110 protein-coding genes, 1 tRNA gene, 1 pseudogene and 1 riboswitch (2 of these 113 running past the window's edge) are annotated in these 115,343 nt (G+C 55.5%); of the genes and pseudogenes, 60 read left to right on the top strand and 52 right to left on the bottom strand.

Translation table 11 applies throughout. The features are described from left to right. The 14 genes from FAP39_RS01605 to FAP39_RS01540 all read left to right on the top strand — a co-directional run. Window positions 1-310, top strand: the 3' end of a protein-coding gene (locus tag FAP39_RS01605; protein ID WP_138014610.1) for an alpha/beta fold hydrolase. 530 nt of this gene lie to the left of the window's left edge; 310 of the gene's 840 nt are visible here — the last part of the coding sequence; its start codon lies off the left edge, out of view; the stop codon is at window positions 308-310. Next, window positions 307-1,281 carry a threonine ammonia-lyase gene (locus FAP39_RS01600; RefSeq protein ID WP_138014609.1) on the top strand — a complete coding sequence of 325 codons (975 nt, stop codon included), beginning with the start codon at window positions 307-309 and terminating at the stop codon, window positions 1,279-1,281. Before FAP39_RS01605 ends, FAP39_RS01600 begins: the two co-directional genes overlap by 4 nt. Next, the gene (locus FAP39_RS01595) at window positions 1,278-1,739 is read left to right on the top strand and encodes a macro domain-containing protein (RefSeq protein ID WP_138014608.1); all 462 of its coding nucleotides are present in this window, start codon (window positions 1,278-1,280) and stop codon (window positions 1,737-1,739) included. The genes FAP39_RS01600 and FAP39_RS01595 overlap by 4 nt, the downstream gene beginning before the upstream one ends. Continuing rightward, window positions 1,736-2,935 (top strand): endonuclease/exonuclease/phosphatase family protein, encoded by a 1,200-nt coding sequence (locus FAP39_RS01590; protein WP_138014607.1) that lies wholly within the window; start codon window positions 1,736-1,738, stop codon window positions 2,933-2,935. The genes FAP39_RS01595 and FAP39_RS01590 overlap by 4 nt, the downstream gene beginning before the upstream one ends. Beyond that, window positions 2,932-3,720 (top strand): 3-oxoadipate enol-lactonase, encoded by a 789-nt coding sequence (gene pcaD, locus FAP39_RS01585; protein ID WP_138014606.1) that lies wholly within the window; start codon window positions 2,932-2,934, stop codon window positions 3,718-3,720. The genes FAP39_RS01590 and pcaD overlap by 4 nt, the downstream gene beginning before the upstream one ends. Further along, window positions 3,713-4,423, top strand: coding sequence for an alpha/beta fold hydrolase (locus FAP39_RS01580; RefSeq protein ID WP_138014605.1), 711 nt, complete (start codon window positions 3,713-3,715; stop codon window positions 4,421-4,423). The genes pcaD and FAP39_RS01580 overlap by 8 nt, the downstream gene beginning before the upstream one ends. 2 nt (window positions 4,424-4,425) lie before the next feature. Then, window positions 4,426-5,781 (top strand): lyase family protein, encoded by a 1,356-nt coding sequence (locus FAP39_RS01575; protein ID WP_138014604.1) that lies wholly within the window; start codon window positions 4,426-4,428, stop codon window positions 5,779-5,781. Window positions 5,782-5,903: 122 nt separating this feature from the next. Beyond that, window positions 5,904-7,121, top strand: coding sequence for a TCR/Tet family MFS transporter (locus FAP39_RS01570; RefSeq protein WP_342777173.1), 1,218 nt, complete (start codon window positions 5,904-5,906; stop codon window positions 7,119-7,121). 85 nt (window positions 7,122-7,206) lie between these two features. Next, window positions 7,207-8,295 (top strand): Zn-dependent alcohol dehydrogenase, encoded by a 1,089-nt coding sequence (locus FAP39_RS01565; RefSeq protein WP_138014603.1) that lies wholly within the window; start codon window positions 7,207-7,209, stop codon window positions 8,293-8,295. 117 nt (window positions 8,296-8,412) lie between these two features. Then, window positions 8,413-8,838: an SET domain-containing protein-lysine N-methyltransferase gene (locus FAP39_RS01560; protein ID WP_138014602.1), complete on the top strand. Its 426-nt coding sequence runs from the start codon at window positions 8,413-8,415 to the stop codon at window positions 8,836-8,838. A 64-nt stretch (window positions 8,839-8,902) separates the two neighbouring features. Continuing rightward, on the top strand, window positions 8,903-10,075 hold the full coding sequence (locus FAP39_RS01555) for a hypothetical protein (RefSeq protein ID WP_138014601.1): 1,173 nt from the start codon (window positions 8,903-8,905) through the stop codon (window positions 10,073-10,075). Window positions 10,076-10,162: 87 nt separating this feature from the next. Then, on the top strand, window positions 10,163-11,395 hold the full coding sequence (locus FAP39_RS01550) for a mandelate racemase/muconate lactonizing enzyme family protein (RefSeq protein WP_138014600.1): 1,233 nt from the start codon (window positions 10,163-10,165) through the stop codon (window positions 11,393-11,395). 64 nt (window positions 11,396-11,459) lie between these two features. Beyond that, on the top strand, window positions 11,460-11,783 hold the full coding sequence (locus tag FAP39_RS01545) for an ArsR/SmtB family transcription factor (RefSeq protein WP_246058895.1): 324 nt from the start codon (window positions 11,460-11,462) through the stop codon (window positions 11,781-11,783). Window positions 11,784-11,901: 118 nt separating this feature from the next. After that, window positions 11,902-12,576, top strand: coding sequence for a metallophosphoesterase family protein (locus tag FAP39_RS01540; protein ID WP_138014599.1), 675 nt, complete (start codon window positions 11,902-11,904; stop codon window positions 12,574-12,576). Here the strand turns inward: FAP39_RS01540 and FAP39_RS01535 are convergent. Beyond that, complete coding sequence (locus FAP39_RS01535) at window positions 12,573-13,439, bottom strand: LytTR family DNA-binding domain-containing protein (protein ID WP_138014598.1); 867 nt, start codon at window positions 13,437-13,439, stop codon at window positions 12,573-12,575. The genes FAP39_RS01540 and FAP39_RS01535 overlap by 4 nt on opposite strands. Window positions 13,440-13,511: 72 nt before the next feature. On the opposite strand from FAP39_RS01535, the gene FAP39_RS01530 reads away from it, so the two are divergent. Further along, window positions 13,512-13,943 (top strand): PaaI family thioesterase, encoded by a 432-nt coding sequence (locus FAP39_RS01530; RefSeq protein ID WP_138014684.1) that lies wholly within the window; start codon window positions 13,512-13,514, stop codon window positions 13,941-13,943. Between the two features lie 94 nt (window positions 13,944-14,037). Here FAP39_RS01530 and folD read toward each other — a convergent pair whose 3' ends face one another. The 20 genes from folD to ruvC form a co-directional block, all read right to left on the bottom strand. Then, window positions 14,038-14,940, bottom strand: a complete 903-nt coding sequence (folD, locus tag FAP39_RS01525) for a bifunctional methylenetetrahydrofolate dehydrogenase/methenyltetrahydrofolate cyclohydrolase FolD (protein WP_138014597.1) — start codon at window positions 14,938-14,940, stop codon at window positions 14,038-14,040. A 13-nt stretch (window positions 14,941-14,953) separates the two neighbouring features. Continuing rightward, the gene (locus FAP39_RS01520; protein WP_138014596.1) at window positions 14,954-15,847 is read right to left on the bottom strand and encodes a bifunctional 5,10-methylenetetrahydrofolate dehydrogenase/5,10-methenyltetrahydrofolate cyclohydrolase; all 894 of its coding nucleotides are present in this window, start codon (window positions 15,845-15,847) and stop codon (window positions 14,954-14,956) included. An 11-nt stretch (window positions 15,848-15,858) separates the two neighbouring features. Beyond that, window positions 15,859-16,164 carry a chorismate mutase gene (locus tag FAP39_RS01515; protein ID WP_138014595.1) on the bottom strand — a complete coding sequence of 102 codons (306 nt, stop codon included), beginning with the start codon at window positions 16,162-16,164 and terminating at the stop codon, window positions 15,859-15,861. A 55-nt stretch (window positions 16,165-16,219) separates the two neighbouring features. Beyond that, window positions 16,220-17,896 (bottom strand): formate--tetrahydrofolate ligase, encoded by a 1,677-nt coding sequence (locus FAP39_RS01510; RefSeq protein ID WP_138014594.1) that lies wholly within the window; start codon window positions 17,894-17,896, stop codon window positions 16,220-16,222. Window positions 17,897-18,072: 176 nt separating this feature from the next. Continuing rightward, window positions 18,073-18,669, bottom strand: coding sequence for an MOSC domain-containing protein (locus FAP39_RS01505; protein WP_138014593.1), 597 nt, complete (start codon window positions 18,667-18,669; stop codon window positions 18,073-18,075). Window positions 18,670-18,693: 24 nt separating this feature from the next. Next, window positions 18,694-19,476 carry a methyltransferase domain-containing protein gene (locus tag FAP39_RS01500; protein WP_138014592.1) on the bottom strand — a complete coding sequence of 261 codons (783 nt, stop codon included), beginning with the start codon at window positions 19,474-19,476 and terminating at the stop codon, window positions 18,694-18,696. After that, window positions 19,473-21,386 carry an ATP-dependent zinc metalloprotease FtsH gene (gene ftsH, locus FAP39_RS01495; RefSeq protein WP_138014591.1) on the bottom strand — a complete coding sequence of 638 codons (1,914 nt, stop codon included), beginning with the start codon at window positions 21,384-21,386 and terminating at the stop codon, window positions 19,473-19,475. The genes FAP39_RS01500 and ftsH overlap by 4 nt, the downstream gene beginning before the upstream one ends. Before the next feature lie 107 nt (window positions 21,387-21,493). Further along, window positions 21,494-22,738 carry a tRNA lysidine(34) synthetase TilS gene (gene tilS / locus FAP39_RS01490; RefSeq protein ID WP_138014590.1) on the bottom strand — a complete coding sequence of 415 codons (1,245 nt, stop codon included), beginning with the start codon at window positions 22,736-22,738 and terminating at the stop codon, window positions 21,494-21,496. Between the two features lie 4 nt (window positions 22,739-22,742). Then, a complete protein-coding gene (locus FAP39_RS01485) occupies window positions 22,743-23,588 on the bottom strand; it encodes a tetratricopeptide repeat protein (protein ID WP_138014589.1) in 846 nt (281 codons plus the stop codon). 11 nt (window positions 23,589-23,599) lie between these two features. Next, window positions 23,600-24,109, bottom strand: a complete 510-nt coding sequence (pal, locus tag FAP39_RS01480) for a peptidoglycan-associated lipoprotein Pal (RefSeq protein ID WP_138014588.1) — start codon at window positions 24,107-24,109, stop codon at window positions 23,600-23,602. A 75-nt stretch (window positions 24,110-24,184) separates the two neighbouring features. Continuing rightward, complete coding sequence (gene tolB, locus FAP39_RS01475; protein ID WP_138014587.1) at window positions 24,185-25,501, bottom strand: Tol-Pal system beta propeller repeat protein TolB; 1,317 nt, start codon at window positions 25,499-25,501, stop codon at window positions 24,185-24,187. Further along, entirely contained in the window at window positions 25,498-26,598 is a 1,101-nt protein-coding gene (locus tag FAP39_RS01470; protein WP_138014586.1) for an energy transducer TonB, read from the bottom strand. The genes tolB and FAP39_RS01470 overlap by 4 nt, the downstream gene beginning before the upstream one ends. Next, the gene (tolR, locus tag FAP39_RS01465; protein WP_138014585.1) at window positions 26,573-27,052 is read right to left on the bottom strand and encodes a protein TolR; all 480 of its coding nucleotides are present in this window, start codon (window positions 27,050-27,052) and stop codon (window positions 26,573-26,575) included. The genes FAP39_RS01470 and tolR overlap by 26 nt, the downstream gene beginning before the upstream one ends. A gap of 3 nt (window positions 27,053-27,055) precedes the next feature. After that, a complete protein-coding gene (gene tolQ / locus FAP39_RS01460) occupies window positions 27,056-27,730 on the bottom strand; it encodes a protein TolQ (RefSeq protein WP_138014584.1) in 675 nt (224 codons plus the stop codon). 122 nt (window positions 27,731-27,852) lie between these two features. Beyond that, window positions 27,853-28,242 (bottom strand): tol-pal system-associated acyl-CoA thioesterase, encoded by a 390-nt coding sequence (gene ybgC, locus FAP39_RS01455; protein WP_138014583.1) that lies wholly within the window; start codon window positions 28,240-28,242, stop codon window positions 27,853-27,855. Window positions 28,243-28,287: 45 nt separating this feature from the next. Then, window positions 28,288-28,863 (bottom strand): RNA 2',3'-cyclic phosphodiesterase, encoded by a 576-nt coding sequence (gene thpR / locus FAP39_RS01450; protein ID WP_138014582.1) that lies wholly within the window; start codon window positions 28,861-28,863, stop codon window positions 28,288-28,290. Next, window positions 28,863-29,498 carry a hypothetical protein gene (locus tag FAP39_RS01445; protein ID WP_138014581.1) on the bottom strand — a complete coding sequence of 212 codons (636 nt, stop codon included), beginning with the start codon at window positions 29,496-29,498 and terminating at the stop codon, window positions 28,863-28,865. The genes thpR and FAP39_RS01445 overlap by 1 nt, the downstream gene beginning before the upstream one ends. Window positions 29,499-29,647: 149 nt before the next feature. Then, window positions 29,648-30,673 (bottom strand): Holliday junction branch migration DNA helicase RuvB, encoded by a 1,026-nt coding sequence (gene ruvB / locus FAP39_RS01440; protein WP_138014580.1) that lies wholly within the window; start codon window positions 30,671-30,673, stop codon window positions 29,648-29,650. A 3-nt stretch (window positions 30,674-30,676) separates the two neighbouring features. Next, a complete protein-coding gene (ruvA, locus tag FAP39_RS01435; RefSeq protein ID WP_138014579.1) occupies window positions 30,677-31,351 on the bottom strand; it encodes a Holliday junction branch migration protein RuvA in 675 nt (224 codons plus the stop codon). Further along, on the bottom strand, window positions 31,348-31,854 hold the full coding sequence (gene ruvC / locus FAP39_RS01430) for a crossover junction endodeoxyribonuclease RuvC (protein ID WP_138014578.1): 507 nt from the start codon (window positions 31,852-31,854) through the stop codon (window positions 31,348-31,350). Before ruvC ends, ruvA begins: the two co-directional genes overlap by 4 nt. A gap of 325 nt (window positions 31,855-32,179) precedes the next feature. Here ruvC and FAP39_RS01425 point away from each other — a divergent pair, with 325 nt between their 5' ends. After that, on the top strand, window positions 32,180-32,380 hold the full coding sequence (locus FAP39_RS01425; protein ID WP_138014577.1) for a DUF1127 domain-containing protein: 201 nt from the start codon (window positions 32,180-32,182) through the stop codon (window positions 32,378-32,380). 187 nt (window positions 32,381-32,567) lie between these two features. On the opposite strand, the gene FAP39_RS01420 is transcribed toward FAP39_RS01425, so the two are convergent. The 4 genes from FAP39_RS01420 to FAP39_RS01405 form a co-directional block, all read right to left on the bottom strand. After that, window positions 32,568-32,921 (bottom strand): hypothetical protein, encoded by a 354-nt coding sequence (locus FAP39_RS01420; RefSeq protein ID WP_138014576.1) that lies wholly within the window; start codon window positions 32,919-32,921, stop codon window positions 32,568-32,570. A gap of 107 nt (window positions 32,922-33,028) precedes the next feature. Beyond that, complete coding sequence (locus FAP39_RS01415; RefSeq protein WP_138014575.1) at window positions 33,029-33,898, bottom strand: 50S ribosomal protein L11 methyltransferase; 870 nt, start codon at window positions 33,896-33,898, stop codon at window positions 33,029-33,031. Between the two features lie 62 nt (window positions 33,899-33,960). Continuing rightward, window positions 33,961-35,292: an MATE family efflux transporter gene (locus tag FAP39_RS01410; protein WP_138014574.1), complete on the bottom strand. Its 1,332-nt coding sequence runs from the start codon at window positions 35,290-35,292 to the stop codon at window positions 33,961-33,963. A gap of 6 nt (window positions 35,293-35,298) precedes the next feature. After that, window positions 35,299-36,519: an MFS transporter gene (locus FAP39_RS01405; RefSeq protein ID WP_138014573.1), complete on the bottom strand. Its 1,221-nt coding sequence runs from the start codon at window positions 36,517-36,519 to the stop codon at window positions 35,299-35,301. A gap of 139 nt (window positions 36,520-36,658) precedes the next feature. Between FAP39_RS01405 and FAP39_RS01400 the strand changes: the two genes are divergently transcribed. Next, complete coding sequence (locus FAP39_RS01400; RefSeq protein WP_138014572.1) at window positions 36,659-37,723, top strand: YeeE/YedE family protein; 1,065 nt, start codon at window positions 36,659-36,661, stop codon at window positions 37,721-37,723. Window positions 37,724-37,824: 101 nt separating this feature from the next. On the opposite strand, the gene FAP39_RS01395 is transcribed toward FAP39_RS01400, so the two are convergent. Next, a complete protein-coding gene (locus tag FAP39_RS01395) occupies window positions 37,825-40,020 on the bottom strand; it encodes a primosomal protein N' (RefSeq protein ID WP_246058894.1) in 2,196 nt (731 codons plus the stop codon). Between the two features lie 117 nt (window positions 40,021-40,137). Here FAP39_RS01395 and fsa point away from each other — a divergent pair, with 117 nt between their 5' ends. The 3 genes from fsa to FAP39_RS01380 all read left to right on the top strand — a co-directional run bounded on the left by fsa (window position 40,138) and on the right by FAP39_RS01380 (window position 42,625). Next, window positions 40,138-40,791 (top strand): fructose-6-phosphate aldolase, encoded by a 654-nt coding sequence (gene fsa / locus FAP39_RS01390; RefSeq protein WP_138014570.1) that lies wholly within the window; start codon window positions 40,138-40,140, stop codon window positions 40,789-40,791. Window positions 40,792-40,994: 203 nt separating this feature from the next. Further along, complete coding sequence (locus FAP39_RS01385; protein WP_138014569.1) at window positions 40,995-41,702, top strand: DUF484 family protein; 708 nt, start codon at window positions 40,995-40,997, stop codon at window positions 41,700-41,702. Then, window positions 41,699-42,625 (top strand): tyrosine recombinase XerC, encoded by a 927-nt coding sequence (locus tag FAP39_RS01380; RefSeq protein ID WP_138014568.1) that lies wholly within the window; start codon window positions 41,699-41,701, stop codon window positions 42,623-42,625. The genes FAP39_RS01385 and FAP39_RS01380 overlap by 4 nt, the downstream gene beginning before the upstream one ends. Here FAP39_RS01380 and FAP39_RS01375 read toward each other — a convergent pair. Then, on the bottom strand, window positions 42,622-46,065 hold the full coding sequence (locus FAP39_RS01375; protein ID WP_138014567.1) for an indolepyruvate ferredoxin oxidoreductase family protein: 3,444 nt from the start codon (window positions 46,063-46,065) through the stop codon (window positions 42,622-42,624). The two genes, FAP39_RS01380 and FAP39_RS01375, sit on opposite strands and share 4 nt — an antisense overlap. A 137-nt stretch (window positions 46,066-46,202) precedes the next feature. Here FAP39_RS01375 and FAP39_RS01370 point away from each other — a divergent pair, with 137 nt between their 5' ends. Beyond that, entirely contained in the window at window positions 46,203-46,661 is a 459-nt protein-coding gene (locus FAP39_RS01370) for an Lrp/AsnC family transcriptional regulator (protein ID WP_138014566.1), read from the top strand. Between the two features lie 13 nt (window positions 46,662-46,674). On the opposite strand, the gene FAP39_RS01365 is transcribed toward FAP39_RS01370, so the two are convergent. Then, window positions 46,675-47,394: a Crp/Fnr family transcriptional regulator gene (locus FAP39_RS01365; RefSeq protein WP_425471384.1), complete on the bottom strand. Its 720-nt coding sequence runs from the start codon at window positions 47,392-47,394 to the stop codon at window positions 46,675-46,677. A 57-nt stretch (window positions 47,395-47,451) separates the two neighbouring features. Further along, window positions 47,452-47,832 (bottom strand): hypothetical protein, encoded by a 381-nt coding sequence (locus FAP39_RS01360; RefSeq protein WP_138014565.1) that lies wholly within the window; start codon window positions 47,830-47,832, stop codon window positions 47,452-47,454. 62 nt (window positions 47,833-47,894) lie between these two features. Between FAP39_RS01360 and FAP39_RS01355 the strand changes: the two genes are divergently transcribed. The 9 genes from FAP39_RS01355 to FAP39_RS01320 are packed head-to-tail and all read left to right on the top strand — an operon-like array spanning window position 47,895 to window position 54,828. Further along, complete coding sequence (locus FAP39_RS01355; RefSeq protein ID WP_138014564.1) at window positions 47,895-48,401, top strand: ferredoxin-type protein NapF; 507 nt, start codon at window positions 47,895-47,897, stop codon at window positions 48,399-48,401. Beyond that, window positions 48,395-48,664 (top strand): chaperone NapD, encoded by a 270-nt coding sequence (locus FAP39_RS01350; RefSeq protein WP_212743396.1) that lies wholly within the window; start codon window positions 48,395-48,397, stop codon window positions 48,662-48,664. The genes FAP39_RS01355 and FAP39_RS01350 overlap by 7 nt, the downstream gene beginning before the upstream one ends. Before the next feature lie 15 nt (window positions 48,665-48,679). Next, complete coding sequence (gene napA / locus FAP39_RS01345; protein ID WP_138014563.1) at window positions 48,680-51,181, top strand: nitrate reductase catalytic subunit NapA; 2,502 nt, start codon at window positions 48,680-48,682, stop codon at window positions 51,179-51,181. 31 nt (window positions 51,182-51,212) lie between these two features. Then, window positions 51,213-52,079 carry a ferredoxin-type protein NapG gene (gene napG, locus FAP39_RS01340; RefSeq protein WP_138014562.1) on the top strand — a complete coding sequence of 289 codons (867 nt, stop codon included), beginning with the start codon at window positions 51,213-51,215 and terminating at the stop codon, window positions 52,077-52,079. Then, window positions 52,079-53,002, top strand: coding sequence for a quinol dehydrogenase ferredoxin subunit NapH (gene napH / locus FAP39_RS01335; protein WP_138014561.1), 924 nt, complete (start codon window positions 52,079-52,081; stop codon window positions 53,000-53,002). Before napG ends, napH begins: the two co-directional genes overlap by 1 nt. A gap of 22 nt (window positions 53,003-53,024) precedes the next feature. Next, window positions 53,025-53,468, top strand: a complete 444-nt coding sequence (locus FAP39_RS01330; protein WP_138014560.1) for a nitrate reductase cytochrome c-type subunit — start codon at window positions 53,025-53,027, stop codon at window positions 53,466-53,468. 32 nt (window positions 53,469-53,500) lie between these two features. Next, window positions 53,501-54,142, top strand: a complete 642-nt coding sequence (locus FAP39_RS01325; RefSeq protein ID WP_138014559.1) for a NapC/NirT family cytochrome c — start codon at window positions 53,501-53,503, stop codon at window positions 54,140-54,142. A 29-nt stretch (window positions 54,143-54,171) separates the two neighbouring features. Continuing rightward, a complete protein-coding gene (locus FAP39_RS17875; protein ID WP_281280223.1) occupies window positions 54,172-54,294 on the top strand; it encodes a hypothetical protein in 123 nt (40 codons plus the stop codon). A gap of 21 nt (window positions 54,295-54,315) precedes the next feature. Further along, window positions 54,316-54,828: a DUF2478 domain-containing protein gene (locus FAP39_RS01320; protein ID WP_138014558.1), complete on the top strand. Its 513-nt coding sequence runs from the start codon at window positions 54,316-54,318 to the stop codon at window positions 54,826-54,828. A gap of 35 nt (window positions 54,829-54,863) precedes the next feature. On the opposite strand, the gene FAP39_RS01315 is transcribed toward FAP39_RS01320, so the two are convergent. From FAP39_RS01315 to ychF, 4 genes are all read right to left on the bottom strand, one after another. Further along, entirely contained in the window at window positions 54,864-56,246 is a 1,383-nt protein-coding gene (locus FAP39_RS01315; RefSeq protein WP_138014557.1) for an SLC5/6 family protein, read from the bottom strand. Window positions 56,247-56,324: 78 nt separating this feature from the next. Further along, on the bottom strand, window positions 56,325-56,501 hold the full coding sequence (locus tag FAP39_RS17460; protein WP_171006758.1) for a hypothetical protein: 177 nt from the start codon (window positions 56,499-56,501) through the stop codon (window positions 56,325-56,327). Between the two features lie 483 nt (window positions 56,502-56,984). Beyond that, a tRNA-Ser gene (locus tag FAP39_RS01310) sits at window positions 56,985-57,074 on the bottom strand. Between the two features lie 104 nt (window positions 57,075-57,178). Continuing rightward, window positions 57,179-58,276 carry a redox-regulated ATPase YchF gene (gene ychF, locus FAP39_RS01305; RefSeq protein ID WP_138014556.1) on the bottom strand — a complete coding sequence of 366 codons (1,098 nt, stop codon included), beginning with the start codon at window positions 58,274-58,276 and terminating at the stop codon, window positions 57,179-57,181. A 237-nt stretch (window positions 58,277-58,513) separates the two neighbouring features. Between ychF and trpA the strand changes: the two genes are divergently transcribed. The 4 genes from trpA to FAP39_RS01285 all read left to right on the top strand — a co-directional run bounded on the left by trpA (window position 58,514) and on the right by FAP39_RS01285 (window position 62,011). Further along, complete coding sequence (gene trpA / locus FAP39_RS01300; protein ID WP_138014555.1) at window positions 58,514-59,305, top strand: tryptophan synthase subunit alpha; 792 nt, start codon at window positions 58,514-58,516, stop codon at window positions 59,303-59,305. 4 nt (window positions 59,306-59,309) lie between these two features. Next, the gene (locus FAP39_RS01295) at window positions 59,310-60,011 is read left to right on the top strand and encodes a hypothetical protein (RefSeq protein WP_138014554.1); all 702 of its coding nucleotides are present in this window, start codon (window positions 59,310-59,312) and stop codon (window positions 60,009-60,011) included. 149 nt (window positions 60,012-60,160) lie between these two features. Further along, a complete protein-coding gene (locus FAP39_RS01290) occupies window positions 60,161-61,327 on the top strand; it encodes an alpha-hydroxy acid oxidase (protein ID WP_138014553.1) in 1,167 nt (388 codons plus the stop codon). A 66-nt stretch (window positions 61,328-61,393) separates the two neighbouring features. Further along, the gene (locus tag FAP39_RS01285) at window positions 61,394-62,011 is read left to right on the top strand and encodes a hypothetical protein (RefSeq protein ID WP_138014552.1); all 618 of its coding nucleotides are present in this window, start codon (window positions 61,394-61,396) and stop codon (window positions 62,009-62,011) included. A gap of 57 nt (window positions 62,012-62,068) precedes the next feature. On the opposite strand, the gene FAP39_RS01280 is transcribed toward FAP39_RS01285, so the two are convergent. Next, window positions 62,069-62,491: a hypothetical protein gene (locus FAP39_RS01280; protein WP_138014551.1), complete on the bottom strand. Its 423-nt coding sequence runs from the start codon at window positions 62,489-62,491 to the stop codon at window positions 62,069-62,071. Between the two features lie 123 nt (window positions 62,492-62,614). Here FAP39_RS01280 and FAP39_RS01275 point away from each other — a divergent pair, with 123 nt between their 5' ends. Beyond that, window positions 62,615-63,445, top strand: a complete 831-nt coding sequence (locus FAP39_RS01275) for a hypothetical protein (protein ID WP_138014550.1) — start codon at window positions 62,615-62,617, stop codon at window positions 63,443-63,445. Window positions 63,446-63,449: 4 nt separating this feature from the next. On the opposite strand, the gene rpoD is transcribed toward FAP39_RS01275, so the two are convergent. The 5 genes and pseudogenes from rpoD to FAP39_RS01250 form a co-directional block, all read right to left on the bottom strand. Then, a complete protein-coding gene (gene rpoD, locus FAP39_RS01270; protein ID WP_138014549.1) occupies window positions 63,450-65,432 on the bottom strand; it encodes an RNA polymerase sigma factor RpoD in 1,983 nt (660 codons plus the stop codon). Between the two features lie 115 nt (window positions 65,433-65,547). Next, the gene (gene dnaG / locus FAP39_RS01265; protein WP_138014548.1) at window positions 65,548-67,509 is read right to left on the bottom strand and encodes a DNA primase; all 1,962 of its coding nucleotides are present in this window, start codon (window positions 67,507-67,509) and stop codon (window positions 65,548-65,550) included. A 79-nt stretch (window positions 67,510-67,588) separates the two neighbouring features. Beyond that, window positions 67,589-67,888, bottom strand: a complete 300-nt coding sequence (locus FAP39_RS01260) for a hypothetical protein (RefSeq protein WP_138014547.1) — start codon at window positions 67,886-67,888, stop codon at window positions 67,589-67,591. Between the two features lie 125 nt (window positions 67,889-68,013). After that, window positions 68,014-68,586, bottom strand: coding sequence for a DUF6151 family protein (locus tag FAP39_RS01255; protein ID WP_212743395.1), 573 nt, complete (start codon window positions 68,584-68,586; stop codon window positions 68,014-68,016). Between the two features lie 4 nt (window positions 68,587-68,590). Continuing rightward, window positions 68,591-70,021: pseudogene (locus FAP39_RS01250) on the bottom strand (Glu/Leu/Phe/Val family dehydrogenase). Between the two features lie 325 nt (window positions 70,022-70,346). On the opposite strand from FAP39_RS01250, the gene FAP39_RS01245 reads away from it, so the two are divergent. Genes FAP39_RS01245 through FAP39_RS01235 form a run of 3 tightly spaced genes read left to right on the top strand, consistent with a single transcriptional unit; the run spans window position 70,347 to window position 73,244 of the window. Next, on the top strand, window positions 70,347-72,158 hold the full coding sequence (locus FAP39_RS01245; RefSeq protein ID WP_138014546.1) for a TadE/TadG family type IV pilus assembly protein: 1,812 nt from the start codon (window positions 70,347-70,349) through the stop codon (window positions 72,156-72,158). Continuing rightward, the gene (locus FAP39_RS01240; RefSeq protein WP_138014545.1) at window positions 72,155-72,691 is read left to right on the top strand and encodes a TadE/TadG family type IV pilus assembly protein; all 537 of its coding nucleotides are present in this window, start codon (window positions 72,155-72,157) and stop codon (window positions 72,689-72,691) included. The genes FAP39_RS01245 and FAP39_RS01240 overlap by 4 nt, the downstream gene beginning before the upstream one ends. Window position 72,692: 1 nt before the next feature. After that, the gene (locus tag FAP39_RS01235; protein WP_171006757.1) at window positions 72,693-73,244 is read left to right on the top strand and encodes a TadE/TadG family type IV pilus assembly protein; all 552 of its coding nucleotides are present in this window, start codon (window positions 72,693-72,695) and stop codon (window positions 73,242-73,244) included. Here FAP39_RS01235 and FAP39_RS01230 read toward each other — a convergent pair. The 3 genes from FAP39_RS01230 to speB all read right to left on the bottom strand — a co-directional run bounded on the left by FAP39_RS01230 (window position 73,241) and on the right by speB (window position 76,030). Next, window positions 73,241-73,714 carry a hypothetical protein gene (locus FAP39_RS01230; RefSeq protein WP_171006756.1) on the bottom strand — a complete coding sequence of 158 codons (474 nt, stop codon included), beginning with the start codon at window positions 73,712-73,714 and terminating at the stop codon, window positions 73,241-73,243. The two genes, FAP39_RS01235 and FAP39_RS01230, sit on opposite strands and share 4 nt — an antisense overlap. A 183-nt stretch (window positions 73,715-73,897) precedes the next feature. Further along, entirely contained in the window at window positions 73,898-74,941 is a 1,044-nt protein-coding gene (locus tag FAP39_RS01225) for an aldo/keto reductase (RefSeq protein ID WP_138014542.1), read from the bottom strand. A 129-nt stretch (window positions 74,942-75,070) separates the two neighbouring features. Next, a complete protein-coding gene (gene speB / locus FAP39_RS01220) occupies window positions 75,071-76,030 on the bottom strand; it encodes an agmatinase (RefSeq protein ID WP_138014541.1) in 960 nt (319 codons plus the stop codon). 175 nt (window positions 76,031-76,205) lie between these two features. Between speB and FAP39_RS01215 the strand changes: the two genes are divergently transcribed. From FAP39_RS01215 to FAP39_RS01195, 5 genes are all read left to right on the top strand, one after another. After that, a complete protein-coding gene (locus FAP39_RS01215; protein WP_138014540.1) occupies window positions 76,206-77,474 on the top strand; it encodes an MFS transporter in 1,269 nt (422 codons plus the stop codon). Window positions 77,475-77,558: 84 nt separating this feature from the next. Then, window positions 77,559-79,271, top strand: coding sequence for a methionine--tRNA ligase (gene metG / locus FAP39_RS01210; RefSeq protein ID WP_138014539.1), 1,713 nt, complete (start codon window positions 77,559-77,561; stop codon window positions 79,269-79,271). Window positions 79,272-79,370: 99 nt separating this feature from the next. Then, complete coding sequence (locus tag FAP39_RS01205; protein WP_281280224.1) at window positions 79,371-80,120, top strand: phosphatidylserine decarboxylase; 750 nt, start codon at window positions 79,371-79,373, stop codon at window positions 80,118-80,120. Further along, on the top strand, window positions 80,117-80,881 hold the full coding sequence (locus FAP39_RS01200) for a CDP-alcohol phosphatidyltransferase family protein (protein ID WP_138014537.1): 765 nt from the start codon (window positions 80,117-80,119) through the stop codon (window positions 80,879-80,881). The genes FAP39_RS01205 and FAP39_RS01200 overlap by 4 nt, the downstream gene beginning before the upstream one ends. 219 nt (window positions 80,882-81,100) lie before the next feature. Then, window positions 81,101-83,314, top strand: a complete 2,214-nt coding sequence (locus FAP39_RS01195; RefSeq protein WP_138014536.1) for an NADP-dependent isocitrate dehydrogenase — start codon at window positions 81,101-81,103, stop codon at window positions 83,312-83,314. A 166-nt stretch (window positions 83,315-83,480) separates the two neighbouring features. Here the strand turns inward: FAP39_RS01195 and preA are convergent, their stop codons facing one another. Together preA and FAP39_RS01185 are read right to left on the bottom strand one after the other, a co-directional pair. Further along, window positions 83,481-84,785 (bottom strand): NAD-dependent dihydropyrimidine dehydrogenase subunit PreA, encoded by a 1,305-nt coding sequence (gene preA / locus FAP39_RS01190; protein ID WP_138014535.1) that lies wholly within the window; start codon window positions 84,783-84,785, stop codon window positions 83,481-83,483. 15 nt (window positions 84,786-84,800) lie between these two features. Continuing rightward, the gene (locus FAP39_RS01185) at window positions 84,801-86,123 is read right to left on the bottom strand and encodes an NAD(P)-dependent oxidoreductase (RefSeq protein ID WP_138014534.1); all 1,323 of its coding nucleotides are present in this window, start codon (window positions 86,121-86,123) and stop codon (window positions 84,801-84,803) included. Window positions 86,124-86,425: 302 nt separating this feature from the next. On the opposite strand from FAP39_RS01185, the gene FAP39_RS01180 reads away from it, so the two are divergent. Further along, entirely contained in the window at window positions 86,426-86,632 is a 207-nt protein-coding gene (locus FAP39_RS01180) for a cold-shock protein (RefSeq protein WP_138014533.1), read from the top strand. Between the two features lie 82 nt (window positions 86,633-86,714). Here the strand turns inward: FAP39_RS01180 and FAP39_RS01175 are convergent, their stop codons facing one another. Beyond that, window positions 86,715-87,377 carry an arylesterase gene (locus tag FAP39_RS01175; protein WP_246058893.1) on the bottom strand — a complete coding sequence of 221 codons (663 nt, stop codon included), beginning with the start codon at window positions 87,375-87,377 and terminating at the stop codon, window positions 86,715-86,717. 19 nt (window positions 87,378-87,396) lie between these two features. On the opposite strand from FAP39_RS01175, the gene FAP39_RS01170 reads away from it, so the two are divergent. Both FAP39_RS01170 and FAP39_RS01165 read left to right on the top strand, forming a co-directional pair. Continuing rightward, window positions 87,397-88,086, top strand: coding sequence for an ABC transporter ATP-binding protein (locus tag FAP39_RS01170; RefSeq protein ID WP_138014532.1), 690 nt, complete (start codon window positions 87,397-87,399; stop codon window positions 88,084-88,086). Continuing rightward, window positions 88,083-90,620, top strand: coding sequence for an ABC transporter permease (locus FAP39_RS01165; RefSeq protein WP_138014531.1), 2,538 nt, complete (start codon window positions 88,083-88,085; stop codon window positions 90,618-90,620). The genes FAP39_RS01170 and FAP39_RS01165 overlap by 4 nt, the downstream gene beginning before the upstream one ends. A 121-nt stretch (window positions 90,621-90,741) precedes the next feature. On the opposite strand, the gene gcvP is transcribed toward FAP39_RS01165, so the two are convergent. The 4 genes from gcvP to FAP39_RS01145 all read right to left on the bottom strand — a co-directional run bounded on the left by gcvP (window position 90,742) and on the right by FAP39_RS01145 (window position 95,978). Next, the gene (gene gcvP / locus FAP39_RS01160; protein WP_138014530.1) at window positions 90,742-93,588 is read right to left on the bottom strand and encodes an aminomethyl-transferring glycine dehydrogenase; all 2,847 of its coding nucleotides are present in this window, start codon (window positions 93,586-93,588) and stop codon (window positions 90,742-90,744) included. Between the two features lie 104 nt (window positions 93,589-93,692). Further along, window positions 93,693-94,052 carry a glycine cleavage system protein GcvH gene (gene gcvH / locus FAP39_RS01155; RefSeq protein WP_138014529.1) on the bottom strand — a complete coding sequence of 120 codons (360 nt, stop codon included), beginning with the start codon at window positions 94,050-94,052 and terminating at the stop codon, window positions 93,693-93,695. A gap of 17 nt (window positions 94,053-94,069) precedes the next feature. Continuing rightward, window positions 94,070-95,194, bottom strand: a complete 1,125-nt coding sequence (gene gcvT, locus FAP39_RS01150) for a glycine cleavage system aminomethyltransferase GcvT (protein WP_138014528.1) — start codon at window positions 95,192-95,194, stop codon at window positions 94,070-94,072. A 161-nt stretch (window positions 95,195-95,355) separates the two neighbouring features. Then, window positions 95,356-95,443: riboswitch (glycine riboswitch) on the bottom strand. Between the two features lie 88 nt (window positions 95,444-95,531). Then, on the bottom strand, window positions 95,532-95,978 hold the full coding sequence (locus FAP39_RS01145) for an RrF2 family transcriptional regulator (RefSeq protein ID WP_138014527.1): 447 nt from the start codon (window positions 95,976-95,978) through the stop codon (window positions 95,532-95,534). Between the two features lie 91 nt (window positions 95,979-96,069). Between FAP39_RS01145 and FAP39_RS01140 the strand changes: the two genes are divergently transcribed. Then, entirely contained in the window at window positions 96,070-96,648 is a 579-nt protein-coding gene (locus FAP39_RS01140; RefSeq protein WP_138014526.1) for a gamma-glutamylcyclotransferase family protein, read from the top strand. 126 nt (window positions 96,649-96,774) lie between these two features. Here the strand turns inward: FAP39_RS01140 and gltX are convergent, their stop codons facing one another. Beyond that, on the bottom strand, window positions 96,775-98,100 hold the full coding sequence (gene gltX / locus FAP39_RS01135) for a glutamate--tRNA ligase (RefSeq protein ID WP_138014525.1): 1,326 nt from the start codon (window positions 98,098-98,100) through the stop codon (window positions 96,775-96,777). Between the two features lie 237 nt (window positions 98,101-98,337). Here gltX and FAP39_RS01130 point away from each other — a divergent pair, with 237 nt between their 5' ends. Beyond that, on the top strand, window positions 98,338-99,261 hold the full coding sequence (locus FAP39_RS01130; protein WP_138014524.1) for an MBL fold metallo-hydrolase: 924 nt from the start codon (window positions 98,338-98,340) through the stop codon (window positions 99,259-99,261). Window positions 99,262-99,339: 78 nt separating this feature from the next. Further along, a complete protein-coding gene (locus FAP39_RS01125; RefSeq protein WP_138014523.1) occupies window positions 99,340-100,287 on the top strand; it encodes a 1-phosphofructokinase family hexose kinase in 948 nt (315 codons plus the stop codon). A 21-nt stretch (window positions 100,288-100,308) separates the two neighbouring features. On the opposite strand, the gene FAP39_RS01120 is transcribed toward FAP39_RS01125, so the two are convergent. After that, window positions 100,309-101,967 carry an NAD+ synthase gene (locus FAP39_RS01120; RefSeq protein ID WP_138014522.1) on the bottom strand — a complete coding sequence of 553 codons (1,659 nt, stop codon included), beginning with the start codon at window positions 101,965-101,967 and terminating at the stop codon, window positions 100,309-100,311. Between the two features lie 157 nt (window positions 101,968-102,124). On the opposite strand from FAP39_RS01120, the gene FAP39_RS01115 reads away from it, so the two are divergent. From FAP39_RS01115 to FAP39_RS01065, 11 genes are all read left to right on the top strand, one after another. Next, window positions 102,125-103,528 (top strand): MORN repeat-containing protein, encoded by a 1,404-nt coding sequence (locus FAP39_RS01115; protein WP_138014521.1) that lies wholly within the window; start codon window positions 102,125-102,127, stop codon window positions 103,526-103,528. Between the two features lie 295 nt (window positions 103,529-103,823). Then, window positions 103,824-105,398, top strand: coding sequence for a 2-isopropylmalate synthase (locus FAP39_RS01110; protein WP_138014520.1), 1,575 nt, complete (start codon window positions 103,824-103,826; stop codon window positions 105,396-105,398). A gap of 162 nt (window positions 105,399-105,560) precedes the next feature. Next, entirely contained in the window at window positions 105,561-106,190 is a 630-nt protein-coding gene (locus tag FAP39_RS01105) for a TorF family putative porin (RefSeq protein ID WP_138014519.1), read from the top strand. Between the two features lie 165 nt (window positions 106,191-106,355). Continuing rightward, complete coding sequence (locus FAP39_RS01100; protein WP_138014518.1) at window positions 106,356-107,897, top strand: arylsulfatase; 1,542 nt, start codon at window positions 106,356-106,358, stop codon at window positions 107,895-107,897. A gap of 260 nt (window positions 107,898-108,157) precedes the next feature. Continuing rightward, the gene (locus FAP39_RS01095; RefSeq protein WP_138014517.1) at window positions 108,158-109,198 is read left to right on the top strand and encodes a rod shape-determining protein; all 1,041 of its coding nucleotides are present in this window, start codon (window positions 108,158-108,160) and stop codon (window positions 109,196-109,198) included. Window positions 109,199-109,262: 64 nt separating this feature from the next. Beyond that, the gene (gene mreC, locus FAP39_RS01090; RefSeq protein ID WP_138014516.1) at window positions 109,263-110,171 is read left to right on the top strand and encodes a rod shape-determining protein MreC; all 909 of its coding nucleotides are present in this window, start codon (window positions 109,263-109,265) and stop codon (window positions 110,169-110,171) included. Next, a complete protein-coding gene (locus tag FAP39_RS01085; protein WP_138014515.1) occupies window positions 110,164-110,703 on the top strand; it encodes a rod shape-determining protein MreD in 540 nt (179 codons plus the stop codon). The genes mreC and FAP39_RS01085 overlap by 8 nt, the downstream gene beginning before the upstream one ends. Continuing rightward, window positions 110,700-112,643 carry a penicillin-binding protein 2 gene (gene mrdA, locus FAP39_RS01080; protein WP_138014514.1) on the top strand — a complete coding sequence of 648 codons (1,944 nt, stop codon included), beginning with the start codon at window positions 110,700-110,702 and terminating at the stop codon, window positions 112,641-112,643. The genes FAP39_RS01085 and mrdA overlap by 4 nt, the downstream gene beginning before the upstream one ends. Next, window positions 112,640-113,779 (top strand): rod shape-determining protein RodA, encoded by a 1,140-nt coding sequence (gene rodA / locus FAP39_RS01075; protein WP_138014513.1) that lies wholly within the window; start codon window positions 112,640-112,642, stop codon window positions 113,777-113,779. Before mrdA ends, rodA begins: the two co-directional genes overlap by 4 nt. A gap of 92 nt (window positions 113,780-113,871) precedes the next feature. Further along, window positions 113,872-114,282, top strand: coding sequence for a VOC family protein (locus FAP39_RS01070; protein ID WP_138014512.1), 411 nt, complete (start codon window positions 113,872-113,874; stop codon window positions 114,280-114,282). Beyond that, window positions 114,279-115,208 carry a 2-hydroxyacid dehydrogenase gene (locus tag FAP39_RS01065; RefSeq protein WP_138014511.1) on the top strand — a complete coding sequence of 310 codons (930 nt, stop codon included), beginning with the start codon at window positions 114,279-114,281 and terminating at the stop codon, window positions 115,206-115,208. Before FAP39_RS01070 ends, FAP39_RS01065 begins: the two co-directional genes overlap by 4 nt. 35 nt (window positions 115,209-115,243) lie before the next feature. On the opposite strand, the gene FAP39_RS01060 is transcribed toward FAP39_RS01065, so the two are convergent. Beyond that, window positions 115,244-115,343, bottom strand: the 3' end of a protein-coding gene (locus FAP39_RS01060; protein ID WP_138014510.1) for an SseB family protein. 692 nt of this gene lie beyond the right edge of the window; 100 of the gene's 792 nt are visible here — the last part of the coding sequence; its start codon lies off the right edge, out of view — the gene reads right to left on this strand; its stop codon occupies window positions 115,244-115,246.

The following is a 115,343-nucleotide window of genomic DNA, read 5'->3' as shown; positions in this document are numbered from 1 at the left end:
GACATCCTCTGGCCTGAAAATCAACTATGACCCCAAATTGCGGGATGCGGTGCTGGAATCCTATGATCCAGATGCCCCCGCGATGGATCTGTGGCCCTTGTTTGATGCACTGGCTACGGCGCCTGTCGCGGCCATTCGCGGTGCCAATTCCGATTTGATGAGCGCGCAAACCCTGCAAGATATGCAAAATCGCCGCCCCGACATGGTGGCCGCCACCATCCCAGACCGCGGGCATGTCCCCTTCTTGGACGAAGACGCGTCTGTTGCTGTGATCAAAGACTGGACTGCATTACTTGGCGCGCAGACATGAACATTGATCTTATCCGCGCAGCAGCCCGCCGCCTTGAAGGCCACGTACGTCACACGCCCTTGTTGTCATCACCATTCTTGGATGACATCGCAGGCAAACGCGTTCTGGTGAAACCCGAATGTCTGCAACATACCGGATCTTTCAAATTTCGCGGCGGCTGGTCCGCCGTGTCTGCGCTGGATCCTGACATTCGCAAGCGCGGCGTCATTGCCTTTTCGTCAGGCAATCACGCCCAAGGCGTCGCCATGGCTGCGGCGGCCCATGGCGTCCCTGCCGTCATTATCATGCCAGCAGATGCCCCCCGCATGAAAATCGACAACACCCGCGCCCTCGGGGCCGAGGTGGTCCTGTATGATCGCGCAGGCGGAGAAAGCCGAGAAGACATTGGGCAAAAGTATTCCGAGGCCAGACAGCTCACGTTGATAAAACCCTATGACGATCCGCAAGTGATAGCAGGGCAAGGCACCACAGGTCTTGAAATTGCAGCACAGGCCCGCGCCGAAGGTGTCGAGACCGCAGATGTCTTGGTGTGTTGCGGGGGGGGCGGCCTGACGTCAGGTATCGCCCTTGCACTCGAGGCCGATGCACCTGACCTGCGTGCCCGCCCTTGCGAACCGCAAGGGTTTGACGACACGACGCGGTCTTTGGCCAGCGGCAAAATCGAGCGCAACACCACGCTGTCTGGCGGAATTTGTGACGCCATTGTCACGCCAGAACCCGGCAAGCTGACCTTCCCGATTTTATCGCGCCTGTGTGGACCGGGCATTGTTGTCACCGAAGACCAAGCCCTTGATGCGATGGCCTTGGCATTTTCGCGTTTGAAAATCGTTGTCGAACCGGGGGGGGCTGTGGCGCTGGCGGCGGCCCTGTTTCACAGCCAAGAAACCAAAGGCGATGCGGTGATTGCGGTGTGCACCGGCGGTAATGTCGATCCTGACATGTTCAAGACTGCTCTTAACCGCACGTCGTGAGACAGATTGACGGTGATCTTGTGGCGATGGCACGTCGCGGGGACTTGGACGTGATCGTACATGGCTGCAATTGTTTCCATGCGATGGGGGCTGGGATCGCGGCGCAGATTGCCCGCGCCTTTCCACAGGCCGTGGTCGCGGATCGTGCCACCGCATTTGGGGCGCGATCCAAGCTGGGCAAAATTTCGACCGCAACACACGGACCATGCACCATTGTCAACGCATATACGCAATTCCACTGGTCCGGCACGCCACCACTGGTGGACCTTGTTGCGCTCAAGGACGCGTTTGATCGCATCGCACAACAGTTTCCAAATCAACGTATAGGCTACCCCAAGATCGGGGCGGGCCTTGCAGGCGGCCATTGGCCGGATATTGCACCTATTATTGACACCTCTCTTGCGGGGCTTGATCATTGTCTGGTCACATTGCCCCCAGCCTTGAAAGATCACGCATGACTCTTTTTACGATTGCCACGTTTAACGTGAAAAACCTGATCGGACCCGATCAGGAATATTATCAATACATGACCTACACGCCCGAAGAATACGCGTGGAAACAGGATTGGATGGCCAATCAGATTTTCTCGATGGATGCAGATATCATCGGCTTTCAGGAAATCTTTACCCAAGACGCGCTGGAAAATGTGCTTGAGGCCGCAGATGACATTGGTCAGCAAAGCAACGATGCGGTGCTGCCCACACGTGACAAATCTTATCGCAAAAAGGCCATTTTTCGCAAACTCGGCTATACGCCTTATGCGGATGCGGGCCTTGCGTTTGCACCAAATGCCAATGACACTGGCACACCGGGGCAGCGTCGGCCCGGGCTTGCCATTCTGTCTCGGTTCGGGTTCGCGGAACCTCCGGAAATCATTCAGGTTCTCGACACGCCCCTGCATATCCCCTTGTCCGATTTGGGCGGCGGCGATGCCGGACATTACACCGTGACCCGTCTGTCGCGCCCGATCCAAAAAGCCCGCATCCCCATCAAGGGCCAGATCGTGACAGTGTTCAATTGCCACCTCAAATCCAAGCTTGGCGAATATGTGAAACCTGCTGCCGCTGACTTTGCACCTGAAGCAGACCTGACCCAATATGATGCCGCCGGTCGCGCCATGGGGTCCCTGCGCGCAGCCCTGCGCCGGATGGCCGAAGCGTGGGTTTTGCGTCGCGAAATTTTGGCAGAGCTGGAACAGGGCCGACCCGTGATGGTGCTTGGTGACTTCAACGACGCAGAGCACGCGGTCAGTTCCGAAATCATTAGCGGCGAAGCCCCGTTTCGCAACTATTCGTGGATGCTGCGCCATGATGCCCAAGATCGCAATGACCGCTATTCCAAGTCCGATGCGGCAAAGATACGTACGTCAGTCCTTGAACGCCAATTGACCAGCGCAGAGAAGTTCTTTGTGCGCAAATCCCTGCGCGATATGGTGTACACAGCAGCCTTTGGCGGTGTGTATGAAAGCCTCGACCAAATCTATATGTCGCACCATTTCCACCCAGACAACGCCCAGCGCATTGGCGAGATGGAATACCTAAGTGTGTTCAACGACCATTTGACAGACGGCAGCCACCCAGAGGCCCCGTACAACAAACTGGCCAGTGACCACGGGCAAATCATGGCGCACATGAAGCTGGGAACACCGGAATGAGCATTGCCACCCTAAAAGGCGTTGATCTCGAATATGAGGTCGCAGGAAATCCGCAAGGGGCACCAGTGGTGTTCGCCCACGCCTTGGGCACGGATTTGCACATGTGGGATGCCCTCTTGCCCCATTTGCCGCCAGAACTTCAATATATCCGTTTCAGCATTCGGGGCCACGGCCAGTCCTCTTGCCCGGACGGACCGTATTCGATGGGTACGTTGGTGCGTGATACCGAACAACTTTTGGATCACCTCCAGCTCAAGGGTGTGGTCTTTGTCGGGCTGTCTCTGGGCGGCATGATTGCCCAAGGACTGGCCGTCAAGCGCCTTGATCTGGTGCGCGCCTTGGTCTTGTCCAACACGGCGGCCAAGATTGGCCAAGCCAGCATGTGGCATGACCGCATTGACAGTGTACGCCAAGACGGGATGCAAGCCATCACCGGCCCAACCCTAGAGCGATGGTTCTCCAAAGCCTTTCGCGCCACGCCGGACCTAAACCATTGGCGCGATGTGTTGCTTGGCCAATCTGTCGAGGGCTATGCCGGATGTGCCGCCGCCATTGCGGGCACCGATTTTTACACCCCAACAAGTGGACTGCGCCTGCCCACGCTTGGCATTGCGGCAAGCGAAGACAGATCCACTCCGCCTGATCTGGTGCGTGAAACGGTTGATCTGATCCACGGCAGCAAATTTGCGCTGATCCGGCGCGCAGGGCATCTGCCTTGTGTCGAAGATCCCGAGACCTATGCAGCCCATCTGACCACCTTTTTGAAAGAGATCGGCCATGTCTGACATTCTATTTTTGCACGGGTCGCTTCACGGGGCTTGGTGCTGGCGCGACATGCTGCCTGCTTTGACGGCATTGGGACACAGCCCGCGCGCCATGGACATGCCCAGCCACGGCAAGGATACCACACCGCTAGATCAGGTCACTTTGGACAGCTGTGTGGCGTCGGTGGTCGATCAGTTGGGCGACAACACAGTTCTTGTTGCGCACAGCTGGGGCGGATACCCGGCCACATTGGCCGCGGATATCGCGCCGGAAAAGATCGCGCGCATCATCTATGTCTGTGCCTATATCCCGCGCGAAGGTCATTCGCTTGTCGACATGCGCAAACTGGCCCCGCGGCAACCCATTCTCAAGGCGATCAAACGCGCTGCAGACAACAAAAGCTATACCGTTGATCCTGCCCACACCCGCGAGGTGTTTTATCAAGACTGTCCAGAAGGCACCGAAGATTTCGCCTTGGCGCATTTAACCCCCCAAGCCACCCTGCCCCAGATCACACCTGCCAAGCTTGGGCTTGGGCATACGACCTGCGCAAAAAGCTATGTCAGATGTCTTTACGACAATGCGATTCCAACCGAATTTCAGGCCGAAATGGTGCGTGACTGGCCCGCCAAAGATGTCTACGAGATGCCCACCAGCCACTCGCCCTTCTTTTCCGACCCGACGGGACTTGCGGCGCTCATAAACACCATACTCAAGGAGTGATCATGGCAGGTTCCGTGTTCGACAGCCCACTTTTTTCAAAACTGTTTCCATCAGGTGATGCAGGGCGATTGTTTACCGACACCGCCGAAGTGCGCGCGCTGATGCTTGTCGAGGGCACGTTGGCCAAGGTCCAAGGCGAGCTAGGCATGATCCCTCAAGACAGCGCCTTTTTCATCCACCGCGCCTCGATGGAAGCCCAAATTGATCCGGCGGGGCTGGCGGATGCCACGGGACAGAACGGCGTGTGTATTCCGGCCCTCGTGGCGGCCTTTCGCAAAGCCATGGAAGCCCCCGAGCATGCGCAGTATATCCATTGGGGCGCGACGTCTCAGGATATTCTGGACACCGGTCTCATGCTGCGCTTGCGTCAGCTGCTTGGGATTTTGGAGACCGACCTCTCGGCCACATTAACGCGTTTGGGAAAACTGGCGCGGGCACATGCGCAGACACCGATTGTTGCCCGCACTTTTGGGCAATCCGCAACCCTGACAAGCTTTGGCGCTCAAGCGGCGGAATGGGGCGCGCCTTTGGAAACCCTTTTGGGTGAAATTTCCGACTTGAAAGCACAATGTCTTATGGTGTCGCTCTCGGGTGCGGCGGGCACGGCGTCTGCCCTTGGCCCCAAGGCCCCACAGGTCCGCGCAGAGCTTGCCAAGGCCCTGAGGCTGCGCGATCCGGGCCGCAGTTGGCATACAGACCGCACCCCCATTCTAAAGATTGTGGATTGGCTGGTGCGGGTAAACATCGCCCTTGGAAAGCTGGGCGAGGATCTGATTGCCATGGCGATGTCTGATGTCTCGACCGTTGATTTGGGGCCGGTCGGCGCCTCCTCTACTATGCCGCAAAAACAAAATCCGGTGGCCCCTTCTGCAATGGTCGCCCTGTCTCATCAGGCGCGCGGATTGCATGCCACGCTTCAGGGCGCTGCCGTCCAAAAGCATCAGCGCGACGGCGCAGCATGGTTTAGCGAATGGCTGTGCCTACCTCAAATTTGCCTGGGCACCGCTTCTGCGTTGACCATGGCCAAACACGTACTTGAAACATTGTCGCCGAACCAAACAGGCATTGCGCGCCAAATTGACAACGCGTTGGGGCTGATGCACGCCGAGGCCCTGTCTTTTGCCTTGGCGGACACAATGCGCCGCCCAGAGGCACAGGCCAGCACGAAATCGCTGTGCCAGCAGGCGCTCGAGACGCGCACACATCTGCGCACGCTTGTGGCCGCGACCTATTCAGATTTAGATCTGGATGCCATTTTTGAAACCGCACAACAAATGGGCCAAGCCCCACACGCGGCACGCGCATTTGCTGATCGTGTTGCAACAATTGACAAGGATCGTGCCGCAAGAACCAGCTAAGCCGCTAATGCGCTAATGCGCAGGCGATACCCCATTTCCTGCCGAAAACACATATCACGTCAGGGAACCATCCGAGGCTCTTCTCAAACTCGATTTCGCACCCTATTGGTAAGGATCACGATTTGAGTATCTGCCTTATGTCCCGTCGTTTACCTATTTTGTTTATCCTCACCACAGTCGCAATTGACGCAATGGGGTTCGGGCTCATTCTGCCTGTGATGCCCGACCTCATCCAAGAGGTCAGCGGCAACACGCTTGCGGATGCGGCCATCTGGGGCGGTATCCTGACCACAGCTTTTGCGGTGACCCAGTTTTTGTGCGGCCCACTGATTGGGTCCATCTCGGATCGCTTCGGGCGACGGCCGGTGTTGTTGATTTCACTTTTGGTGATGGCCGCGGATTATCTGGTGATGGCTGTTGCAGGCAGCATTTGGCTGTTGCTTGTCGGACGCCTTGTAGGAGGTGTCACATCTGCCACCTATGCCACAGCATCTGCCTATATGGCTGACATCTCAAAACCCGACGAAAAGGCCCGTAATTTTGGCTTGATCGGCGTAGGCTTTGGGGTGGGGTTTGTGCTCGGCCCATTGTTGGGCGGCGTGTTGGCCGAAGTCGGCACGCGCACCCCGTTTTACGTGGCCGCCGTATTGGCGTTGAGCAATACCGTGTTGGGGTATTTTGTTCTGAAAGAAACCGTGACCGATGCCATTCGCCGCCCCTTTAGCTGGCTGCGGGCCAATCCGCTTGGGGCGCTCTACGCAATTGGAAAGCTTCCCGAACTGACAAAACTCTTGATCGTGTTCTTTTTCTACGAAGTGGCCGTGATCGTCTATGTCTCGGTCTGGCCATATTACGCGACCGAGTTATTTCAATGGTCCCCCGCCATGCTGGGGCTGTCCTTTGCCATCTACGGGGGGTGCTATGCGCTGTCCCAAGGGTTGTTGGTCGCCCCCTCGATCCGACTGCTTGGCACGCGTGGGACCGTGTCGCTGGGGTTGTGGATCGAAACTGCCTCTTTGGTGTTTTTTGGCATGGCGACAAACGGAATGCTGGTTCTTTTGATGATCCCGATCACGGCGCTCGGCGCAATCGGCATTCCTGCGCTGCAGGCCGTGATGTCACGTCGTGTGGGCGATGACGCCCAAGGCGAACTTCAAGGCGTTCTGGCAAGCCTGACATCCCTTGCCACCATCATCTCGCCCATATTGATGACCCAAGCTTTTGCCCGCTTTTCCGAAACAGAAGGCCCCTATTACGCCCCCGGCGCGCCGTTCCTGTTTTCAGCGCTGGTCATGTTGTGTGCCACCGTGATTTTCCTGACCTCGCGCCGCCGAACTTAAGGTTGTTACCAAACGTCAAACCAATTTCACGCTTGCGCTGGTGACTCCGTCAGGCGACGCTGGGTCAACACTTTGGAGAATCTGAATGTCGACAATCAAAGCCGCCGTTTGCCATGAATTTGGTGCCCCGTTAACTGTCGAAGATGTGGTCTTGCGCGGCCCTGAAATGGGCGAAATTGAAGTGACGCTCAAGGCGGTGGCAGTGTGCCATTCTGATATTTCTTTTGCAGAAGGCGCATGGGGTGGCAGCCTGCCCGCAGTCTATGGCCACGAGGCGGCTGGGTTGGTCACCAATGTCGGCGCTGGTGTCAAGGGCGTGGCAGAGGGAGACAGTGTTGTGGTCACCCTGATCCGCGCCTGTGGGACCTGCCCGTCTTGTTCCGGTGGGAAACCTGTGATTTGCCAAACCCCCTATGATGGTGACAAGGGGCCGCTGGCCACCGCAGACGGCAGAAAATTGCATCAGGCAATGGCCTGTGGCGCGTTCGCCGAAAAGGTGGTGGTGGACCAAAGCCAAGTTGTAAAAATTCCGAAAGACATTCCGATGGAAGCCGCAAGTTTGATCGCTTGTGGTGTCATCACCGGCATCGGAGCCGTTGTGAATGCCGCCGAAATTCGTGCGGGACAGGACGTGGTTGTCATCGGTGCAGGGGGTGTCGGATTGAACGCCATCCAAGGCGCGCGCATCGCGGGTGCACGCCGTATCGTGGCCGTGGATATGAGCGAAGAAAAACTGGCCATCGCCAAAGAGTTTGGCGCCACCGATGGGGTTCTGGCCACAGACAAGAAACCCTATGTCCAGGCGCTTCGGGCAATGGGGCGTGGCGCGGATGCCGTGATCGTCACGGTCGGGGCAATCCCTGCGTATGATCTGGCCCCGCGATACCTCGCACCAGGTGGCAAGATCATTATGGTTGGCATGCCCCATTCTGGCGCAAAATCGACCTACGAACCGGTTGTTCTGGCGGCGGTGGGGCAAGGCATGCAGGGTTCAAAGATGGGGGATGTGGTGATCAAGCGTGATATCCCTTGGATGGTAGACTTGTACAAACAAGGCCGCCTCAAACTAGACGAGTTAATCTCTGGCCGCTGGACTTTGGATCAAATCAACGACGCGATTGCCGATACAAAAACCGGCTCAGCGAAACGCAACGTGATTTTGTTCGACACCTAATCCATACGCCTCCGTGTGTTGATTGCATGCGGGGGCCACTGTGCAAGTCACCCGAAACGACATCATGTCTGCCAGTTTGATCTTGTCTCGGCGCATCTTGATCTCTACCGTTTTGGCATGACTGATCCGACGCCAGAATTTGTTGTCCCTCCCACGGGGCAACGTATCACCAATCTCCGGACTGTGTACGAAGCCCCAAGCCAAATCCACGGCCAAGGACTTTTTGCCGCCCGAGATTTCGATCAGAATGCTGTTTTGGGTCACCTCGACGGACAAGTTGTCGATTACGCCTCCCACCCAGATGTCGCCACGCTCGAGTGGAACGGCATAGGGGGAAATTTGGTCTTATGCCGTCCCTTCGCCACGCTATATGCCTTGATAAATCATAGCTCTACGCCGAATTTATCCATTGTGCCTGATGGGTGGGCTATTCAGGCACGACGCGCCATTTCGAAAGAGGAAGAGCTGACCTTGAATTATTTGGAACACGGTGTACCCGAGGCCTACCTTGCATCACCCTTAGGAGCGTATTTACTTACATAACTATATGTTTTCACGCTATTATATTCATCCAGTTCACCTTTCCACACCGCAACGCGTCACCTTGATGAGTACCGTGGATTCATTGATCGATATTCAGTGCCCGATCCTTGGCATGATCCCCAAGCAAATCTCTGCCAATCGCGATGATGTCCATATCGGCGGCACAGAGACCGTCTTTTCCGGAGATGTATTTTCCGATTGCCTCAGCGCGCTTCGACGCAATGCCTCGTTGGAATGGGATTTAAGCGGTCATATTCAATCGCCCGAGCCACATACGACGAGCTGTTTTTTCAAAATATTCTTGCTTGCGACGGGGGATATCTGCCTGTTGTACGCAGCCCAGTTTAACGACCTTACCCGTGCAACAGATCTGTCTCAGGCGGACTATTTTCAAAACGTCTTGCCCCATGCAGAGCCATTGGTCAAAGCCTTGGTCGCCCGCATCGCCCTGTCGGCGAAAATTGAGATTGATCATGATCTGAAAACCCCAATCCATCGTGTGTTTGGCGGGCCAGACACCGCCGCATTCAGAAGCCGCCTTGACGAACTGTTTATCGCTGAGGGACTGGAGCTTGCCGACTGTGCCGTGTCCCAGCATGACGGCCCAAGCGAAAAATGGGCCATTTTCGGGGGCTGGAGCTATTCGGCAATTTTGCGACAGGACCATGCAGAAGAATTCTATTTCACGTCCCTGATGATTCGCCTTCAAATCAATTGGCTCAAGGCCCGTCGCATTCGAAGCTCGGTCTTAGAGTCCGCTGTCACGCGCACGTCTGATCTGAAAGGGCAGCGTTTGAAAGCCCTCAACACGGCCATGAACGAACTGACCTTTTATCTTCAGATCTCACGCCAGCAACGCGCAGATTATCGCGCCAACCTCAAACCATGGCTGGCCAACTGTTATGATGCCACTGATGACCGCTGGCAGGTCGAAGAAGACTATGAGAGCCTGCACAATGCCGTGTGTGATTTTCGGGATTTCGTAAAATACGTCAGCGACGAGAAATCAAAACTGCAACTCGAAATTCAATCCAAGCTTTTGTATTTCATTGCGGGGCTGGACACGCTGGCGATTTCATCCTTTGCCTTGTCGCTGCTATCGTTTCGCCGCGCCGAAGCATCCGAGTTCCCAAGTTGGATTCAATCCACCGCATCAAGTGCATTGACCGGCCTTGTGGTCATCAATGTGGTGCTGCTGCTGGCCATCTTTATCTTGGGGTTTGTGCGCCGCGACTAATCTTGCCCTTGCAATAGATCACCTGATTTTTTCTGGACACCAGAGTGCGTCCACCGCACGGTATCTTGAAACAGCAGGAGAGCCGCCATGAAGCTTCGTGAGCTTGATGTCATTGTCACCGCACCGCCAGCCCCCGGATGGGGCGGGCAATATTGGATTTTGATCAAGCTGACGACAGATACCGGAGTGGTCGGCTGGGGCGAGTGTTACGCCGCATCGGTCGGACCACAGTCCATGACCCACGTGATACGGGACGTGTTCGATCGGTATTTTCTCGACGCAAACCCAGAAGATATCGAAAAGCTGTTTCGCCAATGCTATTCGTCCGGTTTCACCCAGCGCCCCGACCTGACCATGATGGGCGCCTACTCCGGTCTGGAAATCGCGTGCTGGGATATTCTGGGCAAAGACCGTGATCGCCCTGTGTATGCCTTGCTTGGCGGCAAGATGAATGATCGCTTGCGGGCCTATACCTATCTGTATCCGCAAGACCATCATGATACCGATACCTTTTGGTCGTCTCCTGACATGGCAGCAGAGGCCGCATTGGCGATGGTCAACAAAGGCTATACGGCGATCAAATTTGACCCCGCAGGCCCCTACACCATGCGCGGCGGTCATATGCCCGCAATGCGCGACATCACCAAATCCGTGGCATTCTGCCAAGCCATTCGTGATGCCATCGCAGATCGCGCCGATTTGCTGTTTGGCACGCATGGGCAATTCTCGACGGCTGGTGCCATTCGATTGGGCACCGCGTTGGAACCGTTTTCCCCTCTTTGGTTCGAGGAACCCACACCGCCAGATGCCCTTGCCGAGATGGCCAAGGTGGCTCGCGCGGTCACAACCCCCGTGGCAACAGGCGAGCGACTGACCACCAAGGCAGAGTTCGCCGAAGCCCTGCGCCTTGGCGCCGCAACGATTTTGCAACCCGCTCTGGGGCGCTCTGGCGGAATATGGGAAACAAAAAAGATTGCTGCGATCGCCGAAGTTTACAACGCACAGATCGCTCCGCATCTCTATGCGGGACCAATCGAATGGGCGGCGAATATTCAATTGGGCGTATCGATACCCAACTGTCTGCTCGTGGAGTGCATCGAAACAGATTTTCACCGCGATCTGATCGGTGGAACAATTGCCGTCGACGAAGGCTTCATTGCTGCCCCTACCAAGGCGGGTCTTGGAATTGACGTGAATGAAGCCTTGGCCCGCGCGCACCCATACAGCGGCGCGGGGCTACATTTGGAAATGCAGGATGCACCCTGCAGTTACGCCCAAGATAACCATTTTGCTGGGGGGGCTCCACTTAAGACCAAGTGATCTCGCTCTTTCCAAATCAGCATGCTATATCTTAGAAAAGACTGAGGAGCCCCGAACCTTGAACATGCAGAAGCCCCCTGCCCCACCTGCCGAAATGGCAAGAAGCGCCGCAAGTGCAGCCGCCTATCTCAAGACGCTGGCACACGAAGGCCGCCTCATGATCCTCTGCCATTTAGGATCTGGAGAGAAATCAGTTGGAGAGCTAGAGAGCCTGCTGGAAATTCGTCAGGCTGCCGTGAGCCAAATGTTGGCGCGCCTGCGCGAAGAAGGTTTGGTGCAAACGCGGCGAGAAGGGAAAACCATTTTCTACAGTCTGGCCGATGAAAACACCGCCGAAGTCATCGGTATGCTCTACCGTTTGTTCTGTGGACCTGCGCAAGAAGCTTAATACTTCCGTGTGTCTTGACAGTTTAAGAACATTTTCAGTGCCGCTCGAAACAACCTGAAAGTGCTCACTGTCCTGTAATACTCTTGCTCGCACGCGTCTTTTGCGGCACCAATGGACCATGGATGGTGTGTCATTTTCCCTTGCTGGTGCCCAGTTACTTGCTCTTGGATCCGGGGCGCTATGGTGGCCGGAAACACGCATTCTATGCGTATCTGACCTTCTATTGGGCAGCTCGGATGAGACAAGACCGCAGTCTGCGCAAGGACACACATCACACACAACCCGCGACACATTAATTCGCCTAGAAACCGACCTGCAGTTAACGCATGCTGCGACGGTGATTTGCCTTGGCGATAGTTTCGACACGCCAGATACCGGCATCACACTTCCCGAACAGGATCGCTTGTGGATATCACGCTTGCAAGCGGGGCGGCGTTGGGTCTGGATTGAAGGCGTCCATGATGCCGGACCTGTCGCGTTGGGAGGCAGCCACCTCGCCGTCTTACCGGTGCCACCGCTGAGCTTTCGACATCAGGCAATGAGCACCCAAAGTGGCGAAGTCTCGGGCTGTTTTCATCCACGCGTCCAAATGCAGACCCGACTTCGCTCGACGTCGCGCCCCGCGTTCCTCTTCGACAGTGATCGCGTGATCCTGCCATCCTATGCAGGGCAAACGCGTCCACGGCCCGGGCACGAAGGCACATTATCCGCATTGATGCGCCGCGAAGCACAGGCCATTGTCACTGGCCCGACGCCACGCATCATCGACATGCCGCGCGAGACAGCCGTCTAAAACTCTTCGCGCTCCAGCTGCTCCCGATAATTTCGACTAACGGGCACTTCCGAACCATCACGGAGACAGACAAACATGCGCCCTTTTTCCTTGCGGACCTCGATAACAGCCGCACGTGCCACCCAATGTGACCGATGCACCCGCCACCCTTCGACGCAGTCAATTTCATCCAACGCATCGCGAAACCGCATGCGGATGCTGGTTGTTCCTTGATCTGTAAGAACATCTACAAAATGGTCTTGAACAGAAACGCGCAAGATGTCGCCCCTTGCCCCTTCGGGCAACCGTTTCGCCAATCTTGGTTGTTGCGTTGCGGGGGGCACAACAGCAGACGACAGAACCGCATCGGGCTCTACGTCAGGAACACCTGCGTCCAGTTGCGCATTATTCAATAGAGAATGAATAAGAATACGAAAACATCCAACAGATCCACAGATCAAGAAGACGTAACTTAATAGAACCGTAAACTCTGGGCGGCCAACGCTTGCCCACGGCCCAGCAGGTGACGACAGAAAATACACCAATCCGGCAATCAATCCCGAAGAGATTGTGGATGCCAACACCGTTCGCCGGACAAAATTGGACGCGTCCACAATGCTCGTGGCCACGGCATGCCCAAAGTATCCAAGCAAAATAGAGAGTGTCACCACCGCAGCCCAAAACCCAAAGCGCAGCAGTAAGCTCATGCTGGAAAATGTCCCAAAGGGACCAGCGACAGATGCTGTGATCGTGCTGACCACCCAAATTGTCAGAGTGCCCGGAGATAAGAGCGATGCATAGGTTTCCCGAAAGCTGTTCAAAATATGAGCAACCGGGTCGACCGGATTCTGGTGTTTCACTTCAGGCTGAACTTGTTTTGACATGTGTTTCGCTTTTAACGTGTCCGTAAATCTTTGCAAAAAATACTCTCGCCGCTAAGGGGAAATACCATGTCCTTGTCACCTAACATTGAAAACAAAATTAATGCGAGCTTTGCTGCCCAAAGTTTTATGCAGACCATCGGCGCCGAAATAGATGAAATTGCGCTTGGCTCGGTCAGCTTAACAGCACCGATACTACAAGAATTCAAGCAACAACAAGGGTTTGGCCACGCCGCATTGACATTTTCCTTGGGGGATACCGCCGCAGGGTATGCCGCACTATCTGTGATGCCCGAGACGTGTGAAGTGCTCACAACCGAAATGAAAATAAATTTGCTGGCTCCGGCGTCGGGGCGTCTATTGATTGCAAAGGGGCGTGTAATAAAACCCGGGCGTCGTTTGGTGATTGTTCAAGCAGACGTCTATGCGCTGCAAGATGACGATAGCACCCGACATATCGCGCTGTTAACCGGAAGCATGATTCCCGTCGACGTATCCGGCAAGTGACCTCCTCTAGATACAGCGTGATGAAATGAAACGCGCTGGTATCCGATGAAAAATTCGGGCGTACCGCTTTGGTACGCCCGATTGAGACTTGAAATTATGCCGTCAAACCGTCTGGCTCAGCCAAGCCGTTGGCGCGACAGCAGGCCGTTACAGTATTGGCCAACAGGCAGGCAATCGTGATCGGGCCGACACCGCCCGGAACAGGCGTAATTGCCCCTGCTACGGCCGCAGCGCTTTCGTAATGCACATCGCCGACAAGCCGAGTTTTGCCTTCGCCCTTTTCTGGCGCATCAATCCGGTTAATGCCCACATCAATCACTGTGGCGCCTTTCTTGATCCAATCGCCTGGGACCATCTCGGGACGTCCAACAGCCGCCACCACGATATCTGCACGACGCACCACATCGGCCAAATCTTTGGTACGCGAATGCGCGATCGTCACGGTACAGCTATCACCCAGCAGCAGTTGCGCCATAGGCTTGCCCACAATGTTTGAGCGACCGACAACAACAGCATCCATGCCAGAGAGTGATCCGTGATAATCCCGCAGCATCATCAGGCACCCCAACGGCGTACATGGCACCATGGATTTTTGACCTGTGCCAAGCAAACCCACATTTGAGATATGAAAACCGTCAACATCTTTGGCAGGGTCAATCGAGTTGATGACCAAATCTTCGTCAAGGTGCTTGGGCAAAGGCAGCTGCACAAGAATACCATGAACACTTGGGTCAGAGTTCAGCTTGGCGATCAACGCCAGCAGGTCATCTTCGGATGTATCCACCTCGAGCTTGTGCTCGTAAGAATTCATGCCAACTTCGACGGTTTGCTTACCTTTCGAGCGCACATACACTTGCGACGCAGGATCTTCACCAACCAAGACAACCGCCAGCCCCGGCGTGATGTCGTTTTCTTCTTTTAGGCGGGCAACGTGACCTGCGACTTTTTCGCGTACGGTGGCGGCAAAGGCTTTGCCGTCAATGATATCTGCTGTCATGTTGAATTCCTCTCTAAACATCTGTCTGGGCATAGGCGCCCCGATAATGATCCATTTGCATTTGCGTCGCGAGAACCGCGTTCTTCATCAGTGTGGCCACCGTCACAGGGCCGACACCGCCAGGTACAGGTGTGATCCATCCGGCGACCTCGGCACAGGACGCCATATCGGCATCCCCCACCGTGCGCGGACCCTCGGGTGTGTCTATCCGGTTAATCCCGATATCAATCAATGCAGCACCGGGTTTGAGCATGTCACCCGTGACCAGCCCCGGCTTGCCAACGGCAACAAACACCGCATCAGCCGCGCGGCTGTGCATCGCCACCGAGCGCGTCATGTGATGACACACGGTGACCGTCGCACCCAACCCCATCAGCAAAAACGCGATTGGCTTGCCTACGATTTCAGAATGACCGATCACGGTGACGTTCAGCCCTTCCATCTGCAGCGGCAAAGTCTTGAGTATCTCGACAGCCGCCACGGCCGTGCACGGCCCCAAAGCAAGATCATTATAGACGATATTGCCAATGGAGGCCGGATGCATACCCTCAACGTCTTTGAGCGGATGCACAGCTTTCTGAAGGACTTTGACAGGAATATGATCCGGCAAAGGCCGTTGAATAATGATGCCGTTGACTCGCGGATCCCCGTTCAAGCCCTGCAAAATTCCGATGAGCTGTTCCAGAGACGTCTCAGCCGGATAATTGCGCGCCTCAAAATCCACTCCGGCACTGTTGGCCTGTTTTTGCTGATTGCGCACATAGAGTTCCGCAGCAGACGTATCCCCGACACTGACCGACACCAATTTCGGTTGCCAGCCTTCATTCGCCAGTTTGTTGGCCTGCACGGCCACCTCTGCACGCAGTTTTGCGCCAATCGCTTTGCCGTCAATCAATGCAGCACGCATGGCCGCCCCTTTTAATCCAGATCGATTCTGATCGCTTCTCGCGCGATCGACCAGTCGATGAGCTGACGCCAAAGTTTTTCGACCAAATCGGGCTCTAGCCCCTTGGCCTCTGCTTCTTGGCGTACTTTGGAAACTACGTCCTCGACCCGATCCGGAATGCGCGCCGGCCAGCCATTGATCTCTTTGAGTTCAATCGCTCGATCAATATAGGTTGCACGACTGGCCAAGAGCGCGACAAGGTCTTTGTCCAACGCATCAATCTGATCGCGCAGTTCCTGCATCGAACTGCAATCCTTGGGGGGTGTCAGCATAGTCACGATCGTCTCCTGCGGTCCGAAAATGTCTCAGACCGCAGAAAGCTTATTTTTCGGCTTAGAACAAGCCTTCAATGTTACCCATGTCGTTTAGCATGATGGCTTCTGCAGACGGAGTGCGTGGCAAACCGGGCATAGTCATGATTTCGCCGCAGATTACGACAACAAATCCTGCCCCTGCTGACAAGCGCACTTCGCGCACTGGCATGCTGTGGCCCACAGGTGCCCCGCGCAAGTTTGGATCGGTCGAGAAGCTGTATTGCGTCTTGGCCATACACACTGGCAAATTGCCATATCCGGCATCTTCCCAAGCCTTGAGCTGATCGCGAATTTTCTTATCCGCCAGAACGTCGTCAGCACGATAGATGCGCTTGGCAACGGTCTCGATTTTCTCAAACAATGACAAGTCATCACGATACAGAGGCGCAAACTGGGACACACCCGAGTCAGCGATTTCCGCAACGCGTGTCGCAAGTTCGATTGTACCTTTAGATCCGTTCGCCCAGTGTGTGCAGAGAATTGCTTCTGACCCTTGGGTCTCGACATAATCTTTGACGGCTTGAACTTCGGCGTCGGTGTCGCTGACAAAATGGTTGATCGCAACCACAACAGGCACACCGAAGGACTTCAGGTTGCCAATATGGCGACCCAAGTTGGCGCAACCTTCGTTGACGGCGTCTACATTTTCGTCACCCAAATCACCTTTGGCGACGCCACCATTCATTTTCATCGCACGCACAGTTGCCACCAGCACCACACAATCGGGTGCCAAGTTGGCTTTGCGACACTTGATGTTCATGAATTTCTCAGCGCCCAAATCCGCACCAAATCCGGCTTCGGTGACCACATAGTCCGCAACCTTCAGAGCTGTGGTTGTGGCAATTACCGAGTTACATCCGTGTGCAATGTTGGCGAATGGGCCACCGTGTACAAACGCAGGGTTGTTCTCAAGGGTCTGTACGATGTTTGGCTGCATCGCATCCTTGAGCAACACTGTCATTGCGCCATCAGCTTTGATGTCACGCGCATAGATCGGTTTACGTGCCCGTGTGTACGCAACGATGATGCTGCCGAGGCGTTCTTGAAGATCTTCCAAATCTGTTGCCAGACACAGGATTGCCATCACTTCCGAAGCAACCGTGATGTCAAATCCGGTTTGGCGTGGGAAACCGTTGGAAACACCACCCAGAGATGTCACGACATCGCGCAATGCACGGTCGTTCATGTCCAGAACACGGCGCCAAACAACGCGGCGCTCATCGATCTCGAGCTCGTTGCCCCAATAGATGTGGTTGTCGATCATTGCAGACAACAGGTTGTGGGCGCTGGTAATCGCGTGGAAGTCACCTGTGAAGTGCAGGTTCATTTCTTCCATTGGCACGACTTGGGCATATCCGCCCCCTGCTGCGCCGCCCTTCATGCCAAAGCATGGGCCAAGGCTTGCTTCACGAATACAAACGGCTGCTTTTTTGCCAATTGCGTTCAAACCGTCACCAAGACCAACAGTCGTGGTGGTTTTGCCTTCGCCCGCTGGCGTCGGGTTGATCGCTGTCACAAGGATCAGCTTGCCATTTTCATTGCCTTGCACAGAGTTGATAAACTCTTGGCTCACTTTGGCTTTGTCGTGGCCGTATGGCAGCAAATCATCGCTTCCGATGCTCAGCTTTGCGCCGATTTCCTGAATCGGGCGTTTCTTCGCTTCGCGGGCGATTTCGATGTCGGTCTTAAAGCTCATGGCAATCCCTATCCCAGTAGCTGTTCAATAACTCTCTGGGTAACTGCATACTCTGAGCCGCGCAGAATGAAGGGCGCATTTCCGACATTTCCACCCCTTGAAACGTCCAACTCGCGGGGCATTGCTTTTCCGAACGAAATAATCGGGATCCTAGGCCAAAATCTTATGACTGGGCGTTACGCGCGTGCATTGGCCAATTCTGACCATACCGGTTGATCCGGAATATGAAGCCGCAACACATCACCAACGCGTACAAGACCTTCACGCTCGACCCACCCGACGACGCCGCGTTTGCCTTGGGCTGCTGATTTAAATGCACGTCCGTGCCCAGGAGATTCGACCTCGATCACGCGCGCAGGCAGGACACAGGGGCGGTTTTCCATGTCGACAACAATCGTTGCACCACTATCAGCCTGAAGACGTGACGACGGCGGGATGTGGCTGAAATTCGGGATACCACGCAAGATCATCGACGCCCCGACCCATGCAGGATCAAATTCTTCGATTCCCAGGTCATCTGCGATGGTCTCCAGCTCTTCCGCAGACAGAATCGATATCTGGCGCGAATTGGCGATTTCTGTGCCGCGCGGATGCTGGGACAACACGCGACTACAGGACTTGCGTGTCAAACCCGCGTGGCACTCGCCAGCCACACCGTCAAAATCCAAATCCATCTCTTCGAGCGGCTCTGATCGCAAATTTTCGACACTGTCCGCGACGCGCCCCAACCAAAGAACCTCGGCAAAATAATCAGTCGGCATCAAAGCAGGCATATTGAACGTGTCCTGTATGGCCTCTCACCAGAGGCGCAGCGTGAAAAACAGCCGCCGGAAGGCAAAAACAACCGAGCCATCCGACCGCAATGGATAGGCTTTGGCCATAGCGTCTTCATAGGCCGCAATCAACTCTGGTGTTTCATCTTGGCTGACTGCGTCGAGAAAGGGGCGCGCATATGTACTCTGGGTAAAATGGCGTACGGGGTGCCCGGTCTCTGAGGCCTCGAGATGTTGAAAATAGTCCGTTTGCCAAAGCCGCAACTCTCCCAAGGGCGACAAAAGATCGAAATAAGCCGCAGGCGTCAAAATTTCCGAACTGCGCTCCACAGACCGCGCTGCATGCAACCCCTCAAACGCAGAACGCCACCCTTGGTGAGACGGCGCAAGCGTCTGGTTGGGCATTTGCACCGCAAGCACCCCGCCCGCTGGCAGATACCCGATCAAGCGCGGCAAGAGCGTGTCATGTGCATCCAACCACTGAAGTGCTGCGTTCGAATAGATCAGCGCGGGCGTTTCGTCAGGGCGCCACTGGGCAATGTCTGCCTCTTGCAGGGCACCATAGCAGGGGACACGCGCGGCTTGGGACAACATGGCAGGTGACCCGTCCACCCCGACGATCAGGCGTCGTGGAAATTTGGCCGCCAGTTCCGGACCGACCACCCCTGTGCCACACCCCAGATCCACAAGAGACCCATTCGGTAGCTCACCCACCGCAGCCAGCAAGTCCAGCGCGGGCTGCAAACGCAAACCCCGGAACCTTTGATAGGTCCCGGGGTTCCAGTCTTGTGTCATTTCTGACGTCATGCGGTGGGTTCCGGTTCCATCCCACTCTCGCCTGAGGGCTTGCGTGGTTTGGTCTTGGGAAGCGCCGTGACGCTTGGGGCATTGCCCGCGTCCGCGCTATCGTCGTCATCGTCTGCTCTGGGAGGTTCGCCCTTCATCACACGTGCGATTTCTTCCCCCGTCAGCGTTTCATACTCTAGCAATCCCTCCGCAAGGCGCACCCAGTCGTCCTTGCGTTCGCTTAGAATACGGTATGCTTCGGCATAGCCATCGTCGATCAGACGTTTGACTTCTTCTTCGATCACTTCTTTGGTCTGTGCCGAGATCGAGAAACCGCCAGCGCCATTGCCCATGTAGCCTTCGTGGGCTTGTTCATAGTCAATATTGCCGACTTTGTCCGACATCCCCCAACGCAACACCATCGCGCGGGCCAAACCAGAAGCCTGTTGAATATCGCCTGCGGGGCCGTTGGAGACCTCGTCTTCGCCGTATTTAAGGATTTCGGCAGCTTTCCCGGCCATCGTCATCGCCAGCTTTTGCTCGCATTCCGACTTGTGCCAGTTCAAACGGTCGATTTCAGGCAAGCTCACAACCATCCCCAAGGCACCACCCCGAGGAATAATCGTCGCTTTGTACACTGGGTCACATTTTGGCAAAGCCAAGCCGACCACCGCGTGCCCCGCCTCGTGGTAGGCGGTTTTCTCTTTTTGATCTGCCGTCAGCACCATCGAGCGGCGCTCGGCGCCCATCATTACTTTGTCTTTGGCGCTCTCGAAGTCTTCCATCGTGACAAAACGTCGTCCAATGCGGGCAGCCATCAGGGCGGCTTCGTTCACGAGGTTGGCAAGGTCAGCCCCCGAGAACCCAGGAGAGCCACGCGCAATAATGCGCAGGTCAACGTCAGGGCCAAGCGGCGTTTTGCGTGCATGCACACCCAAGATTTTTTCACGACCTTTGATGTCTGGATTGCCAACGGTCACGTTCCGGTCAAAACGACCCGGACGCAGCAACGCAGGGTCCAGCACATCCTTACGGTTGGTTGCCGCGAGAATGATCACACCCTCGTTGGCCTCAAACCCGTCCATTTCAACCAGCAATTGGTTCAAAGTCTGTTCGCGTTCATCATTCCCGCCGCCATATCCGGCCCCACGGTGGCGACCCACAGCGTCGATTTCATCGATAAACACGATGCAAGGAGCGTTTTTCTTGGCTTGTTCAAACATGTCACGGACGCGGCTTGCACCGACCCCGACGAACATTTCCACAAAGTCAGATCCCGAGATGGTGAAAAACGGCACGCCAGCTTCGCCAGCAATCGCACGCGCGAGCAAGGTTTTACCTGTCCCCGGAGGGCCCACCAACAATGCGCCTTTTGGAATTTTACCGCCAAGACGCGAGAATTTTTGGGGATTGCGCAGAAACTCTACGATCTCTTCCAGTTCTTCTTTGGCTTCGTCGATTCCGGCCACGTCATCAAATGTGACACGCCCGTGCTTTTCGGTCAGCATCTTGGCTTTGGATTTGCCAAAGCCCATCGCACCGCCTTTGCCGCCGCCTTGCATGCGGTTCATGAAATAGATCCAGACCCCAATCAGCAACAGGAACGGAAGCAATCCAAGGATAAAGGACTGAAAGCCAGATTGCTGTTGGGCCTCGGCTTTTACAGGAATGCCTTTTTCAAGGAGCAGGTTTGTGACATCCGCATCTTCTGGACGAATGGTCACGAAATCTCCGTCAGAACTGCGATAGCGAATTTGTTCGCCGTCCAGCGTGACGCTCTGAACCGAGCCGCCTTCGACAGCAGCAACAAAATCAGAATAGCCAATCTCGCGGCTTTGCAGCGTGCTGTTGCCGCCGCTGAATAGGTTAAACAGGGCCAAAATCAGTAAAAACAGAACGACCCAAAATGCAATGTTGCGTGCGTTGCCCAAGGCAAAATCTCCCAATCGACGAACGGCGTTGTGCTATCACAACGGTCTTTGGTGATAAATAGACATCAAAACAGCAGGTTCAATGCGATAATGCCAAGTCGGGGACTTCAAGAGAGAAAATTCGCCCGTTCTGGTGAAATTTCAGCCCTCCAGCCCTGTTCCCAGCCCGCAAGTGGTGCCGAAACCAGAGTCTCACCATACCATATTGACGGAGATGCCAACAGGCTTTGTCGAGGCAGGCCGCAGTTTCGCCAGTCTGGGACCTGTAATATTCCCTGCTCGGACAGGGCACGAACTTGCAATCCCTCCTGCCATGGTCCTGTGACATGCCAACGCCTGTCCCATACAATCTCTTGGGCGACCGGCCCACATGACACCACACGCGCAACCGCCGCCCATTCTCGACTGATCCGGCATTTCCCATGTGACATCCGCAAAAGACACCCATGCAGCGTCTCTCCACGTCCAGCGCGCAGTGCCGCAACAAGCCGCGTCATTGCCCGCCCTCTCGGCACATAGGACGCCCCCGATACCCACATCAGGGCCTCTGACATCAACCGCCGCAGGATTTCGTCGGGATAAGCGGCTATGTCAGAAAGTGACACGATGATGTCGCCGCGATCGGTGGTGACGGTATCTTTGGCGATTTGTGCGACCTGCCACCTGAGGGCATCGCGGGACACTGCCAAATTTTGGCTGACGCGTGACAACACAGGCGCATCAAGACCGATCTCGCCCAACGTGGCGAGCGCAGCACGCACCCTGACCCGATCATACGCGGGGTCCGCATTTGACGGATCGTCGATCCACGCCACATCGCGTGCGTTCAGAAATTTTCGCAAGTCCTGACGTCGCACATCCAGCAGCGGGCGGCCAAATGTCTGTCCAGCGCGCGTAAATCGCGCAGCCATCGCAGACAATCCGTCGACACCTGCCCCTCTTGCCAGCCGCATCAGCAGCGTTTCTGCCTGGTCATCCATGGTATGACCCAGCAAGACACTCTCCAGATTTCGGGATTTGGCCCAGTCCGCCAACAGCCGATAACGCGCAGCACGCGCCTCGGCCTGCAAGTTGCCGCTTTTATCCCAATCGGTCCAACACAAAATCGTATGGGATACCCCAAGCCCTTCGCAAATTTGGGCCACATAGGCAGCTTCGCTTGGTGCTTCGGAACGCAGACCGTGATCTACGGTTGCAGCATGGACCTTAACGCCGTGTGTGAGCGCCCAATCACACACAAGATGCAGCAACGCCAGTGAATCGCTGCCGCCGGAAACGGCCACGCCGATCCGGCGTGCCTGAGTGTGCTCAAGAAAACGTGCAAGTGTCCCTTGGGGCCCGTTGGCATCCATGGCGTTACAGGCTGCACCCCAGATTGGCCATCTCGGATTTTGCCTGCAGCACAAACTCTGACCCCGGATGGCGCACTTCGACTTCGTTCAGGGTCACGCAGGCTTCATTGGATTTGCCCAACCGTCCCAGCGCGCGCCCCAGATGATACAGCGCCTCGTCAGCGACGTCGCTGTTCATATTGCTTGAATACGCATCCAGATAGGTGCGTGCCACAAGCGCACGCGTTTCCTGACTTGGGTTGTCTTGTTCCTCGATGGCTTGTCCGCGGCGCAGATGTGCCTCGGATTCAAGCGGGCTTCCGGGGTAAGCAGACAAAAACGCAGTAAACTGATCTGCGGCACTACGATAATTTCCGGCAACCAAGGCATCTTTGGCACGTTGGAAATCCGAGGCTTCGCCGACAGCCAGTTCGCCGACATTTGAACTCGCGGGGGGAAACACGCCCGCGCCAGTGCCTTGCGATGCCCCTGCACTGCCACCAAGTGTGGTCGTCTCGCCCAATTGGCTGACGTCTCCGCCTTCCAATTCGACCAACCGGAACTCAAGATCCCCAATACGATTGGTGCCATCATCCACGATTTGCTGAATGCGATATTCCAGCCGTTCTGTTTTGCCGGTCAGTTGCTGCATTTGGGCTTCGATTGCGTCCAGACGTGCCAAGCTCCCACCACCCGAGCTACCCGACAAAGGCGCCCCGGTTGTGGACAATTCCCGTTTCAGGGATTGGATATCGACATACAACACATTCAACTGCTGACGAATATCCGCCAAAGTTTCCGCATTCTGGGCCTGCACCATCGGTGCAACCGCCCCCGCCACGACAAAGACTGCAACAGCAAACAGACGCATCAGGACTCTCCTTAGCTGCTCAGGCCACTTGTCAGGATTGTCACAGCCCGACGATTTTGCGCATAACACGCCTCTGCTGAACAGATTTCAAGCGGGCGTTCTTTGCCAAAGCTCACTGTCCGTAACCGATTGGCGGCCACCCCACGCGACACAAGGAATTCTTGTACCGCATTCGCCCGACGCGCCCCAAGGGCAAGGTTGTATTCCCGCGTGCCCTGCTCGTCCGCGTGACCTTCGATCACGGCTGTAAAGCTTGTGTTTTCCAACAACCAGTTGGCTTGGCTCAACAGTAAGCTGCGCCCCTCTTCGGTCAAGGTGGACTGGTCCACAAGGAACAACACCCGATCCCCGACCGTCTGCTGAAAATAGGCGATGGATGTGGGGTCATCCGGGCTTCCGGCGACAAAATCGCCAGCGCCTGCGGCGCCGTTACTGCCATCGCCCGTCAAAAGACCGTTATTGGAACAGGCGCTTAACGCAAGGCCCGCCATCAAAAGTGCCGCTTTGGTAAATCCGCTCATGCCTTTGCCTCGTTCTGTGTCGAGAATTGTTTTCACGTGTCTAACATAGCTGCTGCTACAAGGAAACGTGTCTCACTATTGCAGCGGCGACCAGCTCGGATCGGACGCCCCACCATTCAACCGTATTTTCTTAAGATTTCGCCCAGATACGTCAACCGAGTACAAAGATGACGACCCCTTGGCCCCCTGTGTTTCGCGCGTGAACATAATGACACGCCCATTTGGTGCCCATGTTGGGCCTTCATCCAAGAACGACGCTGTCAAAAGACGCTCTTCCGAACCATCCGTACGCATGACACCGATATGGAACCGGCCTTTGTTCTGTTTTGTAAACGCAATCAAATCGCCACGGGGCGACCAAACAGGTGTACCATATCGACCTTGACCAAAGCTGATGCGGGTGGGTTCCCCCCCCTTGGCGCTCATGACATAGAGCTGCTGATTGCCAGAGCGATCGCTTTCAAACACAATCTTGGAACCATCGGGACTATAGCTTGGCGCGGTGTCAATTCCAGGAGAGTTGGTCAACTGAGTTTGCCGCCCGCTGCTGATATCCATACGGTAAATGTCAGTGTTCCCGCCTTGGGTGATCGACATCAAAACGCTTTTTCCGTCTGGTGAAAACCGCGGCGCAAAACTCATTGTGCCGTCTTGGTCTTCAAGGGCGCGACGTTTGACGCTGCCAACATCCAAGATGAACACGCGCGGAAAGCCGGTTTCATAACTCGTATACAGAACCTTGTCGCCCTTTGGGGAAAACCGCGGGGCCAGCACAATCGTGCTGCTATCCGTCAGATACTGAAGACCCGCACCATCATAATCCATAATCGCCAATCGTTTCTTGCGATCATTCTTAGGCCCAGTTTCACTGACAAAAACCACGCGGCTGTCAAAATAGCCCCCCTCGCCAGTGATCCGGCTGTACACCGCATCTGCGACCTTGTGGGCCATCCGACGCCAGCCCTCTGTGGTGCCCTTAAAGCGCAAGCCGTTGCCCAGTTCCTGACCGGCAAAAACATCATAGACGCGGAACTTCACCTCAAGATTGTTCCCAGAGACCGAGACCGCCCCAGTGACCAAAGCCTGTGCGTTTACGGCCTTCCAATCAGCAAATTGCACGGGCGACGCAAAGTTGGTGATTTGGCTAATATGCGCTTTTGCGGGGATCTCGCGAAACAATCCTGTCCCGTTTAAATCCTCTGCGATGACCCGTGCAAGCTGAGCGCCGTAATCCTTGGCGCCGCCATCCTCTGCGACAAAATCCGGCACCGCGTAGGGCAAAGGCTCGATAACGCCTTCGGTGATTTCAATCCGCAAAGGTCCAGACTGTGCCGCCGCCAATTGGCCCAACACCATCAATCCTGCCAGAAGGGTCGCAAACAATCGCATCATTTCAGCCTCATTTTCTCCGGATTAAACGTGATTTCGATCTCACGCCAATGGTCATATTTTTCTATCGGCAATTTATAGCCACCGCGCTGACAGCGCAAAACCGCACGACGTGCAGCCCCAAATGCGGTCTGGATCGCTTGGTCATCCCCGCCTGATGCCTCGAGCATGGTCACAGGGCCAGCGACCTTGCCCTCCTGATCAAGGGTGACCGCAACAGTCACAGTCACATTGGCCGCTTGGCTGCCAACATCCACAACCCAGCAATTTTGCACCGATACGCGCAACGCATCTTTTTCGCCGCGTGTCAGAGGGGGGCCACTTGGGGCAGCCGCCTCTTCTGCCAAGGCTGCTGCGACGGCAGCATCTGCGCCGGCTTTGGCTTTGTTAGATGTATCCGCACGGGTACGCTGGGGCGGGCGCAACACCGGACGCACCGATGCGCGGGGCGCAAGCGCAACCTGTTCTTTGGCTTCGGTCACAATCTCGGTTGTGGCCGCTTCGGGCGCCGTCGCCTCTTGGGCGTCTTGCACCGTTTCGCTGGCGCTTTGGTCCGGCGTTGTTGCATCCCGTTGAATATCGTCGATCTTGGTGTCCGGCTCTGGTGCCGCGACAGGGTCTGGGGCCACACGCGTTTCCGGACGCGCCATGGGACGTGTCGTATCGCGCGGTATCAGCACCGCCATTTCTGGCTCGGGGGGGGCAAGTGTCGGGCTGGTATCCGTCACCTCAGACGGCTGTGGTGCCGTCAAATCGCTCAGGTCAGGCGTCTCGTCTGGGGGCGCATTTTCAGTTGCATCCGGCGCGCCCTGATCCAAATCCGGATCCACACTCGAGGTCATATCCGGCGCCGTATCCGACAGGTTCGGTGCCACGGGAATATCAACATCTGTATTCGGCAGCGGAGAGTGTTCACCAGCCCGCAGGGCATCGAATTCTTCTGTGGTCACCACAGACACACCGGTGACCTCGAACGGTGGCGGATCCGACTGGAAGACGCCTCCAAAGAACACAAGACCGATAAGCCCAACATGCCCCGCACCAGAGATATAATGCCCGATATGCACTGTAACCTCAGCCGTCGCTGCCGTCGCTGCCATCCAGCGAAGGCCCGCCAATATCCGTCACCAGACCGATATCCGTAAATCCACCTGCGTTGAGGGCACCCATCACCTGCACGACACTTTCATACGCAAGCCCCCCGTCTGCGCGCAGATAAATCCGCTGCGAGTCGCGCTCGGCGGCAATGGCGCGCAATTTTGGGACAAGTTGTTCGATGGCGGTCGGGGTGGTTTGAATGGCAATCGTGCCATCCGCGCCCAAAGTAACAGTCAGCGGTTCTTCCTGTTCACCCGGCAAAGGGTTGGCGGCGGTCTTGGGTAATTGCACCTCGACACCCACAGTCATAAGCGGTGCAGCCACCATAAAAATAATCAGCAAAACCAACATCACATCTACAAACGGCGTGACGTTGATTTCCGCCATAGGCTGGCTGTGGGTTGTGCGTCGGCGACGCGACCCGCCAGATTTCTTTTTCATGACACCTGCGCCCATGGCTTAACTATCCAACTGACGGCTTAGAATGGTTGCGAATTCATCTGCAAAGGCCTCGTAGCCCGCAATGATCCGGTCGCTGTCGGCACTGAGTTTGTTATAGAAAATCACCGCTGGGATCGCGGCCAAAAGCCCCAGCCCCGTCGCCATCAACGCTTCGGCGATACCTGGTGCGACAACCGCCAGATTGGTATTTTGCTGGGCGGCGATCTCGATAAAGGCGTTCATAATGCCCCACACCGTCCCGAATAGCCCCACAAACGGCGCGGTTGATCCTACGGTCGCCAAAATGGGCAAGCCCTTTTGCAGGGCCTCGGCCTCTTTGGCGATGGCCACATCCATGCTCCGATCAATCCGGCTTGTGGCATTGGCAATAAGCCCGCCATCCTGACGGTGACTGCGACGCCACTCCATCATACCAGCCGCAAAAATGCGTTCAGAGCGCCCGGCCGGATTGGTGCCAATCTCATCGAACAGGGCATCCAGAGGTTCGCCGGACCAAAAAGCACGGTCAAACTCGGCGGCCTCAGCACGGGCCTGACGATAGGCCCGGAGTTTCTGAATGATCACCGACCACGACCAGAACGACGCCACCACCAGCATCAACATCACAAGTTTTACAATAAGGGTTGCGCGCGCGAAAAGCGCCCACATCGAATAATCGACTGTTGCTTCCATTTGCCTGCTCTGTGTTACGGCCACATTTCGGGCCTTGTTTTGCAAGAAAACTAACCGAGTTCCACGGGGAAAGCCATAACATTGGCGTCATCCGCGCGAAATCGCCGCCCAGAGCCCCAGAATCAATGCAACATTAAGCGAATATTCGCCGGAAGCCGCGTCGGGTGTCCTGTTTCACTGATGCAAACGATCGTAACAATGGCCTGAAAAAGCACCTCTTGCCCGCGTTTGACGGATTGCTCCATTACAAGGCGCGCGGCGGTCACGTTCACCGTGTTGGTCTCAACAGTCAACTGATCATCGAAATGGGCGGGGCTTAGATAATCAGCCTCGACGCGACGCACGGCAAAAACCACACCTGCATCCGATTTCATCGCGTTCTGATCCACGCCGATTTCTCGGACCCAATCACTACGCGCGCGTTCGATATAGCGCAGGTAATTTGCGTAATACACAATGCCCGCCATATCCGTGTCTTCGTAATATACGCGGATCGGAAAAATATGTGCCACGTCCAAGCCCCTTTTGGTCACTTCTCACTCTCGCCACACAATCACCTAGGTCGCTGTCTCGCAAGCCCCATCCCCTGCCGCGCCCAAAGGATAGGCCGCAAGCGCATCATATTGCGCCCCGTCTGGGTGCAAGGTCGATTCAAACAGAACCAGCCGCTGAGGCTCGAAAGATGGCAAAGGATACCCTCCGACTTGCTGTAGGAACCCAGCGATCTGTTGAATTTGCTCGGGCGATATGTGGCGGCCAAATCTTTTGAGCGTCACATGCGGGCGAAACCGCCTGCGCGGCACGTCAAACCCTGCCAGACTGACCGACCGTCGCACCGATGTCGCCAAGGTGCGCAACGCATCCGTGGCATGCACATCGGCACATAACACGCGTGGCACGGCGCCCCCCATACAAGACAGTTCGTTGAATGCAATCTGGGCGGCAGGCAATGCACCCTCGGTCAGGATATCATGCAGGGCGCGGACGTCAGATTCGGGCTGTTCGCCCAAAAAGGCCAGGGTGATGTGGAAGTTTTCAGAAGGTACCTCACGGCCAATACGCAGCTCGGACTGGATGCCATCAAGGACCCCTGCAACGTGATCTGGAACTTCTAAAGCCAGAAACGCGCGCATCAGGTTCCGGCATCGCCTTGCAACCGCGCAAACATGCGCAAGGCATGGCTGGCATCATCCGCGCAAACCGGCATCATCCGGTCATAAGCTGCGGCAATCACGCCAGCGATTTCTGGTCGCAGAACGGTGGCGCCCGTCTCGGGCAGCACCGCCAATGGCGACACTGTGGCAAATGCCTGATCGCCCCACATCAACATCACCTGCACAACCTGTGACAACGCCAAGCTGTCAGCAGGTATGTCCGAGACCTGATCGGTCACACGAATAAACACAAAGGCGGCTTGGATGGCGTGGTGATCATCAAACCGAAATGCACGATACTGTGTTGCATCGGCTTGTTTCAGGCGCGCCACCAAAGGTGACAAATCGGGCACAAGGCGATCCAGATCCGGCACCGCCAAAAGTTCATCCCACTCGCGAAAGAAAAAGAACATCAGGTTCGAGCCGAGTTCTGGATCGGTTTCGGCCATGGGATGCCCCGCCAGCGTGGCAACGGCCTCGACCGCGCCCTTGACCAGCGATAGCGTTTCATCCTCGACACCGAACACAATCGGCGCAATGGGACGCCCCCAACGCGCAAAGGCATATGTGCCGTCATTGCGTGTGAATAACGTCTGAATTTCGTCGGGTGTCATTGCGGCCTCCTGAATGCGTGCCGCGTGATCTCATGGACAGCTCATAAATTGCAAGCCCTCCCGCCCGTCGTTGCGACGTGCCCAAGCACGGCGCGCCGACCGTTGGGCCGGGCCTCGCTGCGCTCGGGGTCATCCAACCCGGCCAGCGCTTACTTGAAGAGGTCGGATTGATCTTTGGGGCGCGGAGCCTCAAGACCCAGATGCCGCCATGCCTTTTGCGCCAACATACGCCCGCGCGGCGTGCGCTGGATCAGCCCCTGCTGCAACAAGAATGGTTCGATGACTTCTTCAAGGGCGTCACGGCTTTCGCTGAGCGCGGCAGAGATCGTGTCGATCCCAACCGGTCCCCCCCCGTAATTCTCGGCGACAAACCGCAAATACCGACGATCTGCCCCATCGAGCCCAAGGTGATCCACCCCCAAGCGCGTCAAAGCCCCATCCGCAAGCGCCTGCGTGACTTTGCCGTCACCTTCAACCAAGGCAAAATCAACAACCCGCCGCAACAAACGGCCAGCAATACGCGGCGTCCCCCGAGAGCGGCGCGCGATTTCGCGTGCCCCGCCATCATCCGTCGGCACACCCAATTTGTGACCATTGCGCGTGACAATCTCGTGCAACTCGTCTTCGGTATAAAACTGCAGCCGTGTCGGGATGCCAAAACGATCCCGCAGCGGTGTGGTCAACAACCCAAGACGCGTAGTGGCCCCCACAAGGGTAAATGGCTGAAGTTCGATACGTACGGTGCGCGCGGCAGGGCCTTCGCCAATCACCAAATCAAGCTCGAAGTCCTCCATGGCAGGATAGAGCACCTCTTCCACTGCGGGATTGAGGCGGTGAATTTCATCAATAAACAGCACGTCGCGCGCTTCCAGATTGGTCAGGATCGCCGCCAGATCCCCCGCCTTGGCCAGCACAGGTCCAGACGTCATACGAAACCCGACACCGAGTTCGCGCGCGATGATCTGGGCCAACGTGGTTTTCCCCAAGCCGGGCGGGCCGTGAAACAACGTATGATCCATCGCTTCGCCCCGTTGACGAGCCGATTGAATAAAAACCGATAGATTTGCCCGCGCCTCGGCTTGGCCAATAAAGTCGGCCAGGGCTTGGGGCCGCAGCGCGCGATCAAAATCTTCGGGACGGGGTTCCGGGCGCAAGGTTGGGTCTGGCTGGTCCATGGCTTATCCTTTGGGCGCAAGCAGGCGAAGGGCCGTGCGGATGAGCGTCGACGTCTCGGCCGTTGTATCCTCCATCGCCGCCTGCGCCACCGCCGTGGCGGCCTCACTTGGACCGTAGCCAAGATTGGTTAGCGCAGACAGAGCCTCTGCCTGAGACGAACTTGAGGTCGCAGGCGCGACCTTTACAGGCGGCTGAGGCATCTCTTCGATCACATCCTCCGGCAGCGCTGGCACATCCCCCGCCGCTTGGGCAAGCGATCCGCCAAGCGCCATCACAGCAGGCGCCTTATCCTTAAGTTCAATGATCACCCGTTGCGCGGTCTTGGGACCAATGCCTTTGGCAGCCTTGATGGCTGTGACATCCCCAAGCGTAATCGCACGACCGACACCTTCTGCGCCAAGGGTTCCCAAAATGGCCAGCGAAGCCTTGGCCCCGATGCCCTGAACCGACATCAGCAAACGATGCCATTCTTTTTCCAACAACGTCGTAAAGCCGAACAACTGCATGAGGTCTTCGCGCACGACCATGTCCGTATACAATGCCACTGCCTCGCCGTTGCTTGGCAAGGCGGCCATGGTGCGATCCGAACAATATACGATATACCCGACACCGCGTACATCAATCAGCACATGATCTGCCGTGCGGTATTCGATCCGGCCTGAAATTTTCCCAATCATGCCTTCGCCCTCCTCAAAGCATCCTGAAGGCCGGCGCCGGCCTTAGCGTAATGCGCATGACAAATCGCAATCGCCAGAGCATCCGAGGCATCAGCCCCGTTGATTTTGACACCGGGCAACTGCAATTTGACCATATATTCAACTTGCTGTTTTTCCGCGTGCCCCGCCCCGACCACAGTCTTTTTGATCTTGTTGGGGGCATATTCGCCGATGGTAAGCCCTGCCTGCGCAGGCACCAGCAACGCGATACCACGTGCTTGTCCCAACTTGAGCGTTCCAGCACCATCTTTGTTGACAAACGTCTGTTCAATCGCCGCATGATCCGGTTGAAAGCGCGCCACAACATCGGTCAACTGTTCATGTAGGGACAACAGCCGTACAGCTAAGTCGGTGCCAACAGAGTGGCAAATACCGTTTGCGACGTGACTGAGTCGGCTACCTTGGACGTCGATGACGCCCCAACCCATGTTTCGCAATCCCGGGTCGATCCCCAAAACTCGCATAAATTTGCCCGCCTGCCGCTAATTATTGTGTTTCCCAACCAGTAGCACAAAACCAGAACAAACGCCAAGCGCTTTGCACAAAACCGTCGCAACTGTGAAAATCTTCCAAATACGTCCACAAGTGGGTTGAAAGCGACGACTGCCACGTCTAAAAGCGACGCAATCGATGGCGTTTTTAGACCGCCATTTAGCCGCAAGGAACCTATGCGAAAACCGCATAGCCCCTATGCGGTTTTTCATGCTTGTTTGTTGCGTTTTGCGAGCCTATCTGCGGCTCAAGCAAGATACATACCACCACTCACAAACAAACAAGAGGACTTCTGATATGGCCGCATTTGACACACACCACGCGCAGTTTGAAACTGTTGGCATTACGCACCGTATTGGCCAGTTCTTTTCATCAATGATTGCGTCTTTCGTCGCATGGAACGATGCCCGCGCAACACGCGCCGCATTGTCCGCGCTTAGCGACCGCGAACTGGACGATATCGGCCTGTCGCGCAGCAGCATTAGCCAAATTCACTAAGACACATCCAAAAAACTCTCCTCCCCGTTTTTTTGGACTTCGTGTCGATCAGAGAAACCGCGGCCTTCCCTCCCCTAGGCTGCGGTTTTTTTGTGCCCAGATTTCTAGGCGCGCACACGCCCCTTGCACAAAAATACGGCCCTGCCCGAGGGAGAGCAAAGCCGCATTTTTTTGCTGAGTTGGAGGGTCAGCTTAGTGATTTGATACGCAGCGCCACCCAGCGCGAGATCGGGTCTGCCTGCATGGTCCATGCCCCCGCACGCTCCAGCGCACTGGCAGGCATCAGGCGGGCAACTTGTTTTTGATAGAAATCATTTCCAAGCTGGGCCATCACAGCCCCTTTGACGCCAAAGAATGCCACGGCAACCAGAAACAACCCTGTCCATGGCACACCGCGTCTGCGCTTAGCACCACGCAGAACAAAATGGCCTTGATCATTTACTGTGCAGGAATTCTTGGATTTGAAAAAAAATCTCTTGGGGGCCTGCGCATCATGAATGCGGGCCACGCGCTGTTGAAACTCAATATAAGAATCGGTCATAGCAACCTTCATCACGTTTGGCCCCCACCAAACATGACAACAATGGCATTTAATTGTGGCAAAATTGTGGCAAGCCTGTCCAATTAAGGCAAACTTGCCCCAATCTGTTAACGTTTTGTCAACGTCAACGTTGTCCACTCACCGATCTCTTCGCGGGTATGCACGTCAAAGCCTGCGGCGTCATAGGCCCGGACCACGTCATCGGCTTGCTCGTTCAAAATGCCCGACAAAATGGCATGTCCTGCACCGCTAATGTTCGCCCCCATATCCGGTGCCAAATCCACCAAAGGTGCCTTGAGAATATTGGCAAACACCAAATCATACGGTGCTTTGGCTGACAGCACCGGATGACCAAATCCTGCCGCCTCAAGGCAGTCCACACGCCCCACAAGATCATTCGCCTTGACGTTGGCCACGGCTACATCTACGGCCACCTGATCGATATCACTTGCTAATACGACATTTGGCCAGATCCGCGCGGCCCCCATCGCCAGCACAGCGGTCCCACATCCGATATCCGCAACGTTCTGCCCCACAAACCCTTGATGCGCCAAACGATCAAGCGCCTTGAGACATCCAAGCGTCGTGCCGTGGTGCCCAGTTCCGAACGCCATTGCGGCTTCAATCAAGAGCGGCTCGCTCCCGACAGGAATTTTGTCCGCATCGTGGCTGCCATAGACAAAGAACCGGCCCGCTTCGACAGGCGCCAATTCGCGCTTTACCTTGGCGACCCAGTCGGTTTCAGGCAATTCGGAAACCGCAAACGGCTTGGCCTCGTGCATGGCGGCCAAAAGCGCAAGACCTGCCTCATCGGGGGCTTCGGTGAAATACCCGCCAATTTCCCACAAACCAGACCCGTCTTCGATTTCGAAAACCCCCACACCAGTGGGTTCAGGAACAAGGCGCTCCATGGCATCGCCAAGCTTGTCGGCGTTTTCTTTTCCGGTCAGGGTGGTCAGCGCTGTAAAGGTGGGCATGGCAAAAGCTCCTAAGGGGTTGCCAGCGGCCTAGGGCGCAAACGCCACGACGTCAAGCCGCCTCAGCGTGCGACGCCCATCCCCACAATAAAGCGCCAACACCAAATCGCAGCCAACACGCCAACCAATGCCCCCACAACAGATTGCGCATACACGACCCCAGGAGCACCAAACCACGCCGCCCCCAAAAGCGCGGCAGGCAATGTCAGAACCCCATCCCGAAGCCAGTTGGCGGCGGTGGATCGCGTGGGCTTGCCAAGATTGTTAAAGGCGGCATTGGACACAAACAACGCCCCAACAAGGATAAACGCCCCGGCCCCTACGAAGGCAAAAGCATTGTACACATCCGCGCCCTGCCCCGAGAGACCAAACCCGCGCACCACATGTGGGGCCGTAAGCATCAACACCGCCCATGCCAGCACCGTGTACCCCGCACAAAAAATCAGCGCGTCGCGATACGTACAGCGCAGACGCTCAATATTACCCGCGCCAAAGTTTTGGCCGAAAATCCCGCCAACCGCACCGGACAATGCAAATATCCCCCCAAAGGCCACCACCGTAAGCCGGTTCACAACCGCCCAAGCCGCGACCGCAGAGTCCCCAAAGTTGGCAATGGCACCGGTCAACAGGTAGTTGCCAAACGGCGTCGAAATCTGCGTCAGAATGGCGGGTATCGCGATGGCGAAAAACGGCTTGGCACTGCGTCGGATCGCCCAGAGCGCAGGGCGCGCCAACATATCATGGGTTCCAATGGCAAACCGCAGCGCCACAATCGCCAGAACCAAACGCGAAATATTGATGACCAGTGACGCCCCATCAAGCCCCATACCAAGCCAAAGGATCAGCACAGGGTCAATCACCATCGCCACGACGCCAGCGCTCAGCGTCACAAACATGGATCGCATCCCGTCCCCCTCAGCGCGCAAAATCGCCGACCCGACCAAACCGACGGCCATCACGGTAAGCGACGGGATCGTCAACAACAGATAGCGCGCTGCATGTTCCAGCGTCTCTGCTGTGGCTCCGACCATGTCGAGCAAAGGATACCTGAACACGATCACCACGACCGCGACGACGGTCTGACACAGCACGGTGATAATCATCGCGCTCGTGGCCTCGTGGCGGGCGCGCTCGTGATCTCCCATCCCAATTTGGCGGGACACAAGGGCAGTTGATGCAATCATCAACCCGATGCCGGTGCTGATCGAAAAGAACTGGATCGCAAAGGCATACCCCATCGCCGCCACAAGTTTGGGATCGCCCACCTTGGAAACCCAAAACAAATTCGCCAGATCGACCAGAAAGATAAACGTGATACCCACAGCCCCTGTCAGCGTCATGCGCACCACATGCCCCATGGTGGACCCAGTCAGGAAGCGACCTTGCTTTTTCATTTGAAATTATCCTGTCGTCTTGGCCGCGTATCGGCTCAGGCGGGTTTCGTTGCCCTTTTCCGGATGGCGTGGCACCAAAGTGGCCAACCCCAGCGAAATACAGGCCATAAGAGCCGCCAGCCCGAACACCGCCGCGGGAGATATTATCCAAAGCAGCCCCAGCCCCACCGGAAGAAACACCGCCGCGATGTGATTGATGGTAAAAGCCACAGCCGCTGTTGGGGCAATATCCTGCGGGTCTGCAATTTTCTGGAAATATGTTTTCAATGCCAGAGCCAGGCCAAACAGAATGTGATCCACCACATATAACACTGACGCAATCACAACGCCCCAGCCGAACCAATACACCCCGTTATAAGCCAAAAACACAACCACAAGCCCGACATATTCCCAAATCAAAGTCCGCCGTTCGCCAAAATGGCTTACGGCTTTGCCCAGAAACGGTGCGATGATCATGTTGATCACCAAATTTATCAGATACAAACTGGTCAGTTCATGCACCTCAAACCCAAATTTTTCGACCATCATAAAGCCTGCAAAAACCATAAATATTTGCCGACGGGCGCCTGACATGAACTGAAGCGCATAATACAGCCAATACCGCTTGCGCAGCACCATCTTTTTGATCTGGGGTGTTGGGGATTCAAACTGGGGGTACAGCACAAGGCACAACAACGCCATGCCAGCCGTCACCAGCCCCGCAGTCATAAACACAACGTTATAGCTGAGGTTCAATGTGTCCCACATCAGAACAATCAATACAAAAACAACCAGCGTTATGGCCGACCCGACCCCCATGAGCCATCCCATAACTTGCGGGGCTTTGTCCTTGGGCAGCCACTGAAGTTGGAGCGACTGGTTGACCGTCTCGTAATAATGAAAGCCGATCGAACTTAGGAATGTCAGCATCAAGAGACCGTTAAGCGACGGGAACCATGCCGTAAACGCGGTCGCAACCCCCAAAAGCACCAGCGAAATCAGCCCAAGCACCTGTTCGCGCACAAAAATGATCACCGCGATCACCCCGATGGCCAAAAACCCCGGGATTTCCCGCACGGTATGCAGCAATCCGATGTCACGCCCATCAAAGCCGGCCGCCTCGATCACAAAATTATTAAGCAACGCGTACCATGCATAGAACGCAATCGGCATTGCCATGGCTGTCGCAAACAGCAACGCCACAGGGCGGCGCCACATCGGGAGGTCCGCAGAGGCCTCAAGGGTCATTTTATTTAACCTGCGTTGCATCTACGCGGTTTCCCGCGCTCTTGCGAGACGATTCAGGATGTTCCCTGATCTGAATCAAGGAAACCGATGCAACTTTGCGCATATATCCACGCATTCAGATACGTAAAGAGGTCGATATATGGATATCCTAACACTGGTCGAAGGCATTGGCGAAGCCCCCACCGCCGCAGTATTGGGGCTTATTACCGGCTTGATATTTGGCGTGTCTGCACAGCGTTCAAAGTTTTGTTTGCGCGCCGCAACCGTAGAGTTCGCGCGCGGTGAAATGGGTGACAAAGTGGCGGTGTGGCTGCTGACGATCTCCACAGCCATCGTCTGGGTACAGGGATCTCAGGCATTGGGCCTGATGGACACAGCCGAGGCACGTATGATGGCCGTACCAGGAAGCTGGTCAGGGGCTATCATCGGCGGGCTGATCTTCGGCGTCGGCATGGTGCTTGCGCGCGGATGCTCGGGTCGGCTCTTGGTTTTGGCCGCGAACGGAAATCTGCGATCCGTGGTGTCGGGCCTCATTTTCGCGGTCGTCGCTCAGATGAGCCTGTCTGGCATTCTTTCACCCGTGCGCGATTATCTCGCCGCGCTCTGGATCACACCCGGCGGGCGCAACGTGGATTTGATAGCAGCCTTTGGCATGCCGGAACTGTCTGGGCTGGTGTTCGGTGCCTTGATGGCGGGTCTGGCATTGTTGATTGCCCGCAAGAACCGTATTGGCGCAAGCCGGTTGATATTCGCCTCGGGCGTCGGATTTGCCGTGGCGGTCGGGTGGGTCCTCACGTTCAGTCTGGCCCAGATCGCATTTGAACCCGTACAGATAGAAAGCGCCACATTTTCAGGGCCTTCCGCGCACACGCTCATGTACTTCTTGGACCGAAATGCCATTCTAGAGTTCGATGTAGGCCTTGTCCCCGGCGTGGTGATCGGCTCGTTGGTAGCTTCTTTAATCGCGGGCGAATTCAAATTCCAAGGCTTTGACGGTGAAAGCAATATGAGGCGTTCCATGACGGGCGCGGTCCTGATGGGGTTTGGCGCAATGCTGGCAGGCGGATGCGCCATCGGTGCCGGTGTCACAGGCGGATCGATCTTTGCAGGAACAGCATGGGCCGCCCTGTTCGCAATGTGGGTCGGAGCCATGGCCACAGACATTCTTGTCGATCAACGCGGTGGGGCGGTTGCGACCTCCTGATCTTGACACAAACCTTTATCTGGGGCGGCTAAGTCGCCCCTTTATTGTTTCTGAACAAACATCTATGGGCTGCTTCTCGCTTTGGTGTGCTACGCAAAAATCTAGAAAAAATTCTGTGGGTCAATGTCGACCGCCAACCGCAAATCCCCGCGCAGCTGAAACTGCCCAGTCCAAGTTTTGAGCGCACCCTGCAAGGGGACACCTTTGTCGGCTTTCACCAACAATCGCACACGATGCCGCCCGCGCACCCGCGCAATCGGCGCAGGCGCCGGCCCAAATACTTGCGCACCAATCGCCCGCAAGGACGCATCCTGTCGTGCCAGCGCATTGCCCAAATCAAAGACCTGCTGCAAATCAGACCCTGACAAGATAATGCCAGCCATACGGCCGTACGGCGGCACACCGGCATGACGGCGCTCGTTCGCCTCGGCGTTCCAAAATCCGTCTTCGTCGCCTGCAAGGATGGCTCGTATGACAGGGTGTTCGGGTTGAAATGTTTGCAGCAATGCCAATCCCTTACGCTCTGATCTTCCAGAACGCCCTGCGACTTGTCGCATGAGTTGAAAGGTGCGTTCGGCGGCGCGTAAATCGGATCCTTGCAGCCCCAAATCAGCATCGATCACACCAACCAGTGTCAGCAACGGAAAGTTATGCCCTTTTGCCACCAACTGGGTTCCGATGATGACATCCGCTCCTCCTTGGGCAATAGAATTGATGCTGTCTTTCAAAGCTCTTGCAGACCCGAACAAATCTGACGACAGCACCGCAAGTCTCGCGTCCGGAAACAAGCTTTGAGCCTCTTCTGCCAAGCGTTCCACGCCGGGGCCTACGGGTGCAAGTTTTCCTTCGACGTGACACGATGGGCAGGCATCAGGCATCGGTTTTGTTTCGCCACACTGGTGGCACACCAGCCGGTTTTGAAACCGATGCTCTACCATCCGTGCATCGCAATGATCACAGCCAATTTGATGCCCACAGGCCCGACACAAGGTGATTGGCGCATATCCACGTCGATTGATAAACAGCAGAGATTGCTCGCCTTTCTCCAATCTCGCCTGCACCTGTTTGGCAAGGCTTGGAGACACCCATCGGCCGGACGGCAGGTCTTCGGAGCGCATGTCGATCGCACGCATATCCGGCAGAACGGCCTCGCCAAACCGCGAGGTCAGTTCAAGGCGATCATATTTTCCGGCTTCGGCGTTCGCCCAACTTTCCAACGATGGCGTGGCCGAGGCCAGCACCACGCGGGCACCGCACAGGCTTGCGCGCAACACGGCCATATCCCTGGCATTGTACAGGACACCATCTTCTTGTTTGTAAGAGGTGTCATGTTCCTCATCGACCACGATGAGACCAAGGTTCTGATATGGAAGAAACAAGGCAGAGCGCGCCCCAATGACCACCTGTGCGCCCCCTTGTCCGACCATCTTCCAGATGCGCCGACGCTCGGTCATGGTGACACCAGAATGCCACTCTGCGGGCTGGCATCCAAACCGAGCCTCAACACGTGTCAAAAACTCTGCCGTAAGTGCAATTTCAGGAAGCAATACAAGGGCTTGCCGCCCCATCCTCAGGCATTCCGCCACGGCCTCAAGATACACTTCGGTCTTGCCAGACCCCGTCACCCCGCGCAGCAAGGTGGTGCCATAGGTGCCTTGGCGCACTGCCGACCCAAGCGCTTGCGCGCCAGCTGCTTGATCAGGCGTCAGGTCTTTGCCACCAAACTCGGGATCCAGCTTACGAAAGGGCGTATCGCGCGGGGTATCTTCTTCGCGCACAACGCCCTGTTTCACCAAGCCCTTGACCACAGAAGCTGTGACATTCGCCATGTCGCTCAGCTCTTTTAAGGTGAACGCAAGCCCGCCGTATTCTGCCAACACCTCGAGCACACGTCGCCTTGCCTCGGTATCGCGATCCGGTTGCCCTTCCCCCATCCGATAGATTTTGCGCATGGATGGCGGGTCAGACAAACCGGGCACCCGCGTGGCCAACCGCAACATGGCATGCATTGGGGTTAACGTATAATCCGACGCCTTTTTCAGAAAGGCGCGCATTTCTTCGCGCATCGGGGCGACATCCAAAACCCGACTCACACGGCGAATTTTCGTGCGATCATAATCGCCACGCCCAGTGCCCCAAACAACCCCCACTACCTTGCGCGGCCCCAAAGGCACCTCGACAAAGGCCCCACGGAAACACCCGCCTTCGGGGGCCTTATAATCAAGCAGACGATCCAACGGTTGTGCCGTTAGCACAGCCACCAAGGCGTCCTCTGCAAAGTGCTCTGGTTCGTTCACATCGATCCTCGGTTCGGCTATTCCCTGCGCATGACCCGCGCTTTGGGGTTCCAGCATCTCAAACTATGCGCTAAAGGCAAGCCAATCCAAGGCCAACCCATCAAAGGACGCGCAGCCATGAAATTCTTTGTAGATACCGCAGAAATCGACGCCATTGCCGAACTGAATGATCTTGGCATGGTCGACGGGGTCACAACAAACCCGTCGCTCATCAAAAAATCAGGCCGTGACATTATCGAAGTCACAAAAGAAATCTGTGACCTTGTTGATGGTCCCGTGTCCGCCGAAGTCACCGCAGTTGACGCCGACACCATGATTGCCGAAGGCCGCAAGTTGGTCGAGATCGCAGAGAACATCGCCGTAAAGGTCCCCCTGACATGGGATGGTCTTAAGGCATGCAAGGCCCTTTCGGACGACGGTCATATGGTGAACGTGACGTTGTGCTTCTCGGCCAATCAGGCGCTTTTGGCAGCCAAAGCCGGGGCCACATTCATCTCGCCCTTTATCGGGCGCTTGGATGACATCAACCTTGATGGCATGGACTTGATCGCCGACATCCGCACAATCTATGACAACTATGGGTTCGACACCCAGATTCTGGCGGCTTCGATCCGTTCGGCAAATCACGTGCTCGAAAGTGCACGCATCGGTGCCGACGTCATGACAGCCCCGCCTGCTGTGATCAAATCCATGATCAACCATCCGCTGACCGACAAAGGTCTGGCCACCTTCCTTGAGGACATCAAGGCCGCAGACATCAAAATTCTGTAAATTCGCTGAACACACCAAGTGCCGAGGCAACAAAAGGCTGCCCCGGCACTTAGGCGCGTCTCGACTTGGATCGACCTGATCCATGTCTGTTGATCCGGTTCAGGATTAGCACCCTTTCGCCATCGGAATAATCTTCGCAAAAAAGATGAGGAAATCCGCAGGCGTCTCTGATAGAGTTTTGCCAAACATAAAAAGAGGCACGCATGAGCAGCACTGCCAAGATTGATGACACCTTGCGCGAAAAGATCATTTCGCAGCCTGATGTAATTCTGGATGATCAGGACGTCATGCGCGCCCTGATTTCTGCCAATGAGAAAACCATGGGCGGCAACATCGTGGACCTGCGGGGCATCGCCATGGAGCGCCTCGAGGCCAGACTGGACCGCCTTGAGGACACGCACCGCAGCGTCATCGCTGCCGCCTATGACAACCTTGCTGGGACAAATCAGGTGCACCGTGCGATCCTGCGCATGCTTGACCCTGCCGATTTCGAACCATTCCTGCGTGATCTTGGCGGCGAGGTCGCTGATATCTTGCGCGTTGATGCGGTGCGTCTTGTTCTGGAAACCGTACAAGCCGAGAATGATCCGGCGGTGAGCAAACTTGGCGATGTGCTGTCAGTTGCAGAGCCCGGATTTATCGATGCGTACCTGACCGGAGGGCGCAATGTCCCTCTGCGACAGGTGACGTTGCGCCAAATTCAAACCGGCGGTGACACGATTTATGGCGAGGCCGCCGACTGGATCAGATCCGAGGCCTGTCTTAAACTGGACTTTGGCGAGGGTCGCCTGCCCGGTATGCTGGTGATGGGCGCAGAAGACCCTCACCAATTCACGCCCCAACAAGGCACAGATTTGCTCGCATTCTTCGCGGGCGTGTTTGAACGGGCTATGCGTCGCTGGTTGTCGTGATTTCCCCTGCCGGACAAGACGCACTGCAACGCTGGCTCGAGACCCAAGCTGCGCTGAATGGCGTGGCTGAGAACACATTGATCGCCTATCGTAGTGATGTGGGCGAGTTCTTAACCTTCTTGTGTGTGCACAAAGGTGGGCCGCAAGGGATCACTCCGCTTACGCAAGTCTCGGTGCAAGACATGCGCGCATGGATGGCACGATGCCGCGCATCCGGGATGTCCTCGCGATCGCTTGCGCGCAAGCTCTCCGCCATCAAAAGCTTTTATCGGTGGTTTTCCGAACACCAAGGATTTGACCCGACCGCAATTTTGTCGATGCGCGCACCAAAGTTTCAGAAAAAATTGCCGCGGCCCCTGTCGCCACACGCCGCAAAAGAGGTCATCAATACGGTTGACGTGCAATCCAGCGCCCCCTGGGTTGGGGCGCGTGACATTGCGATCATGACACTGTTGTATGGATGTGGGTTGCGTATCTCCGAGGCCTTGGGTCTGAATAACTCGGACGCCCCGCTTCCGCCTGTGTTGCGGATCGTCGGTAAGGGCGGCAAGGAACGCGTGGTTCCAGTGATTGATGCCGCAAGGGATGCTGTCGATTCCTATTTGCGCCTAAGCCCGCACCTGCATACGCCAGACACCGCCCTGTTTCGCGGAGTACGCGGCGGGCGATTGTCTCCCCGCATTGTCGCGCGCACCATGGAGGCCACGCGCCATCGATTGGGGCTTCCTGCAAGTGCCACGCCACATGCCTTGCGCCACAGCTTTGCCACCCATTTGCTTGAAGCTGGTGGCGACCTGCGCGCTATTCAGGAACTGCTTGGCCACGCATCCCTGTCCACGACGCAAAACTATACCGCTGTGGACACCGCCCACCTTATGGATGTCTACAATCGGGCACACCCCAAGGCCAAAGACACAGGTTAAGCCGCGGCCGCGTGGCGTTGCACAAGATCGGCAAGCTTGGCATCTGCGCGGGCCTTATGCCGCGCAATCGCCTGTGACTTGACAGGGCCATAGCCGCGAAACTCCATCGGTGCAGCTAAGACGTCCAACACATCGGCCTGTGGCACGTCGTGCAATGCCACCTCTGACAGGGTATCCAGAACACTTTCGAACCACGCGACCAATGCACGTTCTTCCACACGGTCTGCGCCGTATCCAAATGGATCCAGCATCGTGCCCCGCAGGAATTTGAAGCGCGCCATTCCCCCCAATACGGGGCGCATCCACTGCCCAAATGCGCGTTTTTTGGGGCGTCCGCGCGCATCACGTCCGGATGATAATACAGGCGGTGCCATGTGGTATTGAATCCGATAGTCGCCCTCGAACTGCTCTGATATCTTATCATCAAACCCGGTCTGGGTGTGCAGGCGCGCGACCTCGTATTCGTCCTTGTATGACATCAACTTGAACAGCGCGCGCGCCGCCGTCGACAGCAAGACCTCGCGTGTGTCATCGGACAAGGACGCCCCAAAGCGCGCGAGGGTAGAGACATACCGCTGCGCATACGCCGCATTTTGATAGTCGGTCAAAAACGCACTACGCGCCTGAATCAGATCCTGTGCAGTTTGAACAGATGGCACAACCGGCGCAGGCATCAGTTTTTCGGGGTCGTGCGCCATAACACGTCCGAAATCAAAGGCACGCGCGTTTTTGTCGACGGCCACCCCGTTTAGCAAAATCGCCTGTTTCAGAGCGACCTCGCTCACCGGTACCAACCCGCGCTGCCACGCAAAGCCCAGCATCATGACATTGGCAAAAACCGAATCCCCAAGCAAAGCCTCGGCCACCGCATTGGCGTCAAAACCATGTACGTTTTCATCGCCAACGGCCTGACGGATCACGGCCTCTCGTGCATCCACCTTAAGCGATGCGTCCCGGTGCAACACAAGATCGCCCGTTGGCATTTCCGCGCGGTTCAGCACCACACCGGTGCCTTTGCGATAATGCACCGATGCTTTGGCAGCAGACGAGACCACGATATCACATCCAATGACGGCATCTGCCGCGCCCTGCCCGATGCGGACTTGATGAATCGCCTCTGGCGACTTGCCCAACCGTACATAGCTCAGGACTGTGCCGAATTTCTGGGCGAACCCCGTAAAATCCAGAACACTTGATCCCAATCCTTCCAGATGTGCCGCCATGGTCACAAGCGCGCCCACGGTGACAACACCGGTGCCACCCACCCCTGTGACGAGCAGATCAAACGGCTCCGCGAGTGGCGGTAATACAGGGGTGGGCAGCGCGGCGCAAAGAGAGCTTGCATCCACATCCGCCCCCTCGCGGCGTGTGCGGATCGCTCCTTCGACCGTGACAAAGGACGGGCAAAACCCATCCAAACACGAGAAATCTTTGTTACATGTATTCAGGTTGATTTTACGTTTGCGGCCAAACTCGGTCTCCAGCGGCTCCACACTCAGGCAGTTGCTTTGGACAGAACAGTCGCCACAGCCCTCGCAGACCAAGGGGTTGATCACCGCAAAGCGTTTCGGGTCATCCAACGTGCCGCGCTTACGGCGACGGCGTTTTTCTGTGGCGCAGGTCTGTTCATAGATCAGAACGCTCACACCTTTGACCTCGCGCAGCGCACGCTGAACTGTGTCTAATTCCTCGCGCGCGTGAAACGTTGTGCCCGCCGGAAATTCGGGTCTGGTGAACTTGGATATATCGTCAGACACAAGCGCGATCCGCTGTACACCTTCGGCGCGGCATGTCTGGGCAACGCCCAGCACACTGACAGGACCATCCACGGGCTGACCGCCGGTCATCGCCACGGCGTCGTTATACAAAATTTTATAAGTGATGTTTGTTTGGGCTGCGACGGCTTGGCGAATGGCAAGCGACCCAGAGTGATACCACGTGCCTTCACCCAAATTCTGAAAGATATGCTTGCCGCCATTGAACAGAGACGCGGCAGCCCAAGGCACCCCCTCACCGCCCATCTGCGCATAGCCTGCGGTGTCACGATCCATCCAGCTTGCCATGACGTGACAGCCGATGCCCGATGCAGCTTTGCTGCCTTCGGGGACCTTGGTCGACGTATTGTGCGGACAGCCAGAACAGAAATACGGCGTGCGGTTGGCCCCGGGCACCGAAAGCAGGATCGGGGGTTGATCGGTGAGCGCCCGCGCCTTTTGCGGCAGGTTTTCCTCTGGGAAAAACCGATCCAACCTGTCAGCGATGATGGGGATCAGCAATTGCGGGCTAAGCTCGCCGGTCCACGGAATAAGCGGATCGCCTTCGCTGTTGTGTTTGCCCACCATGCGCTCGGGCTTGTCACCGGGCCAGTCATAGAAATACTCTTTGAACTGGCTTTCGATGATGCCGCGTTTTTCTTCGATCACAAGGACTTCTTGTTTGTTGCGCACAAACGCAAGCGCATCACGGCGCGCCAGCGGCCACACCATCCCCACCTTGTAAATATCAATGCCCAGCGCACGACATTTGTCTTGATCCATCCCCAACAGGCGCAAGGCTTCCATCAGGTCTAGATGCCCCTTGCCCGTGGTGACAAATCCGAACGTTGCATCCGCCACATCATACACGCGATGGTCAATCGGGTTCGCTTCGGCAAAAGCTTCGACTGCCCGTAACTTGTGACCGATACGGGTCTCGATTTCCGGGCTCGGCAGGTCAGAGCTGCGCACATGCAGCCCACCTTGCGGGCCGGTAAAATCCGGTTGGTGAAACACGCGGTCCGGCACAAGTTCCACCGACTGACCGGATTCAACGGTCTCCGAGATTGCCTTGAACCCGACCCACGTGCCGCTAAAGCGCGACAGCGCAAACCCGTATTCCCCAAACGCTTGATACTCCGCGATTGATGCCGGATTCAGCGAAGGCATAAACCAAGACATAAAGGCCACGTCCGACTGATGCGGCATGGACGAGCTGACACAGCCATGATCATCACCGGCAACAACCAGAACACCACCTTTGGCCGACGATCCATAGGCATTCCCGTGCTTGAGAGCATCGCCAGACCGATCCACGCCAGGCCCTTTGCCATACCACATCGAAAAAACGCCCTCGACCTCGGCATGGGGGTCCAGAACGGATTGCTGCGCCCCCAAGACCGCCGTCGCGCCCAAGTCTTCGTTTACGGCAGGCATAAAGGTAATGCGATCTTCTGCAATGCGCTGTTTGGCGCGCCACAGTTCAAGATCAAGCGCCCCAAGTGGCGATCCGCGGTATCCCGAAATAAACCCTGCCGTATTTAGCCCTTGGTCTCGATCGCGGCGTGCCTGATCCATCATGATCCGCACCAGCGCTTGCGTTCCTGTCAAAAAGACACGCCCCTGCGTATACGCATAGCGATCCGAGAGTTGATAGGTGTCCAGTCGAGTAGGCAAGGCAGTCATGTGATATCCCCAAGGCGTCAGGTGAACGATCAGAATATCTCGGTAAATCAGAATTATTCGTTCAATATGGGTATCAATATCGGCAAATATTGGTACAGTTACCCAAACGTGAACAACAATTCGGGTGCATCAACCAAATGACTATTGATCAGCGCGATGCGCATTTGCTGCGTTTGCTGCAACGTGATTGCCGAATGTCGAACGCAGAACTGGCGCAAACCGTAGGGATGTCGACGTCTGCGTGCTGGCGGCGTGTGCGCGCGTTTGAAGACACAGGTGTCATCGAACGCTATGGCGCACAATTGCAGCCCGCGAAGTTGGGCCTGACGTTTCAGGCCATCGTGCACGTCCAGCTCACACGGCACGATCCGGATAAGCTGGAGGATTTTGTAAAAGCCATCAGCCTGCGCCCCGAAGTCCAGGAATGTTATGCCACGACGGGGCAGGCAGATTATCAAATGCGTATTTTGTGCCGAGACCTAGACGCCTATAACGCGTTTTTGGAAGGGTTCTTGTTTCGCATGCCCGCGGTCGAAAGCGCGCAAACCAATGTCGTTCTCAAGGAAATAAAACGTGCAGGTCAGGTGTCGATCTGACACGAAACGGGCGCTAACTCTGTCCTGCGGCCAGCCGTTCGAGCGCTGCAACGTTGTGCACATGAATATGTTTGCGGCGGCTGACCAAGACGCCCTCGCGCTCCCAAGCGGACAAGAGCCGGCTCACTGTAAAGAGTGTGCTTCCGGTCATATCAGACACAATTTTGCGGGTAATCGGAAATGCAATCTCGATGCCATCCTCCGTCGGGCGGCCATTCTGCTGCATCATGCGCAAGATTGCCGCCGCCACACGTTGCTCGACGTGCTGGGTCGCCATTTCTAGAACGCGGGTGTGCATTTCGGTGACCCGTGCCCCCACGGTGCGCGAGGCTTCTTGCGCAAAGCCAGCATACTCGGTGCTGAACCGTGTCCACAGGGTCATGGGCCATACCAGCACCAGACATTCCAGCGCCGCCACCGCCGTTGCAGGATACACATCACGCCCAAGCGCCTTGGCAATTCCAAACAGTTGCCCGGGGGGAATATGAAACGACACCACGCGATCCCCGTCCGGCGTCAATCGCTCCACCCGAATATGGCCATCAAGCAATAGGTGAAAGTGGCTGGCCTCTGTGCCCTCTTCAAACACACTCTGTCCGGCTGGCACCAACCTTGGTCTGGCAAGATCAAGAATATCCTGAATATCGGACAAGGGCATCTGAGCAAATAGCGGTAACGACCGGACGACCGAAGCATCGAGTTTTTTCACACTATTCCCCCAAAGTTTGCTCATGCGCAAATTCCCCGTCTCTGGATACTGGTAAATTGCGTCTCAGACAACAGGCTCACCTTACTGACACAACTTGGGATGCCGTGATCTTTGGACGTGTCGGGGACGAGGGTCTTGTGTTTTGAATATCCGTTTCGGAGGCGAAAAAGTGAGAAACAAGACATCATCCGGTGTCAGCACCGCACAACCGTTGCGCGGTGCCTTTGCGTTGCACAGAGCAAAAACCTGTAAATTTGGCATCCCTTTTAGAGGGAGATCAAAAAGGTCCGAAACGGTCTTAGAGTGATCCTCCTCCTCAAATGATAACGCTAGCAAAAGCAATAACTTGCATGCCACACAAGAGGATTCCTGAAGTAAAACATTCGTAAAATCATATACTTGCAGGCTTTTGGGAACGCATTCTTTTTGTGCCGCAAAATGATCCAGATCAATATTGTCCATTCACAAACTCCCTATCGCAAAAGGGTAAGCCAGTAGGAAATCGCGTCGCGGAGGGCGCTAAGATGACCACAGCCAACGCACCATCACGGCGCGCCTTTCTTCGGGGAGGCTTTAACGCCACTCCAATTTTGCGCCCCGTCGGTGCCTTGGCCGAGCCGTCTTTTCTCGAGGCGTGCACCGGCTGTGGCGATTGCGCCCGCGCCTGCCCAGAGAAGATTTTGTTTCGGGGTGATGGCAATTATCCTGTTCTAAAATCCAAGCGCGCCTGCACATTTTGTAACGCCTGCGTGGACGTCTGCGAAACAGGGGCGCTATCAGCTGACGTGCCGTGGACGTGGCGCGCACAGGCCGATGACACCTGCCTTTCGCGCAACGGCCTGCAGTGCCGTGCCTGTCAGGATCACTGCGACGACGACGCCATACGGTTCCGTCTGCAACCCGGCGGACGATCAGAACCGATATTTGATGCCGATCTCTGCACAGGCTGTGGCGGCTGCGTCGCCCCCTGCCCTGTCAATTCCATTCACCTACTTCACCCCAATCCTCAAACGGAGGCTCAATCATGCTGAACATCTGCGGATGCCTTGTCCATGCGATGCCCGAGATGACCGATAGCGTTATCGCAGCCATTACCGCCATCGAAGGCGGAGAAGTACACGCCCACGAAGACGGACGGATCGTTGTCACTGTGGAAGACACAGACGACCAACGCGCCTCTGAACAGATCATGGAGATGCATCAGATCCCCGGCGTTCTGACCGTCACATTGACATACCACCATTTCGAAGAACTGGCCGCATCCGAGCCAGCTCAGACACCTCTTAAACACTGAACGGGAGACTAGCCCATGACTTTGCCAACATCCCGCCGCACGTTCCTTAAAGCCACCGCCGCAGCAGCGACGGCATCGGCTGCAGGGATCACTTTGCCAAATGCTGCCGCGGCGCAGCTTGACGGACCCAATATTCGCTGGGACAAGGCCGCCTGCCGCTTCTGCGGCACCGGTTGTTCGGTTCTGGTCGGCGTCAAAGACGGCAAAGTTGTTGCCACACAAGGCGACCCAGAAGCCCCCGTGAACCGCGGCCTGAACTGTATCAAAGGATATTTCCTGTCCAAGATCATGTACGGCAAAGACCGTCTGACCACGCCATTGCTGCGCAAGTCAAACGGCGTCTATGACAAGAACGGCGAGTTCGAACCCGTATCATGGGACGAAGCTTTTGATGTGATGGCCGACAAATGGAAAGCCACAATCAAGGAAAAAGGTCCAACAGCCGTCTCCATGTTCGGCTCTGGCCAATGGACCCTGTGGGAAGGCTATGCCGCCGCAAAAATGATGAAGGCGGGCTTTCGCTCCAACAACATCGACCCCAACGCGCGTCACTGCATGGCCTCGGCCGTGGCTGGCTTTATGCGGACATTCGGCATCGACGAGCCGATGGGCTGTTATGATGACCTCGAGCATGCGGACACATTTGTGCTTTGGGGCTCGAACATGGCCGAAATGCACCCGATCTTGTGGTCACGTCTGACCGACACACGCCTGACCAAACCGGGCTCCGAAGTGCACGTGTTGTCAACCTTTGAGCATCGCTCATTCGAGCTGGCCGACAACGGCATGATCTTTACCCCACAAACCGATCTGGCGATCCTGAACTATATCGCCAACTACATCATTCAAAATGATGCGGTGAACTGGGACTTTGTGAACAAGAACGTCAATTTCACAAAAACTGCCACTGACATCGGCTATGGCTTGCGTCCGGAACATGATCTGGAACAAGCGGCCGAGAACCCATCCCACGAAGGCAAACACGGCAAGCTGACCAAGATCGGCTTTGAAGAATACGCCGAGTATGTCTCTGAGTACACTCTGGAAAAAGCCGCCGAGATTTCGGGCGTACCTGCTGCGAAACTTGAGCGTCTGGCACAACAATATGCTGATCCAAACCGCAAAGTGATGTCGCTGTGGACCATGGGCTTTAACCAGCACACACGTGGTGCTTGGGTCAACTCGCTGATGTACAACGTGCACCTTCTGGTTGGCAAAATCTCCGAGCCTGGCAACTCGCCATTCTCGCTGACAGGTCAGCCTTCGGCGTGCGGCACAGCACGTGAAGTTGGGACTTTTGCCCACCGTCTGCCTGCGGACATGGTTGTGATGAAAGAAGCGCACCGTGATCTGGCCGAAGAAAAATGGAAGCTGCCAAAAGGCACTATTCCTGCCAAGCCGGGCTATCACGCGGTTCTGATGCACCGTAAACTCAAAGATGGTGATCTGAACTGTCACTGGGTCCAGTGCACCAACAACATGCAAGCCTCGGCAAACCTGAATGAAGAAAGCTGGCCTGCCTATCGCAACCCAGACAACTTTATCACCGTGTCTGATCCCTATCCGACCGTGACAGCGCTGGCGGCGGATTTGATCCTGCCCACAGCCATGTGGGTCGAAAAAGAAGGCGCATACGGCAACGCCGAACGCCGGACACAGTTCTGGCGCCAGCAAGTCGACGCCCCGGGTGACGCAAAATCAGACGTTTGGCAGGTGATGGAATTCGCCAAGCGGTTCACCATCGAAGAGGTCTGGCCAGAAGAGTTGATCGCACAGATGCCAGAGTACCGTGGCAAAACCATGTACGAAGTTCTGTATGAAAACGGCAAGGTCAACAAATACCCGCTGTCAGAAACTGCAGAAGGCTTTAACAACCAAGAATCCAAGGACTTTGGTTTCTATGTTCAAAAAGGCCTGTTCGAAGAATACGCCGACTTTGGGCGTGGTAAAGCGCACGATCTGGCCGACTTTGCCACCTATCACAAAGCACGCGGTCTGCGTTGGCCCGTGGTGGATGGCAAAGAGACGCTGTATCGCTTCCGCGAAGGGTATGACCCCTACGTCAAAGAAGGCGAAGGCGTCAAATTCTATGGCAAACCAGACGGCAAGGCGAACATCATCTTTGCCCCATACGAGGCCGCCGCAGAAAGCCCAGATGACGAATACAATCTGTGGTTTGTGACAGGCCGTGTTCTTGAACACTGGCACTCGGGGTCAATGACACGTCGTGTGCCCGAACTTCACCGGTCGTTCCCGTCCGCCGTGGTGTTCATGCACCCACAGGATGCCAAAGATCGTGGCCTGCGCCGCGGACAAGAGATCACCGTCTCGACCCGCCGTGGCGAAGTTCAGTCGCGTGTTGAAACCCGTGGCCGCAACAAGATGCCCCGTGGCGTCGTGTTCATGCCGTGGTTCGACGAAGGCCAGTTGACCAACAAACTGACGCTGGATGCGACCTGCCCGATCTCGAAAGAGACCGATTTCAAAAAATGCGCTTGTAAGATTGAACGCGCATAACCTTTTGAAAAACTGACAGAAAGAAAAGAAAATGTCCGCCACCAAACGCAAACCTTCCTCCATGGACCGACGCAGATTTCTGCAAGACTCGGCACGTGCTGCGGCGGGTTGTACGGTGGCGGGCATGTTCCTTGCGCAGTTTGCAACCGATGCACGCGCGCTGCCTCCGCAAGCGATCCGCCCACCAGGGGCGCTTGACGAAAAAGAATTCCTCGCCGCCTGTATCCGTTGTGGATTGTGCGTGCGCGATTGTCCTTACGACACATTGGTTCTGGCTGAACTCGGCTATGACGGAGCTGCCACGGGCACGCCGTTTTTCACGGCCCGCGATGTGCCCTGCGAAATGTGCGAAGACATTCCCTGTGTCGCCGCCTGCCCAACAGGTGCGCTTGATAAAGAACTGACCAATATTGACGACGCCGACATGGGCCTTGCTGTCTTGATCGACGAAGAAAAATGTCTGAATGCGCTCGGTCTGCGCTGTGATGTGTGTTACCGCGTCTGCCCCGTCATCGACGAAGCTATCACCCTTGAGCGCCGCCATAACGAGCGTTCGGGTCACCATGCGATATTCATGCCCACAGTGCATTCCGACAAATGCACCGGCTGTGGCAAATGCGAAAAATCCTGTGTTCTGCCAGGACAATCCGCCATCAAAATTCTGCCCCGCCGTGTTGCTATGGCCGAGGCTGCAGACCACTATAAATTGGGCTGGGAAGACCCGAACCCAATGGTGGATGACATCATTGATCTGCCCGACCGTTTGCCTGGCCCCGGCACAGACAACCTCGTGGCGCCCGGCGGATACACGCCAGATGCCACCGGAATACCAGACGCCAATATGGATGGTGGGTTCTCCCCAAGCTTTTCCTTTCCTACCGCAGGAGGGTCAAACTAATGAGCGCCAAGACAAAACTGCCTGTCGGTCAAGAGGCCATCGAGGAATTTGGATGGCTGCGTGCACACCGCTTCTTGCTGTTGCGGCGCGCAACCCAGATTTTCTTTTTGTCGCTTTTCCTACTGGGGCCGTGGTTTGGCATTTGGTGGGTCAAAGGCAATCTCTCGGGATCACTGACCTTCAACATTTTGCCGCTGACCGACCCGTTTATCTTGCTGCAATCTATCGTCGGCCAGCACTGGCCCGAAACCACTGCCTTGATTGGTGCCATAATCGTGGGGGTGGCCTATGCGCTGATTGGCGGACGGGTATACTGTAGCTGGGTCTGTCCAATTAATCCGGTCACAGACGGGGCGCATTGGTTGCACGAAAAGCTGGGCATGCAAAAAGGCTGGCAGCCCAAACACAACACCCGCTATTGGATTTTGGGCATGGTGTTGGCCGTCTCGGCCATCACAGGCAGCGTGGCATGGGAATTCGTAAACCCGATCTCGATGCTGCATCGTGGTCTGATCTTTGGCATGGGCTTTGCATGGGCCTTTGTGGTCGCGGTCTTTATCTTTGATCTGTTTGTGTCGCGCCGCGGCTGGTGTGGTCATCTGTGCCCAGTCGGAACCTTTTACGGGTTGCTCGGCACCAAATCCGTCGTGCGCATTTCAGCGGTCGAACGGTCCGCCTGTGACGACTGCATGGATTGTTTTGCGGTTTGTCCCGAAATGCATGTCATCACCCCTGCCCTGCGCGGCAAAGACGGGGATACCCCCCTGATCCTTTCACCCGACTGTACCAATTGCGGTCGATGCATCGACGTCTGTGCCATGGACGTCTTCAAATTCACTCACCGTTTTGACGACACGCCCGTTCCCGGCCGTGAGGGTCGAACCAGAACTCAACCTGCGTCCGGGGCCAGCAAAGCCGCCTAAGCAAGCTAACGGAGTAAACACCATGAAAAAGCAAGCCATCATCAGCGCCATCGCCGCAGCGGCCCTGTTCGCCGTCTCAGGCTTTGCCATCGCCCAATCTACCGGCGATAGCGTCAAATCATTGCGCGGCGCCCAAGTAGACGAAGCCATCGGGGTAGAAGACGTCTTTCACCAAGACGAACAGCGTTTCACCCGCAACTATCGTCAACAGCCGCCTTTGGTGCCCCATTCGATCGATCAATATCAAATTGATCTCAAGGCCAACCGTTGCTTGTCTTGCCATGACTGGACCACGGCCGGCGAGCGCAATGCGCCCACATTGTCGATGACCCACTATATGGATCGCTCTGGCAATCAACTTGATCGCGTTGCGGGCACCCGCTGGTTCTGTAACCAGTGCCACGTTCCCCAAGCCGATGCGCCAGCATTGGTCGACAACACCTTCAAGGGTTCAACCGGCAACTAAGCCGCGCGTGACAGAGTGCAAGGAACAAAACTATGACAGATAACAACACTCCAGACCCTCGCCCCGGCTTTATTGTGCGCACGTGGAAATGGTTCTGGTCCCCCACAGGGGTGATTTCATTGGGCGCGCTGCTGATTGCGGGCTTTTTGACCGGAATTTTCTTTTGGGGCGGCTTTCATTGGGCGCTTGAAGCAACCAACAACGAACAGTTCTGTATTTCGTGTCACGAGATGAACGACACGCCGTACGCCGAATACCAAGGCACCGTGCACCAGAACAACTCGTCCGGTGTACGTGCGACTTGCCCGGATTGTCACGTGCCCAAAGAATGGGGCCCCAAGATGATCCGCAAAGTCCAAGCTTCGCAAGAACTCTATGGCCACTTTGTCAGCGGATTTGTGGACACCCCCGAGAAATTCGAGGAACATCGCCTGTACCTTGCGAAACGGGTGTGGACCGCGATGAAAAAGACAGACTCGCGCGAATGCCGCAACTGTCACAAGTTCGAATACATGGACTTTACCCAGCAAGAGAACCGCGCAGCGGAAAACCACCAAAAGGCGCTGGACGAAGGCAAAACCTGTATCGACTGTCACCAAGGCATCGCCCACAGCTTGCCTGAGGGGTATCTTGATGGATACAAAGAAGTCGCTAAGAAATTCGAAGGTCACTAACGCGTACGCGACAGATTTCGAGATCGCGCATGATCACCTTCACAAACACATCACAAGCCACCGCGTCAGATGCGGTGGCTTGTGGCGATCACATCAAGGGCCTGTCATCTGTGCCAGTTTCGACAGCACACCCAACGCCGTTTGACACCTGATATCACCCCCAAGGAACTGTTATGAAAATCGCGTATACTCTTGCGCCCGGACGCGGCGAAACCAACCTTCTTCTGGCGGAATTGGCGCGTGTATTGACCGGTCAAGGCCTGCGCCTGTGCGGCACGGTTCAGGTCGACATTGACCGCGAAACCGATGACCGCTGTGATATGGACGTGATGGTTTTGCCCGACGGCCCAACAATCCGGATTTCGCAATCATTGGGCAAGAACGCGCGCGGATGTCGCCTTGATCCCGAGGCACTGGAGCAGGCCGTTGCGCTCTCGGATCAGGCGCTTGATGGCCATATCGATTTATTGATCGTCAACAAATTCGGCAAGCACGAGGCCGAAGGCCGTGGTTTCCGTGACACCATCGGCAAAGCTTTGGCCAATGGCGTGCCGGTGTTAGTGGGTGCGAACAAGTTAAACGTCGACGCACTGAATACGTTTTGCGATGGCGCCGCTCAACAGCTGGCTCCTGACCTCGCGAGCTTGGTCAATTGGATTCAGACGCCAGATCACGCGACTGCCTAGCAAAAGCGACGCAAGAGTATTCCTGTTTGATTGCATTATGCTGAGACGGCGCGTGGCTTGGATGACCCCACTGCCACCGCCGAAAACCCGATCAGCAGGACAACCACACATATCTGCAGCAATTGCTCGTACTTATGGCCGTCATACAGAACGGTCGCGACGCTCTCATGATCGCGAAAAAAATACATACCGGCCCCGATCAGAGCGGCCACAAAGCTTGTGCAATACGCCCAAAGCGCAATGCGACGCTGCCAGATCAAACCGACCAGAATGACGGGCGTCAAGAACATCGACGCAGTGCCCGACACGGCCACGGCATCAAACAGGCTTTGGTTGCCCCACAAGGTCAACACAGCCCCAAGACACGCAAAGACCAACATAGACATCCGCCCGCCCTTCAAGCTGCGCGGGGCAAGGCCGAGTTCCTCGACAACCAAGCGGGCTGCAGACGACAACGCCGAATCCAGCGTCGACAGCGCCGAAACCAAGAGAGAGATCATGAGGGCCGCAAACACCCATGTCGGAAACATGCCCGACCACGTGCCAATCAGCTGAGTGTCATAGGCCAGGTTTTGCAACGATGCCTGAATACCGAAAAACCCAAACGTCACGATGCAAAGGCTAGAAATCCAAAAAGCATGTAAGAAGCTCTTGCGCGTAGTTGTGTCGTCGCTGACAAACCCGCGGTCCATCATCACCGGATCATGCACTGGATATGAAAACACCTGAAGAGCCGCCACACCCAATAGCACCCAACCGTTGTGCGCACCCGCTACCCCCTCAGCCGTCAGAACTTTGGAGAGATCAAAGTCAGGCATCAGGATCAAGGACACGAACGCAGCGCCAAACACCACCAGAAAAAACACCATCTGCACCACATCCGTGCGCAAGGCCGCAGCCATGCCGCCCCATGCCGAATACGCCAGTGCCAAAAGCCCAAAGCTGACGACAACTATGTTCGCGGACACTGCATACTCGGGCAGTACGGCACGAAAAATCAAACCCACCACAATGAGGTTCGCAAATACCTCTGAAAGCAATCTCAAGCCAATCACGAGGTTATAGCACGCAGTTCCCAGCGCGCCGTATTGTGACGTCAACCACTCTTGAACAGAGCCCGCACCCTGTCTTCGCAAGCGCCCGACGATAAAGCCCCCAGTTAGAAAAGACCCGTAATACGCCGCATAGGCCAACACCCCTGCAATGCCGTAATAGTATCCCAAAATTGCAGCATTCATCAAAGAGCGTGCAAAAATCCAAGTCGTCACCTGACTCAGAACCAAAGTCCACAGGCTAGGGGCTTGTCCAAGTGCACCTTGGCCTTTGAAAAATGCAGATACCGACACCTGACGCGGAGAGACCCACAGTGTCGCCAATACTATCAGGGCAAAGACAGAGAAAATGAGTATAGGTTGCATGCGGATCCTCGTGCGACGTTCGAAGATCGGCTATCAGAGACCTCGTTCAACTGCGATTCACGTCCACGTGACGACAGTTTACTTGGTGTCTTTCGCGGCTTTTTCTTCTTTGGTCAGCTTGTTGTTCCACGTGTTTTTGCTGATCCCAAGATCATAAGGCATCGGTTTGGTTTTACCGACATTCACCTGCCCGCCATTATCAAGAAATTGCTGGATTAGATCCTGGTCGGTGGTTTCTTTCGGTACATGTTTCATGTCCAGTCCCCTTTATCACTCATTTGATTGTCGTGCAGCCAACCCGAGTCCACCGTGCGCTACACCATGGCAAACCACAATAGCTGTTTACCCCATCCGAGGTAAGATTTCGGGCCACACGGACCCGCAGGCGACAATGTGCGGATCGGTACGCAGTATCATCACCTCCAATGTAGGCAGCAAGGGGCGTCTCCATTTTCAACGAGCGGATTGCGTCCCAATTACCCTTTACGAAAGGTAATGGAACACCGCCAAAATCTTACGCAATTTCTTAGAGCATCAATTGAGCAATGTTCGAACACGCACTACGATTTTCGCCAAGCCGTTGAAAAATATGGAAAAGCGAAAATCCGACCTCCCAAAGGAAGATCATAAGATCTGGCCTTTGCAGAGCAAATTACTTTTGCCCAAATGACGGGCTTCGAACACCACCCACCATACCATTCAAGATATTATAGGGGTTTTCTTGCCAAAATATGGTAATGGCGGAGACGAAGGGATTCGAACCCTCGATACCGTTCCCGGTATACTCCCTTAGCAGGGGAGCGCCTTCGACCACTCGGCCACGTCTCCGTCGACCCGTCTATATTCGTGGTGATTGGGAGGCAAGAGGGAAATTTGAATTTTTTTGAGAACATCAAGCGAGGCCAATATGGCCCCGCTCAGTCGTGTGGAAATTAGGTATTGAACAAGAAGTGCAGCACGTCGCCATCCTTGACGACATAGGTCTTACCTTCGGCGCGCATCTTGCCAGCTTCCTTTGCACCCTGTTCACCGTCGCAGGTCAAGAAATCATCATAAGCAATGGTTTCAGCCCGAATGAACCCTTTTTCAAAGTCACCATGGATCACACCTGCAGCCTGCGGGGCAGCGGTACCGTGTTTAATCGTCCATGCACGCGCTTCTTTGGGGCCCACTGTGAAATAAGTTTCCAAATGCAGCAATTCGTATCCTGCGCGGATCAAACGCGCCAGACCGGCCTCTTCCAGCCCCATTTCCGACAAAAACATCTCGGCTTCGTCGTCTTCGAGCTGGCTGATTTCTTCTTCGATCTGGGCGGAAATGATCACATGGGAATTCCCCTGCGCGGCCGCCATCTCTCCGACACGCGCCGAAAAGTCATTTCCGTCTGCGGCTTCGGCCTCGCCAACATTGCACACGTAGAGAATGGGCTTGGTTGTCAACAGTTGAAGCATTTTCCATGCTTTGACATCGTCCTCGTCCACATCGACCACGCGGGCGGGCTGACCATCTTCGAGCACGCTGAGGGCTTGGCGCAAGAGGCGCTCTTGTTGAACGGCTTCTTTGTCGCCACCGCGCACCTTGCGCACAATATTTTGCAGACGCTTTTCAATGCTTTCGATGTCCGCAAGCATCAATTCAGTTTCGATGGTTTCAGCATCAGCCACGGGATCAACCCGGCCTTCGACATGGGTCACATCGCCGTCTTCAAAACAGCGCAGCACATGGGCAATGGCATCGACTTCGCGAATGTTGGCCAAAAACTGGTTTCCCAAGCCTTCACCCTTTGACGCGCCTTTAACCAATCCGGCGATATCCACAAACGTCATGCGTGTCGGAATGATCTGCTTTGATCCCGCAATCGCGGCCAGTTTGTCCAGTCGCGCATCTGGCACACCGACTTCGCCGACATTCGGCTCGATCGTGCAAAACGGAAAATTCGCAGCCTGCGCAGCAGCGGTTTTTGTCAACGCGTTGAACAAGGTGGATTTGCCAACATTGGGCAGCCCCACAATCCCCATCTTAAAGCCCATTTCGGCCTCCTATATCCATCCAGCCGCTCATACGTCCCAAGACCGAACAAGGCAAGGTTTGCAGCGCCCAGAACCCTTCCGCGAGGTAGATTAGGTGCCAAATCGCGCGCCAGACGTCGAAATTTAGCCCACTGCCCCCCCCGCAAGCATATCTATTGGCGTTTTCGGCCTTGCGGGCATTGATTTCCCCTGCCCTTTTGCGGCACATCGTTAAGGAACGCAGACAAGGACACCCTGATGACTCGCATTGATGACAAATTCGCTGAACTTAATGCTGCAGGCAAAAAGGCTTTTGTGGCCTATGTCATGGCGGGTGATCCCGATTTTGATCGCTCCCTCGAAGTGGTCAAAGGGCTCCCGTCGGCAGGCGTCGACATCATCGAACTGGGCCTGCCCTTTACCGATCCAATGGCAGACGGCACCACAATCCAGTTGGCGGCACAACGTGCGCTGGGTGCGGGGCAAACCTTGCAAAAGACGCTGGATCTCGCGGCCGAGTTCCGCAAGCAAGACACCACCACACCGATCGTGTTGATGGGATACTATAACCCGATCTATAATCGCGGCGTGGATACGTTTCTGGTCGACGCCAAGGCGGCCGGCGTGGATGGGTTGATTGTGGTGGATCTTCCCCCAGAAGAAGACGACGAGCTTTGCATTCCTGCGCAAAACGCGGGCATGAACTTTATCCGCCTTGCCACACCAACCACCGACGACAAGCGCCTGCCAAAGGTGCTGCAAAACACGTCTGGCTTTGTGTATTATGTCTCGATCAACGGGATCACCGGCGCCGCAGAAGCCCAAGCCTCTGATGTGGCCCCCGAAGTCGCCCGCATCAAAGCCAAGACAGACATTCCTGTGATTGTTGGATTTGGCATCAACACCCCAGAAAAATCCAAGGCAATTGCCCAAGTCGCCGATGGCACCGTCGTCGGATCCGCGATTGTGGCCCAAATCGCCGAAGGCAAGCCCACATCAGAAATCTTGGCATTTGTGAAGTCATTGGCCGACGGCGCCCACAGCGCCTGATCCGATGTATACCCTTGCCCTCGCCACACTGCGCCGGAACATCGCCTTTTTTGTGGTGGTGCTGGCTGTTGTGGTGATGATCGAAATGATGATGCACGCGGTCGGTATCGTCGCATTGGTGTTTTCGGGCCTCACCATGCTCTACACGCACCGCATGATCCAGCTGAACGAAGTGTACACGTGGTCCGACCCGCTAAGCACAAAAGGCGCGGATGGGTCGAAAATCCCGATTGCGGGATATATCCTGCGTTTTGTCGGCATTTTCATGATCTTGATGATGTTGATGACCGGTGCTTTCATGACTTTGAGCGTCCTCGGCTTCGCATCTAACGATCCGTCTACGTCTGACGTGGCACAGACAATACTGGGTGCTCTAATCTTTATGCCTGCATTTGCCTGTGTGCTGGGCCTTTTTGGCAGCGTATTGCCCGCCTGCGCCGAGCGTAGCGACACCTCTCTTCGCGCGGCATTCTCGCGGGGCAAAGCGACGTTTGCACAGTTTGTGCCGCGCTTTATGGCCGGACCATGTGTGGTGATGATTGTCGGCTTTGTGGTCATGGGTCAACTTGAGCAGGTGGTACACTCCGAGACGGGCCTGATTGTGCAAGGCATTCTGTTTGCCGTTGCAACGTGTTTCTCATTGGCAACGGCACTTTTGACAGCGACGGCATTAAGCTTGTCATTTTTGACATCTCGCACACTCTAACTCTGCGCGAAGTCACCTCAAATCCGCTTCGAATTTTCAATCACGCATGCTCAAATCCATGGCGATTACCTGCCGCGCAATGCCGCACTTGCCTAAAACACCCCATATTGGTAAATAAGATTTACCAATACCAAGGGAAAGCCACCAAAATGCCCGTGATTACCTGCATTGATGATCTAAAGCGCATCTATGAGCGACGTGTGCCACGCATGTTCTATGACTATGCCGAATCCGGCAGCTGGACCGAACAAACGTTTCGCGAAAACAGTTCTGACTTTGATGACATCTATCTTCGCCAAAGAGTGGCCGTGGATATGTCTGGACGCTCGACCGCCAGTCAGATGATCGGCCAGGACGTGTCCATGCCCGTGGCATTGGCACCTGTTGGTTTGACCGGCATGCAATGTGCTGACGGCGAAATCAAAGCAGCGCGCGCCGCCGAGAAATTTGGTGTGCCCTTCACCCTGTCGACCATGTCGATAAACTCGATCGAAGACGTCGCCGAGGCCACCACCAAACCTTTCTGGTTTCAGCTCTATACCATGCGTGACACCGATTATGTCAGCCGGCTCATCGAGCGCGCGCGCGCCGCAAATTGTTCGGCCCTTGTGATCACCTTGGATTTACAGATTCTGGGACAACGTCACAAAGATCTGAAAAACGGCCTGTCTGCCCCACCCAAACTGACGGCGAAAACCATCGCCAACCTGATGACGAAATGGTCATGGGGGATTGAAATGCTGGGGGCAAAGCGGCGCAACTTTGGCAATATCGTCGGCCATGTCGATGGGATTTCTGATGCGGCGAACCTGGGCGCATGGACTGCAGAACAATTTGATCCGACGCTGGATTGGGACAAGATCGCCAAGATCAAAGAGCAATGGGGCGGCAAGGTGATCCTCAAGGGCATTCTTGATGCTGAAGATGCCAAAATGGCGCTCAAGGTTGGGGCTGATGCCATCATCGTGTCCAATCACGGCGGTCGCCAGCTTGACGGCGCACTAAGCTCGATCCGCGCCCTGCCCTCCATCCTCGAGGCCGTCGGCGATCAAGTCGAAGTGCATCTGGATAGCGGCATTCGATCTGGCCAAGATGTGCTCAAAGCCGTGGCGATGGGGGCCCAGGGCACCTATATCGGCCGTGCCTTTGTGTATGGGCTTGGCGCGATGGGTCAAAAAGGCGTCGAAACCGCGCTTGAGGTCATCCACAAAGAGCTGGATGTCTCAATGGCGTTATGTGGCCGCCAAAAGGTGTCTGACCTCGACCGTGACATTCTGCTGATCCCCGAGAATTTCGAAGGCCGTTGGCAATCTTAAGCCACCGCCCTTTGACACCCCTTATCAGGCGCGCGATACTAGCGCCTGATAGTTAGGTAATTGGCGATGCTTGTATTTTTCAAACAAAAACTGGCTTTTCTCTCTGTTCCCAAAACGGGCAGCACAGCCTATGAACTCACCCTGCGAAAACGGGCCGATGTGATTTTCACCAAAGGTGTGAAGCACATGACCGCCAGCAAGTTTCAAACCCAGATTGCGCCGCTGTTGGCAGAGTCATATCGCATTCGCCCCGAGATCATGGCGGTGATGCGCGATCCTGTTGACCAAATTCGTAGCTGGTACAAATTTCGCAGCCCCGAACGAATGGGCGCGCACATCCGCAGCACAGCAGGCAAGTCTTTTGACGAATATGTGCTGGACGTGATCAGCGACAGCCCCTCGCCCGCCGCCAAGATCGGAAGCCAGTACCGGTTTTTGACGCTCGAGGACGGGTCACTGGGCGTACATCGGCTGTTTCAGTATGAAAACCAGCCCCGCATTCACGGATTTCTAGAAGACCGTTTCCAAGACACGATCCAGCTCAAGGCCCAAAATGTATCGCCGGATGTGCCCGCAGAAATCTCGCCTGACGTAGAAGCCAAACTGCGCGCGGCCAAGCCCGACGATTTTGCATTGTATGATCGGCTCTTGGATGCAGGCGGCATGTTGCAAACGGCGTTCTAGCGCGCCCGACAAGGCGCTGCGTCATGGCAAAACAACCGTTTCCTGACCGGATAGTTCTTAAAACAGAACGTTCATCGTACAGAACCCATGCGCATGGCTCACGCTTAGATTATAGCCCACCTTGGAAACCGAAACGGAATAGTTCCCCCCATCACCCGGTTTGTTGGCCGCATCCAATACCGCCTGACTTGGGTTCAAGGTAAACCCAACCGCATAGGAATTTCCTTGGGTTTTGGCAGGACCTTCCGGGTTCAGAATATACATCCGCACATTCCCGCGCGAGCGCAGTGGACCCACCGCATATTTAGCCGCTTCACACCAATACCGCTGATTGCCGGACCCTGCCCCTTCGATCACCTCAAAGTTCCCCTTCCCCGGCAGCTGGTTCACCCGCCACGGGATATAGCCGAACTGGGCTGCAGCCACGCTGGCAATCAGGCTGCCTGCAACGACAGAGACAATAAGAGAACGTGTGTGCATGGGGAACCTCGTTAAATACGTGTTAAGCATCGTAAGATTTGTTCAGTATAATGTCCAACATACATGGTGTTGATCATCAATATTCTGACCGAACACTAAAATGACTATTTGAAAGCTATTTCTGTGAAACCAATGCTATATTTGGATACTGGTGTACTGAGCACCTTCATGCACTCAAATACACCTTTGAACGACTTCACATTGGTCTATTCCGACGCCCATTTGCTTGACTGGAAAAATGCAGATAACCCAACGCCAGAGTTAGACTTTCTAAGCTCTCAAAACGCGCTCCATTTATCCCAGCGAGACGATAAAGTGTTGGCATCCCCAAAAGATGCCAACTTGGCTTTTCAGCAAGTCACGGACTTTGATGTCGCGCCAATGGGGAAACTCTGGGCAATGATGCATGGAGGAGGTGCCGACCAAAACGCTGAGATCACGATGCAATCCATTATTCGCGAACTAACTGGAGTGCCAGTGTCGTTCGACAGCCAAGCTATCAGCCCGTATCAAAAAGACAGACGGCTAAGCATTCGGGATATAGATCAAGTTTGGGCCCGGACCGAAAGCCAAGTCAAAAAGCAATACCCTAGCGACGATCAAAACCCCATTAATACAATTGCACATTCTCTCTGTGGCGATGATCTACGAGAGTTTCAAAAAGCTTTTCCAGAAAACCTTACATCATTTTCAGAAATTCAGATCGCTTGTGGAGTGCTCAGCCTAATGGGAATCGGACAATCCAAGGGGCTCCGAAAGCAAAAACCAATAGCCGCTGAAGCTGGCGAACATGATTATATCGACTGCCAGCACATCGCATTTGGGCTTCATTGTGATGCCTTTATTACAGCCGACGTCGCAACCGCAGAGAAAGCCACGTATCTTAGCAACTATTGGAATCTGAGAACAGTAATCTGCTTGCGCGAAAAAATACGGCGCCCGGAGGCGCCGTAATCTATCACTGGTCCAAGAAACTGCGCAGCTTGCGGCTGCGGCTTGGGTGTTTCAATTTTCGCAGCGCCTTGGCCTCGATCTGACGGATCCGTTCGCGTGTGACGCTGAACTGCTGGCCGACTTCTTCGAGCGTGTGATCGGTGTTCATGCCGATCCCAAAGCGCATCCGTAGAACACGTTCCTCGCGTGGAGTAAGGGACGCCAGAACCCGCGTGGTGGTTTCCTTGAGGTTCTCCTGAATGGCGCTGTCCAAAGGCAGCACAGCATTCTTGTCCTCGATGAAATCCCCCAGTTGACTGTCTTCTTCGTCACCAATCGGGGTTTCAAGGCTGATTGGCTCTTTGGCGATTTTCATCACCTTGCGCACTTTCTCAAGCGGCATCTGGAGCTTTTCAGAGAGTTCCTCAGGTGTGGGTTCACGACCGATTTCATGCAACATCTGGCGACCTGTCCGGACCAGTTTGTTGATGGTTTCAATCATGTGCACCGGAATACGGATCGTGCGGGCCTGATCTGCAATAGAGCGCGTGATCGCCTGACGAATCCACCATGTGGCATATGTCGAAAATTTGTACCCGCGACGATATTCAAATTTGTCCACGGCCTTCATCAGGCCGATGTTACCTTCTTGAATAAGGTCAAGGAATTGCAATCCACGGTTGGTGTATTTTTTGGCAATCGAGATGACCAAGCGCAGGTTTGCCTCGACCATCTCTTTTTTGGCCTGACGCGCTTCTTTTTCACCTTTTTGAACTTGCTGTACAATCCGGCGGAATTCGCTGATGTCCAAACCTACATACTGGCCAACCTGCGCCATGTCATTGCGCAAGTCCTGAACCTTGTCAGTCGAGCGCTCCATGAACATTTGCCATCCACGGCCCGGCTTTTCAGCCATATCCTCGAGCCACGTTGGGTCCAGCTCGCGCCCGCGATAGGCATCTACGAATTCGCGGCGGTTGATACGCGCCTGATCCGCCAGTTTTACCATTGCGCTGTCGATTTGCATCACACGGCGGTTGATGCCGTACAGCTGGTCGATCAAGGCTTCGATCCGGTTGTTGTGCAGGTGCAGTTCATTCACCAACAACACAATCTCGGACCGCAGCGTTTGATAGGTCTTCTCTTCTTTGTCGCTGAACGTATCGTCTTCGTTCAGTGTTGCCGAAATCCGCACATCCTGCATTTCAGACAACAGCGTGTAATCCCGCGCGATCAGATCAAGCGTTTCCAACACACGTGGCTTAAGCGCGGCTTCCATCGCGGCAAGCGACATGTTGGCTTGTTCGTCTTCGTCATCATCGTCGTCTTTGGCAATCGGGTTGCCATCGGCGTCCAACTCGGGCCCGTCGTCTTTCTTGGGGGCACCGTCAACGTTTGCCGGATCAGCGACGGGGGCTTCTTCTTCCTCGTCTTCACCCATCTGATTGCCAAACGTGGTCTCAAGATCGATCACGTCGCGCAGCAGAATGTCTTCGGACAAAAGTTCGTCACGCCAGATGGTGATCGCCTGAAATGTCAGCGGGCTCTCGCAGAGGCCAGCAATCATTGTATTTCGGCCGGCTTCGATCCGCTTGGCAATCGCGATCTCGCCTTCACGGCTCAACAGTTCGACGCTGCCCATTTCGCGCAAATACATGCGCACGGGATCGTCTGTACGATCCAGTTTTTCCGACGAGGCCGACCCAAGGGTGACTTCGCGGTTGGCCGAAGATGTGTCCACCACGGCGGTAGACTTCAGCTCTTCGTCTTCGGCTTCTTCGTCTTCGATAATGTTGATGCCCATTTCGGACAGCATCGACATCACGTCTTCGATCTGTTCCGAACTCACCTGATCAGGGGGCAAAACCTGATTCAACTGATCATATGTGATATAGCCTTTTTCCCGCGCCTCAGCGATCATCTTTTTGACGGCGGTCTGACTCATATCGAGAGAAATTTCGGCGTCTTGATCGGCGGTCTTCTGGTCGTCGTTATCTTTGGCGGCCATGTAATGCTCCTGCGTCAAGGGCGTGGGTGATTCGCGTAATCCGAATCAATAGCGCGAGTGGGTGATTCGCAACCCGTTTACCCTGATTTATTTGTCGGTTCCTTACCAAAGTGACTTATTCGCCCTTTGAGCGCCCGCCTCTGGTGAAATCTATCCTATCTCTCAGCGCATCCAGCGCCTCTCGTTCATCTTTGTCGATGGCAGCGCCATTTGGACCAAGTTCAAATTCTCCGCTGTCTTCCTGTCGGCTTCGCAAGGCGCGGTTTCGTGCTTCCGCCGCCTGTCCCAAACGCCATGTCACAGCTTCGTCCGCGACCCCTCGCAAATCCTCTTCGGCATCCGCAATTTCCGCAGTTAGTCCGCGTTCAGTTTTGAGCTTGTCGAGTTCTTCGGTCAGGGTCAAACGCGCCAAATCCACATCTCCTGGATGTCGAATGGCCGGCGCTATCGACACATGGGGATAGCGCAACAGCTTTTCAACGGCCTCGACCCCAAGCGCAGTCTCTACTTCCATACGCGGATCTGGACTGTGGGCATAGCGCAACAGTACATCGCGCATGCGCGCCACTTCAGGATCAAAACAATCCATCATTTCGATCGCATATTCGAAATCATCCAGCACCTCGGGCGTGGTCAATGCTACCCCCAGCACAACGGCCTCGCGGAGTCGGTTTTCAACCGCGCCCTCCGAGGCCGCCAAAATCGACACTTTGGTATCGGCATGCACGACAGGTCCGGTTTGCCATTTTCCTTTTTTGAAACTACCGCGCGCGCCTTGACCTGCGCCCCGTTGGGGCCGGAACAATTCCCACCTAAGTTCCTTGATGGCCTCTCCGTAATGGGCACGAATGGATGGGTCGCGGATCAATTTGATCTTTTCGCGCAAGACCTTATCCAATGCCGCGCGCCTTTCGGGGCTATCAAAAACCTTGCCCTCGATCTCTCGCTGCCACAGAAGTTTGACCATCGGGATCGCCGCATCCAGCACTTTTTGTACCGCGCCTGCACCTTTGCTTCGGATCAGATCATCAGGGTCCTGCCCCTCGGGCATAAGCGCAAACCGCAAGGATTTTCCGGCTTCAAGCAATGGCAAGGAGAGATCGATTAGCCGCATTGCCGCCCGCAACCCTGCCGTATCCCCATCCAAAGCGATCACCGGCTCGGGTGAAATCCGCCAAAGCAACTCTAGTTGCGACTCGGTGATGGCGGTGCCCAAAGGCGCGACAGATGCTTCGAAGCCCGCCTCGGCCAATGCGATCACATCCATATAGCCTTCGGCAACCAAAAGTGCCTGACCTTTGCCCGCCGCATTGCGCGCAGGCGCATGGTTGTACAGGCTGCGCCCTTTATCAAACAGCATCGTTTCAGGCGAGTTCAGATACTTTGCATTATCATTGGGATCCATCGCGCGGCCGCCAAAGGCGATACACCGCCCCCGCGCATCGCGAATGGGGAACATGATACGATTGCGAAATGTATCGTATGGCTTGCCGCCCTTGGCCGATGGTTTGGCCAAGCCACACGCCAGAATATGCTCGGGTGGTACATTTTTTGCGATCAGGTGATCCCAAAGCCCCTGCCACGCATCTGGTGCAAACCCGATATCCCACCGATCACGGGCCTGCTCAGGCAATCCGCGCCGTTCAAGATATTCTCGTGACGCGGCCCCGCCGCCGGTTTTGAGCTGAAGGCGAAAAAACTGCACCGCGTGTTCCATCACCTCGATGAGTTGGGTGCGCTTATCGGCCTTTTCCTGCGCCTGCGGATCGCGTGCAGGCATGGGCATTCCAGCTTCGCGCGCCAAAATTTCGACCGCCTCCATAAAGCCCACGTTTTCCTGCTCCCGTACGAACGAAATCGCGTCGCCTTTGGCCTGACACCCAAAGCAGTAATAAAATCCCTTTTGGTCATCGACGTGAAACGATGCCGATTTTTCCTGATGAAACGGGCACGGTGCCCACATGTCACCTTTGGCCTGATTGGATTTGCGCGTGTCCCACATCACTTTGCGCCCAACAACCTGTGACAGGCTGAGACGACTGCGTAATTCATCTAGGAAACCGGGGGGCAAGCTCATGAAAACAGTATACCGATCAGCGCTGCGATCTGTCTAGAACGCGCGGGGGTCCGAAAAAGACAGCAAATTGGATAGGCGATTATTGCGCGAGGCAGGCATCAAGATAGGATTTGCCCGGCTCAAGCTTGAGGTCTTTGCGCTTGAGCGAATAGATCCAGTCAACCAGATGCGGCACTGCCCCAAGGTATTTTTCGGCCACGGCGTCATCGCCAGAGGTCATGATTTCCAGCGCTTTTTGCTGGCTTGTCCGCTCCAGACGCAACTCAGTGGCGCGATTGACAATATCGGCCTGAAGTTGACAGTCCTCTTTTTTGCCGGCCAATACGGGCGTGGCCAATGCGGTGGCGCCAACCAAAGCAGAAATTACGAGAATACGCATCCGAGATTACCTTTCGCAGCAAGAGGCAGTGTCTATAAATGTCAGGATGCGCACGGCCCTGCAACCCCACCTCTTACAATTAGAGACAAAGCCCCCCCTGCCCCAAAACCATCTCTGGCCGCCGGTCAAGGCGTGGCGGCCTGCCGTTCCTCTTTGGTCAGAACTTTGGGGGTCACAACCAGCGCACCCGATGTATCAAAAAAGGGCGTTTGGTGATCGCGCCGCAACATCGCGCCGATCTGGCGCTTCAAAAAGGCGAATATAACTTGGCGACGGCCGGTTTCCTCAACGGGTTCACCCGACGCACCGGATGTGTTGACCATGGCCTGAACAGGACCCAACGCTTCTGGATCGCTGATGCATTTGGTCAGAACACCCACCATTCTGACACGCGGTGACGATAGCGTATTCCCCAAGGGTGTATCGCAACAAGAAGCATACCACCTCAGCAAGCCCTTTGGGGATAACCGCAAACACGCGAGATGCTCTTGGCCTGTTTCAAAGGTCACTTTGGATGGCAGGGTTTGATAAATATCCGTGCCGCCCGACTCTTCAAGAAGCTCGGCGGAACCAAGATATCTGGCAAAGGCCTGACAGTCTTTGCAATAACAAATCGCGCGCGATCCCGATTTTGGCGACACATCGTGCAGCACCCCCGTAAGGGTGCCGCACTGGCAAGAGATTTTGCACTCTGCCATCGTTTCAGAGACCTTTGGCGCGATAGCTGGCCGCGACTTTTTCAATCGATACCAGATAGGCCGCGGTGCGCAGGTCTTCGACATCGCCGCGTTCATGCCAGACATCGCGCATTGATTGATAGGCAATACGCATCGTGTCATCCAAGCCCGACCGGACCAATTCCAATTCATCGGCCCCCCGCAGATACTTCTGCTTAAAGCGATCCGACAAAGTGTACTTGTTGCCCATCGACTCCGAGATTTTCTGCAGTTCATCCACAACAAGTTGATGGCGCGCTTCTTCCTGACGGCGTTGCATCCGGCCAAATCTGATGTGGGACAAGTTTTTGACCCACTCAAAGTATGACACTGTTACGCCGCCGGCATTGGCATACATATCGGGGATGATCACCGTGCCCTTGACGCGCAAGATATCATCCGCACCTGCCGTAATCGGCCCATTCGCCGCCTCGATGATCAAAGGGGCTTTGACCCGCTCGGCATTGCTTAGATTGATCACCCCCTCAAGGGCGGCAGGAATCAAAATGTCACAGTCTTCTTCCAGAAGCACCGCCCCATCCGGCGCATGGATCGCGTCGGGAAAGCCTTTGACGCCGCCATTTTTGCCGATCCAGGCACGTACGGCCTCTACATCAAGACCGGCCTCGTTATACAAGCCACCATCCCATTAGATGATACCTGTAATGATAGCCCCATCTTCTTCGCTCAGGAATTTGGCAGCGTGATAGCCCACGTTTCCAAGTCCCTGTACGATGACCCGCTTGCCATCAAGCGTGCCACTGAGACCCGTTTTTTCGACGTCACGGACATCACGGAAGAACTCTCTGAGAGCGTATTGAACACCTCGCCCCGTCGCTTCGACCCGTCCGGAAATCCCACCCGCATTCAGTGGTTTACCTGTCACACACGCAATCGCATTGATATCCGTGGTGTTCATGCGAGCATATTGATCGGCAATCCATGCCATTTCACGCTCGCCTGTGCCCATATCGGGTGCAGGCACGTTCTGCGACGGATGAATAAGATCACGCTTGGCCAGCTCATAGGCAAAACGGCGCGTGATCCGCTCTAGTTCGTGTTCATCGTACTGCTTGGGGTCAATCCTCAGCCCGCCTTTTGACCCTCCAAAGGGCGCTTCGACAAGGGCACACTTATAGGTCATCAACGCGGCAAGCGCTTCGACTTCGTCCTGATTAACCCCAACCGCAAAGCGAATTCCGCCTTTGACAGGTTCTTTGTGTTCAGAGTGCACCGACCGGTACCCTGTGAATGTCTGAATTTCGCCCCGCAAGCGTACGCCGAAACGGACAGTATAGGTGGCATTACAAACTCGGATTTTCTGTTCTAGCCCCGGCGGAAGATCCATCTTCGCTACAGCGCGATTGAACATCAAATCCACACTTTCACGGAAACTCGGTTCTTTTTGAATGCTCATCATTGTCCTCCCGACAAGCAGATATTGCGACTCAACGCCGCATTCGAAGCTCTCCCCTCCCCTATGACCTATTATTCCATGAGGACGAAGGGGTTTTTCACACTTCGCACAATAATTAGGCAAATCAAGGGTCGGACAGAAACAATCACGCGACCAACAAGGCATTGTACACAAATGCGCGCAAATACCATTAACCTCTTATTAATAGCCCGATTAGTGCACCAGTTTTGCCCAAGTTCCGCCCCAATTGCGCGGCAGTAAGACCGTGGCGCGATACGTTTAGAGCAAACCTCTTTTCTTGGAAGCGCCAAGCGAGGGACGTAAAATGCAAGTGTCGGATACAGCCACACACATCGAGCAAGATGCCACAAACAGACCCGCCATTGGCTGGGTCAGACAGTTCGCCAAAAGCGAAGACGGTGCGATTGTGGGCTTTGCAGTCTTCATTTTCCTACTGATCCTTATGATCGGCGGGATCGCGATTGATGTGATGAACAGCGAAGTGACGCGCACCAAGATGCAGCACACACTTGATCGGGCGGTTCTTGCCGCTGCGGACTTGGATCAAAAGCAAGACCCCAAGACCGTGGTCAACGACTATTTCAACAAGTCCGGCCTGACAGATACGCTTGGCGAGGTCACGGTCGACAAAGGATTGAATTACCGGACGGTCACGGCGACCGCGACCGGATCCGTCGACACAATGTTTATGAAAATGGTTGGCATTGATACCCTCAGCATGCCTGCATCCGGTACTGCAGAAGAACGCATCGGAGATGTCGAAATCTCGATGGTTCTTGATGTATCCGGGTCAATGGGCAGCAACAGCCGGTTAACCAATCTGAAAACAGCCGCCAAAGAATTTATCACCACGATGGACGAAAATACTGATGACGGTAGGTTGTCCATTTCCATCGTGCCCTATGCCACACAGGTTTCTGCACCTGAAGAGTTCTTTAAGTGGCTTTATGTCAGCCCGACAGGAAACCCTGCACAGGTGGTTGACCCAGATGAAGAAGTGACAAGCTTGACCTCCAATCGCGGGCAACAGCCGCAGTATTCACGCTGTATCAACTTCGAGAGCGATGATTACAAATCAACGGCTGTGTACCCTCAGGCCGAGTACCAGCATTCCATGCACTTTGATCCATGGAATGATAGCGACGGACGTGACAACGATCCGAAACATCTGGTCCCCAGTCCGGTGTGCGAGGATGACTCGCGCCGCGAAATGATGATCATGCAAAAGAACTCGACCGCTCTCAAGTCGTTCATCACGAACCTTTGGGCGGGTGGAAACACATCCATCGACATCGGCATGAAATGGGGCGCTGCATTGCTTGACCCCAAGTTGCGTCCGGTGATCGCCAAAATGTCTGGCGAAAGTCATGTGCCGACAGAGTTTGCTATCCGTCCGTTTGATTTTGACAGCGGTGACTCGTTGAAAGTCATCGTGTTGATGACCGATGGGCAAAACACGTCACAGTATTACATCCATGACGACTTTCGCACCGGAGAATCAAATATTTGGTGGAACGACCAAGAAGAGATTTATTCGGTCTACGTCGGGCTTGATGAATATGACGAGGATAACGACGGCGTCTATGACGAGCCATTGTTTTACTGGCCCACAACCGACACATGGGAAGACCATGCGTACGGAGAAGGTGTCTATGAGGAAACTGTGAGCACCCGTGTCTGTAAATCCTACAAGCGGAACGGATCGTGCAAACGCTATAAAACAGTCAAGACCATTGAAACCATCGACGAGCCCGGTGAAGCCAAGCTTCTGTCATACGAAGACCTCTATGCATACACGACGTTAGAATGGATCGTCGAAGATCTGTACGAGCCATGGATGTATGACGATGATGCATGGGACGACTGGTATTATGCCGTGCGCAAAAGTGTCGGCTCAACGACCAAAAACCTACGCACAAAATATGCCTGCGACGCAGCAAAAGCCAAGGGTATGATTGTGTTCTCCATCGGATTTGAAGCCCCGTCGAGTGGTCAAGCCGTCCTGAAGGACTGTGCGAGTTCTGCCAGCCATTATTTTGATGTGGAGGGTCTGGAAATTCGCGATGCGTTTGCGGCCATTGCGTCCTCGATCCGCCAGCTGAGGTTGACACAATGAGACATAAATTTATTCACCGTCTCTCGCGCTTTCGGCATGACGACTCTGGCCATGCGTCGATCGAATTCGCAATCATGTTCCCAATCCTGTTCTATTTTCTCTTATCCGCTATCGAGCTGGGAATTATGAACCTGAGGGATTCAATGCTGGAACGGTCCTTGGACATCGCGGTTAGAGAAGTGCGTATTACGACGGGCTTTCAGCCATCTCACCAAGAGCTCAAGGTAATGATCTGCGACGAAGCCGGGATGATCCCCGACTGTTTGAACAACTTGTTGTTGGAAATGGTGCAAAAAGACCCACGCAACTGGACAGATTTGTCCAATTCAACAAACTGTACGAACCGCGCCGAAGAGACCCATCCGGTGACAACGTTCACCCCCGGCCAGGACAACGAGCTGATGATCCTGCGGGCGTGTGCGAAATACGAACCCATGTTTAATAACTATGGGCTGGCCGGTTTGCTTACCAAGGACTCGTCTGGTGACATTTCCCTTATTGCCATCTCGGCCTTTGTACAGGAGCCGAAATAACATGTTCACGCGTTTCAAAGCCCATTTCGCCCGTTTCTCGGATGATACATCTGGGACAGTCGCTGTCGAAGTCGCCGTCGTCCTGCCCCTTCTATTGTGGGCCTATATTGCGATGTTCGTATTCTTCGATGCATTCCAGACCAGATCAGCAACCGAAAAAGCTGCCTTTACGGTCTCTGACATGCTGTCGCGAGAAACCAACGCAATTGACGACGACTATATGTCAGGGGCCTATAGTCTGTTCAATCTTCTGGCCAAATCGGATGCGACCTCGGGTCTTCGTGTATCCGTGATCAGCTGGAATTTGACTGACAGCAAATACGTGCTGAACTGGTCAAAAACCAAAGGCAACATCGCCGCATATGTGGCAAGTGACATCGACACGATCAAGGCTGATCTACCGACGATGATTGATGGCGAGACGCTGATCCTTGTGGAAACGCGCACCACCTTCAATCCATCTCTTCAGGTCGGAATTGGGAACACAACACTCGAAACATTTATCTTTACGCGGCCACGGTTTGCGCCCCAGTTGGTCTGGAGCAACGGCTAGGTGCGTTCAGCCAACAGCGCTTCAAGGATTTGAGCCATCGCTTTGGTGTGCGCGCCCGTTGCCACGCCACCAACGCCCACACGTTTGCCCAAGACCCACCACAAGCCAGGCCGCCAGCGCGCGGCGCTACGTGTTTTGAGGCGCAACACAAACCCATGTGAGGGCTTCATTGCGAAGGTGCCACGCTCCACGCGCACGATCTCGTCAATCGGGGCAATGATTTCGCCGGTGTCGTCTCGCAGCCCCTCTTTGGTCAATTCGATGGTGCGCGCACTTGCCTTGCGGGTCGCCTCGGCCAACCACAATGCCAACGCCCCCATCGCCAACAAGAAAATCTGCCACCCCAAAGACGCCGGCGGTACAGCCAGCCCCAAATAGACCAAAAGCCCACCAAGTAGAGCCATTGTGCCAACGCCAAACCAGCGCCGTGGCGTTGAAGCTCCAACAGTTGCGAGTACGTCCTGATCCATGTGCATTCCCCAAGTTTGGCTTTCGCCCTACTCCATGTCCCCCTGCCAAAGCAAGTCCGGTCCCGCTTTCACCGGGGGATTATCAAAGTTCCTAGCGCATCGAGGCATTGATTGCGTGCGCACCACATCGCACACACTCCACCTGATCGGCGTGTGTGCGATGTGCGAAATTAGCCTGATGTCTTAGTATGGCATCGGGTGCGCGCGATGTGCGTCGTTGATCTCGGCAAGAATTTCCGAACTCAACACAAGATCAGCCCCCTCAATAATATGTTCGAGCTGGTTGATATGGGTGGCACCAAAAATTGACGCGCACATGAACGGGCGTTGCAGGGTAAAGGCCATCGCCATATGCACAGGGTCAATGCCGTGACGTTTGGCAATATCCAAATACGCCGCTACCGCGTCAAAAACTCGGGCGTTTTTACGTCCACCCAAATTATCCACGATCGACATTCGAGACCCTTCGGGGATGGTGTTGTTTTGGTATTTTCCAGTCAGCAATCCCGTCGCAAGTGGCGAAAACGCCAACAACCCAACATCTTCATTCACGCTCAGTTCGGCCAGATCCGTGTCATACATCCGGCACAACAATGAATATTCATTCTGGATAGATGCGACCCGCGGTCCCCCTTTCGACTCTGCGATACGCAGCCATTGTGACGTGCCCCAAGCGCTTTCGTTGCTTAGGCCAAACGCCCGAATACGACCTTTTTCGACTTCACGTTGAAGCGCCTCAAGAGTCTCTTCCATGTGTGCCATCGTATCCGCATGCGATTGGCCTGATGGATCATATGTCCAGTTCTGGCGGAACATATACGACCCGCGGTTCGGCCAATGGAACTGGTACAGATCAATATAGTCGGTTTTAAGACGCCGGAGCGATCCATCAATCGCCTCGGGAATGGATTTGGCAGAAATCGGTGCCCCGTCCCGCACATGTTTATATCCCGCACCCGAATGCTTGGTGGCCATAATGACATCGGCGCGTCGGCCTGACTTTTCAAACCAGTTCCCGATAATCTCTTCGGTGCGCCCCTGTGTTTCGGCACTCAGCGGGTTGACGGGATACATTTCTGCCGCATCCACAAAATTAAGGCCTGCTCCCAAGGCCAGATCGATCTGGGCATGCGCCTCGGATTCATCAGTTTGCGTGCCGAACGTCATCGTCCCAAGGCAAAGTTCCGAGACAGAAATTCCTGTCCGGCCAAGAGGTTTCATCTTCATACCAAATATGTCCTGTCATGCTGAGGTATCGACAATCTAAGCCGCCTACAAAATCCTGCAAGGCGTCACCCAGGTTGACGTGACCTATCCCTTGCCCAAATCCGCAGAAGCGGTGTTCAAAATCTGCCTCTAGGCTTTGTTTTTCTCGTGAAAAATGAACCCCAAGGTATTCAACAATATTTGCGCCGCCAAAATAGACGTCCCACCCGTCGGATCATAGTCGGGCGCGACTTCAACCAAATCGATCCCCACCACCTCATGCGCGCGCGCCAAGGACTGCATCATTTCCAGAACATCGTAATACAAAAACCCGCCATGGCTTGGCGTGCCTGTGCCCGGCGCAATGGACGGGCAAAAGCCGTCGATATCAATTGTCACATACACCCGCGCACCGTCAGGAATACGATCAATCACCCCTTGAGGCCCAAGCGCCCGTGCTTGCCGCACGGAGAGGATGTCGCTTCCCATGGAACGGGCGGCTTCATATCCTTCCTTTGCGGTTGATGACACATTTCGAATGCCGACTTGGGTCAAACCAGTCACATATGGTTTCTCGGCAGCACGCCGCATTGGGTTCCCGTGCCCAAACCGCACGCCATGTCGTTCATCTACAAAATCCAGATGGGCATCAATTTGCAGAATATGGATGTCGCCCTGTCCGTCAAATGCATTCACACAGGGAATATTCACCGAATGATCGCCCCCAATCACCACCGGCAAAGCGCCAGCCTTCAAAATGGCGCGCACGCCGGTTTCGATATTGGCGTGGCTTTTCTGGGTATCGGTGTGCACGATATCGGCATCCCCGATATCAACGATACGTACATCGGCTGGCAGATACGTGGCATCATCTTCGTGATCGTATGCCCCGGCATGGCCAAAACTAAAAAGTGTTGACGCCTCGCGGACCCCACGCGGACCAAAGCGCGCGCCGCTACGCCACTGGGTTCCGAAATCAAACGGCGCCCCCATCACACAGACATCCGCCTCTAGATTATTCCAATCCTGAACATATGTCCGCTTGCCAAATGTCGAAATACCCACAAACGGTAGATCAAGCCGACCGTCTTCATATCCGTGATCTGCCATCTTCATATGCCCCTGCAATTGGTTCACGATACCCTGTGGTTTTTGCCTCATGTGAGCAAGCATTGAATGCACGCCCACACGCAATCACGAATTCACCGTGCAAAGCGCGAAAAACGACCTGAATTGGTCGAATAACCACAAGCGCCTGCCCCTAACGGCCCCATTCTCGGAGGATATGCATATGCTCCTTTCTTTCTCGGCGCTCTTTTTGTCGGTGGTTCTGCTCCAGCTTAGCACGGGGGGCGTTGGCCCGTTGGATGCGCTGTCTGGAATCACGCTGGGCTTCACGACGTCGCAGATCGGCTTGCTGGGCTCCGCACATTTCTTGGGGTTCTTTGTGGGATGCTGGTGGGCCCCCCGCCTTATGGGCGATGTGGGCCACGCACGCGCGTTTGCAGCGTTTACAGCGACAGGAGCCATCGGCTTGATGGCGCATTTCCTAATCATTGACCCAATGGCATGGGCGTTGATGCGGGTTGCCTCGGGGCTTTGTGTTGCGGGGTGTTACACGGTGATCGAAGCATGGCTTCAGTCCAAGGTCACCAATGAAACCCGTGGCCGCGCGATGGGCACATACAGGTTTGTCGACATGGGGGCCTCGTTGGCGGCACAGCTTGTGATTTCTGTGCTAGAGCCCGCGTCATATGTGTCATACAACCTGCTTGCGATCTTGTGCTGCGCTGCATTGTTGCCTTTGACGCTGACCAAGTCCGAACAACCGCAAACCCCCAGCGCACCACGCTTGCGCCCCATGCTGGCCGTCGCGCGATCCCCCTTGGCCGCCGTAGGTGTCATTGTTGCGGCCTTGTCATCCGCATCGTTTCGTATGGTGGGGCCTGTGTATGGTACCCAAGTCGGTCTGCAAATTGACCAAATTGCATGGTTCCTTGCAGCCTTTGTGCTGGGAGGGGCTTTGGCCCAATATCCGGTGGGATGGCTGGCAGATAAATATGACCGGCGCTGGGTGTTGGTCTGGCTGTCTGGCGCCGCCATCGTGGCCTGTGGCACAACCGTGTTGGCAGGTGCCAGCAGCACAACGTTTATCATGCTAAACGCCACATTCTTTGGACTCACATCTTTTCCGATTTTTTCCGTATCCGCCGCGCATGCCAACGACTTTGCAACGTCGGAAGAACGCGTAGAGCTTGCGGCGGCGCTGATGTTCTTTTACGCCATCGGTGCCATCGCAGCGCCTGTTTTCGCTTCGGGATTGATCCAATCATATGGCCCGTCTGCCTTGTTTATCATGATCGCGGCCGGGCACGCGCTGTTGATTGTTTTTGGCCTAAGCCGGATGCGCGCACGCCCCACTGCGGGAAATCAAACGCGGTATATCTATGCCCCGCGCACCTCTTTCATAATCGGACGGCTTATCGGACGCCAACGCGATAAGAAGCTGCGGACCGACAAACGGGGCGATGATTCAGACACGGGTTCTGTGTAATTGCACCCGCCCAAGTCCTAGCTCTGGCACTGGGCGCGGCTTTGGTCTAGACGGTGGCCAACATCAGACCAAAGGAACACAGATATGGCGCGCCATTTGATCACTTCGGCCATTCCTTACATCAACGGCATCAAGCATCTTGGCAACCTTGTCGGATCACAATTGCCCGCTGATCTTTTTGCCCGCTATCAAAGGGGCCGCGGCAACGAAGTGTTGTTCCTGTGCTCTACCGACGAACACGGCACCCCAGCCGAACTGGCGGCTGCCAAGGCTGGCAAACCTGTGGCCGATTATTGCGCCGAGATGCATGATGTTCAGGCTGAAATCGCGCGTGGCTTTCGTCTGTCTTTTGACCATTTTGGGCGGTCATCTTCGGCCCAAAACCATGCACTGACTCAGCACTTTGCTGGTGCTCTCGACCAAGCAGGCCTTATTCGGGAAGTGTCTGAAACCCAAATGTACTCGAACGCTGATGGTCGTTTTCTGCCAGATCGGTATATCGAAGGCACCTGCCCCAACTGTGGTTTTGAAAGCGCGCGCGGCGACCAATGCGACAATTGCACCAAACAGCTCGATCCGACCGATCTGATCAATCCATATTCTACCATTTCCGGGTCGACCGACCTTGAGGAACGCGAGACCAAGCATCTGTTCCTGTGCCAAAGCCAGATGCGCGGAACGCTACAGGACTGGATCGACAGCAAAAGCGACTGGCCTGTTCTGACAACGTCAATTGCCAACAAGTGGCTGAATGACGGCGACGGATTACAGGATCGCGGGATTACGCGGGATCTTGACTGGGGCGTGCCTGTGATGAAAGGCGATGCGCCATGGCCGGGCATGGAAGGCAAAGTGTTCTATGTGTGGTTCGACGCGCCCATTGAATATATCGCCTGCTCTCAGGAATGGGTCGATGCCGGTAAAGGCACAGATTGGGAACGCTGGTGGCGCACCGACAAGGGCGCAGACGACGTGACCTATACACAGTTCATGGGCAAAGATAACGTCCCCTTCCACACGCTGTCGTTCCCGGCGACAATTTTGGGATCGAACGAGCCATGGAAGTTGGTCGACTATATCAAGTCCTTTAACTATCTGAACTATGACGGTGGCCAGTTCTCGACCTCGCGCGGGCGTGGTGTGTTTATGGATCAGGCGCTGGAAATTCTGCCGTCCGATTACTGGCGCTGGTGGTTGCTGTCACATGCCCCCGAAAGCAGCGACAGCGAATTCACATGGGAGAACTTCCAGACCTCTGTAAACAAAGACCTTGCCGATGTGCTTGGCAACTTTGTGAGTCGCGTCACCAAATTCTGCCGGTCTAAATTCAGCGAAGATGTCCCTGCCGGCGGCACGTATGGCGCAGCAGAGCAGGCTCTTATTGAGGAACTGACCACGCGCCTTAAGGCGTACGAAGGCCACATGGAAGCCATGGAAGTGCGCAAATCGGCCCAAGAGTTGCGCGCAATCTGGGCAGCAGGCAACGAATACCTACAGATCACTGCCCCGTGGTCCACCTTCAAGACGGATCCGGACGCAGCCGCCGCACAAATTCGTCTGGCACTGAACCTGATCCCGTTTTATGCCGTTCTGTCAGCGCCCTTTATTCCCGATGCAAGTGCGGACCTGCTGGCCACAATGAATGTCACAGACACCGCGTGGCCAACGGATGTACCCACCGCTCTGGGTGCCCTTGCACCGGGGCATGCGTTCCAGGTTCCAGACGTCACCTTCCGTAAAATTACCGATGATGAACGTACGGAGTGGCAGGAACGCTTTGCGGGCACACGCGACTAGCGCGCGAAACGCGTCGCAGCACACCAAACCCACAAAACGCGTCAACCGGTCTCGATTCAGACAGTCGGTTGGCGCTGGATAACCTTGTGTGCTTGCACTATACAGCCAAGATCGCCGAACAGACGGCATCCTACACCCGCATTAAGGACCTCTACTATGAATATGCTCAAGATCGTTGCGGTCCCAATGCATCCCGAAGGGCGCAAATTTGTCGCCGTCTTCGCAGCCATCGCCATTGTGCTTTATCTGCTGTGGGCACCGCTGTTTTGGCCAGCGGCAGGCATCACTGTGTGGTGTTACTATTTTTTCCGAGACCCCATTCGGTCGGTTCCGCAAGGCGATGATCTATTGCTCTCGCCTGCTGACGGGGTTGTATCCCTTATCACGGACACCGTCGCGCCTGCTGAACTGGACCTTGGGGACGAGCCACGCATTCGGGTTTCCGTGTTTATGAACGTGTTTAACTGTCACGTGAACCGCATGCCGTTTTCAGGCACGATCAAGAAAATCGTGTACCACAAAGGTAAATTCGTAAACGCGTCTCTGGATAAAGCCAGCGAACATAACGAACGCAATGTACTCTCGATCGAGCATGCCTCTGGGGCCACGATCGCTGTTGTGCAAATCGCAGGTTTGGTCGCACGGCGCATTGTGTGCTTTACCCAAGACGGAGCAAAACTTGAGGCGGGCGACCGCTTTGGCCTGATCCGTTTCGGCAGCCGACTGGATATTTATCTGCCACCGGGCGTGCAACCATCCGTCACTCTGGGTCAGACCACCACAGCAGGCGAAACCATTCTGGCGCATCTGGACGGTCCCCAAACCCAAAGATTGGCGGTAATGAAATGAACCGACGCCGCAGAGACGAGAAAACCTCAGTTATTCAATATCTTCCAAATGTAATAACCTTGTTTTCGCTCTGCGCGGGGCTGACCTCTATCCGATTGATGATGGAAGGCCGCATCGAGCACGCCATTTTTCTTATTCTGTTGGCGGCATTTCTGGATGCCGTTGATGGCAAGGTGGCCCGCTATTTGAATTGTGCGACCCCGCTTGGGGCCGAGCTTGATTCCTTTGCCGACTTCTTCAATTTTGGCATTGCGCCGGGTTTGTTGATTTTCAACCTGACCTTTATTGGGCAAACCGGCGAATACGCAGGCTGGTTCGCCGTTCTGATCCTTGCCATGTGCTGTGCATTGCGCCTTGCACGCTTTAATCTAAGCAAGCCAACAGACGTCTCGAACTCGCCCGACCGTTTTTTCTTTGTCGGTGTTCCTGCGCCGGCTTTGGCATTTCTTGTCCTGCTGCCAGTCTATGTCTACTTGAGCGGATATGAAGATATCATCACCCACACCTATTTGATTGCTGGCCATACAGCCGCGATGGGCGCGCTCGCAATCAGCCGCATCCCCACCTTCTCGCTCAAGCAATTGTCGATCAAAGCCAAATGGCAGTATTTGTTCATGCTGTTCGCCGTGCTGTTCCTGACGTTGCTGTTTGTATTCCCTTGGGAAGTCTTGATTGTGATGTCGATTGCCTATCTGGCGTCCTTGCCTGTTTCTTGGGCGCGGTTCCAAGCCATCAAGAAAAAGACCGAACCCAAAGCCTAAGCCCGTCGAACACGCTGGCACACACCGTGGCATCATGTCCCTTGCGAAATCGGCAGACGCGAATTGATCTTCGTCTCGGTCTGATCTATTGGAGGCGGTGATCGCCTTGCTCAGTGTTCCTCCGTGGTCAGAAACCACAGGACGCATGAGCAGCCCCTGAAAGTAGCACCGCTGCTCTTCGTTCCCAAAGCTACCAAAAGCTTAGAAAGGTAGAATAAAATGGCTGAAACTTCGAACCCCGATCTATTGTATACCATTGTAGACGAAGCCCCTGAACTGGCGAGTGCTTCGCTTTTGCCCATCATCCGCCGCTTTGCAAGCGCTGCTGACATCAATGTCGGCACCAAAGATATTTCGCTGGCTGGCCGTATCCTGTCGGCCTTCCCCGAAGCCTTGACCGAGGCACAGCGCCAATCTGACGATCTTGCTAAACTGGGCGAGCTTGTCAAAACACCCGATGCAAACGTCATCAAGCTGCCGAACATTTCCGCGTCGGTGCCGCAGTTGACCGCCGCCATCGAAGAGCTACAGGCGCAAGGTTTTGCGCTACCCGACTATCCTGAAGCCCCAGTAACCGACGCAGAAAAAGCTGCGCGCGCACGCTATGACGCACTCAAGGGATCGGCTGTGAACCCTGTACTACGCGAAGGCAACTCGGATCGTCGCGCCGCCAAAGCTGTTAAAAACTATGCCCAAAACAACCCGCATTCGATGGGCGCTTGGGTTGCAGACAGCAAGACCAAAGTGTCTTCGATGTCTGGCGATGATTTTTACGCAAACGAAAAATCAACCACTGTCACCGCTGCTCAGGCAGGGGATGCCAAGATCGAAATGGTTGCCGCAGACGGCAGCGTCAGCGTTTTGAAAGGCGGCTGGCCGCTTGATGCCGGGACGATCGCAGATGCGACCTTTATGTCGGCCAAAGCCCTGAGTGCGTTCCTTGCAAGTGCCATCGAAGACACCAAAGCCGACGGCACGATGTTCTCACTGCACATGAAAGCCACCATGATGAAGGTCTCGGACCCAATCATCTTTGGGCACGCTGTCAAAGCTTGGCTTGCACCAGTGTTCGACAAGTTCGGCGCCGAAATGGCCGCGCTGGGTGTGAACCCGAATTCCGGTATGGGTGATCTGCTGGATCGTGTGGCAGACAATGCCGACATTATGGCCGCAATCGACGCCGTAACGGCACAGCGCCCTGCGATGTATATGGTCGACAGTGACAAAGGCATCACCAACCTGCACGTGCCATCGGACGTGATCATTGATGCGTCTATGCCTGCGGTTATTCGTGCAGGCGGCAAAGGCTGGGATGCAGATGGCAACAAGGGCGACACAAACTGTGTGATCCCTGATCGCTGCTATGCCACCATCTATGATGAAACCATCAACTTCTTCAAAGCAAACGGCGCACTGGATGTGACCACTGCTGGCTCTGTGGCAAACGTTGGCCTGATGGCGCAAAAAGCCGAAGAATATGGCAGCCATCCGACCACGTTCGAAGCTGCGACAAACGGCACAATCCGCGTGGTTGCCGCAAACGGCGATATCCTGCTGTCGCATGATGTCGAGGCCGGAGACATTTGGCGCGCGTGCACTGCCAAGCAAGCCCCGATTGAAAACTGGATTCAACTGGCGCTTGACCGTCAGCGTCTGACAGGTTCCGAAGCTATTTTCTGGCTGGATGCAAACCGCGCCCATGATGCAGAACTGATCAAATATGTGACACCTGCCTTGGCGGCGTCTGGCGTATCTGACAAGTTCCAAATCATGGCTCCACGCGAAGCCACCGCACAATCGCTTAAGACAATCACAGCAGGAAACGACAGCATCGCCATCACGGGTAACGTGCTGCGGGATTATCTGACCGACCTGTTCCCAATTCTGGAACTGGGCACCTCGGCCAAAATGCTGTCGATTGTAAAGCTCATGAAAGGTGGCGGTTTGTTTGAAACCGGTGCTGGTGGCTCTGCCCCGAAACACGTTCAGCAGTTGGTCGAAGAAAACCACCTGCGTTGGGACTCGATGGGTGAATTCTGCGCATTGGGTGAATCGCTGAACTTCTTGGCAGACACCCAAGGCAACGCCAAAGCCGGTGTTCTGGGGCGTGCCGCCGAAGTCGCCACCCAAGGCATTTTGGACAACAACAAATCCCCAAGCCGGAAAGTTGGCCAACCCGACAACCGTGACAGCCACTATTGGTTTGCACGCTACTGGGCAGAAGCATTGACTGCACAACAGGACGATGCCGAACTGGCCGCGTACTTTGCACCAATCGCTACTGCTCTGGCAGAAAAAGAAGCTGACATCGTTGGTGAACTGGCCGCTGTTCAAGGCAAGCCAGCGGATTTGGGTGGGTATTTCCACACGGATGCTGCAAAAACAGCCGCCGTTATGCGCCCAAGCGCAACACTGAACGCGATCATCGACTAAACTGTCGTTGACCTTAACAGTCCAAAGCGCCCCTTGTCACAAGGGGCGCTTTTTTGTTTGCCGCACGAAAAATCCCGCCCCAGACATGTCTGCGGCGGGATCATTGCAGGGTACGGGAGTATCCCTGCAGCGCGGGTCGGGAACAGAAAAACCCGACCCCCAGGGACTATTCCGCAGCTTGCGCTGAGGGGTTGTTCGGATGTTGTGTCCAGTTGCCGTACTCGGCTGATACGGGCGTGTTCGTGCGCTCGTCCATCTCGCCAGGTTCAAGCGTCTTCATGGTGATGCAGCCTTCGATTGGGCACACATTCACACACAGATTACACGCGACGCACTCATCATCCTTCACCGAAAAGACGCGATCTTCCGACATCTCGATGGCCTGATGGCTTGTGTCTTCACAGGCCGCATAGCACCGGCCGCATTTGATACAGTCGTCCTCGTTGATCACCGCCTTGGTAATATGGTTCAGGTTCAGATACTGCCAATCGGTGACGTTGGGCGTTGCAAGGCCGACAAAATCGGACGTGCTGGAGTATTCCTTTTCATCCATCCATTGTGACAGGCCGCTGATCATTTCCTCAACAACTTTGAACCCATAGGTCATCGCCGCTGTGCACACTTGGACATTGCCTGCACCCAAGGCCATGAACTCAGCTGCGTCACGCCATGTTGTGACGCCGCCAATGCCCGAAATCGGCAGGTTCGCAGTTTCCGCATGCCGTGCAATTTCCGCGACCATATTCATGGCAATCGGCTTTACCGCAGGGCCACAATACCCGCCGTGCGTTCCTTTGCCGTCAATCATCGGTTCCGGGCTCATGGCGTCCAAATTCACCGACGTTATGGAATTGATCGTGTTGATCAAGCTGACCGCATCCGCGCCACCGCGTTGCGCGGCTTCGGCGGGATAGATCACGTTGGTGATGTTCGGCGTCAACTTGACGATCACGGGCATGCGGGTGTTCTGTTTACACCAGCGTGTCACCATTTCGATGTATTCCGGCACCTGCCCAACAGCAGCCCCCATACCACGCTCGGCCATCCCGTGCGGACAACCAAAGTTAAGCTCGATCCCATCCGCGCCAGTTTCTTCGACAACGGGCAGGATGGCTTTCCATGCGTCTTCTTCGCAGGGCACCATCAGCGACACGACGACAGCCCGATCGGGATAATCCTGTTTGACCGATTTGATCTCGCGCAGGTTTTGTTGAAGAGGCCGGTCCGTGATCAATTCGATATTGTTCAGCCCCAACAGACGGCGGTCTGCCCCAAAGATCGCCCCGTATCGCGGGCCATTCACGTTCACAACGGGCGGCCCTTCAGAGCCAAGGGTCTTCCAGACAACGCCGCCCCACCCTGCTTCAAAAGCGCGGCGCACATTGTATTCTTTGTCCGTCGGCGGCGCAGACGCCAGCCAGAACGGATTTGGAGATTTAATCCCCACAAATTCTGATGTCAGATCAGCCATTTTTCATGCCCTCCCTTACGCCATCAACGTAGCGTGAATATCTTCGGCCGCATCACGACCCTCGGCCACAGCCGTCACCGTCAGATCATCACCACCGCTGGCACAATCCCCGCCAGCCCAAATGCCTTCGACAGACGTCCGACCAGTTTCGGTGACAGCAATTTTGCCGCCATCCAGATCCGGCAAGCCCTCTGCGTTCAGGGTTTGACCAATCGCGGTGAACACCTGATCTGCGGCCAAACGCACGGTCTGGCCTGTCGGGTTCAGATCGTTGTCGGTGTATTCAAATTCGATTTCGCGCACGCTTCCGTTGCCGATCACCGCTTTGGGCGAGGCATTGGTGATGATCCGCACGCCTTTTGAGGCTGCAAGATCTTGCTCAAACACCGAGGCATTCATCCGGTCGCGACCACGGCGATAAACCAGAGACACATTCAGCGCCCCCAACAACTTAGCTTGAACGGCGGCATCAACAGCGGTCATCCCGCCCCCGATCACAACCACATCCCGCCCAATTGCCAGTTGTTCCAAGTCAGAGGCCTGTCGCAAATCAGAAATGAAATCAACTGCGTCCAGCACACCCGATTTGTCCGATCCCTCAACGGTTAGGGCATTCACCCCCCCAAGACCGACGGCCAAAAAGACTGCGTCAAACGTGTCGCTCAAGGTCGCAAGATCAAGCCCTGCCCCCAAGGTTTTGCCCGTTTCCACGGTGATGCCACCAATCGACAAAAGCCAATCGACTTCTTTGGCAGCGAACCCATCTACAGATTTATAGGCCGCAATTCCGAACTCGTTGAGGCCGCCTGCTTTGGCACGCGCATCAAACAGCGTCACGTCATGGCCATGCGTCGCCAAACGATGCGCAGCACTCAGGCCAGCAGGTCCGGCACCCACAATCGCCACCGATTTTCCGGTCGCGGCGGCACGTTCAAAGGGATGCACATTTGCATCCACCAATACGTCCGTCGCATAGCGTTGCAAACGCCCGATCTCGACAGGTTTACCTTCAGCGACTTCTCTCACGCATACTTCTTCACAGAGCGTTTCAGTGGGACACACGCGTGCGCACATACCACCAAGAATATTCTGTGCAAAAATCGTTTTGGCTGCGGCTTCGGGCGTTCCGGTCGCAATTTGGCGAATGAACAGCGGAATATCGATGTCTGTGGGACAGGCCGTCATGCACGGCGCATCATGGCAAAAATAACAACGATCTGCGGCCACGAGGGCCTCGTGATTATCAAGACGAGGATGCAAATCCCCAAAATTTTCGGTCAATTGCGCCGGATCTAATCGCCCTGCTACAACGCCTTCGCTCAACGGTGACTGTGTCATTGTCTCTCCCCGTTATGTGGGTTGGCTACTGTCTTCAGGCTGTCACAGAGTTATTTTTTTATCAACTGGTAAAAATAATTTCTCGCGATTTTCTGCGAATTCAGTCGATTTCGCCTATTTTTTGGCCAAGATCGGCAAAAATTCATATTATTTTCACTTGAAAACGCGCCTGAACTTTTCAATATTTTTGGGGCGACGTTACCACTATCGACCTTCTGTCCTATCGGCTGAGTCTTCGATCTTGCACTGACTTTGCCGACCTGCCGCAATTCCGCGGGCAGATGACACAAGGAGAAACGACGATGGCAAATGGCACCGTCAAATGGTTCAACACAACCAAAGGTTACGGATTCATCGCCCCAGAAGGCGGCAGCAAAGACGTATTCGTCCACATTTCAGCCGTAGAGCGCTCTGGTTTGACCGGGCTGGCTGACAATCAAAAAGTGACCTTCGACATCGAACCAGGTCGTGACGGACGCGAGTCAGCGGTAAACATCGCACTGGCGTAACCCCAGCTGTATTTCAAAGTTTGAAACGGGCGGCGATTTGCGCGCCCGTTTTCGTGTCCGACACCCCGATGCCCAAAAGGCATTATTCAGACGCAGCAGATATCAGCGCCAACACATCCGGCCCAAGGGCCGCAACAATCTTGGCCACACCTGCTTTGTTGGGATGAATGCCATCCGCTTGCATCAATCCTTGGAGTTTTGCAGGGTCATCTTCGCCTAACCCACCCAGAAAGCTTTCGGCGAACAATGTGTCAAAGTCCTTGGCTAACGCGGGGTACATAGAGTCAAACGTCTGTTTGTACTCTGCGCCGTAATTGTTCGGGGCTTGCATCCCGACCAGCAAAACCTTGATGTCACGCTGACGCGCTTCTTCAAGAATGCCCGTCAGGTTGGCGCGTGACACGGCTGGATCAAGCCCGCGCAAGACATCGTTGCCACCCAAACAAAGGATCATTCCATCGATGTCGTCGGTGAATGTCCACGCCGCGCGCGCAAGCCCCCCAGCTGTGGTATCCCCAGACACACCTGCATTGATGACCTTGACGTCAGCCCCCTGCGCCGCAAGCCAGCCACGCATTTGGGGGACAAACCCCTCTTGTTCAATTAGCCCGTAGCCTTGTGTCAAGCTGTCGCCAAAGGCCACAATTGTGGTTTGTTCGGCCCACGCCGAAGTTGTTGACACCCAAAGCACAGCAGCGACCTTGCCCAAACGCGATAGCGCCCCATATACCATTGAACCATTCATGATGCAGGTAGACTCCCCAATGACCACTGTTCTCTCCCTTAAAGATGCGCGTTTGTCGTTGGATGGCAATGCCGGACGCATAGAAATTCTCCGCGGGATCACTTTAGACGTTCAAAAGGGAGAAACTCTTGGGCTTGTCGGGCCATCCGGATCTGGAAAATCCTCGCTATTGATGCTGATGGGAGGGCTTGAGGCCGCAACCGGAGGGCAGATCCAAGCACTGGGGCAAAACCTTTCTGACATGAACGAGGATGCCTTGGCACACTTTAGACGTGACCACATGGGCGTGGTCTTCCAGAGCTTTCACCTAATTCCAACGATGACCGCGCTTGAAAACGTCGCCACACCTCTCGAGCTCGCGGGACACAAGGATGCGTTTGACCGCGCGATGACCGAACTTGTGAATGTCGGGCTCGAGGATCGCGCCAACCATTTCCCAAGCCAGCTTTCGGGGGGCGAGCAGCAACGCGTCGCCCTTGCACGCGCCGTCGCACCGCGCCCTGACATTTTGTTGGCAGATGAACCCACTGGAAACCTTGATCAGACAAATGGGAGCCATATCATGGACTTGCTATTTGAACTGCGTGATCGGCACGGGGCAACATTGGTCTTGGTGACGCATTCCAACGAGCTTGCTGCGCGCTGTGATCGGGTCGTGCGTTTGCGCGACGGACAGATCGACACAACTCTGGCCGAGGCCGTCGCATGAACCCCTCGTCTCTGGGATTGGCCTTTGCATTTGCACGACGCGAATTGCGCGGTGGTTTGACAGGGTTTCGCGTGTTTCTCGCTTGCCTTGCGCTGGGGGTCGCCACGATTGCGGCCATTGGAACAGTCCGTGCCAGCATCGAAGCCGGATTGAGGGCCGAGGGTGCCGCCCTTTTGGGGGGCGACGCACAGATGGGCTTTACGTATCGCGCCGCCAGCGACGAAGAACGCGCATGGATTGAACAATCTGCCGACAAAGTTTCCGAGATCTATGATTTCCGGTCCATGGCTGTGGTCACGCGTGACGGGATCACCGAACGGGGCCTGACACAGGTTAAATCTGTTGACTCGGCCTATCCTTTGGTTGGTGACGTCGTTCTTGACCCGCCCATGTCTCTTGACGCGGCCCTAAGCGGTAAAGACGGCCTGCCGGGGGCGATTATGCAGCCCATTTTGATGGATCGGCTCGGGCTTGCGACTGGCGACACCTTCAAGCTAGGCTCTCAGAATTTCCGGCTCATGGCCGCCTTGATCCATGAACCCGACAGCGCAGGTGCTGGTTTTGCGCTGGGGCCACGTACCCTTGTGGCCACCACTGACCTATCAGACTCAGCACTGCTGGCGGCAGGTACGCTGTATTCCACCAAATACCGTCTGGACCTTCCGGTTGGCGCTGATCTTGATGCCATAAGCACCGATGCCGCCGCCCGCTTCGAAACCAGCGGAATGCGGTGGCGCGACAGCCGGAACGGCGCACCCGGAGTTGCTGAATTTGTCGACCGCTTGGGCGCATTTCTTGTACTTGTCGGGCTCAGTGGCTTGGCCGTGGGGGGCGTTGGCGTGTCTGCTGCGATCCGCGCCTATCTGGCACGCAAGACAACAGTTATCGCGATTTTGCGCAGCCTCGGGGCCGCGCGACGGACGATATTACTGACGTATTTTTTGCAAATCGGGGCCCTGTCGCTCGTTGGTATTGCGATGGGGTTGGTGTTGGGCGCAGCCCTTCCGTTGATATTGGGGCCATTTTTGCAATCTGCTTTGCCCATTCCAACCGTGTTCGCAATCTACCCGATCCCATTGGCCGAGGCCGCCCTATACGGCGTCTTGACCGCGCTTATCTTTACCCTCTGGCCCCTGTCGCGCACTGAAGACGTCAGGGCCGCAGCCCTGTTTCGTGACGCACTGGAAACCGCGCGTATTGTTCCCGCGCTGCCGTATCTCTTGGGCACCATGGCATTGCTGGCCATATTGCTTGGCGCTGCGGGGTGGTTTTCAGGATCTTATCAACTCACACTGTGGGCGGCTGTGGGCATTATGGCCGCTCTGGTCACACTGGCATTTGCCGCCAGTGGCATCCGCAAGTTGGCACGCTCGGTGTTGCCAGCCGCCAGAAAACGCCCCGCGCTGCGGTGGGCATTGAACGCAATTTCTTCACCAAAAGAAGCGACAAGCTCGGTCGTGTTGTCGTTGGGTCTGGGCCTATCGGTATTGTCGGCCGTCGGCCAGATTGATGGCAACCTGCGCAATGCAATTGCGCGCGATCTGCCGGATGTAGCCCCGTCGTATTTCTTTGTCGACATCCAGAAAACCCAAATCGATGGTTTTCTAGATCGCCTTGAACAAGACCCAAAGGTCAGCGGCACGCAAACCGCCCCGATGTTGCGTGGATTGGTGACGCGGATCAACGACCAACCAGCCCAAGAGGTCGCTGGCGATCATTGGGTCGTGCGCGGTGATCGCGGCATCACCTATGCCGCCGCCCTGCCGGACACCACCAAAATTCTCGAAGGCGCATGGTGGCCCGAAGATTATACGGGCCCCCCTCAAATCAGCTTTGCCGCCGAAGAGGCCACCGAGCTGGGCCTTGGGCTCGGGGATACGTTGACCGTGAACATTTTGGGGCGCGACATCACTGGCACCATCACCAGCTTGCGGGATGTGGACTTTTCCACAGCGGGGATGGGGTTTGTCATGGTGATGAACGAGGCCGCATTGGCCGGAGCACCGCACAGCTTTATCGCCACGGTCTATGCCGCGCCAGAAGCCGAGGCCCAAATCTTGCGGGATTTGTCCAATGCCTATCCAAATATCACGGCCATTCGGGTGCGCGACGCCATTGCACGCGTGTCCGGCCTGTTGTCCAATCTGGCTGATGCCACCTCTTACGGGGCGTCCGTCATGCTGGTCACAGGGTTTCTTGTGTTGATCGGGGCCGCTGCGGCCACCCAAGGGGCCCGTATCACCGAGGCCGCGATTTTGAAAACTTTGGGAGCCACGCGTCGACGTATCCTCACAAGCTTTGCCTTACGCGCAGCTTTGACCGGTGCCGCCGCAGGCATAGTGTCATTGGCCGCGGGGATTGCGGGTGCATGGGCCGTGACCCATTTTGTGTTGGATACAGGGTTTGCCGTCATTTGGTCCAATGCCATTGCCATCATTGTTGGCGGTATTCTGGCCACCCTCTTGGCCAACCTCGCATTTTCGGCGCGCGCCCTGTCATCACGCCCTGCACGTATTTTGCGGGCACGCGAGTGACATCGCCTTTCCGGCGCTTGAGATGTCATATCTTAAGCACCCCGCCAGAGATTTGACAAAAGGCGCCCCAAGGGGCGCCTTTTTCGTTTAAACCTGTGGCGGCACAGCCGCCTCATTTGGATTACGCGTCGTCGACATAGTCTTCCATTGGCGGGCATGTGCACACCAGATGGCGATCGCCCCACGCATTGTCGACACGGTTGACCGGAGGCCAGTATTTGTCGACACGGAATGAGCCCGGAGGGAAGCATCCCTGTTCGCGCTCATAGGGGCGCTCCCATTTACCGACCAGATCCTCAACCGTGTGTGGTGCATTGCGCAGCGGGTTGTTCTCTGCATCCATACGCCCGTCTTCGATATCGCGGATTTCTTCACGTATCGCCAGCATCGCATCACAGAAGCGATCCAGCTCAGCCTGATTTTCAGACTCTGTGGGTTCGACCATCAATGTGCCCGCAACCGGCCAACTCATGGTAGGGGCATGGAACCCGCAATCCATAAGACGCTTGGCGATGTCATCCACCGAAATGCCTGCAGACTCTTCAAAGGGTCGCGTATCAATGATGCATTCATGTGCGACACGTCCCGTCGGGCCTTTGTACAAAATCTCGTAGGCGCCTTGCAGCCGCGTCGCGATATAGTTCGCATTCAAGATCGCGACACGTGTGGCCTGCGTCAGGCCATCGCCCCCCATCATCAGGCAATACGCCCAACTGATCGGCAAAAGCGACGGAGACCCATATGGCGCTGCCGAAACCGGCCCCTGTGCACCACCTGTTTCAGGATGGCCGGGCAAATGCGGGATCAAATGCGCTTTGACACCAATTGGCCCCATGCCGGGACCGCCGCCGCCATGCGGAATACAGAACGTCTTGTGCAGGTTAAGGTGGCTCACGTCACCACCCAGATCTCCCGGACGCGACAATCCCACCATGGCGTTCATGTTGGCGCCATCAATGTACACTTGGCCACCGGCGTCATGCACGATTTGGGTCACCTCGTTCACCGATGCCTCGAACACACCGTGCGTCGACGGATAGGTGATCATACATCCCGCAAGATCATCCGCATATTTGTCAACTTTTGCACGGAAATCATCGAGATCAATATCGCCGTTTTCTGCCGATTTGACCGGAACCACTTTCCATCCCACCATCTGCGCCGAGGCTGGGTTGGTGCCATGCGCAGACATCGGGATCAGACAGATATTCCGATGCCCCTGCCCGTTCGCCCGATGATAGGCCGCGATGGTCAACAGGCCCGCATATTCGCCTTGGGCCCCGCTGTTGGGTTGCATCGAAATGGCATCATATCCGGTGATGTCACACAGCTTGTCCGAAAGATCGTTGATCAGATGTGTATAGCCTTCGGCCTGATCTTCGGGAACAAACGGGTGGATCAACGAAAACTCTCTCCAGCTGATGGGCATCATCTCCGCCGCAGAGTTCAGCTTCATCGTGCATGACCCCAGTGGGATCATCGCACGATCCAGCGCCAGATCGCGATCTGCCAGCCGTCGCATATACCGCATCATTTCGGTTTCCGCGCGGTTCATGTGAAAAATCGGGTGCGTCAGATACTCGGATTTGCGGTGCATCTGGTCAGGGACGCGGTACTGGGCCTTGAAATCATCATCCGAACGCGTGATGCCAAACGCGCGCCATACCTTTTCAATCACCGCAGGGCGTGTGGCTTCGTCCAATGTGATCCCGACACGTGTTTCCCCAACGCGACGCAGGTTCACGCCTTCATCAACGGCTGATTTCATCACTGCAGCCTGCAATGGCCCGACATCCACCGTAATTGTGTCAAAGAACACTTTGGGATCGACCTTGAAGCCAGCGGCCTCCAGCCCATTTGCCAACCGCACGGTTTTGCGGTGGATGCGCTGTGCAATGGCCTTAAGCCCTTTGGGGCCATGGAAGACAGCGTACATAGACGCCATGACAGCCAGCAAAGCTTGGGCGGTGCACACATTTGATGTCGCCTTTTCACGACGAATGTGTTGTTCGCGCGTCTGAAGCGACAGGCGATAGGCCCGATTTCCGCGCGCATCAATCGACACCCCGACAATACGCCCAGGAAGCGACCGCTTATACGCGTCTTTGGTCGCCATATAGGCGGCATGCGGCCCCCCGTATCCCATCGGAACCCCAAACCGTTGTGCCGATCCGACGGCGATGTCGGCCCCCATCGCACCGGGTTCTTTGAGCAAGGTCAGCGACAGAGGATCCGCAGAAACAACACCAATCGCCTTGGCTTCATGCAAGGCCGCAATATGCGAAGTAAAGTCGCGCACATGCCCATAGGTGCCGGGGTATTGGAACAATGCGCCGAACACTTTGTCGGCCTCCATTTTGTCCGGATTCCCGACAATCACCTCAATCCCAAGCGGTGCGGCACGGGTCTTGATGACCGCAATGTTTTGCGGGTGGCAATCGCGGTCCACAAAAAATGCTTTGGCTTTAGATTTGGACACACGTTGCGCCATGGTCATCGCTTCGGCGCAGGCGGTGGATTCGTCCAGCAGCGACGCGTTTGCAATCTCGAGCCCTGTAAGATCAGAGATCATGGTCTGGAAATTCAACAGCGCCTCGAGCCGGCCTTGGGAAATCTCGGGTTGGTACGGGGTATACGCCGTATACCATGCAGGGTTTTCCAGAATATTGCGCTGAATGGCGGGCGGTGTCACCGTGCCATGATATCCCTGCCCGATCAAAGACGTCAGGACCTTGTTCTTGGACGCGATGACACGCATGTGGTGCAGCAACTCGCGTTCCGACAAGGGGCGTCCAAAATCCAACGGCTCTTTTTGGCGAATTCCGTCAGGCAGCGTCTCATCAATCAGCGCGCCCAAATCAGAGGTACCAAGGACCTCCAACATATCTGACATCTCTTCCGGAGACGGGCCGATATGGCGACGGTTAGCAAAGTCATACGGCAAATAGTTGGTCGGTGTGAATGGCATCACGAACCCCCCTTCAAGTCACGATCTGTCCGGTGGCACAAGTCTCGCCACCGGGTCTCTTAGCAGTATAGCATTTCGCCAGATCCCTCCGGCGTTGAGCCGGATTACCCGATAAAGGTATTATAGGCTGCTTCGTCCATGTAGTCGTCCATCTGAGACGCATCCGCTGGCTTGATCTTAAAGAACCACGCATCCCCCATTGGGTCTTCGTTGACCTTACCCGGATCCTCGACCAGCATGTCATTGACCTCGGTGATTTCGCCGTCGATCGGTGCCAGAATATCGCTGGCGGCCTTCACGGATTCAATCACGCAGATTTCTTCGTCTTTGGTGACTTCGGTACCTGTTTCCGGCAACTCGACAAACACAACGTCCCCCAGTTGCTCGGATGCGTGGGCTGTAATGCCTACGACAACCACATCACCTTCGGTGCGCAACCATTCGTGTTCTTCGGTAAATTTCATGGTTAGTCTCCTGTTTGCTATCTTTTGAAATTGGCTGTGACCAACGGCATCTTTGCCACTGTGACAGGCATGCGTTTTCCACGAACATCCCCAAACAAAGGGGTGTCAATTGTGGCGAAATCTGTTTGGACATATCCCATCGCAACGGGACCTCCGACACTGGGTCCGAACCCGCCAGAGGTCACAATCCCGATCGCAGCTCCGCCATCTGCATCTGCGAAAATCTCTGTTCCGGCGCGCATGGGCGCACGGCCATCCGGCACCAACCCCACACGCTTGCGCGCCACACCGTTTTGAAAATCGCCCAGAATGCGCGCAGATCCGGGGAACCCGCCTGAACGCGCACCGTCTGTCCGGCGGACTTTCTGGATGGCCCAATTTAGTCCGGCTTCGACAGGAGAAGTCGTGGCGTCGATGTCATTTCCATACAAGCAAAGACCACCCTCGAGGCGCAGGGAATCCCGTGCCCCCAAACCGATGGCCTCCACGTCTGGCATATCCAACAACGCCTGAGCCAGAGCCTGCGCATGGCTTGCGGGTACTGAAATCTCATATCCGTCTTCGCCCGTGTATCCGGACCGCGATACCCAGCACTCTACCCCAAGCAGATCCACAGTGGCGACATCCATAAATGCCATCTCTGCAACTGCCGAATTTAGCTGGCCAAGTGCCTGTTCGGCGGCTGGCCCCTGCAAGGCGATCAACGCCCGATCTTCGATGACCTCGACAGTGATCGCGGGTTCAAGCGCGGCTTTCATCCGCGCGATGTCGGCCTCTTTGCAGGCCGCATTGACCACCACAAACAGATGATCACCACGGTTGGCAAACATCAGATCATCATCAATACCGCCATCGGCATTGGTAAACAGACCATAGCGTTGCCGCCCTTGTCCCAATCCCAGAACGTCCATGGGCACCAGTGTCTCGAACGCGGTCGCAATCTCGTCATACGAGGCGCCTCGCAAGATCACTTGTCCCATGTGGCTGACGTCAAACAGCCCTGCCTTGGTCCGTGTCTGAAGATGCTCTTTCATGACCCCAAGCGGATATTGCACAGGCATTTCATAGCCAGCAAACGGCACCATCTTAGCGCCCAGCGCCACGTGCAGATCAAAAAGAGGCGTGCGTTGCAAATCGCCCATACAGTCAGCTCCCATGTCCTTCCGGAAGCCACATCAGGCAATTTTCCGGCACCACTCAATCGCACGATTATTGCTCGTGCGGGCGATGCCCCCTCTGTCCTTTAGCCTGAGATCGTTATCCCTTCGGCGGACGCTCTCGCGCCTCTCTCCAGAGTTCTTCGTACCAAAAATCGGTCCTTTGGGCCTGAGAGTTTCCGGGGCGGTTGCTCCTTCGGCACTGGATTTCTCCAGTTCTCCCGATTCATGTTCGTGTACCGTAGTGCACAGTTATTTTTCTCGCAAGTCGATTACAGGTCATAAACGACAGCTTTTCCACAAAAATCGACAAAATCTTATCTCAGTGCACGCACGGCTCTGGTGCGAGAATGCTCAACAGCGCTGAATTGTTACACACCAGCCCGTCAAGCGTGACCCCATCAAGGCGATTGTAAAAGGCCTCGGCCGCATCCATCAGCGCCAACCGGAGCCGACATGCCTCGACCAGAGGACAGGAGCTGTCGACGTCGGCGAAACACTCTGCCAAAGGCACAGGGGCTTCCATTTCCCGAAATATCGGCCCGATTTCGATGTCGATCGGATCCCGCGCCAACTCAAGCCCGCCGTTGCGTCCACGATGGGTTAGAACGACACCCATCTGACCGAGCTGATTGATGACCTGAGCCAAGTGATTTTCAGACGCTTTACACACATGTGCAATTTCTGACTTGGTCACCAGACGCCCACGGTTTGCCGCGCAAAACATCAACACACGTATCGCGATGTTCGTTCTTTTGGTAATACGCACGTGAGCTCCAGTCAGGCTTGTGATCGCAACACTATGCAGGTTTGCAGCAAAACGAAATTGACATGGATCAAGGATATGTCACCCTAGGCGAATGATCGCCCCTTATTTCTTTGGCTACGGCAGCCTCGTCAACCGCGCCACACACAGCTATCACGATGCACATGTCGCACGACTGCATGGATGGCGGCGCGTTTGGCGGCACACGGCCTTGCGGCCCATTCCGTTTCTGACTGCAATCCCCGACCCGCACACATCGATTGACGGATTGATTGCCCATGTCCCCGGAAATGATTGGCGCGCATTGGATAAACGTGAAAGCGCCTATGACCGCGTCTCTGTTTCGGCATCGGTGTCACACCCGAAACAAGACAACTTAGACATCGCGACATATACGGTTCCGTATGGAAAGCACGGGCATGCGAACCAAGAGCATCCCTTGCTGCTGTCATATATCGACGTGGTTGCCCAAGGGTACCTGAACGAATTTGGCGAAGACGGGTTGGCCGCGTTCTTTCAAACCACAACGGGTTGGAGCGCGGCGGTTTTGAACGACAGGGACGCCCCGATGTACCCAAGGCACCAATCGCTCAGCCCCAACGAGCTGCGCCTTGTCGACGCGCATCTGTCTGCTGTAGGCGCCCATTGCCAAGGTCACACACCATCTGACTGACCTGTTCACAAGTGCCACAAGTTCCGCGCACATCATGCACAGCACACCAGCCTGCGCGCAAAAAATCCCCGCCGGACACGTCCCGCGAGGATCTATTCGCATAGAGGTAAGGTAAGACCGTCAGGTCTAGCCCTTGGCCTTGATGACCTGAAGAAGTGGCATCACCGCAGACATATCCGGGCCGTGGCCTTGTCCTGTCAACGCCTTGCGCAACGGCATAAACAGACCACGCCCTTTGCGTCCGGTGGCTTCTTTCACCTCTGCGGTCCATGCACGCCATGTTTCGGCGGTATATGGGCCTTCTGGCAGCATCGCGATGGCCTGCGCCACAAATTCGGCATCAGCCTCATCAATCACGGGATCGGCGCCATGTTCGAACATATGCCACCACGTTGCGATGTCTTTGCGTGTCACGATGTTTTCGCGGATCACATCCCAAAAGGACTGTGCCAGTTGGTCCGGCACGCCTGCCTTGGCGATATCGGCAGCGACATCCGCCAGTGGCAATTCGTGCAAGACCCGCCCGGTCAAAGGATACAGGTCCTGTTCGTCAAACTTGGTCGGGGCCGCGCCAAAATGACCAAGGTCAAATCCATCCGCGATCTCGTCAATCGAACTGCGCAATTCCACCGGATCAGACGATCCGAGACGCGCCATCAACGACAACAACGCCATCGGCTCGACACCCGCTTCGCGCAGATCGCGAAGCGACAACGTGCCAAGCCGCTTGGACAATGCCTCGCCTTGCGGACCCGTCAATAAAGAGTGGTGCGCAAAGGTGGGCGTCTTGCCACTGAGGGCATTCATGATCTGAATTTGTGTGGCCGTGTTGGTCACGTGGTCGGATCCGCGCACAACATGGGTCACGCCCATATCCGTATCATCCACAACCGACGCCAATGTATACAGCATCTGACCATCGCCACGGATCAACACAGGATCAGACACAGACGCCGCATCAATCGAAAGATCGCCAAGAATGCCATCTGTCCATTCAATCCGTTCGCGATCCAGCAGGAACCGCCAGTGGCCATTCCCGCGTTCCTGACGCAACGCATCTTTGTCTGCATCGGCCATGGTGTACATCGCACGATCATAGACAGGTGGGTTGCCCATGTTCAGCTGTTTCTTGCGCTTAAGATCCAATTCCACAGGTGTCTCGAAGCACTCGTAAAAACGACCCATGTCGCGCAGATTCTGCGCCGCCTCTTCATACCGGTCGAGGCGCTCGGACTGACGTTCCATCTTGTCCCACGTCAAGCCAAGCCATTCCAGGTCCTGCTGAATCGCATCCACATATTCCTGCTTTGAGCGCTCGGGGTCGGTATCGTCGATCCGAAGAATAAAGGTGCCGCCCGCTTTGCGCGCAATGAGAAAGTTCATTAGCGCGGTGCGCAGGTTGCCGACATGAATATAGCCCGTAGGCGAAGGGGCGAAACGTGTGGTGGTCATGAGAATCTCCTGTTAGCGCATCCCATTCCACAAGTTGCGCAGTTTGTCCAGAAATGGAGGTCCCAAGACAGGGACATCACGCGCGCATCCAATCCCCATACACTGCGCACAGATAGCCCCGACACACGTCAGGATGGTCACTTTTTCACTCAGAGAGATGACGCACGGCAAATTCCCCCTATATTGAGAGGACGCGCGCCGACAAATGGAGCGGATATCAAAACGGGGAGAACTAGCATGCCACTTTATTCACCACACCTCAACCGACGGTCTTTGATGCTTGGCATCGCATCCGCGCCAATGCTGGCAAGCTCACCTGTTTTGGCGGCCGCAGACATGATGGGCGTCGGCAGCACACGCTTTCACCGCGTGAAACTGGGCAACTTCGAAGTTGTCACCTTGCTGGCTGGCACCCGTCCGGTGCCGGACCCACAATCCATTTTCGGGATGAATGTATCCCCCGAAGAATTTGCGGATGTGTCTGCGACGGCAAACATTCCAACGGATCAGGCCCAGTTCTTTTTTACTCCCACAGTGGTGAACACGGGTGACGCGCTTGTCCTGTTTGACACCGGCCTTAATCCGGCGGGGATCACGGCGGCGCTAGCTGCGGCCGGATACACGCCGGATCAAATAGACACCGTGGTCCTGACCCATATGCACGGCGACCATATTGGCGGCCTCATGGATGGCTCAAACGCCACCTTTCCAAACGCAAAATATGTCACGGGCGCGGTTGAATTCGACGATTGGGATATGTCAGGAAACGAAACATTCGAGGCCAAAGTGCGCCCTCTGGAAGAGCAATTGATGATGATCGACGGCGGTGCCTCTGTCGCATCCGGCGTGACCGCCATCGAAGCCTTTGGCCATACCCCCGGACACATGGCCTATATGCTCGAGAGCGAAGGACAGCAAATGCTGTTGGGCACAGACTTTGCCAATCACTATGTCTGGTCTCTGGCCTATCCCGACTGGGAAGTGCGGTTTGACCGTGACAAAGCCGCAGCAGCGGCAACACGCCGGAATCTGTTGGGCATGATGGCGGCGGATAAAATTCCATTTGTCGGGTATCACATGCCTTGGCCTGCGATCGGATATGTCGAAACCAGAGGCGACGGGTTTCAGTACGTGCCCGCCAGCTATCAACTGATGCTTTAGAAGACCCGTTGGGGCGCGCGGCCTCTTGGTCTGCGCGCCCCAAGACGGCAAGCTCGGCTCACCCAAGCGAGACCCACATTGCAAGATATCCTGACCATTACCTTGAATCCGGCTGTGGATGTGTCGACCTCGACGGGCCATGTGCGCGACGGGCAAAAGCTGCGCTGTACGCCGGTGCAAACAGATCCGGGTGGTGGTGGGATCAATGTGTCTCGGGCGATCCATATTCTTGGTGGTCAGAGTCGGGCCTTGGTGGCCATCGGTGGACCGACTGGTAAAAAGTTGCGGCACCTGTTGCGAGATCAGGGCATTGCCTATGTGCCATTTCGCGCCCCGGGTGAGACCCGCCAAAGCCTTGCGGTCACCGATCAATCCAATGGCGCGCAGTATCGCTTTGTGATGCCGGGTCCGGTTTGGGATGGCGAACGCCAGCGCGCCTTGATGGACATGCTTGACGACATCGCCTCGGATGATGGACTTGTGGTATTAAGCGGCAGTCTGCCTCTTGGGGTCGTCGACCACTTTGCGTTGGAAGTATCCAGACATGTGGCACAGACACACGCGCGTTTGATCGCTGATGTCTCTGGACCTGCTCTGCGATGTTTGGTGTCACAGCCGCCGAACACCCTTTTTGCCCTGCGCATGGATCAGCTCGAGGCAGAAACGCTTGCCCAGCGCACTCTTGCCGACCGCGCTGATACCGCGAGTTTCGCCAAAAGTTTGTGCACACGTGGCGTCGCAGAGATCGTTCTGATTGCCCGTGGTGCAGACGGGAATGTGATGGCCACACCTGACGGAGTTTGGCATGCCGCCGCCCCGAACGTCCCAGTTGTCAGCAAAGTAGGTGCCGGAGACAGCTTTGTCGGGGCGTTTGCCCTGTCCTTGGCGCGTGCCGAAACCTTGGAGCACGCGCTTGTGTATGCAACTGCGGCGGCATCTGCTGCGGTCATGACCCACGCCACCCATCTGTGCACCCGCGCAGATACAGACCTGCTCTTGTCAAAATGCCCTGTGACCCGCCTTTAGCCAGAACTTGCGGCTATCGCATCAACTGTCGTCGCGAAACCGATTCACAATCGGATATCGCCGATCCATCCAAAACGCCTTTTTCGACAATCGCGCGCCCGGTGCTGACTGAAAGCGTTTGTATTCAGAGATATACAACAAATGCTCGACCCGTTTGATCACGTCGCGATCATATCCCGCCGCCACACAGTCCGCGACCGAACGGTCTTGGTCTACAAGCATGGTCAGGATACCATCAAGCACATCATAAGACGGTAAGGAATCTTCGTCCTTTTGATCCGGACGCAACTCCGCCGACGGCGGTTTATCAATAATTGACACCGGAATAACCTCGCCCGCGGGGCCAGCCATCCAGTCACGATGCACCGCATTGCGCCAACGGCATGTTTCAAAAACGCGTGTTTTGTACATATCTTTGATCGGGTTATACCCGCCAGACATGTCCCCATAAATCGTGGCATACCCGACCGCGACCTCGGATTTGTTCCCGGTGGTCAGCAACATTTCCCCGAACTTGTTGGACAACGCCATCAACAGCAGACCACGCAACCGCGACTGAATGTTCTCTTCGGTCAGCCCTGCCTCGGTCCCCTCGAACAACGGCGCCAATGTGTTCGTGATCGCGGCGCGCCCTTCGGCGATGGGCAGATAATCATATCGGCACCCCAACCGCTCTGCGATATCTTTGGCATCATCCAGCGACTCTTGCGACGTATACTCAGACGGCAGCATCACACACCGCACATTCTGCGCGCCCAACGCATCCACCGCGATTGTCGCCACCAACGCAGAGTCGATCCCCCCAGACAGCCCCAACAAAACCTGTTTGAACCCTGTTTTTCCCATGTAGTCGCGCAAGGCTTCGACACAGACGCGGTAATCTTGTTCTTCGCCAGCGGGCAACACCGCCTTTGATCCATGTATCGCACGCCAGCCCTGATCCCCGCGTTCGAAATCCACGTGCACAGTCATATCGTCAAACACGGGCAATTGCAGGGCAAGCTCTCCACCCGGGTTCAAGACAAACGACCCGCCATCAAACACCTGATCGTCCTGTCCACCGACCATATTGAGATACACAAGCGGCAACCCGGTTTCGATCACACGGGCCACCATATGGTTCATACGGCGATCAAACTTGTCGCGATAATACGGAGAGCCGTTTGGCACCACCAATATCTCGGCCCCCGATTCCTCGAGCGTTTCGGCGACATCTTCAAACCACGCATCTTCGCAGATTGGCGAGCCAACACGCACGCCCCCGACATCATAAGGCCCCCCAAGCGCGCCCTGATCAAACAGACGTTCTTCGTCAAAAACCGTATAGTTGGGCAAATGGTGTTTGCGCTGACGATGCACCACTTTGCCGCCGCGACAAATGAAATAGGCATTATACAGCGCGCCATCTTCCGCCAGAGGTCCGCCAATGGCCAGCACAGGCCCATCCGCACAATCCTGCGCCAGCGCCTCGATCTCTGCCATTGCCGCAAGATGAAAGGCAGGCTTGAGGATCAAATCTTGCGCGTTATAGCCCGTAATGAACATCTCGGGCAGCGCAACAAGGTCGGCACCGGCGGCTTTGCCTTCGGCCCAAACGGCCCTTGCCTTGTCGGCATTGCCCTTAAGATCGCCCATCGTCGGGTTTGCTTGCGCCATTGTCAGACGGAAAGTTTCGGCCATTTGAGCCTCCTGTCGCGTTTCTTGCAGCAGATTTAACAGAAGCAGGCCTGAGGAAAAGTCTAATCGGCCAAAAGACGTTGCCCCGCGCGCGCCTGTGTTCTAGAATTTCGCAACAGCCGCATGAAGGCAGCATGAAGGCACGTGGGGAAAAAAGATAATGAGCAGAACGCAGGCAATGACATTCGCCATCCTCTTGGCCGCAGGCGGACTCGCTGCGCCGGGATTTGCGCAACAGTCTGAAGTCCTCACCAAGCAATACGATGACGGTGGTGTGTACGAAGGCACCTTTAAGGGCGGTCTTCAGGACGGCACCGGTACATATCGTCTGCCAAATGGCTATGAATACACCGGACAGTGGGTGGATGGCGAAATCAAAGGCAAGGGTCAGGCCCGCTTTCCAAACGGATCTGTCTATGAGGGCGATTTTGCCAAAGGCAAGCCCGAAGGCGTTGGCAAAATAACCTTTACCGACGGCGGCACCTACGAGGGTGACTGGACAGACGGAAAAATCTCAGGCAGCGGCGTCGCCATATATGCCAATGGCGTGCGCTATGAAGGCGGATTCTTGAATGCGATGCATCACGGCAAAGGCGTGATGATCAGCCCTGGAGGCTATACCTATGACGGGGATTGGCTGAACGGTGTCAAAGAAGGCAAAGGCAAGATCGTGTATCCGGATGGGGCAACCTATTCCGGCCAGATCGTTGCAGGGGCGCGCGAAGGTCAGGGCGAACTGACAATGCCCGATGGTCTTGTGTATTCAGGTCTTTGGCGTGCCGGACAAATCGAGGGCACTGGAAAACTCACCCAGCCGAACGGCGATATCTATGAAGGTGATCTCATCGGAGGTCAGCGCGAAGGGCGTGGTCAGGTCACCTATGCCAACGGAGACACCTATGACGGGATGTTCGAAGGCGACAAACGGCACGGCCAAGGTGATTTTAAAGGCGCTGACGGATATCAGTATTCAGGCAATTGGGTTGCTGGACATATCGAAGGCGACGGGACGGTCACCTATCCTGACGGGTCAGTCTATGCGGGTCAGTTCCGCCGAGATTTGGCAGACGGATTGGGCAAGATCACCTATCCTGACGGATCGACCTATGAAGGATCCTGGAAAAACGGCGTGATCGAAGGCAGCGGCAAGGCGACCTATGCCAACGGTCTGGTATACGAGGGTGAATTCCTGAATGCCAAGAATCATGGGCGGGGCGTAATGACCTATGCCGATGGATACCGCTATGACGGGCTTTGGGCCAATGGCCAACGCGAAGGCTTGGGCACGGCGACCTATCCTGATGGCACAGAATACACCGGAGAATTTGCAGCGGGTCAACGCCACGGCGTCGGTGAAATTGTCATGCCTGACGGGTTCAAATACGCTGGGGAATGGCAAAACGGCGAGATCAGCGGCAAAGGCGTGGCCACATACGCAAATGGCGATATCTACGAAGGCAACTTTAGCGCCGGGAAGCGTCAAGGCGAAGGAACCATGCGCTATGCCACAGGCGAAGAAGCCACTGGCAGCTGGGACAAAGGGGCCTTGGCCAACGACGGTTAGGGGGCAAAACCCCCCTACGACCACACCACCACCACACCATCTGGCCCTCAAACCAGCAGTACTGAAAAAAACTGGTTTTGAGGGTTTTCATTTACCTTGAGGGCTGTATATTTCCCCCATGTTGACCAAGATACATACGCACCAGATTGCTTTGCGCCCGCGCGGCGGCATTTCGGCTGCGTTGCTGTCTGACCTACTTCTCCTAGCCCGCCTCTGAGCGTGCCGTTGACTGGCGCGACCGCTCAGAGGATGCCGTTTCGCGCCTAGGCTTCTGGAGAAAAGAAAGAGACCCCACATGACTGATATTTCCAAACAAGACCGCGTCTTGATTTTTGACACGACATTGCGCGATGGCGAACAAAGCCCTGGCGCGACCATGACCCATGACGAAAAAATCGAGATCGCCGAGATGCTTGATGAAATGGGCGTCGATATTATCGAAGCTGGCTTTCCCATCGCCTCGGAAGGTGATTTTACGGCCGTCAGAGACATCGCCAAGAACAGCCGCAACAGCCGGATTTGTGGCTTGGCGCGTGCAAACTTTGCCGACATCGACCGCTGCTGGGATGCTGTGAAACACGCCGAGTTGAACCGGATTCACACATTCATCGGTACGTCCGAACTGCACCGTGCCATCCCAAATCTGACAATGGATGAAATGGCCGACAAAATTCATGAAACCGTCAGCCATGCGCGCAACCTGTGCGAGGATGTCCAGTGGTCCCCGATGGATGCCACCCGTACGGAATGGGATTATCTGTGTCGCGTAATCGAGATCGCGATCAAGGCCGGTGCCAGCACGATCAATATTCCCGACACTGTGGGCTATACCGCCCCTATGGAATCTGCCGAGCTGATCAAAAAGCTGATCGAAACAGTGCCCGGTGCAGATGACGTGATCTTTGCCACCCATTGTCACAATGATCTGGGGATGGCGACGGCCAACTCTTTGGCGGCTGTCGCCGGTGGCGCGCGCCAGATCGAATGCACGATCAACGGCTTGGGAGAACGCGCAGGCAACACCGCCTTGGAAGAGGTGGTGATGGCGCTCAAGGTACGGAACGATATCATGCCTTGGGATACGGGCATCGATACCACAAAATTGATGGCGATTTCGCGCCGTGTCGCCACGGTGTCAGGCTTCCCTGTTCAGTTCAACAAAGCCATCGTGGGCAAAAACGCTTTTGCACATGAATCCGGCATCCATCAGGATGGCATGCTGAAAAACAAAGAAACCTTTGAAATCATGCGCCCCGAAGACGTCGGTTTGTCGGGTACGTCTTTGCCATTGGGCAAACACTCTGGTCGGGCCGCCTTGCGCGACAAGCTGGAACAATTGGGCTTTGAGGTGGGCGACAACCAACTCAAAGACGTCTTTGTTCGGTTCAAAGACTTGGCTGATCGCAAGAAAGAGGTCTTTGATGACGATCTGATTGCCCTGATGCGCACCGGTGAGGACGCTCAGAATGATCGTCTGCAATTGGTGACGCTGCGGGTTTCTTGTGGCACCGGCGGCCCCGCCGAAGCCACGTTGGTCATGAGCATTGATGGCGAAGACAAGACCGCAATCTGCAAAGGCGATGGTCCTGTTGACGCAACATTCAACGCTGTCCGTCAGTTGCATCCGAACGCTGCCCATCTGCAGCTGTATCAAGTTCACGCCGTGACCGAAGGCACCGATGCGCAGGCGACTGTCTCTGTTCGACTGGAAGAAGACGGCGTGATTGCCACAGGCCAATCCGCCGATACCGATACGGTTGTGTCCTCCGCCAAGGCGTACATTCATGCACTGAACCGCCTTTTGGTCCGCCGAGCAAAGTCGGGCGAAGGCGTCGACACCAAAGAAATCAACTGGAAAGACGTGTCGTAAATCCGACCAAACATTCGCGAAAACGGCCTGCATTTTGCGGGCCGTTTTTTTGTGCGCTTAACCCGATATCAACCGGAAGATGGACAGAATGCTAGACGTACACGTTGTTTGATGCCTACACTGACTTAGGTCAAATGGTTCATTCTGTATCCGGAGGTGCATATGATCACTCGATTTCGACGTATCGTTCTTGCCTCTGTGTGCCTGTTTTCCCCGGCTCATACCCTTGCTGATCCTGCCGTTTCTTGGGGGGCTGATTTCACCTCGAACTATGTCTTCGATGGGCTCACGCAATCCGACTCCGGTTTTGCTTTTCAACCATGGGCCGAGGTCGAAAACCGTGGATTTTATGCGGGCGTTTGGGCATCAACCGTCGACCTAGGACCAGATAGTTGGGAAATCGATCTGTTGCTTGGGTACCGTAAAACCCACGCGAATGGCTTGTTTTGGGACGTTGGGTATGCCCGTTACTATTATGATGACACTGGCGATTGTTGCGGAGAAATTAAGTTCACACTGGCTTATCCAGTTCTTGAGCGCCTCACCCTTGAGGGATATGTCGCCGTCAATCCGGAAAATGAGAATGTGAACCGTTCGGCAACCGCATATATCGACATCACGGATCAGGCCAATCTGTCTGGGCGGATCGGAAAATCCGACGGAAGCGCAACAGAATACTGGGACGTTGGCGGGTCTTGGCGTTTTAACGAAACAGTGTCTGCTGATGTGCGCTATTATGGTGCCGATGCGGGGGACGAAGGCGTTGTCGTCACGATGTCTCTCGGATTTTAGCGCCAAGGGCGCCTAGGCTAATGCCCCCAAAGCCTGCAATGTCAGCCCCCTGTGCCCTTGATTGAAAACCGATATCGGCGCAAGCTTAGGAACGCGGCTCAGTATTTTCGCGAATTCTGGAACTTGCATTCCATTTCGAAACATTTTTTTCGGAGACATTCTATCATGAGACACCGACTACGACACACAGCGTTGGCCATCACTTTGACGGCAAGCAGTTTGCTCGCAACAACGGCGATCGCCAGCGACACCCCGAACTTTCTGATCATTTGGGGCGACGATATCGGATACTGGAACATCAGCGCCTATAATCAGGGCATGATGGGGTATGAGACACCAAATATCGACCGGATCGCGTCAGAAGGCATGCTTTTCACACACAGCTATGGCGAACAATCCTGTACGGCCGGACGCGCGTCATTTGTGACAGGACAGTCCGGTTTTCGCACCGGATTGCTTAAGGTTGGTCTTCCGGGTGCCAAAGAAGGCATGTCAGAAAAAGACCCTGCCATCGCGGAATATATGAAATCCAAAGGCTACATGACTGGCCAATACGGTAAGAACCACCTTGGAGATCGCGACGAACACCTGCCCACCAACCATGGGTTTGATGAGTTTTTTGGCAACCTCTACCACCTCAATGCAGAAGAAGAGCCGGAGAGCGTCGACTATCCCAAGAGCCCAGAGTTCCGCGAAAAATTTGGCCCGCGGGGCGTGATCAAAGCCAATTCTGACGGCAGCGTCGAAGATACGGGACCGCTGACCCGCAAACGGATGGAAACCATCGACGAAGAAGTGACGGCGGGCGCGCTCGACTTTATGGATCGCGCAGTTGCGCAGGATAAGCCATTCTTTCTGTGGTATAATTCGACGCGCATGCACATCAACACCCACCTCAAACCAGAGAGCCAAGGCGTCACCGGATTGGGCATTTACCCAGACGGCATGGTCGAACACGACGGTATGGTCGGTCAGCTTCTGGATAAAGTGGACGCGCTTGGGATCGCGGACAATACAGTCGTGATGTATTCCACCGACAACGGTGCCGAGGTCTTTTCTTGGCCGGATGGCGGCAGCACCCCTTTCAAAGGCGAAAAGAATGACAACTGGGAGGGCGGGTATCGCGTTCCCATGATGATCAAATGGCCAGGTGTGATCGAACCCGGGCGCAAGTCGAGCCAGATCATCAGCCATCTGGATTGGTTCCCGACCTTTATGTCCGCATTGGGCGATACCGACATGAAAGAGCGCATGTTGACCGAAGCCCCGTTTGGTGAAGGCAACGAACCTGTGCATCTCGACGGCTATGACTTTATGCCATATTTCAAGGGTGAAACCGAAACTGGCCCACGTCGAGAGTTCTTCTATTTCTCGGACGGCGGTGACCTTGTGAACCTGCGCTTTAACCGTTGGAAGCTTGTTTTTGCAGAGCAGCGCGCCGAAGGTTTCGATGTCTGGCAGGAACCCTTTGTGCCTCTGCGCGTCCCGAAACTGATCGACCTTTATAGCGATCCGTTTGAACGCGCTCAGGAAGAAGCGGCGGCCTATGTTCAATGGCGGTTTGAGCGACTGTACTTGCTGGTGCCAGCCCAAGCGTTTGTGGGTCAATTCCTGTCGACCTTCAAAGAGTACCCGCCGCGTCAGAAACCTGCCAGTTTCTCGATTGATCAGGTGCTAGAAGGTCTTCAGCGTAATCAGGGCGGTTAGACCTGCCTGAAATATCTCTGGTAACGGGCGCCCAATTTGGCGCCCGTTTGCATGACCCCAAGCGCGCCTGTGCCAATTTGCCGTCAATTCGCAAGCGCATTCGCACCCCTGCCCCGTCATGTCATCCAGAATGGCGGATTCATGCTGATTTTGAACCAACAAGGCCTTTCACAATGCCCCCCTGCCTCATATAAGAAGGTCGGTCCGCAACTCTCCAGAGTCGCGGGCCTATTTTGAATTTCTACGGGAACGGAACACACATGCTGGGAAATCTGGGCGGCCTGTTTACCACTGACATGGCGATCGACCTTGGGACAGCCAATACGCTGGTCTACGTCAAAGGCAAAGGTGTGATCCTGTCCGAGCCTTCCGTGGTCGCATATCACGTGAAAGACGGCATCAAGAAAGTGCTCGCAGTCGGCGAAGACGCCAAACTGATGCTTGGCCGAACTCCCGGTTCGATTGAGGCCATCCGTCCCATGCGCGACGGGGTGATTGCCGACTTTGACGTCGCCGAGGAAATGATCAAACATTTCATCCGCAAAGTGCACAAGCGCTCTACGTTTTCCAAACCCAAAATTATCGTCTGTGTGCCGCATGGCGCGACACCAGTTGAAAAACGCGCCATTCGCCAATCTGTGCTGGGCGCTGGCGCGCGTCGCGCCGGCCTGATCGCGGAACCGATTGCTGCGGCCATTGGGGCTGGCATGCCGATCACCGACCCAACCGGCAACATGGTTGTGGATATCGGCGGCGGGACCACCGAAGTGGCCGTGTTGTCGCTGGGAGATATCGTCTATGCACGTTCCGTTCGTGTCGGCGGTGACCGCATGGACGAGGCAATCATCAACTATCTGCGTCGTCAGCAAAACTTGTTGGTCGGCGAAGCCACCGCAGAACGTATTAAAACATCGATTGGCACCGCTAGAATGCCTGATGATGGTCGTGGAGCTTCGATGCAAATTCGTGGCCGTGATTTGTTGAACGGTGTGCCAAAGGAAACCGAAATCAGCCAAGCCCAAGTCGCCGAAGCGTTGTCAGAACCCGTACAACAAATCTGCGAGGCTGTGATGACCGCGCTTGAGGCAACGCCGCCTGATTTGGCTGCGGATATCGTCGACCGTGGTGTCATGCTGACGGGGGGCGGTGCTCTTCTTGGTGATCTCGATCTCGCCCTACGCGAGCAAACCGGTCTGGCGGTGTCCATCGCCGAAGAACCGCTTAACTGTGTGGCGATTGGCACAGGCAAGGCGCTGGAATTTGAAAAGCAACTGCGCCACGCCATCGACTACGACAGCTGATCCCCAATTGGAGCATACCGCAAGGCGTGCTAAAACCCTCGGACGGATCTAGACAGGGGGCAAAGTGGCCAAAGATCGGACACAAGGCGAAGATTATGTCGCCCCACTCAAGCGCCTGTTGTTGGGTGTTCTATTGCTGTGTCTTCTGGCGATATTCTTGATTTGGCGCATTGATAGCCCACGCGTTGAACGCTTTCGCGCACAAGTGGTCGATGCCGTGGTGCCATCGATGGACTGGGCCATGGCCCCTGTGACAGCTTCCGTGAACCTATTGCGCAATTTTCAAAGCTATCAACGCGTCGTGGATCAAAACCAAGAGCTCCGACGTGAGCTGCAGCAAATGAAAGCTTGGAAAGAAGCCGCTCTTCAGCTTGAACAAGAAAACGCACGTTTGTTGGATTTGAACAACGTGCGACTTGACCCGCGCCTGACCTATGTCACCGGCGTGGTGTTGGCTGACAGCGGCTCCCCATTTCGCCAATCTGTGTTGCTTAATATCGGCGCACGTGATGGCATCGTTGATGGCTGGGCGACGATGGATGGCATCGGTCTTGTCGGGCGCATTTCCGGCGTGGGGGATCGCTCCAGCCGCGTGATTTTACTCACCGACGCCTCAAGCCGTATTCCGGCAATTATCCAGCCCTCGGGACAAACGGCGTTAATTGCGGGTGACAACTCGATGGCACCCTATATTGATTTTCTGGAAAACCCTGACCAAATTCGCCCAGGAGATCGGGTGGTGTCGTCTGGTGATGGCGGGGTTTTTCCAAGCGGATTGCTGATTGGGCGGGTCTCATCGGACCCCGGCGGGCGTCTGCGCGTGCGTTTGGTCGCCGACTATGAACGCCTTGAATTCTTGCGCGTGCTCAGGAACCGGGGACACGAAGCCATCTCGAATCCCGGCTATATCATTCGCCCTGATGGCAGCGTGGCAACTCCCTTGCCGCCTGAGGAGGCCAAGACCGATGGCTAGCCGTTCTGCATCACGTCGATGGGGAATGCGGCTGGCGTATATCCTCGTCGGATTGGCGTTGGTTCTTGCCCAACTGCTTCCGCTAGAATTCACTCCGCGCCGATGGTCAGGGCCGGATTTGCTTGTGGTTCTAACAATCGCATGGGCCGCACGCCGCCCAAATTATGTGCCGGCTCTCTCGGTTGCGGGGATGATATTGCTGGCAGACTTGGTTCTCTTGCGTCCGCCCGGGGTCATGGCTGCTCTCTTGTTGGTGGCGTGCGAGTTATTGCGGCGTCAGGCCCCGATGTTGCGTGACACCACCTTTATGATCGAATGGTTGACTGCCGCGGCCGCATTCGTCGGAATTGGGCTGATGAACCGCTTGGTTCTTGCGGTGTTCTTGGTCGATCAAGCGCCACTGGGCCTGACTGTGACCCAGATATTTATGAACGTATTGGTCTATCCGCTCGTGGTCGGGCTGTCCTATTTTCTCTTGGGACTGCATAAGATCGCCCCCGGAGACGATGACGCGATTGCGGGGACAGCATGAGGCGCCCCAACCCAGACGCAGCCGAAAGCCACGCAAAAATCACGCGTCGAAGTTTGCTTTTGGGCGGCGTTCAACTTGGATTTATCGGCATGCTCGGGATGCGCATGCGGTATCTTCAGGTGGAAAAAGCCGACGAATTCCGTCTTTTGGCCGAAGAAAACCGTGTCAATATTCGCCTTATTCCTCCTGCGCGTGGGGAAATCTTTGATCGCAACGGCGTGCCACTTGCCCAGAACGAACCGTCCTATCGTATTACCATGGTGCGCGAAGATGCTGGCGACGTGGAGCAGGTCTTTCACCGCCTGTCAAATCTGATCGAGCTTGATCCTGATGCGCTTGATCGTGCCCGCGCTGAGATGCGACGGTCAGCACCATTTTTACCGGTGACAATCGCCGATCGAGTCTCTTGGGAAGAAATGAGCCGCGTGTCCGTCAACACGCCTGCTCTTCCCGGGATCACGCCCGAAGTCGGCCTGTCACGTATCTATCCGATGCAAGAAGATTTCGCGCATGTCGTGGGGTATGTTGGCCCAGTAAGTGACTATGACTTGTCCAAACTCGAAGACCCCGATCCCTTGCTACGCATTCCGCGTTTTCAGTTGGGCAAAGTCGGCGTCGAGGCCAAGCGCGAAGATGCCCTGCGTGGCAAGGCGGGCACCAAGCGGGTCGAGGTCAACGCCGTTGGCCGCGTCATGCGAGAGCTCAGCCGCCGCGAAGGTGTGCAGGGCGCCGATCTACAGTTGACCATAGACCAAAGACTACAGTCCTACATTCAAGCCCGCCTTGAGGGCGAAAGCGCTGCCGCTGTCGTGATCGATTGTCAAAATGGTGATTTGCTTGCGGTGAACTCTGCGCCGAGCTTTGATCCAAACCTGTTTGTCAAAGGGATTTCGGTCGCAGACTATCGGGCCCTGACGGACAACAAATACCGGCCTCTTGCGGCAAAATCGATCCAAGGCACATATCCGCCCGGATCAACCTTCAAAATGGTGACCGCACTCGCTGCCTTGGAAGAAGGGATCGTGTCTGCTGATGATACGGTGTATTGCCCCGGTCATCTCGAGGTATCTGATCGACGGTTCCACTGTTGGAAACGCGCAGGCCATGGCAACATGTCTCTGCAAACGGCATTACGCGAAAGCTGTGACGTCTATTTTTACCAAGTCGCGCTTGAACTGGGTATCGACAAGCTTTCTGCAATGGCTGCGCGGCTCGGGTTGGGTGCAAAGTTTGATCTTCCGCTATCCGGACTTGCCAAAGGGTTGAATCCCTCAAGAGAGTGGAAAGAAAGCGTACGCGGCAGTGACTGGGTGCCAGGGGACACCGTGAACGCATCCATCGGACAGGGCTTTGTGCTCGCCTCGCCTTTGCAGTTGGCTGTTATGACTGCGCGCTTGGCCTCGGGGCTGGATATCGTTCCCCGTCTCGTCAAATCGGTCAATGGCGTCGAAGCCGCCACGCCCCAAGCAAACAGCCTTGGGTTAAATGAAAATCATCTGCGACAAATCCGGCAAGGGATGTTTGCGGTGTCAAACCACAAACGCGGCACGGCCTATCGCAGCCGCATCCTCGAAGACGGTTTCCGCATGGCGGGCAAAACTGGCACAAGTCAGGTCCGCAACATCACCGCCGCAGAGCGTGCCCAAGGGGTGACCAAGAACAAGGATTTGCCTTGGGAGCGGCGTGACCATGCGCTTTTTGTAAATTTCGCCCCTGTCGACGACCCCAAAATTGCTGTGGCGATTGTGGTCGAACATGGCGGGGGGGGCTCTACTGCGGCAGCACCGATTGCGCGCGATATCACTCTTCAAGCGCTGCACCAAGGAGAGCCGCCCCTTGCGGCCTACCCTCGACGAGACCGCGGCAAGATCGAGCAACAGCAAGAACGTCTGCGCCGAATTTTACCTGACCGGCACGGCAACAGGCAGGATCGCGCATGAGCTATCTTGAATACAATGTCAAAACGGCCCCAACCGGTCTGCGCAAAATTTTGTTTCTGAACTGGCCGCTCATTCTGCTGCTCGCGGCGGTGTCTGGTGTTGGGTTCATGATGCTATATTCAGTTGCCGGAGGCTCGTTTTCCCCGTGGGCAGGCGCACAAATCAAACGTTTTGCGCTTGGTTTGGGTGTCATGATTGCCGTGGCTATGGTCCCCATCTGGTTCTGGCGGAGTATCTCTGGGGCGGCGTACGGCGTCACGATCGTGTTGCTGATATTGGTCGAGTTCATGGGCAGCGTCGGCATGGGTGCACAACGTTGGATCGATTTGGGTTTCATGCGACTGCAACCCTCCGAGCTTATGAAAATCACCTTGGTCATGCTGTTGGCCTCTTACTATGATTGGCTGCCCGCGCATAAAACATCCCGTCCTCTTTGGATCGCGATCCCCGTCCTTCTTATTTTGCTGCCAACCGCGCTTGTGTTGCGACAGCCTGATCTCGGGACCTCGATCTTGTTGCTGACAGGCGGGGCAATGGTGATGTTCATGGCTGGCGTTCACTGGGGGTATTTTGCCGCGGTCGCCGCACTGGCAGGTGGCATCGTTGTGGGCGTTTTCCAATCGCGCGGCACGCCTTGGCAACTTCTTAAAGATTATCAATACCGCAGAATTGATACGTTTCTGGACCCGTCAAGCGACCCCTTGGGGGCAGGCTATCACATCACCCAATCAAAGATCGCTTTGGGATCCGGCGGCTGGACAGGCCGCGGATTTATGCAAGGCACGCAATCGCGGCTGAACTTTTTGCCGGAAAAACACACCGACTTTATCTTTACCACCCTTGCCGAAGAGTTCGGGTTTGTTGGCGCATTTTCGTTGCTGGGTCTGTACGCCTTGATCGTGGTGTTCTGCATCACTGCGGCAATCGCCAACCGCGATCGGTTCTCGTCTCTGCTAATTCTTGGAATTGGCGCGACGTTCTTTCTGTTCTTTGCAGTAAACATGTCGATGGTGATGGGCATGGCCCCCGTTGTTGGCGTGCCCCTGCCCTTGGTCAGCTATGGGGGATCGGCCATGTTGGTGCTGATGATGGCCTTTGGTTTGGTACAAAGTGCGCACGTGCACCGACCACGATAGACCTCTGGCATCGCCGATGCCCACACATGAAAACTGGGTTGTGCAACGCCGCTTTCTGTGACCTGACTGGGTCAACAAAGACGGAGACACACATGTCGATATTTCATTTGGCGTATAACGTCGGCAATCTGGAAGAGGCGCGCGCCTTTTATGGCGGCGTGCTTGGGTGTGTCGAAGGTCGCAGCACCGACACATGGGTCGATTACAACTTTTTCGGCCATCAGATTTCGCTTCATATTGGGGCACCGTTGATCACCGAAAACACCGGACATGTGGGCGAACATCTGGTGCCGATGCCACATTTGGGCGTGATCCTGCCCAAGGCGCAATGGGATGCGCTGGCGCAGGACCTGAAAGCCAAAGGCGTAACCTTTGTCCTAGAGCCTTTCACCCGCTTCAAAGGCGAACCGGGCGAGCAAAGCACAATGTTTTTTCGTGACCCCTTTGGCACCCCAATCGAAATCAAGGGATTTGCTGATATGAACGGAGTTTTCGCAACATGATCAACGTTCTATTTGCACCGTCCCAAGACCGTTTGGACATCTATGCCGCCCCACTTCAGGCGGCATTTGCCCAAGCGGATCTCAACGTCGATCTGCGGGCAGCGTTTCCACCGGAAGAGGTCGATTACATCATCTACGCCCCGAATTCAGAGCTTCAGGATTTCACACCATATGTCCGAACCAAAGCTGTGTTGAACCTTTGGGCAGGTGTCGAGAGCATCGTTGGCAACCAAACGCTGACCCAGCCGATTGCGCGGATGGTCGATCACGGATTGAGCCGTGGCATGGTCGAATGGGTGACCGGACATGTGCTGCGTCATCATCTGGGCATGGATCGGCATATCTTAGGCCAAGACGGAGAATGGCGGGCTTATATTCCCCCGCTTGCACAGGATCGCCGTGTCACAATTCTGGGTCTCGGAGAGCTGGGCTTGGCGTGCGGACGCGCCCTAAATGACCTCGGGTTTCCCGTGACCGGCTGGAGCCGAACCGCCAAACACGATGATCAAATCACCTGCCTGAGCGGACCAGATGGGTTGACCCAAGCCTTGTCACAGGCCGACATTCTGGTTCTGCTGCTGCCCAAGACCTCCGCGACAGAAAATATCATCGATGCAAAAGCGCTGGCAATGATGCCACAGGGCGCATTTATCATTAACCCCGGACGTGGCCCGTTGATTGACGACACAGCTTTGTTAGCAGCACTCGATACGGGGCAGATTGCACATGCGACGCTGGACGTCTTTCGCATAGAGCCATTGCCCAAAGATCATCCATATTGGGCGCACCCCAACGTGACCGTCACTCCGCATATTGCCAGCGAAACAAGGCCGGAAACAGCGGCGCAAGTGATTGCAGAAAACATTCGCCGCGCAGAAGCAGGCGATGATTTGCTATATATGGTGGACCGGCAAGCCGGTTACTAAGCCTTGCCGCGCATCTGCTGATCCCGCCAAAGCCCCTATTTCAAAATGGGGGGCGCGTCGGGGTCACTGCCGGGTGCGGGACGCTGATAGTCATCTTGTTTGGGCGCTTTGGGCAGATCAAATCGCAAGCCACTG

The organism is Shimia litoralis (assembly GCF_005518135.1).
GTDB classification, from domain to species: Bacteria; Pseudomonadota; Alphaproteobacteria; order Rhodobacterales; family Rhodobacteraceae; genus Shimia_E; species Shimia_E litoralis.
Note: the sequence above shows the minus strand (reverse complement) of the source record. Positions and strands in the feature narration are given on the sequence as shown.

Excerpts from the sequence above, each read along its gene's own strand:
- FAP39_RS01560 (WP_138014602.1), top strand. The coding sequence starts at position 8,413 with ATGACTGATCCGACGCCAGAATTTGTTGTCCCTCCCACGGGGCAACGT.
- FAP39_RS01575 (WP_138014604.1), top strand. The coding sequence starts at position 4,426 with ATGGCAGGTTCCGTGTTCGACAGCCCACTTTTTTCAAAACTGTTTCCA.
- FAP39_RS01590 (WP_138014607.1), top strand. The coding sequence starts at position 1,736 with ATGACTCTTTTTACGATTGCCACGTTTAACGTGAAAAACCTGATCGGA.
- trpA (WP_138014555.1), top strand. The coding sequence starts at position 58,514 with ATGACTCGCATTGATGACAAATTCGCTGAACTTAATGCTGCAGGCAAA.
- tolR (WP_138014585.1), bottom strand. The coding sequence starts at position 27,052 with ATGGGCGCAGGTGTCATGAAAAAGAAATCTGGCGGGTCGCGTCGCCGA.
- rpoD (WP_138014549.1), bottom strand. The coding sequence starts at position 65,432 with ATGGCCGCCAAAGATAACGACGACCAGAAGACCGCCGATCAAGACGCC.
- gcvT (WP_138014528.1), bottom strand. The coding sequence starts at position 95,194 with ATGGGCGATTTGCAACGCACGCCTCTTTTTGATCTGCACGTGGCGCTG.
- FAP39_RS01095 (WP_138014517.1), top strand. The coding sequence starts at position 108,158 with ATGCTGGGAAATCTGGGCGGCCTGTTTACCACTGACATGGCGATCGAC.
- FAP39_RS01230 (WP_171006756.1), bottom strand. The coding sequence starts at position 73,714 with ATGGATCAGGACGTACTCGCAACTGTTGGAGCTTCAACGCCACGGCGC.
- ychF (WP_138014556.1), bottom strand. The coding sequence starts at position 58,276 with ATGGGCTTTAAGATGGGGATTGTGGGGCTGCCCAATGTTGGCAAATCC.
- FAP39_RS01070 (WP_138014512.1), top strand. The coding sequence starts at position 113,872 with ATGTCGATATTTCATTTGGCGTATAACGTCGGCAATCTGGAAGAGGCG.
- ruvC (WP_138014578.1), bottom strand. The coding sequence starts at position 31,854 with ATGCGAGTTTTGGGGATCGACCCGGGATTGCGAAACATGGGTTGGGGC.
- metG (WP_138014539.1), top strand. The coding sequence starts at position 77,559 with ATGGCGCGCCATTTGATCACTTCGGCCATTCCTTACATCAACGGCATC.
- gcvP (WP_138014530.1), bottom strand. The coding sequence starts at position 93,588 with ATGCCATTCACACCGACCAACTATTTGCCGTATGACTTTGCTAACCGT.
- FAP39_RS01505 (WP_138014593.1), bottom strand. The coding sequence starts at position 18,669 with ATGCCTGCTTTGATGCCGACTGATTATTTTGCCGAGGTTCTTTGGTTG.
- FAP39_RS01375 (WP_138014567.1), bottom strand. The coding sequence starts at position 46,065 with ATGACTGCCTTGCCTACTCGACTGGACACCTATCAACTCTCGGATCGC.
- FAP39_RS01365 (WP_425471384.1), bottom strand. The coding sequence starts at position 47,394 with ATGAGCAAACTTTGGGGGAATAGTGTGAAAAAACTCGATGCTTCGGTC.
- folD (WP_138014597.1), bottom strand. The coding sequence starts at position 14,940 with ATGACAGCAGATATCATTGACGGCAAAGCCTTTGCCGCCACCGTACGC.
- FAP39_RS01260 (WP_138014547.1), bottom strand. The coding sequence starts at position 67,888 with ATGCGTATTCTCGTAATTTCTGCTTTGGTTGGCGCCACCGCATTGGCC.
- FAP39_RS01100 (WP_138014518.1), top strand. The coding sequence starts at position 106,356 with ATGAGACACCGACTACGACACACAGCGTTGGCCATCACTTTGACGGCA.
- FAP39_RS01445 (WP_138014581.1), bottom strand. The coding sequence starts at position 29,498 with ATGACACCCGACGAAATTCAGACGTTATTCACACGCAATGACGGCACA.
- FAP39_RS01330 (WP_138014560.1), top strand. The coding sequence starts at position 53,025 with ATGAAAAAGCAAGCCATCATCAGCGCCATCGCCGCAGCGGCCCTGTTC.
- FAP39_RS01425 (WP_138014577.1), top strand. The coding sequence starts at position 32,180 with ATGGCCGCATTTGACACACACCACGCGCAGTTTGAAACTGTTGGCATT.
- mrdA (WP_138014514.1), top strand. The coding sequence starts at position 110,700 with ATGAGGCGCCCCAACCCAGACGCAGCCGAAAGCCACGCAAAAATCACG.
- FAP39_RS01195 (WP_138014536.1), top strand. The coding sequence starts at position 81,101 with ATGGCTGAAACTTCGAACCCCGATCTATTGTATACCATTGTAGACGAA.
- FAP39_RS01245 (WP_138014546.1), top strand. The coding sequence starts at position 70,347 with ATGCAAGTGTCGGATACAGCCACACACATCGAGCAAGATGCCACAAAC.
- napG (WP_138014562.1), top strand. The coding sequence starts at position 51,213 with ATGTCCGCCACCAAACGCAAACCTTCCTCCATGGACCGACGCAGATTT.
- FAP39_RS01140 (WP_138014526.1), top strand. The coding sequence starts at position 96,070 with ATGATCGCCCCTTATTTCTTTGGCTACGGCAGCCTCGTCAACCGCGCC.
- pcaD (WP_138014606.1), top strand. The coding sequence starts at position 2,932 with ATGAGCATTGCCACCCTAAAAGGCGTTGATCTCGAATATGAGGTCGCA.
- FAP39_RS01410 (WP_138014574.1), bottom strand. The coding sequence starts at position 35,292 with ATGAAAAAGCAAGGTCGCTTCCTGACTGGGTCCACCATGGGGCATGTG.
- FAP39_RS01360 (WP_138014565.1), bottom strand. The coding sequence starts at position 47,832 with ATGGACAATATTGATCTGGATCATTTTGCGGCACAAAAAGAATGCGTT.
- FAP39_RS01555 (WP_138014601.1), top strand. The coding sequence starts at position 8,903 with ATGAGTACCGTGGATTCATTGATCGATATTCAGTGCCCGATCCTTGGC.
- FAP39_RS01600 (WP_138014609.1), top strand. The coding sequence starts at position 307 with ATGAACATTGATCTTATCCGCGCAGCAGCCCGCCGCCTTGAAGGCCAC.
- napA (WP_138014563.1), top strand. The coding sequence starts at position 48,680 with ATGACTTTGCCAACATCCCGCCGCACGTTCCTTAAAGCCACCGCCGCA.
- FAP39_RS01295 (WP_138014554.1), top strand. The coding sequence starts at position 59,310 with ATGTATACCCTTGCCCTCGCCACACTGCGCCGGAACATCGCCTTTTTT.
- FAP39_RS01175 (WP_246058893.1), bottom strand. The coding sequence starts at position 87,377 with ATGAATGGTTCAATGGTATATGGGGCGCTATCGCGTTTGGGCAAGGTC.
- FAP39_RS01485 (WP_138014589.1), bottom strand. The coding sequence starts at position 23,588 with ATGCGTCTGTTTGCTGTTGCAGTCTTTGTCGTGGCGGGGGCGGTTGCA.
- FAP39_RS01065 (WP_138014511.1), top strand. The coding sequence starts at position 114,279 with ATGATCAACGTTCTATTTGCACCGTCCCAAGACCGTTTGGACATCTAT.
- FAP39_RS01120 (WP_138014522.1), bottom strand. The coding sequence starts at position 101,967 with ATGGCCGAAACTTTCCGTCTGACAATGGCGCAAGCAAACCCGACGATG.
- FAP39_RS01110 (WP_138014520.1), top strand. The coding sequence starts at position 103,824 with ATGACTGATATTTCCAAACAAGACCGCGTCTTGATTTTTGACACGACA.
- gltX (WP_138014525.1), bottom strand. The coding sequence starts at position 98,100 with ATGACCACCACACGTTTCGCCCCTTCGCCTACGGGCTATATTCATGTC.
- rodA (WP_138014513.1), top strand. The coding sequence starts at position 112,640 with ATGAGCTATCTTGAATACAATGTCAAAACGGCCCCAACCGGTCTGCGC.
- FAP39_RS01565 (WP_138014603.1), top strand. The coding sequence starts at position 7,207 with ATGTCGACAATCAAAGCCGCCGTTTGCCATGAATTTGGTGCCCCGTTA.
- FAP39_RS01185 (WP_138014534.1), bottom strand. The coding sequence starts at position 86,123 with ATGACACAGTCACCGTTGAGCGAAGGCGTTGTAGCAGGGCGATTAGAT.
- FAP39_RS01420 (WP_138014576.1), bottom strand. The coding sequence starts at position 32,921 with ATGACCGATTCTTATATTGAGTTTCAACAGCGCGTGGCCCGCATTCAT.
- FAP39_RS01545 (WP_246058895.1), top strand. The coding sequence starts at position 11,460 with ATGCAGAAGCCCCCTGCCCCACCTGCCGAAATGGCAAGAAGCGCCGCA.
- pal (WP_138014588.1), bottom strand. The coding sequence starts at position 24,109 with ATGAGCGGATTTACCAAAGCGGCACTTTTGATGGCGGGCCTTGCGTTA.
- FAP39_RS01320 (WP_138014558.1), top strand. The coding sequence starts at position 54,316 with ATGAAAATCGCGTATACTCTTGCGCCCGGACGCGGCGAAACCAACCTT.
- FAP39_RS01580 (WP_138014605.1), top strand. The coding sequence starts at position 3,713 with ATGTCTGACATTCTATTTTTGCACGGGTCGCTTCACGGGGCTTGGTGC.
- FAP39_RS01355 (WP_138014564.1), top strand. The coding sequence starts at position 47,895 with ATGACCACAGCCAACGCACCATCACGGCGCGCCTTTCTTCGGGGAGGC.
- FAP39_RS01415 (WP_138014575.1), bottom strand. The coding sequence starts at position 33,898 with ATGCCCACCTTTACAGCGCTGACCACCCTGACCGGAAAAGAAAACGCC.
- FAP39_RS01200 (WP_138014537.1), top strand. The coding sequence starts at position 80,117 with ATGAACCGACGCCGCAGAGACGAGAAAACCTCAGTTATTCAATATCTT.
- FAP39_RS01285 (WP_138014552.1), top strand. The coding sequence starts at position 61,394 with ATGCTTGTATTTTTCAAACAAAAACTGGCTTTTCTCTCTGTTCCCAAA.
- FAP39_RS01290 (WP_138014553.1), top strand. The coding sequence starts at position 60,161 with ATGCCCGTGATTACCTGCATTGATGATCTAAAGCGCATCTATGAGCGA.
- FAP39_RS01235 (WP_171006757.1), top strand. The coding sequence starts at position 72,693 with ATGTTCACGCGTTTCAAAGCCCATTTCGCCCGTTTCTCGGATGATACA.
- thpR (WP_138014582.1), bottom strand. The coding sequence starts at position 28,863 with ATGCGCGCGTTTCTGGCTTTAGAAGTTCCAGATCACGTTGCAGGGGTC.
- tilS (WP_138014590.1), bottom strand. The coding sequence starts at position 22,738 with ATGGATGCCAACGGGCCCCAAGGGACACTTGCACGTTTTCTTGAGCAC.
- FAP39_RS01255 (WP_212743395.1), bottom strand. The coding sequence starts at position 68,586 with ATGGCAGAGTGCAAAATCTCTTGCCAGTGCGGCACCCTTACGGGGGTG.
- FAP39_RS01350 (WP_212743396.1), top strand. The coding sequence starts at position 48,395 with ATGCTGAACATCTGCGGATGCCTTGTCCATGCGATGCCCGAGATGACC.
- FAP39_RS01510 (WP_138014594.1), bottom strand. The coding sequence starts at position 17,896 with ATGAGCTTTAAGACCGACATCGAAATCGCCCGCGAAGCGAAGAAACGC.
- preA (WP_138014535.1), bottom strand. The coding sequence starts at position 84,785 with ATGGCTGATCTGACATCAGAATTTGTGGGGATTAAATCTCCAAATCCG.
- FAP39_RS01225 (WP_138014542.1), bottom strand. The coding sequence starts at position 74,941 with ATGAAGATGAAACCTCTTGGCCGGACAGGAATTTCTGTCTCGGAACTT.
- FAP39_RS01085 (WP_138014515.1), top strand. The coding sequence starts at position 110,164 with ATGGCTAGCCGTTCTGCATCACGTCGATGGGGAATGCGGCTGGCGTAT.
- FAP39_RS01470 (WP_138014586.1), bottom strand. The coding sequence starts at position 26,598 with ATGGCAGCGACGGCAGCGACGGCTGAGGTTACAGTGCATATCGGGCAT.
- FAP39_RS01385 (WP_138014569.1), top strand. The coding sequence starts at position 40,995 with ATGAGCAGCACTGCCAAGATTGATGACACCTTGCGCGAAAAGATCATT.
- FAP39_RS01535 (WP_138014598.1), bottom strand. The coding sequence starts at position 13,439 with ATGTCAAAACAAGTTCAGCCTGAAGTGAAACACCAGAATCCGGTCGAC.
- ruvB (WP_138014580.1), bottom strand. The coding sequence starts at position 30,673 with ATGGACCAGCCAGACCCAACCTTGCGCCCGGAACCCCGTCCCGAAGAT.
- FAP39_RS01315 (WP_138014557.1), bottom strand. The coding sequence starts at position 56,246 with ATGCAACCTATACTCATTTTCTCTGTCTTTGCCCTGATAGTATTGGCG.
- tolQ (WP_138014584.1), bottom strand. The coding sequence starts at position 27,730 with ATGGAAGCAACAGTCGATTATTCGATGTGGGCGCTTTTCGCGCGCGCA.
- gcvH (WP_138014529.1), bottom strand. The coding sequence starts at position 94,052 with ATGAAATTTACCGAAGAACACGAATGGTTGCGCACCGAAGGTGATGTG.
- FAP39_RS01240 (WP_138014545.1), top strand. The coding sequence starts at position 72,155 with ATGAGACATAAATTTATTCACCGTCTCTCGCGCTTTCGGCATGACGAC.
- FAP39_RS01540 (WP_138014599.1), top strand. The coding sequence starts at position 11,902 with ATGGATGGTGTGTCATTTTCCCTTGCTGGTGCCCAGTTACTTGCTCTT.
- FAP39_RS17875 (WP_281280223.1), top strand. The coding sequence starts at position 54,172 with ATGATCACCTTCACAAACACATCACAAGCCACCGCGTCAGATGCGGTG.
- tolB (WP_138014587.1), bottom strand. The coding sequence starts at position 25,501 with ATGATGCGATTGTTTGCGACCCTTCTGGCAGGATTGATGGTGTTGGGC.
- FAP39_RS01105 (WP_138014519.1), top strand. The coding sequence starts at position 105,561 with ATGATCACTCGATTTCGACGTATCGTTCTTGCCTCTGTGTGCCTGTTT.
- FAP39_RS01180 (WP_138014533.1), top strand. The coding sequence starts at position 86,426 with ATGGCAAATGGCACCGTCAAATGGTTCAACACAACCAAAGGTTACGGA.
- FAP39_RS01280 (WP_138014551.1), bottom strand. The coding sequence starts at position 62,491 with ATGCACACACGTTCTCTTATTGTCTCTGTCGTTGCAGGCAGCCTGATT.
- speB (WP_138014541.1), bottom strand. The coding sequence starts at position 76,030 with ATGGCAGATCACGGATATGAAGACGGTCGGCTTGATCTACCGTTTGTG.
- ruvA (WP_138014579.1), bottom strand. The coding sequence starts at position 31,351 with ATGATTGGGAAAATTTCAGGCCGGATCGAATACCGCACGGCAGATCAT.
- FAP39_RS17460 (WP_171006758.1), bottom strand. The coding sequence starts at position 56,501 with ATGAAACATGTACCGAAAGAAACCACCGACCAGGATCTAATCCAGCAA.
- FAP39_RS01500 (WP_138014592.1), bottom strand. The coding sequence starts at position 19,476 with ATGACGTCAGAAATGACACAAGACTGGAACCCCGGGACCTATCAAAGG.
- FAP39_RS01115 (WP_138014521.1), top strand. The coding sequence starts at position 102,125 with ATGAGCAGAACGCAGGCAATGACATTCGCCATCCTCTTGGCCGCAGGC.
- FAP39_RS01405 (WP_138014573.1), bottom strand. The coding sequence starts at position 36,519 with ATGACCCTTGAGGCCTCTGCGGACCTCCCGATGTGGCGCCGCCCTGTG.
- FAP39_RS01400 (WP_138014572.1), top strand. The coding sequence starts at position 36,659 with ATGGATATCCTAACACTGGTCGAAGGCATTGGCGAAGCCCCCACCGCC.
- FAP39_RS01370 (WP_138014566.1), top strand. The coding sequence starts at position 46,203 with ATGACTATTGATCAGCGCGATGCGCATTTGCTGCGTTTGCTGCAACGT.
- dnaG (WP_138014548.1), bottom strand. The coding sequence starts at position 67,509 with ATGAGCTTGCCCCCCGGTTTCCTAGATGAATTACGCAGTCGTCTCAGC.
- FAP39_RS01165 (WP_138014531.1), top strand. The coding sequence starts at position 88,083 with ATGAACCCCTCGTCTCTGGGATTGGCCTTTGCATTTGCACGACGCGAA.
- FAP39_RS01325 (WP_138014559.1), top strand. The coding sequence starts at position 53,501 with ATGACAGATAACAACACTCCAGACCCTCGCCCCGGCTTTATTGTGCGC.
- FAP39_RS01215 (WP_138014540.1), top strand. The coding sequence starts at position 76,206 with ATGCATATGCTCCTTTCTTTCTCGGCGCTCTTTTTGTCGGTGGTTCTG.
- napH (WP_138014561.1), top strand. The coding sequence starts at position 52,079 with ATGAGCGCCAAGACAAAACTGCCTGTCGGTCAAGAGGCCATCGAGGAA.
- FAP39_RS01170 (WP_138014532.1), top strand. The coding sequence starts at position 87,397 with ATGACCACTGTTCTCTCCCTTAAAGATGCGCGTTTGTCGTTGGATGGC.
- FAP39_RS01520 (WP_138014596.1), bottom strand. The coding sequence starts at position 15,847 with ATGCGTGCTGCATTGATTGACGGCAAAGCGATTGGCGCAAAACTGCGT.
- fsa (WP_138014570.1), top strand. The coding sequence starts at position 40,138 with ATGAAATTCTTTGTAGATACCGCAGAAATCGACGCCATTGCCGAACTG.
- FAP39_RS01130 (WP_138014524.1), top strand. The coding sequence starts at position 98,338 with ATGCCACTTTATTCACCACACCTCAACCGACGGTCTTTGATGCTTGGC.
- FAP39_RS01550 (WP_138014600.1), top strand. The coding sequence starts at position 10,163 with ATGAAGCTTCGTGAGCTTGATGTCATTGTCACCGCACCGCCAGCCCCC.